The sequence below is a fragment of the Tessaracoccus luoxuelianae genome (genome assembly GCF_054483915.1).
The window spans coordinates 2397637-2507987 of sequence record NZ_CM137013.1; the positions used below are offsets into that span (position 1 = coordinate 2397637).

General features: G+C 68.4%; 117 protein-coding genes and 2 tRNA genes (2 of these 119 only partly in view). 38 read left to right on the forward strand and 81 right to left on the reverse strand.

What is annotated here, in order from left to right; genetic code table 11:
* Window positions 1-457 carry the 3' portion of a magnesium and cobalt transport protein CorA gene (locus ACX1D1_RS10850; protein WP_459054564.1) on the forward strand. It extends 686 nt beyond the left edge of the window, so the window shows 457 of its 1143 coding nt (coding positions 687-1143); the start codon falls outside the window, past its left edge; its stop codon occupies window positions 455-457.
* 18 nt (window positions 458-475) lie between these two features.
* On the opposite strand, the gene ilvD is transcribed toward ACX1D1_RS10850, so the two are convergent.
* The 8 genes from ilvD to ACX1D1_RS10890 form a co-directional block, all read right to left on the reverse strand.
* On the reverse strand, window positions 476-2314 hold the full coding sequence (gene ilvD, locus ACX1D1_RS10855) for a dihydroxy-acid dehydratase (RefSeq protein ID WP_459054565.1): 1839 nt from the start codon (window positions 2312-2314) through the stop codon (window positions 476-478).
* Between the two features lie 95 nt (window positions 2315-2409).
* Entirely contained in the window at window positions 2410-3207 is a 798-nt protein-coding gene (locus ACX1D1_RS10860) for a sulfurtransferase (protein ID WP_459054566.1), read from the reverse strand.
* Between the two features lie 76 nt (window positions 3208-3283).
* Window positions 3284-3694, reverse strand: a complete 411-nt coding sequence (locus ACX1D1_RS10865) for a pilus assembly protein CpaE (protein WP_459054567.1) — start codon at window positions 3692-3694, stop codon at window positions 3284-3286.
* A 28-nt stretch (window positions 3695-3722) separates the two neighbouring features.
* The gene (locus ACX1D1_RS10870; protein WP_459054568.1) at window positions 3723-4466 is read right to left on the reverse strand and encodes an amino acid ABC transporter ATP-binding protein; all 744 of its coding nucleotides are present in this window, start codon (window positions 4464-4466) and stop codon (window positions 3723-3725) included.
* Window positions 4463-6649, reverse strand: coding sequence for an amino acid ABC transporter substrate-binding protein/permease (locus ACX1D1_RS10875; RefSeq protein ID WP_459054569.1), 2187 nt, complete (start codon window positions 6647-6649; stop codon window positions 4463-4465). Before ACX1D1_RS10875 ends, ACX1D1_RS10870 begins: the two co-directional genes overlap by 4 nt.
* A 131-nt stretch (window positions 6650-6780) precedes the next feature.
* Window positions 6781-9639: a vitamin B12-dependent ribonucleotide reductase gene (locus tag ACX1D1_RS10880; RefSeq protein WP_182799797.1), complete on the reverse strand. Its 2859-nt coding sequence runs from the start codon at window positions 9637-9639 to the stop codon at window positions 6781-6783.
* 40 nt (window positions 9640-9679) lie between these two features.
* Window positions 9680-10195 (reverse strand): transcriptional regulator NrdR, encoded by a 516-nt coding sequence (gene nrdR / locus ACX1D1_RS10885; RefSeq protein ID WP_182784377.1) that lies wholly within the window; start codon window positions 10193-10195, stop codon window positions 9680-9682.
* Between the two features lie 163 nt (window positions 10196-10358).
* Window positions 10359-10697 carry a hypothetical protein gene (locus tag ACX1D1_RS10890; protein ID WP_182784248.1) on the reverse strand — a complete coding sequence of 113 codons (339 nt, stop codon included), beginning with the start codon at window positions 10695-10697 and terminating at the stop codon, window positions 10359-10361.
* Window positions 10698-10900: 203 nt separating this feature from the next.
* Between ACX1D1_RS10890 and lexA the strand changes: the two genes are divergently transcribed.
* Window positions 10901-11638 carry a transcriptional repressor LexA gene (gene lexA, locus ACX1D1_RS10895; RefSeq protein WP_182784250.1) on the forward strand — a complete coding sequence of 246 codons (738 nt, stop codon included), beginning with the start codon at window positions 10901-10903 and terminating at the stop codon, window positions 11636-11638.
* A gap of 16 nt (window positions 11639-11654) precedes the next feature.
* Here lexA and ACX1D1_RS10900 read toward each other — a convergent pair whose 3' ends face one another.
* The 4 genes from ACX1D1_RS10900 to miaA all read right to left on the reverse strand — a co-directional run bounded on the left by ACX1D1_RS10900 (window position 11655) and on the right by miaA (window position 16888).
* Window positions 11655-13565 (reverse strand): ATP-dependent DNA helicase, encoded by a 1911-nt coding sequence (locus ACX1D1_RS10900; protein ID WP_182799982.1) that lies wholly within the window; start codon window positions 13563-13565, stop codon window positions 11655-11657.
* A 67-nt stretch (window positions 13566-13632) separates the two neighbouring features.
* On the reverse strand, window positions 13633-15057 hold the full coding sequence (hflX, locus tag ACX1D1_RS10905) for a GTPase HflX (RefSeq protein WP_459054570.1): 1425 nt from the start codon (window positions 15055-15057) through the stop codon (window positions 13633-13635).
* 75 nt (window positions 15058-15132) lie between these two features.
* Window positions 15133-15948, reverse strand: coding sequence for a diaminopimelate epimerase (gene dapF, locus ACX1D1_RS10910; protein WP_182784254.1), 816 nt, complete (start codon window positions 15946-15948; stop codon window positions 15133-15135).
* A complete protein-coding gene (miaA, locus tag ACX1D1_RS10915; RefSeq protein ID WP_459054571.1) occupies window positions 15887-16888 on the reverse strand; it encodes a tRNA (adenosine(37)-N6)-dimethylallyltransferase MiaA in 1002 nt (333 codons plus the stop codon). The genes dapF and miaA overlap by 62 nt, the downstream gene beginning before the upstream one ends.
* 89 nt (window positions 16889-16977) lie before the next feature.
* Between miaA and ACX1D1_RS10920 the strand changes: the two genes are divergently transcribed.
* Window positions 16978-17175 carry an antitoxin gene (locus ACX1D1_RS10920; RefSeq protein WP_182784258.1) on the forward strand — a complete coding sequence of 66 codons (198 nt, stop codon included), beginning with the start codon at window positions 16978-16980 and terminating at the stop codon, window positions 17173-17175.
* Window positions 17176-17179: 4 nt separating this feature from the next.
* Here ACX1D1_RS10920 and miaB read toward each other — a convergent pair whose 3' ends face one another.
* Complete coding sequence (gene miaB, locus ACX1D1_RS10925) at window positions 17180-18670, reverse strand: tRNA (N6-isopentenyl adenosine(37)-C2)-methylthiotransferase MiaB (RefSeq protein ID WP_182784260.1); 1491 nt, start codon at window positions 18668-18670, stop codon at window positions 17180-17182.
* 66 nt (window positions 18671-18736) lie between these two features.
* Here miaB and ACX1D1_RS10930 point away from each other — a divergent pair, with 66 nt between their 5' ends.
* Complete coding sequence (locus ACX1D1_RS10930; RefSeq protein ID WP_182799792.1) at window positions 18737-19615, forward strand: aldose 1-epimerase family protein; 879 nt, start codon at window positions 18737-18739, stop codon at window positions 19613-19615.
* 6 nt (window positions 19616-19621) lie between these two features.
* On the opposite strand, the gene rny is transcribed toward ACX1D1_RS10930, so the two are convergent.
* From rny to ACX1D1_RS10950, 4 genes are all read right to left on the reverse strand, one after another.
* Window positions 19622-21229 carry a ribonuclease Y gene (rny, locus tag ACX1D1_RS10935; RefSeq protein WP_370585806.1) on the reverse strand — a complete coding sequence of 536 codons (1608 nt, stop codon included), beginning with the start codon at window positions 21227-21229 and terminating at the stop codon, window positions 19622-19624.
* A gap of 254 nt (window positions 21230-21483) precedes the next feature.
* Window positions 21484-22005 (reverse strand): regulatory protein RecX, encoded by a 522-nt coding sequence (locus ACX1D1_RS10940; RefSeq protein ID WP_459054572.1) that lies wholly within the window; start codon window positions 22003-22005, stop codon window positions 21484-21486.
* Entirely contained in the window at window positions 21995-23038 is a 1044-nt protein-coding gene (recA, locus tag ACX1D1_RS10945; protein ID WP_182799791.1) for a recombinase RecA, read from the reverse strand. Before recA ends, ACX1D1_RS10940 begins: the two co-directional genes overlap by 11 nt.
* Window positions 23039-23201: 163 nt before the next feature.
* A complete protein-coding gene (locus ACX1D1_RS10950) occupies window positions 23202-23396 on the reverse strand; it encodes a DUF3046 domain-containing protein (protein WP_370585807.1) in 195 nt (64 codons plus the stop codon).
* A gap of 163 nt (window positions 23397-23559) precedes the next feature.
* On the opposite strand from ACX1D1_RS10950, the gene ACX1D1_RS10955 reads away from it, so the two are divergent.
* Complete coding sequence (locus ACX1D1_RS10955) at window positions 23560-24318, forward strand: DeoR/GlpR family DNA-binding transcription regulator (RefSeq protein WP_182799981.1); 759 nt, start codon at window positions 23560-23562, stop codon at window positions 24316-24318.
* Window positions 24319-24331: 13 nt separating this feature from the next.
* On the opposite strand, the gene ACX1D1_RS10960 is transcribed toward ACX1D1_RS10955, so the two are convergent.
* The 10 genes from ACX1D1_RS10960 to ACX1D1_RS11005 form a co-directional block, all read right to left on the reverse strand.
* The gene (locus tag ACX1D1_RS10960) at window positions 24332-24607 is read right to left on the reverse strand and encodes a helix-turn-helix domain-containing protein (RefSeq protein ID WP_370585808.1); all 276 of its coding nucleotides are present in this window, start codon (window positions 24605-24607) and stop codon (window positions 24332-24334) included.
* An 86-nt stretch (window positions 24608-24693) separates the two neighbouring features.
* The gene (locus tag ACX1D1_RS10965; protein ID WP_182784271.1) at window positions 24694-25173 is read right to left on the reverse strand and encodes a CinA family protein; all 480 of its coding nucleotides are present in this window, start codon (window positions 25171-25173) and stop codon (window positions 24694-24696) included.
* Between the two features lie 26 nt (window positions 25174-25199).
* Window positions 25200-25817 carry a CDP-diacylglycerol--glycerol-3-phosphate 3-phosphatidyltransferase gene (gene pgsA, locus ACX1D1_RS10970; RefSeq protein ID WP_182784273.1) on the reverse strand — a complete coding sequence of 206 codons (618 nt, stop codon included), beginning with the start codon at window positions 25815-25817 and terminating at the stop codon, window positions 25200-25202.
* On the reverse strand, window positions 25814-27232 hold the full coding sequence (gene rimO, locus ACX1D1_RS10975; RefSeq protein WP_459054573.1) for a 30S ribosomal protein S12 methylthiotransferase RimO: 1419 nt from the start codon (window positions 27230-27232) through the stop codon (window positions 25814-25816). The genes pgsA and rimO overlap by 4 nt, the downstream gene beginning before the upstream one ends.
* Window positions 27233-27246: 14 nt before the next feature.
* The gene (locus ACX1D1_RS10980) at window positions 27247-29760 is read right to left on the reverse strand and encodes an FtsK/SpoIIIE family DNA translocase (protein WP_459054574.1); all 2514 of its coding nucleotides are present in this window, start codon (window positions 29758-29760) and stop codon (window positions 27247-27249) included.
* A gap of 69 nt (window positions 29761-29829) precedes the next feature.
* On the reverse strand, window positions 29830-30753 hold the full coding sequence (locus ACX1D1_RS10985) for a thiamine-phosphate kinase (RefSeq protein WP_459054575.1): 924 nt from the start codon (window positions 30751-30753) through the stop codon (window positions 29830-29832).
* A gap of 1 nt (window position 30754) precedes the next feature.
* Entirely contained in the window at window positions 30755-31870 is a 1116-nt protein-coding gene (locus tag ACX1D1_RS10990) for a D-alanine--D-alanine ligase family protein (RefSeq protein ID WP_182784281.1), read from the reverse strand.
* 31 nt (window positions 31871-31901) lie between these two features.
* Window positions 31902-32696 (reverse strand): lysophospholipid acyltransferase family protein, encoded by a 795-nt coding sequence (locus ACX1D1_RS10995; protein WP_459054576.1) that lies wholly within the window; start codon window positions 32694-32696, stop codon window positions 31902-31904.
* Between the two features lie 26 nt (window positions 32697-32722).
* Window positions 32723-33913, reverse strand: coding sequence for a cytochrome P450 (locus ACX1D1_RS11000; RefSeq protein ID WP_459054577.1), 1191 nt, complete (start codon window positions 33911-33913; stop codon window positions 32723-32725).
* The gene (locus ACX1D1_RS11005) at window positions 33910-34539 is read right to left on the reverse strand and encodes a winged helix-turn-helix domain-containing protein (protein ID WP_182799787.1); all 630 of its coding nucleotides are present in this window, start codon (window positions 34537-34539) and stop codon (window positions 33910-33912) included. The genes ACX1D1_RS11000 and ACX1D1_RS11005 overlap by 4 nt, the downstream gene beginning before the upstream one ends.
* A gap of 68 nt (window positions 34540-34607) precedes the next feature.
* Here ACX1D1_RS11005 and ACX1D1_RS11010 point away from each other — a divergent pair, with 68 nt between their 5' ends.
* The gene (locus ACX1D1_RS11010; RefSeq protein ID WP_459054578.1) at window positions 34608-35921 is read left to right on the forward strand and encodes an MFS transporter; all 1314 of its coding nucleotides are present in this window, start codon (window positions 34608-34610) and stop codon (window positions 35919-35921) included.
* 96 nt (window positions 35922-36017) lie between these two features.
* Here the strand turns inward: ACX1D1_RS11010 and ACX1D1_RS11015 are convergent, their stop codons facing one another.
* A complete protein-coding gene (locus ACX1D1_RS11015) occupies window positions 36018-36458 on the reverse strand; it encodes a MarR family winged helix-turn-helix transcriptional regulator (RefSeq protein ID WP_459054579.1) in 441 nt (146 codons plus the stop codon).
* A gap of 84 nt (window positions 36459-36542) precedes the next feature.
* Between ACX1D1_RS11015 and ACX1D1_RS11020 the strand changes: the two genes are divergently transcribed.
* A complete protein-coding gene (locus ACX1D1_RS11020; protein WP_459054580.1) occupies window positions 36543-37190 on the forward strand; it encodes a maleylpyruvate isomerase family mycothiol-dependent enzyme in 648 nt (215 codons plus the stop codon).
* Between the two features lie 4 nt (window positions 37191-37194).
* Window positions 37195-37836 (forward strand): mycothiol-dependent nitroreductase Rv2466c family protein, encoded by a 642-nt coding sequence (locus tag ACX1D1_RS11025; RefSeq protein WP_459054581.1) that lies wholly within the window; start codon window positions 37195-37197, stop codon window positions 37834-37836.
* Here the strand turns inward: ACX1D1_RS11025 and ACX1D1_RS11030 are convergent.
* The 3 genes from ACX1D1_RS11030 to ACX1D1_RS11040 all read right to left on the reverse strand — a co-directional run bounded on the left by ACX1D1_RS11030 (window position 37830) and on the right by ACX1D1_RS11040 (window position 40572).
* The gene (locus ACX1D1_RS11030) at window positions 37830-38630 is read right to left on the reverse strand and encodes an MOSC domain-containing protein (protein WP_459054582.1); all 801 of its coding nucleotides are present in this window, start codon (window positions 38628-38630) and stop codon (window positions 37830-37832) included. The two genes, ACX1D1_RS11025 and ACX1D1_RS11030, sit on opposite strands and share 7 nt — an antisense overlap.
* A gap of 176 nt (window positions 38631-38806) precedes the next feature.
* Window positions 38807-39454: a response regulator gene (locus tag ACX1D1_RS11035; RefSeq protein ID WP_182784302.1), complete on the reverse strand. Its 648-nt coding sequence runs from the start codon at window positions 39452-39454 to the stop codon at window positions 38807-38809.
* Window positions 39451-40572 carry a sensor histidine kinase gene (locus ACX1D1_RS11040; protein ID WP_182784304.1) on the reverse strand — a complete coding sequence of 374 codons (1122 nt, stop codon included), beginning with the start codon at window positions 40570-40572 and terminating at the stop codon, window positions 39451-39453. The genes ACX1D1_RS11035 and ACX1D1_RS11040 overlap by 4 nt, the downstream gene beginning before the upstream one ends.
* A gap of 129 nt (window positions 40573-40701) precedes the next feature.
* Between ACX1D1_RS11040 and ACX1D1_RS11045 the strand changes: the two genes are divergently transcribed.
* Both ACX1D1_RS11045 and ACX1D1_RS11050 read left to right on the forward strand, forming a co-directional pair.
* The gene (locus ACX1D1_RS11045) at window positions 40702-41424 is read left to right on the forward strand and encodes an ABC transporter ATP-binding protein (protein WP_459054583.1); all 723 of its coding nucleotides are present in this window, start codon (window positions 40702-40704) and stop codon (window positions 41422-41424) included.
* Window positions 41421-42284 (forward strand): ABC transporter permease, encoded by an 864-nt coding sequence (locus ACX1D1_RS11050; protein ID WP_459054584.1) that lies wholly within the window; start codon window positions 41421-41423, stop codon window positions 42282-42284. The genes ACX1D1_RS11045 and ACX1D1_RS11050 overlap by 4 nt, the downstream gene beginning before the upstream one ends.
* A gap of 32 nt (window positions 42285-42316) precedes the next feature.
* On the opposite strand, the gene ACX1D1_RS11055 is transcribed toward ACX1D1_RS11050, so the two are convergent.
* Window positions 42317-42652, reverse strand: a complete 336-nt coding sequence (locus tag ACX1D1_RS11055) for a YnfA family protein (RefSeq protein WP_182799781.1) — start codon at window positions 42650-42652, stop codon at window positions 42317-42319.
* Between the two features lie 136 nt (window positions 42653-42788).
* Here ACX1D1_RS11055 and ACX1D1_RS11060 point away from each other — a divergent pair, with 136 nt between their 5' ends.
* A complete protein-coding gene (locus ACX1D1_RS11060) occupies window positions 42789-43319 on the forward strand; it encodes a dihydrofolate reductase family protein (RefSeq protein ID WP_459054585.1) in 531 nt (176 codons plus the stop codon).
* 518 nt (window positions 43320-43837) lie between these two features.
* On the opposite strand, the gene ACX1D1_RS11065 is transcribed toward ACX1D1_RS11060, so the two are convergent.
* From ACX1D1_RS11065 to ACX1D1_RS11080, 4 genes are all read right to left on the reverse strand, one after another.
* Window positions 43838-44935: an AI-2E family transporter gene (locus ACX1D1_RS11065; protein ID WP_459054586.1), complete on the reverse strand. Its 1098-nt coding sequence runs from the start codon at window positions 44933-44935 to the stop codon at window positions 43838-43840.
* Window positions 44936-45109: 174 nt separating this feature from the next.
* Window positions 45110-45742 (reverse strand): DUF2461 domain-containing protein, encoded by a 633-nt coding sequence (locus ACX1D1_RS11070; RefSeq protein WP_459054587.1) that lies wholly within the window; start codon window positions 45740-45742, stop codon window positions 45110-45112.
* Window positions 45743-45828: 86 nt separating this feature from the next.
* A complete protein-coding gene (locus ACX1D1_RS11075; RefSeq protein WP_459054588.1) occupies window positions 45829-46146 on the reverse strand; it encodes a hypothetical protein in 318 nt (105 codons plus the stop codon).
* Window positions 46147-46421: 275 nt separating this feature from the next.
* A complete protein-coding gene (locus ACX1D1_RS11080) occupies window positions 46422-47072 on the reverse strand; it encodes a GNAT family N-acetyltransferase (RefSeq protein ID WP_459054589.1) in 651 nt (216 codons plus the stop codon).
* Between the two features lie 117 nt (window positions 47073-47189).
* On the opposite strand from ACX1D1_RS11080, the gene ACX1D1_RS11085 reads away from it, so the two are divergent.
* Together ACX1D1_RS11085 and ACX1D1_RS11090 are read left to right on the forward strand one after the other, a co-directional pair.
* Window positions 47190-47429 (forward strand): ribbon-helix-helix domain-containing protein, encoded by a 240-nt coding sequence (locus ACX1D1_RS11085; RefSeq protein ID WP_220491058.1) that lies wholly within the window; start codon window positions 47190-47192, stop codon window positions 47427-47429.
* A complete protein-coding gene (locus ACX1D1_RS11090; RefSeq protein WP_182799775.1) occupies window positions 47416-47763 on the forward strand; it encodes a type II toxin-antitoxin system PemK/MazF family toxin in 348 nt (115 codons plus the stop codon). Before ACX1D1_RS11085 ends, ACX1D1_RS11090 begins: the two co-directional genes overlap by 14 nt.
* Window positions 47764-47815: 52 nt before the next feature.
* On the opposite strand, the gene ACX1D1_RS11095 is transcribed toward ACX1D1_RS11090, so the two are convergent.
* The 4 genes from ACX1D1_RS11095 to ACX1D1_RS11110 form a co-directional block, all read right to left on the reverse strand.
* A complete protein-coding gene (locus ACX1D1_RS11095; protein ID WP_182799774.1) occupies window positions 47816-48700 on the reverse strand; it encodes an alpha/beta fold hydrolase in 885 nt (294 codons plus the stop codon).
* A gap of 126 nt (window positions 48701-48826) precedes the next feature.
* Entirely contained in the window at window positions 48827-49060 is a 234-nt protein-coding gene (locus tag ACX1D1_RS11100) for an ankyrin repeat domain-containing protein (protein ID WP_459054590.1), read from the reverse strand.
* Between the two features lie 12 nt (window positions 49061-49072).
* Window positions 49073-49960 (reverse strand): ankyrin repeat domain-containing protein, encoded by an 888-nt coding sequence (locus tag ACX1D1_RS11105; RefSeq protein WP_459054591.1) that lies wholly within the window; start codon window positions 49958-49960, stop codon window positions 49073-49075.
* Between the two features lie 179 nt (window positions 49961-50139).
* A complete protein-coding gene (locus tag ACX1D1_RS11110; protein ID WP_459054592.1) occupies window positions 50140-51114 on the reverse strand; it encodes an SMP-30/gluconolactonase/LRE family protein in 975 nt (324 codons plus the stop codon).
* A gap of 139 nt (window positions 51115-51253) precedes the next feature.
* Here ACX1D1_RS11110 and ACX1D1_RS11115 point away from each other — a divergent pair, with 139 nt between their 5' ends.
* The 4 genes from ACX1D1_RS11115 to ACX1D1_RS11130 all read left to right on the forward strand — a co-directional run bounded on the left by ACX1D1_RS11115 (window position 51254) and on the right by ACX1D1_RS11130 (window position 54236).
* Window positions 51254-52474: a sensor histidine kinase gene (locus tag ACX1D1_RS11115; protein WP_182799772.1), complete on the forward strand. Its 1221-nt coding sequence runs from the start codon at window positions 51254-51256 to the stop codon at window positions 52472-52474.
* Window positions 52471-53097 (forward strand): response regulator, encoded by a 627-nt coding sequence (locus tag ACX1D1_RS11120; protein ID WP_459054593.1) that lies wholly within the window; start codon window positions 52471-52473, stop codon window positions 53095-53097. The genes ACX1D1_RS11115 and ACX1D1_RS11120 overlap by 4 nt, the downstream gene beginning before the upstream one ends.
* Window positions 53098-53189: 92 nt before the next feature.
* Window positions 53190-53564, forward strand: a complete 375-nt coding sequence (locus tag ACX1D1_RS11125; protein WP_459054594.1) for a DUF5655 domain-containing protein — start codon at window positions 53190-53192, stop codon at window positions 53562-53564.
* A gap of 87 nt (window positions 53565-53651) precedes the next feature.
* Window positions 53652-54236, forward strand: coding sequence for an SOUL family heme-binding protein (locus ACX1D1_RS11130; protein ID WP_459054595.1), 585 nt, complete (start codon window positions 53652-53654; stop codon window positions 54234-54236).
* Window positions 54237-54276: 40 nt separating this feature from the next.
* On the opposite strand, the gene ACX1D1_RS11135 is transcribed toward ACX1D1_RS11130, so the two are convergent.
* Window positions 54277-54897 (reverse strand): AAA family ATPase, encoded by a 621-nt coding sequence (locus ACX1D1_RS11135; RefSeq protein ID WP_459054596.1) that lies wholly within the window; start codon window positions 54895-54897, stop codon window positions 54277-54279.
* 61 nt (window positions 54898-54958) lie between these two features.
* Here ACX1D1_RS11135 and ACX1D1_RS11140 point away from each other — a divergent pair, with 61 nt between their 5' ends.
* Window positions 54959-55225: a hypothetical protein gene (locus ACX1D1_RS11140; RefSeq protein ID WP_182799769.1), complete on the forward strand. Its 267-nt coding sequence runs from the start codon at window positions 54959-54961 to the stop codon at window positions 55223-55225.
* Window positions 55226-55616: 391 nt separating this feature from the next.
* Here ACX1D1_RS11140 and ACX1D1_RS11145 read toward each other — a convergent pair whose 3' ends face one another.
* Genes ACX1D1_RS11145 through ACX1D1_RS11160 form a run of 4 tightly spaced genes read right to left on the reverse strand, consistent with a single transcriptional unit; the run spans window position 55617 to window position 57782 of the window.
* Complete coding sequence (locus ACX1D1_RS11145) at window positions 55617-55955, reverse strand: type II toxin-antitoxin system PemK/MazF family toxin (RefSeq protein ID WP_459054597.1); 339 nt, start codon at window positions 55953-55955, stop codon at window positions 55617-55619.
* Window positions 55939-56136: a hypothetical protein gene (locus ACX1D1_RS11150; protein ID WP_182799767.1), complete on the reverse strand. Its 198-nt coding sequence runs from the start codon at window positions 56134-56136 to the stop codon at window positions 55939-55941. Before ACX1D1_RS11150 ends, ACX1D1_RS11145 begins: the two co-directional genes overlap by 17 nt.
* A 33-nt stretch (window positions 56137-56169) precedes the next feature.
* Window positions 56170-56775, reverse strand: a complete 606-nt coding sequence (locus ACX1D1_RS11155; RefSeq protein ID WP_459054598.1) for a hypothetical protein — start codon at window positions 56773-56775, stop codon at window positions 56170-56172.
* 53 nt (window positions 56776-56828) lie between these two features.
* Window positions 56829-57782, reverse strand: a complete 954-nt coding sequence (locus tag ACX1D1_RS11160; protein ID WP_459054599.1) for a GlxA family transcriptional regulator — start codon at window positions 57780-57782, stop codon at window positions 56829-56831.
* Window positions 57783-57886: 104 nt separating this feature from the next.
* Here ACX1D1_RS11160 and ACX1D1_RS11165 point away from each other — a divergent pair, with 104 nt between their 5' ends.
* On the forward strand, window positions 57887-58522 hold the full coding sequence (locus ACX1D1_RS11165) for an isochorismatase family protein (RefSeq protein ID WP_459054600.1): 636 nt from the start codon (window positions 57887-57889) through the stop codon (window positions 58520-58522).
* 194 nt (window positions 58523-58716) lie between these two features.
* On the opposite strand, the gene ACX1D1_RS11170 is transcribed toward ACX1D1_RS11165, so the two are convergent.
* From ACX1D1_RS11170 to ACX1D1_RS11180, 3 genes are all read right to left on the reverse strand, one after another.
* Window positions 58717-58974: a Txe/YoeB family addiction module toxin gene (locus tag ACX1D1_RS11170; protein WP_459054601.1), complete on the reverse strand. Its 258-nt coding sequence runs from the start codon at window positions 58972-58974 to the stop codon at window positions 58717-58719.
* Window positions 58971-59216 carry a type II toxin-antitoxin system Phd/YefM family antitoxin gene (locus ACX1D1_RS11175; RefSeq protein WP_459054602.1) on the reverse strand — a complete coding sequence of 82 codons (246 nt, stop codon included), beginning with the start codon at window positions 59214-59216 and terminating at the stop codon, window positions 58971-58973. Before ACX1D1_RS11175 ends, ACX1D1_RS11170 begins: the two co-directional genes overlap by 4 nt.
* A 130-nt stretch (window positions 59217-59346) precedes the next feature.
* Window positions 59347-60642, reverse strand: coding sequence for a 3'-5' exonuclease (locus ACX1D1_RS11180; protein WP_459054603.1), 1296 nt, complete (start codon window positions 60640-60642; stop codon window positions 59347-59349).
* A 98-nt stretch (window positions 60643-60740) separates the two neighbouring features.
* Between ACX1D1_RS11180 and ACX1D1_RS11185 the strand changes: the two genes are divergently transcribed.
* From ACX1D1_RS11185 to ACX1D1_RS11195, 3 genes are read left to right on the forward strand one after another with little or no spacing between them, the layout of a single operon-like run.
* A complete protein-coding gene (locus ACX1D1_RS11185) occupies window positions 60741-62291 on the forward strand; it encodes a type I restriction-modification system subunit M (protein ID WP_459054604.1) in 1551 nt (516 codons plus the stop codon).
* Window positions 62288-63586, forward strand: a complete 1299-nt coding sequence (locus ACX1D1_RS11190) for a restriction endonuclease subunit S (RefSeq protein WP_459054605.1) — start codon at window positions 62288-62290, stop codon at window positions 63584-63586. The genes ACX1D1_RS11185 and ACX1D1_RS11190 overlap by 4 nt, the downstream gene beginning before the upstream one ends.
* Complete coding sequence (locus ACX1D1_RS11195) at window positions 63586-66933, forward strand: type I restriction endonuclease subunit R (protein WP_459054606.1); 3348 nt, start codon at window positions 63586-63588, stop codon at window positions 66931-66933. Before ACX1D1_RS11190 ends, ACX1D1_RS11195 begins: the two co-directional genes overlap by 1 nt.
* A gap of 191 nt (window positions 66934-67124) precedes the next feature.
* Here the strand turns inward: ACX1D1_RS11195 and ACX1D1_RS11200 are convergent, their stop codons facing one another.
* From ACX1D1_RS11200 to ACX1D1_RS11220, 5 genes are all read right to left on the reverse strand, one after another.
* Window positions 67125-68189: a DUF3644 domain-containing protein gene (locus ACX1D1_RS11200; RefSeq protein ID WP_459054607.1), complete on the reverse strand. Its 1065-nt coding sequence runs from the start codon at window positions 68187-68189 to the stop codon at window positions 67125-67127.
* A gap of 6 nt (window positions 68190-68195) precedes the next feature.
* Complete coding sequence (locus tag ACX1D1_RS11205; RefSeq protein ID WP_459054608.1) at window positions 68196-68579, reverse strand: hypothetical protein; 384 nt, start codon at window positions 68577-68579, stop codon at window positions 68196-68198.
* A 99-nt stretch (window positions 68580-68678) separates the two neighbouring features.
* Window positions 68679-69218: an RloB family protein gene (locus ACX1D1_RS11210; protein WP_459054609.1), complete on the reverse strand. Its 540-nt coding sequence runs from the start codon at window positions 69216-69218 to the stop codon at window positions 68679-68681.
* A 68-nt stretch (window positions 69219-69286) separates the two neighbouring features.
* On the reverse strand, window positions 69287-70633 hold the full coding sequence (locus tag ACX1D1_RS11215; RefSeq protein ID WP_459054610.1) for an AAA family ATPase: 1347 nt from the start codon (window positions 70631-70633) through the stop codon (window positions 69287-69289).
* A 214-nt stretch (window positions 70634-70847) separates the two neighbouring features.
* Entirely contained in the window at window positions 70848-71477 is a 630-nt protein-coding gene (locus ACX1D1_RS11220; protein ID WP_459054611.1) for a hypothetical protein, read from the reverse strand.
* 172 nt (window positions 71478-71649) lie between these two features.
* Here ACX1D1_RS11220 and ACX1D1_RS11225 point away from each other — a divergent pair, with 172 nt between their 5' ends.
* The 6 genes from ACX1D1_RS11225 to ACX1D1_RS11250 all read left to right on the forward strand — a co-directional run bounded on the left by ACX1D1_RS11225 (window position 71650) and on the right by ACX1D1_RS11250 (window position 75861).
* Window positions 71650-72534, forward strand: coding sequence for a dienelactone hydrolase family protein (locus ACX1D1_RS11225; RefSeq protein ID WP_459054612.1), 885 nt, complete (start codon window positions 71650-71652; stop codon window positions 72532-72534).
* A gap of 74 nt (window positions 72535-72608) precedes the next feature.
* Window positions 72609-73523: a metallophosphoesterase family protein gene (locus ACX1D1_RS11230; RefSeq protein WP_459054613.1), complete on the forward strand. Its 915-nt coding sequence runs from the start codon at window positions 72609-72611 to the stop codon at window positions 73521-73523.
* A gap of 61 nt (window positions 73524-73584) precedes the next feature.
* A complete protein-coding gene (locus tag ACX1D1_RS11235) occupies window positions 73585-73842 on the forward strand; it encodes a type II toxin-antitoxin system Phd/YefM family antitoxin (RefSeq protein WP_459054614.1) in 258 nt (85 codons plus the stop codon).
* A 1-nt stretch (window position 73843) separates the two neighbouring features.
* Window positions 73844-74101: a Txe/YoeB family addiction module toxin gene (locus ACX1D1_RS11240; protein WP_459054615.1), complete on the forward strand. Its 258-nt coding sequence runs from the start codon at window positions 73844-73846 to the stop codon at window positions 74099-74101.
* Between the two features lie 345 nt (window positions 74102-74446).
* On the forward strand, window positions 74447-75403 hold the full coding sequence (locus tag ACX1D1_RS11245) for a Fic family protein (protein WP_459054616.1): 957 nt from the start codon (window positions 74447-74449) through the stop codon (window positions 75401-75403).
* A gap of 26 nt (window positions 75404-75429) precedes the next feature.
* Window positions 75430-75861: a Rossmann-fold NAD(P)-binding domain-containing protein gene (locus tag ACX1D1_RS11250; RefSeq protein WP_459054617.1), complete on the forward strand. Its 432-nt coding sequence runs from the start codon at window positions 75430-75432 to the stop codon at window positions 75859-75861.
* A gap of 98 nt (window positions 75862-75959) precedes the next feature.
* On the opposite strand, the gene ACX1D1_RS11255 is transcribed toward ACX1D1_RS11250, so the two are convergent.
* Entirely contained in the window at window positions 75960-76490 is a 531-nt protein-coding gene (locus tag ACX1D1_RS11255) for a hypothetical protein (RefSeq protein WP_459054618.1), read from the reverse strand.
* A gap of 90 nt (window positions 76491-76580) precedes the next feature.
* Between ACX1D1_RS11255 and ACX1D1_RS11260 the strand changes: the two genes are divergently transcribed.
* From ACX1D1_RS11260 to ACX1D1_RS11280, 5 genes are read left to right on the forward strand one after another with little or no spacing between them, the layout of a single operon-like run.
* Complete coding sequence (locus tag ACX1D1_RS11260; RefSeq protein ID WP_459054619.1) at window positions 76581-76823, forward strand: hypothetical protein; 243 nt, start codon at window positions 76581-76583, stop codon at window positions 76821-76823.
* A gap of 5 nt (window positions 76824-76828) precedes the next feature.
* Window positions 76829-77143 carry a ribbon-helix-helix domain-containing protein gene (locus ACX1D1_RS11265; protein WP_459054620.1) on the forward strand — a complete coding sequence of 105 codons (315 nt, stop codon included), beginning with the start codon at window positions 76829-76831 and terminating at the stop codon, window positions 77141-77143.
* 57 nt (window positions 77144-77200) lie between these two features.
* Window positions 77201-77569, forward strand: a complete 369-nt coding sequence (locus ACX1D1_RS11270; RefSeq protein ID WP_182799509.1) for a bleomycin resistance protein — start codon at window positions 77201-77203, stop codon at window positions 77567-77569.
* 13 nt (window positions 77570-77582) lie between these two features.
* On the forward strand, window positions 77583-77978 hold the full coding sequence (locus tag ACX1D1_RS11275; RefSeq protein ID WP_459054621.1) for a (R)-mandelonitrile lyase: 396 nt from the start codon (window positions 77583-77585) through the stop codon (window positions 77976-77978).
* Window positions 77979-77993: 15 nt separating this feature from the next.
* Entirely contained in the window at window positions 77994-78581 is a 588-nt protein-coding gene (locus ACX1D1_RS11280) for a sugar O-acetyltransferase (RefSeq protein ID WP_459054622.1), read from the forward strand.
* A 130-nt stretch (window positions 78582-78711) separates the two neighbouring features.
* Here the strand turns inward: ACX1D1_RS11280 and ACX1D1_RS11285 are convergent, their stop codons facing one another.
* On the reverse strand, window positions 78712-79638 hold the full coding sequence (locus tag ACX1D1_RS11285; RefSeq protein ID WP_459054623.1) for a LysR family transcriptional regulator: 927 nt from the start codon (window positions 79636-79638) through the stop codon (window positions 78712-78714).
* A gap of 70 nt (window positions 79639-79708) precedes the next feature.
* Between ACX1D1_RS11285 and ACX1D1_RS11290 the strand changes: the two genes are divergently transcribed.
* Entirely contained in the window at window positions 79709-80704 is a 996-nt protein-coding gene (locus tag ACX1D1_RS11290; protein WP_459054624.1) for a YeiH family protein, read from the forward strand.
* A gap of 24 nt (window positions 80705-80728) precedes the next feature.
* Here the strand turns inward: ACX1D1_RS11290 and ACX1D1_RS11295 are convergent, their stop codons facing one another.
* From ACX1D1_RS11295 to leuC, 4 genes are all read right to left on the reverse strand, one after another.
* A complete protein-coding gene (locus ACX1D1_RS11295; protein ID WP_459054625.1) occupies window positions 80729-81319 on the reverse strand; it encodes a GNAT family N-acetyltransferase in 591 nt (196 codons plus the stop codon).
* A 161-nt stretch (window positions 81320-81480) separates the two neighbouring features.
* Window positions 81481-82749, reverse strand: a complete 1269-nt coding sequence (locus ACX1D1_RS11300; protein WP_459054626.1) for an MFS transporter — start codon at window positions 82747-82749, stop codon at window positions 81481-81483.
* 270 nt (window positions 82750-83019) lie between these two features.
* Window positions 83020-83634 carry a 3-isopropylmalate dehydratase small subunit gene (leuD, locus tag ACX1D1_RS11305; protein WP_459054627.1) on the reverse strand — a complete coding sequence of 205 codons (615 nt, stop codon included), beginning with the start codon at window positions 83632-83634 and terminating at the stop codon, window positions 83020-83022.
* Window positions 83635-83636: 2 nt separating this feature from the next.
* Window positions 83637-85043: a 3-isopropylmalate dehydratase large subunit gene (gene leuC, locus ACX1D1_RS11310; RefSeq protein ID WP_459054628.1), complete on the reverse strand. Its 1407-nt coding sequence runs from the start codon at window positions 85041-85043 to the stop codon at window positions 83637-83639.
* A gap of 107 nt (window positions 85044-85150) precedes the next feature.
* Here leuC and ACX1D1_RS11315 point away from each other — a divergent pair, with 107 nt between their 5' ends.
* Window positions 85151-85876 carry an IclR family transcriptional regulator gene (locus ACX1D1_RS11315; RefSeq protein ID WP_459054629.1) on the forward strand — a complete coding sequence of 242 codons (726 nt, stop codon included), beginning with the start codon at window positions 85151-85153 and terminating at the stop codon, window positions 85874-85876.
* 57 nt (window positions 85877-85933) lie between these two features.
* Here ACX1D1_RS11315 and ACX1D1_RS11320 read toward each other — a convergent pair.
* Window positions 85934-86009: transfer RNA gene (locus ACX1D1_RS11320), tRNA-Glu, on the reverse strand.
* Window positions 86010-86037: 28 nt separating this feature from the next.
* Window positions 86038-86109, reverse strand: a tRNA-Gln gene (locus ACX1D1_RS11325).
* A gap of 345 nt (window positions 86110-86454) precedes the next feature.
* Between ACX1D1_RS11325 and ACX1D1_RS11330 the strand changes: the two genes are divergently transcribed.
* Window positions 86455-87306, forward strand: a complete 852-nt coding sequence (locus ACX1D1_RS11330) for an endonuclease domain-containing protein (protein ID WP_459054630.1) — start codon at window positions 86455-86457, stop codon at window positions 87304-87306.
* A 264-nt stretch (window positions 87307-87570) separates the two neighbouring features.
* On the opposite strand, the gene ACX1D1_RS11335 is transcribed toward ACX1D1_RS11330, so the two are convergent.
* The 3 genes from ACX1D1_RS11335 to cimA are packed head-to-tail and all read right to left on the reverse strand — an operon-like array spanning window position 87571 to window position 90901.
* Complete coding sequence (locus ACX1D1_RS11335) at window positions 87571-88497, reverse strand: CPBP family intramembrane glutamic endopeptidase (RefSeq protein ID WP_459054631.1); 927 nt, start codon at window positions 88495-88497, stop codon at window positions 87571-87573.
* Window positions 88494-89297: a fumarylacetoacetate hydrolase family protein gene (locus ACX1D1_RS11340; RefSeq protein WP_182783958.1), complete on the reverse strand. Its 804-nt coding sequence runs from the start codon at window positions 89295-89297 to the stop codon at window positions 88494-88496. Before ACX1D1_RS11340 ends, ACX1D1_RS11335 begins: the two co-directional genes overlap by 4 nt.
* A 20-nt stretch (window positions 89298-89317) precedes the next feature.
* On the reverse strand, window positions 89318-90901 hold the full coding sequence (gene cimA, locus ACX1D1_RS11345) for a citramalate synthase (protein WP_182783956.1): 1584 nt from the start codon (window positions 90899-90901) through the stop codon (window positions 89318-89320).
* Between the two features lie 130 nt (window positions 90902-91031).
* On the opposite strand from cimA, the gene ACX1D1_RS11350 reads away from it, so the two are divergent.
* Entirely contained in the window at window positions 91032-92087 is a 1056-nt protein-coding gene (locus ACX1D1_RS11350) for a 3-isopropylmalate dehydrogenase (protein ID WP_182783954.1), read from the forward strand.
* A gap of 18 nt (window positions 92088-92105) precedes the next feature.
* On the opposite strand, the gene ACX1D1_RS11355 is transcribed toward ACX1D1_RS11350, so the two are convergent.
* From ACX1D1_RS11355 to ACX1D1_RS11365, 3 genes are all read right to left on the reverse strand, one after another.
* The gene (locus tag ACX1D1_RS11355; RefSeq protein WP_459054632.1) at window positions 92106-92372 is read right to left on the reverse strand and encodes an HPr family phosphocarrier protein; all 267 of its coding nucleotides are present in this window, start codon (window positions 92370-92372) and stop codon (window positions 92106-92108) included.
* A gap of 37 nt (window positions 92373-92409) precedes the next feature.
* Window positions 92410-93396: a 1-phosphofructokinase family hexose kinase gene (locus ACX1D1_RS11360; protein WP_459054633.1), complete on the reverse strand. Its 987-nt coding sequence runs from the start codon at window positions 93394-93396 to the stop codon at window positions 92410-92412.
* Between the two features lie 85 nt (window positions 93397-93481).
* Window positions 93482-94252 carry a DeoR/GlpR family DNA-binding transcription regulator gene (locus tag ACX1D1_RS11365; protein WP_459054634.1) on the reverse strand — a complete coding sequence of 257 codons (771 nt, stop codon included), beginning with the start codon at window positions 94250-94252 and terminating at the stop codon, window positions 93482-93484.
* Between the two features lie 127 nt (window positions 94253-94379).
* Here ACX1D1_RS11365 and ptsP point away from each other — a divergent pair, with 127 nt between their 5' ends.
* Window positions 94380-96044, forward strand: coding sequence for a phosphoenolpyruvate--protein phosphotransferase (gene ptsP, locus ACX1D1_RS11370; RefSeq protein WP_182783947.1), 1665 nt, complete (start codon window positions 94380-94382; stop codon window positions 96042-96044).
* A gap of 62 nt (window positions 96045-96106) precedes the next feature.
* On the opposite strand, the gene ACX1D1_RS11375 is transcribed toward ptsP, so the two are convergent.
* The 14 genes from ACX1D1_RS11375 to ACX1D1_RS11440 form a co-directional block, all read right to left on the reverse strand.
* Window positions 96107-97153, reverse strand: a complete 1047-nt coding sequence (locus ACX1D1_RS11375; protein ID WP_459054635.1) for a zinc-dependent dehydrogenase — start codon at window positions 97151-97153, stop codon at window positions 96107-96109.
* Between the two features lie 8 nt (window positions 97154-97161).
* On the reverse strand, window positions 97162-99138 hold the full coding sequence (locus ACX1D1_RS11380; protein ID WP_459054636.1) for a PTS mannitol transporter subunit IICBA: 1977 nt from the start codon (window positions 99136-99138) through the stop codon (window positions 97162-97164).
* Between the two features lie 194 nt (window positions 99139-99332).
* The gene (gene ilvC / locus ACX1D1_RS11385; RefSeq protein ID WP_182783943.1) at window positions 99333-100361 is read right to left on the reverse strand and encodes a ketol-acid reductoisomerase; all 1029 of its coding nucleotides are present in this window, start codon (window positions 100359-100361) and stop codon (window positions 99333-99335) included.
* 20 nt (window positions 100362-100381) lie between these two features.
* Window positions 100382-100888, reverse strand: a complete 507-nt coding sequence (gene ilvN / locus ACX1D1_RS11390; RefSeq protein ID WP_182783941.1) for an acetolactate synthase small subunit — start codon at window positions 100886-100888, stop codon at window positions 100382-100384.
* On the reverse strand, window positions 100885-102627 hold the full coding sequence (locus tag ACX1D1_RS11395; RefSeq protein ID WP_182783940.1) for an acetolactate synthase large subunit: 1743 nt from the start codon (window positions 102625-102627) through the stop codon (window positions 100885-100887). The genes ilvN and ACX1D1_RS11395 overlap by 4 nt, the downstream gene beginning before the upstream one ends.
* Before the next feature lie 258 nt (window positions 102628-102885).
* Window positions 102886-103377 (reverse strand): aromatic ring-opening dioxygenase LigA, encoded by a 492-nt coding sequence (locus tag ACX1D1_RS11400; protein ID WP_459054637.1) that lies wholly within the window; start codon window positions 103375-103377, stop codon window positions 102886-102888.
* 116 nt (window positions 103378-103493) lie between these two features.
* On the reverse strand, window positions 103494-103892 hold the full coding sequence (locus ACX1D1_RS11405) for an HIT family protein (protein ID WP_182783936.1): 399 nt from the start codon (window positions 103890-103892) through the stop codon (window positions 103494-103496).
* Between the two features lie 15 nt (window positions 103893-103907).
* On the reverse strand, window positions 103908-104669 hold the full coding sequence (gene hisF / locus ACX1D1_RS11410; protein WP_459054638.1) for an imidazole glycerol phosphate synthase subunit HisF: 762 nt from the start codon (window positions 104667-104669) through the stop codon (window positions 103908-103910).
* A gap of 10 nt (window positions 104670-104679) precedes the next feature.
* Window positions 104680-107427: a DEAD/DEAH box helicase gene (locus ACX1D1_RS11415; protein ID WP_182784048.1), complete on the reverse strand. Its 2748-nt coding sequence runs from the start codon at window positions 107425-107427 to the stop codon at window positions 104680-104682.
* A gap of 211 nt (window positions 107428-107638) precedes the next feature.
* Window positions 107639-108553 carry a diacylglycerol/lipid kinase family protein gene (locus ACX1D1_RS11420; RefSeq protein ID WP_182799489.1) on the reverse strand — a complete coding sequence of 305 codons (915 nt, stop codon included), beginning with the start codon at window positions 108551-108553 and terminating at the stop codon, window positions 107639-107641.
* Window positions 108550-109338 carry a twin-arginine translocase subunit TatC gene (gene tatC, locus ACX1D1_RS11425; RefSeq protein WP_182799571.1) on the reverse strand — a complete coding sequence of 263 codons (789 nt, stop codon included), beginning with the start codon at window positions 109336-109338 and terminating at the stop codon, window positions 108550-108552. Before tatC ends, ACX1D1_RS11420 begins: the two co-directional genes overlap by 4 nt.
* 86 nt (window positions 109339-109424) lie before the next feature.
* Window positions 109425-109643 (reverse strand): twin-arginine translocase TatA/TatE family subunit, encoded by a 219-nt coding sequence (gene tatA, locus ACX1D1_RS11430; RefSeq protein ID WP_182783930.1) that lies wholly within the window; start codon window positions 109641-109643, stop codon window positions 109425-109427.
* Between the two features lie 52 nt (window positions 109644-109695).
* Window positions 109696-109881: a hypothetical protein gene (locus tag ACX1D1_RS11435; protein ID WP_182799488.1), complete on the reverse strand. Its 186-nt coding sequence runs from the start codon at window positions 109879-109881 to the stop codon at window positions 109696-109698.
* A 10-nt stretch (window positions 109882-109891) separates the two neighbouring features.
* Window positions 109892-110351, reverse strand: the 3' end of a protein-coding gene (locus ACX1D1_RS11440) for a WYL domain-containing transcriptional regulator (RefSeq protein ID WP_182783927.1). The gene runs 473 nt beyond the window's last position; the window shows 460 of its 933 coding nt (coding positions 474-933); the start codon falls outside the window, past its right edge; it ends in the stop codon at window positions 109892-109894.

The window sequence follows — 110351 nt, forward strand, 5'->3', positions numbered from 1 at the left end:
CCGCGAGGTGATCGACTTCCAGCGCGCGGTTCGGCCCCTCAAACAGATCATCGAGGGAGTCCGGGGAGATCGGGTCTTCGCCTCAGCCGGCGAGCGCAGACGCCAGGAGCTCCGCGACATCGAGGACCACGCCATCGCCATGATCGAGCGGATCGACGCCCTCCGCGAGACCCTGAAGGGCACGCTGGACCTCAACATCTCGCTCCAGGCCCAGCGGCAGAACGAGGAGATCAGCAACATGACCGCCGCCAGCCTCAAGCAGGCGGAGGAGACGCGCCGGATCGCCGCCTGGGCGGGTGTGCTCTTCGTGCCGAGCCTGGTCACCGGCACCTACGGCATGAACTTCCACACCATGCCGGAGCTCGCCTGGGTGTGGGGCTACCCGTTCGCCTTGGCGCTGATGCTGGTCACCGGCGTGGGGATGTACACGGTGTTCAAGCTGAAGGGCTGGCTGTAGCGCTCTCCTCCACAGCCCTCAGGAGAGCTTGCGGGCCGCGCCCTTGTCCGCGGACTGCGCCAGCATGCCGTAGATCTTCAGGGCCGTGGAGACCTCGCGTTCGCGGGCCTGCGGCGCCCAACCGGCGGCGTCCTGCGCGGCGCGGCGCGCAACGAGAGTGGCGTCGTCCACGTTGAGCGTGATGGAGCGGTTGGGGATGGAGATGGTGATGGTGTCGCCGTCCTCGATGAGGCCGATGGCACCGCCCGAGGCCGCCTCAGGCGACACGTGGCCGATGGACAGGCCCGAGGAGCCTCCTGAGAACCGGCCATCGGTGATCAGGGCGCATTGCGGTCCGAGGCCGAGCGCCTTGAGATACGCCGTGGGGTACAGCATCTCCTGCATGCCGGGGCCGCCCTTGGGACCCTCGTACCGGACGATGACGATGTCGCCGGGCTGGATCCGCTTGCCCAGGATGGCCTCCACTGCGTCGTCCTGGGACTCTGTGACGACGGCGCGCCCGGTGAACTCCCACTGGGACTCCGGCACCCCGGCGGTCTTGACGATGGCGCCATCGGGGGCCAGATTGCCCTTGAGTACCGCGAGACCGCCGTCCAGGGTGTAGGGGTGGTCGACGGAGCGGATGCAGCCGCCCTCGGCGTCGGTGTCCAGCGTTTCCCAGCGGTTGGTCGACGAGAATGCCTCGGTGGTGCGGACTCCGCCGGGGGCGGCGTGGAACAGCTCGACCGCCGCGGGGGTGGCCTTGCCGCTGCGGATGTCCCAGCTGCCGAGCCACTCCTCCATGGTGCGGGAGTGGACCGTCGACACTGCGTCGTCCAGTTTGCCTCCCCGGTACAGCTCGCCGAGAATGGCAGGCACTCCACCGGCGCGGTGCACGTCCTCCATGTAGTACTTCGGCGAATTGGGCGCCACCTTGGCCAGGCAGGGCGTGACGCGCGAGATGGCGTCGATGTCGTCCATGGTGAAGTCCACGCCCGCCTCCTGCGCGGCGGCCAGCAGGTGCAGCACCGTGTTGGTGGAGCCACCCATCGCCACATCCAGCTTCATGGCGTTGGAGAAGGCCGCCTTCGTGGCGATGGAGAGCGGAAGGACAGAAGCGTCCTCCTCGTCGTACCAGCGGCGACACAGCTCGACGATCAGGCGGCCGGCCTCCTGGAACAGGCCCTTGCGGGCCGACGCGGTGGCCAGCGTGGACCCGTTGCCGGGAAGCGCGAGGCCGACCGCCTCCAGAAGGCAGTTCATGGAGTTGGCGGTGAACATGCCGGAGCAGGAACCGCAGGTGGGACAGGCGTTGGCCTCGATGCGGCCCAACTCGTCGTCGGTGACGCTCGGGTCCACGGCCGAGACCATGGCGTCGACGAGGTCCAGCGACTTCACGACGCCGCCCTCCTTGACCACGGCCTTGCCTGCCTCCATGGGGCCGCCCGAGACGAACACGGCGGGGATGTTGAGGCGGAGGGCGGCCAGGAACATGCCGGGGGTGATCTTGTCGCAGTTGGAGATGCACACCAGAGCGTCCGCGCAGTGCGCGTTGGCCATGAACTCCACCGAATCGGCGATCAGCTCGCGGCTGGGCAGCGAGTAGAGCATGCCCCCGTGGCCCATCGCGATGCCGTCGTCGACGGCGATGGTGTTGAACTCGCGTCCGATGCCGCCCGCCTCGGCGATAGACTCGGAGACCAGCTTGCCCATGTCGCGGAGGTGGACGTGGCCCGGCACGAACTGGGTGAAGGAGTTGGCCACGGCGACGATCGGTTTGCCCCAGTCCGAGTCCGTGATGCCCGTGGCGCGCCAGAGGGCGCGGGCGCCGGCCATGTTGCGGCCGTGGGTGGTGGTGCGGGACCGGAGTGCCGGCATGAGGATCCTCCAAGGGCAGGCTTCGTACCCACCAAGGGTACCCTCCGGCCGTCACCGCGCCCGGCTGGTCCGCGGCCGACCTGGGTCCGCGGCGGCTACTCCCCCGTCGCGAGGGGACGGGACGTGTGGCTGTACTGGGACCAGGAGCCGGGGTAGAGCCGCCCCCTCCCGAGCCCGGCGTATTCCATCGCGATCAGGTTGTGGCAGGCGGTGATGCCCGAGCCGCAGGTGGAGATGACGGCGGCGGCGTCGTCGACCGCTGCGAAGCGCCCGCGCAGCTCCTCGGGGGTCTTGAATCGGCAGCCGTCTGTGAGGTTGCCGGTCATCGGATAGTTGCGTGCCCCGGGGATGTGGCCCGCCCTGGGGTCCAGATGCTCCGCCTCACCACGGAAGCGTTCGGGTCCGCGGGCGTCGATGACGAACACACCCGCTGCGGTCTCCTCGATGTCCGCCAGGGCTGAGTCCGGCCAGGACCTCACGGAGAACTCTCCATGGGGTCGCTTGGGCACCTCTGCGGTGAGGGGGCCGTCCCAGGCCTGGAGGCCTCCGTCGAGGAGGGCGGCGTCGTGGCCGAGGATGCGCAGCAGCCACACCAGGCGGGCGGCCATGGCCCCGCCTGCGTCGTCGTAGGCCACGATCGTGTCCGTGTCGCTGATGCCCAGGTGGGCCAGTCCTTCGGCGAAGGTGGCCGGGTCCGGGAGCGGGTGGCGGCCCCGGGCCTTCGACGGCGGGTCCGCCAACACGTCGTCCATGGCGACGAACACGGCCCCGGGGAGGTGGCCGGCGGCGTAGGCGTCGCGGCCCGAGCGCCCGTCGAGGTAGTGGCGCACGTCTGCGACGATCGCGTCGGGATGGGCGGCGAGCCAGCCCTGGTCAACCACTGGAGGAATCACGAGCCCAGCCTACGACCCCTGCTCCGGGCTCGCCGCCCGCCCAGGGTCAGGCCGCTCCCCATAGCAGCCGGGACTCTCAGCGGGCGGCCGACACCAGCGCCAGCAGCGCGTCGGCGTATGCCTCGGCGGGGTCGTCGGCGATGAAGGAACGGGCGGGTTGGCTCGGGATCTCGATCACGACGGCATACTCGCCTGTCTGTGATCTGCCGAGCGAACGGAACGTGCCGCCCAGCAGCTCGCGCAACTGGTCCTCGCGCGGCAGCCACAGCGCCTTGTCCGCCGGCACCGAGTCCAACGCCCATTCGGTGGTGCCGTTGAAAGCCAGCAGAGTCCCCGTGGCGTGGTCTCTGGCCTCCACAACCATGTTGGCCAGCGTGAACACTTCGTCCTCGAGGTCGAGCGCCTGAACCAGGAACCGGTCCCCCTCCGCGGGTTTCCAGACCACGCCGGCGCTCGCCAACCGTTCGGCCGTCGAACGTGAAATCATCTCTCTTCTCCTTCGTGCCTGTGGCGGGTCACAGGACCTTGCTCAGGAAGTCCTGCGTCCGTGGTTCCCGTGGGGAGCCGAACAGCTCCGACGGCGGGCCCTCCTCCACAATGGTGCCCTCCGCCATGAACAGGACCCTGTCGCACACCTCGCGGGCGAATCCCATCTCGTGGGTCACGATCACCATCGTCATGCCCTCCGCGGCCAACGTGCGGATGACCGCAAGCACCTCCCCCACCATTTCGGGGTCGAGGGCGCTGGTGGCCTCGTCGAACAGCATCACATCCGGCCGCATCGCCAGCGCCCGCGCGATCGCGACGCGCTGCTTCTGCCCGCCTGAGAGCTGTGCCGGTCTGGCATCCACCTTCTCGGAGAGCTGGACACGGGTAAGGAGCTCGAGTGCCCTGTCGCGGGCCGCCGCCTTGGACATCCGCTTCAGCTGCACCGGGGCAAGCATGATGTTCTCCGCGACCGTCATGTGCGGGAACAGGTTGAAGTGTTGGAAGACCATGCCGATCCGCTGACGGACCACGTCGATGTCGGTCTTGGGGTCCGTCAGATCCTGGCCCTCGAAGACGATCCGGCCACTCGTGGGCTCCTCCAGCTTGTTGAGGCAGCGCAGGAAGGTGGATTTGCCGGAGCCTGATGGCCCGATGACGGTGACGACCTCACCCTCCCGGATCGAGACGTCCAGACCCTTGAGCACCTCAAGGGTGCCGAATGACTTGCGCAGGTCCTTGACCTCGAGAAGTGGACTGTTCTGCGTGGTCACTTGTTGAACCTCCGGTCGACGGCGTTGGACAGCATGGTCAGGGCCTTGATGACGATCAGATAGAGCGCACCCACGATCAGCCAGATCTCCGCGGATCGGAAGTTGTTGGCGATGATCTGCTGGCCTTGATAGGTCAGCTCGGCCAGTCCGAGGACGGCCAACAGCGACGTGTCCTTCAGCGTGATGACGAACTGGTTGATGAACGACGGCGTCATGATCTTCACCGCTTGGGGAACGACAACCTTCTGCATCGACGTCATCCACGGGAGGCCGAGTGAGCGGGCCGCCTCGAGCTGGCCCGGGTCCACCGACTGGATGCCGCCGCGGACGATCTCTGTCATGTAGGCGCCGGCGTTGAGGGCCAGCGTCAGGATGCCGGCCACCAGCACGTCGAGCTTCACCCCTGTGAGCGTCGGCAGCCCGAAGTAGATGAAGAACGCCTGAACCAGCAGCGGCGTCCCGCGGAAGATGTCGACGTAGACGCTAGCGATAGCGTTGAGCACCGCGTTTCCACCGACCTTGAAGAACCCGAGGACCAGACCGAGAATCAGCGCGAACAGCAGAGACAATGCGGTGGCCGCGATGGTCATCAGCATGCCCTTGCTCAAGGCGGGCAGGCTGGTGACCAGCAGGTCGATGAAGCCCAGGCGACCCGTATCAGTGGGTGCCTGAAGATAGGTGTCGAGCACCGCCTGGTAGGAGCCGTCGGCCTTCATCTCGGCGAGGCCGGCGTTGAACGCGGCGAGCAGTTCGGGGTTCATCCCCTTGTTCACTGCGAACCCGTACTGGCCTCCGGGCTCCTTGGGCGTCACGGCCTTGAGCCCGTTGCCCTGCTTGATGCCGTAGGCCAACACCGGGTAGTCGTCGAAGACGGCGGCCGCGGTGCCGGCGTTGACCTCGGAGTACATGGTGTCTGCCTGGGGCAGCGCCTTGACCGTGAAGCCGTACTGGTCCTTGATCGATTCGGCGAAGGCCAACCCCTCCGAGCCCGTCTTGGCGACGACCGTCTCACCCTCGAGGTCCTCATACGTTGCGATCGCAGAGTCCCCCTTCACCGCCATCTGGATGCCCGAATCGAAGTACGGATCGGAGAAGTCGAAGATCTCCCTGCGCTCGTCGGTGATCGACATGCCGGCGATGACACCCGCCACCTGGTTGGACTGCAGGGCCTGGAGGGCCGCGTCGAACCCCACCGACTTCACGTCGACCTCGAACCCCTTGCGCTCGGCGATGGCGTAGAGAAGATCGATGTCGATACCGGTCAGCTCACCGCTGGCGTCTCTGAACTCGAAGGGCGCGAACGTGGTGTCCGTGGCGATCGCGTAGGTCTTGCCGGCGACAAGCGGATCGATCCCGGAGGCGGGCTCGCCACCGGCACCGCCCCCGCCGTCGTCCAGGTACTCGTCGAGGATCTGCTGGTAGGTGCCGTCCTCTTTCATCGCAGCCAGCTGCGCGTTGAACTCGGCGAGCAGGGCCCCGTTCTGACCCTTGCTCACCGCGAATCCGTAGGACCCTCCGGGCTCCTTGGCGGTGACGGTCTTGAGTCCGTTGCCCTGCTTGATTCCGTAGGCCAGAACCGGGTAGTCATCGAAAACCGCCGCTGCCGTGCCGGCATTGACCTCGGAGTACATGGTGTCTGCCTGAGGAAGCGCCTTGACCGTGAACCCGTACTCACCCGCGATGGACTGAGCGAACTTCAGGCCCTCCGAGCCGGTCTTGGCGACGACAGTCTGATCGCGGAGGTCCTCGTAGGACGCGATGGTGGAGTCCTGTTTGACTGCCATCTGGATGCCGGATTCGAAGTACGGATCGGAGAAGTCGAACGTCTGTCTGCGCTCGTCGGTGATCGACATGCCCGCAATGACCCCGGCGACCTGCCCGGACTGCAACGACTGCAGGGCGGCGTCAAAGCCCACCGACTTGATGTCGACGGTGAAGCCACCGCGCTCGGCCACCTCACGGATCAGGTCCATGTCGATGCCGGTCAGCTCGCCGCTGGTGTCGCGGAACTCGAACGGCGCGAATGTGGTGTCGGTGGCGATCGCGAACGTCTTGCCCACCACATCGGGGTTGGGGGAGGGTGCGGCCTGCGCGACGGGCACCGCGAGGAGGCCGCCGGCCATCAGCACCGCGACCGCCGCCGAGAGCCGACGCACGTGACCCGACAGATCCAGACTTCTCACAGCGGCGTTCCTCTCCCTGGGCGCCCTGGATGGACGCTGGCTGAACGATATCCCCATCAGAGAGGGCCAAGGCCTCGGATCCTGAAAGGGGCGGCCCGGCTCATCGCCGGACCGCCCCTAGCAGACTCAGATCAGCTGCAGCCGCTGGTGGAGCCGCAGCCCTCGCAGACGTAGCAGGACCCGCTGGGCCGCATCTTCGTGCCGCACGTCATGCACAAGGGGGCGTCGACCTCCCGGCCGGTCAGCGACTCCATGAGCTCCGCCGTCGTGTGGGCCGTGGTGAAACCGGCCGTCGACGGCGCGTCGATCAGTGAGGGCTGACGAGCCCCGTCGACCTGGAAGTCATCGCCTGCGTCGTTGCGCAGGGAGTCCGCCTCGGACATGGCCGCCTCGTCCTCCTCGGAGAGGTAGGACCCGGTCTCGACGTAGCGTGCGCGCTCCGAGGCGGTGTAGATGCCCAGCTCGGCGCGGTCGTCGAAGCTCAGGTAGTCCAGGGCGAGGCGTCGGAAGATGTAGTCCATGAACGACTGGGCGATCCGGATGTCCGGGTCATCGGTCATGCCTGCGGGCTCGAACTTGAGGTTGGTGAACTTCTGCACGAAGCTCTCCAAGGGCACCCCGTACTGCAGACCGATCGAGACTGCGATGGAGAACGCGTCCATGACGCCGGCCAGGGTGGAGCCCTGCTTGCCGAGCTTGAGGAAGACCTCGCCGATGCGGCCGTTCTCGTAGGCGCTGGAGGTCATGTAGCCCTCGGCCCCGCTGACGGAGAAGCTCGTGGTGCGCGACGCCCGGGACTTCGGGAGGCGCTGGCGCTTCGGCCGGTACTCGATCCGAACCTCGGGCTCGGCCTTCTTCTCCTCCTTGGTCTCCCCGTTGCCCTCGGAGAGGGGTTGGCCGACCTTGCAGTTGTCGCGGTAGACCGCCAGCGCCTTGAGGCCCAGCTTCCAGCCCTGCAGGTAGACGTCCTCGATCTCCTCGACCGTGGCCGTCTCCGGCAGGTTGACGGTCTTGGAGATCGCGCCGGAGAGGAACGGCTGGACGGCCGCCATCATCCGGACGTGGCCCATCGGCTTGATGGAGCGTGCGCCCATGGCGGTGTCGAAGACCTCGTAGTGCTCGGCAGCCAGACCGGGGGCGCCGATGACGTGGCCGTTGGAGCCGATGAACTCGACGATGCCGTCGATCTCCTCGGTGCTGTAGCCGAGGCGCTTGAGGGCGCGCGGGATGGTCTGGTTGACGATCTGCATGGAGCCGCCACCGACGAGCTTCTTGAACTTGACCAGGGAGAAGTCCGGCTCGACGCCGGTGGTGTCGCAGTCCATCATGAAGCCGATGGTCCCGGTGGGGGCCAGCACCGAGGCCTGCGCGTTGCGGAAGCCGTTCTTGGCACCGAGGGTGACCACCCGGTCCCATTCGCGTGCGGCGACGGAGTACAGGTGCCTGTCGTCGATGAGCACCCGCAGGTCGTCGTTGGCGGCCTGGTGCTTGCGCATCACGCGCTGGTGCGCCTCGGCGTTGACGGCGTACCCGTTGTAGGGGCCGACGATGGCGGCGAGCTCAGCCGAGCGTCGGTAGGAGGCCCCCGTCATGACAGACGTGATGGCCGCCGCGGTGGAGCGCCCGCCGTCGGTGTCGTATCCCTTGCCCATGGCCATCAGCAGCGCCCCGAGGTTGGCGTAGCCGATGCCCAGCTGGCGGAAGTTGCGGGTGGTCTCCCCGATGGATTCGGTGGGGAAGTCCGCGAAACAGATGGAGATGTCCATCGCCGTGATGATGAGCTCGACGGCCTTGACGAACAGCTCCGCGTCGAACGTGCCATCCGGCTTGAGGAACTTCAGCAGGTTCAGCGAGGCGAGGTTGCACGACGAGTTGTCCAGGCTCATGTACTCCGAGCACGGGTTGGACGCCGTGATGGGGCCGGTGACCGGGTTGGTGTGCCAGTCGTTGATGTGATCGTGGTACTGGATGCCGGGGTCGGCGCACTCCCACGCAGCGGTGGAGATCTTGCGGAAGAGTTCCTTGGCGTCCACCTCTTCGAGGACGGAGCCGTCGGTACGCGAACGCAGCCCGAAGGGGCCACCCTCAACCACTGCCGTCATGAACTCGTCGGTGACCCGCACCGAGTTGTTGGCGTTCTGGTACTGCACGGAGGTGATGTCCTTGCCACCCAGATCCATGTCGAACCCGGCGTCGCGCAGGGCACGGATCTTGTCCTCCTCGCGCGCCTTCGTCTCGACGAACTCGACGATGTCCGGGTGGTCCACGTCCAGGACCACCATCTTGGCGGCGCGCCGGGTGGCACCCCCGGACTTGATGGTGCCCGCCGAGGCGTCCGCGCCGCGCATGAACGACACCGGGCCGGAGGCTGTGCCTCCGGAGCTCAGCAGCTCCTTCGAGGAGCGGATGCGCGACAGGTTGAGCCCGGCGCCGGAGCCGCCCTTGAAGATGAAGCCCTCCTCCTTGTACCAGTTGAGGATGGAGTCCATCGAGTCATCGACGCTGAGGATGAAGCACGCGCTGACCTGCTGCGGCGAGGGGGTGCCGACGTTGAACCAGACGGGTGAGTTGAAGGAGAAGTACTGGTTGAGCAGCATCCAGGTGAGCTCGTGGCCGAAGATCTCGGCGTCCTCCTCCGTGGCGAAGTAGCCGAAGTCCTGACCCGCCTTGGCGTAGGACGTGACCACCCTGTCGATCAGCGTGCGCAGGCTCTCCTCACGCTGAGGGGTGCCCAGCGCGCCACGGAAGTACTTGGTGGTGACGATGGTGGAGGCGTTGACGCTCCAGGAGGACGGGAACTCCACCGCGCGCTGCTCGAAGACGTTCTCCCCGGTCCGCCAGTTGGTCTGCACCACGTCACGGCGGTCCCACTCGACCTCGTCGTAGGGATGCACCCCCTTCTTGGTGAAGACCCGCTCGATGGTGAGTCCCTTGCGCGGCGCTGCGTCCTTGGTACGCGTGGCGCGTGCGGCTGTCGCGGTCATAGTCATTCCCCTCGGTTTCCTGATGTGTAGCGCTGGAAGATGTGTGTTAGCTGATGAGTGGCTGCTGTGCCGAGACGGGCCCGACGACCGCGGCGGCGCGGCTCAGATCCTTCTCGGCCGCGCTCAGGCGCAGCAGATCGATCTCGCGTTGGAAATCGTCCACGGAGTCATAGTTCTTGTAGACGCTGGCGAACCGGAGGTAGGCGACGGAGTCCAGCTCCTCGAGCGGGCCGAGGATGGCCACGCCGATCTGCTCGGCCGGGATCTCGGCCTGGCCGGACGCACGCAGCGACTCCTCGACGCGTTGGGCCAGAGCCGCCAGCTGCGCGGCCGTCACCGGCCTGCCTTTGCACGCCTTGGAAACCCCCATGATGACCTTGTCCCGGTTGAAGGACTCGACCACACCGGAGCGCTTGACGACGGTGAGCACCAACTGCTCGACTGTGGTGAACTTGCGCTCACAGACGGGGCAGACCCGCCTCCGTCGGATGGCTGACCCGTCCTCGGTTGCGCGCGAATCAGACACCTTGGTGTCTGTATTGCGGCAGAACGGGCAGTGCATGACCGGCGGGCCTTCCCTGGTGGACAGCGGAGGCCCTACCTTGCCATGCTGCAGCCGGAACCACAACTTATAGGGGAAAGACACCGCTGTAACTACTAGATGTAGGGACAGCCTAGATCGGGGTCCGCCGGAGGGCAAGGGCGAAACGCCGACGACTTCGCACCTATCGGGAGGCCGTCACATGCGCCCAGGCCGGATCCCCCGCGACGTAGTCCGTCGCCGGATCCACCTGGGCCATGCCCACGAACTGGGCGGCAGACAGGGTGAGCCCGACGGCGGCCAGGATACCGACGAACGCCACCTTCAACGCCAGCAATGGCGACGCCGTGGCCGGGCGGGCCACCTGGCACGAGGAGACAGTGCCCACGCGGCCAGGCGCGGCGGGCCTCGCCGGGCGGGCCAGGGGTCCCGCGAGCTCTGGCCGGCCGGCCGGGGACACGGTGACCACGCGACGCGCGCCGGCATGAACGACCTTGAAGCTGACTGCTTGTGCTGCGGTCATGACAACCTCTTTCCTGACCTAGAACGCCTGTTCGAAATAAACCTTAGCGCCTCCACCGCCGGAATGAAACACTCGTTCTATCCGGCGTGTCGCGGGAGCGATAGATGCAGTCCACACGAGCCCACTGACACTTTTTTCCGGGTCCCTTCGCGACACGCGTCGACATTTCGAACACACGTTCTCGCGAGCGGTAGGCTGCCGGCATGGCTGAAGAGACGAAGCGCCCACGACGAGGCCGCCCCACCAACGCATCCATCGAGGCCGAGCTCGGCAACATCGCCTCCTTCCCGGACGGGCCGGAGGATGTCCACGGGCTGACGAAGCGCCAGGTGGCCATCCTGCAGGTCGTCAAGCAGTCCATCGAAGAGCTGGGCTATCCGCCGAGCATCCGCGAGGTGGCCGCCCGCGCAGGGCTGGCCTCCACGTCGAGCGTGACCTACCAGCTCCGTGTGCTGGAGGAGAAGGGCTTCCTCCGCCGGGATCCCAACCGTCCCCGCGCCGTCGTGGTCACGATGCCCGGCGAGCAGCATCAGCTGGACCCGGCGCAGTCCTACGACGACGTCCCGAAGTCCGTCGCGGTTCCCCTCATCGGCCGCATCGCCGCCGGCGGGCCCATCCTGGCCCAGCAACAGGTGGAGGACGTGTTCGCTCTCCCCCGGCAGCTGGTCGGCGAAGGCCAGGTGTTCCTCCTGGAGGTGCGCGGGGAGTCCATGATCGACGCCGCCATCTGCGACGGCGACTGGGTGGTGGTGCGGCAGCAGTCGGACGCCAACAACGGAGACATCGTCGCGGCCCTGCTGGACGACGAGGCCACCGTCAAGACCTTCAAGCGCAAGGACGGCCAGGTGTGGCTGCTGCCGCACAACCCGGACTACTCCCCCATCGACGGCACCCACGCCCTCATCATGGGCAAGGTGGTCGCGGTGATGCGCAAGCTCTGAGGGCCTGCTTCAGCGGCTACTCCGAGCCGCGGAGGCGCCGCAGCGCGCGGACAGCGATGTCGCCGTCGGTGGTCATCCAGAACCCAGGCAGCGAGGACTTGAGGTACTCGCCGTAGCGCTTCGTGACGAGGCGCGGATCGAGTACGGCCACCACGCCCCGGTCCTCCAGGCGGCGGATGAGCCGGCCGGACCCCTGCGCGAGCAGCAGCGCCGCGTGAGTGGCTGCCACCCTCATGAATCCGTTGCCCCCGGCATCGTCGACGGCCTTCTTCCGTGCCTGCATCAGCGGATCGTCTGGGCGCGGGAACGGGATCTTGTCGATGATGACCAGCTGGCAGGTCTCCCCCGGCACATCCACGCCCTGCCAGAGCGACATGGTGCCGAACAGGGAGGTCTTCGGGTCCTCGATGAAGGTGCGGGTCAGCTCGGAGAGCTGCGCATCCCCCTGACACAGCAGCGGCAGGTCCGGAAGCTCCCGGCGGCAGTACTCCGCGGCCTGCTCGGCTGCGCGGCGCGAGGAGAACAGCCCCAAGGTGCGCCCCTCGGCCGCCCACATCAGCTGCGCGATCTCGGCGAGCGTCTCGGGGCTCATCCCGTCTCTGCCCGGCGGGGGAAGCCGCTTGGCCACGTAGAGGATCCCCTGGCGGGCGTAGTCGAACGGCGACCCGACGTCCACCCCGCGCCACGCGAAGTTGTCTGCGGGCTCGGCGTCGCCGGTGAGCCTGTCGTTGTAGTTGAGCCCGACGGAGCTGGCCGCCGCCTCGAAGGAGCCCCCGAGCTCGAGGGTGGCTGAGGTGAGCACGGCCGTGGTCTCCCCGAAAACCTGGCTCCGCAGCAGCCCCGCGACATTCAACGGCGCCACGTAGGCGGCGCGGCCCAGGATGTCGGATTCGGTCACCCAGACGACGTCTTCCTCGCTGACCTTGGCGATCCGCTCCGCCACGTCGAAGATCTCCTTCACGGCAGACGATGCCTGGGTGCGTTCGGCGTCGTCGGTGACCTTCCCGAGCGCACTGACCACCTTGCGGGTGACGTCGCGCAGCTGCGCGGCGGCGAACGGCAGCGGCGCGGAGGCCGATAGGATGCGCGTCAGATCGGATTCGGCCAGGGCCTCGCGCAGCACGTCCGCCTGGTCCAGGAAGTCCACCCCGAGGTCGTCGTCGAGCCACGGGAGGGCGCGGCGGGCGGTGCGCTCCACGACGCCAGGGGTCAGTTCGTCTGTGGCGGCGGTGGTGATCCGGCTGACCAGCTCGTGGGCCTCGTCGATGATCACCGCGGAGTGTTCCGGCAGCGCGGTGCCCCCGTGCATCGCGTTGATGGCCAGCAGCGCGTGGTTGGTGACCACCAACTGGGCGCTGCGGGCCTCCTCGCGGGAGGCCTCCACGAAGCACTCCGAGCCGAAGGGGCACAGAGCCACCCCTAGGCACTCGCGAGTGGGGATCGAGATCTGCGCCCAGCCCTTGGCGGTGTGCGACGGCGCGTCGTCACGATCCGCCAGGCCCTTCCGCTCGGCCTCCTCCTCCACCCATTCCCTCAGCGCCAGCACCTCGGCGCCAAGCCTGGAGACGTCGTCGGCCTTGCCCGCAGCCTCGGCCAGTGCGGAGCTGCCCAGCAGCGAGTCCTGTTCGGCCGAGCCGCCTGCCCGCGCCCGGTACAGGCAGGCGTAGTTGGTGCGCCCCTTGAGGATGGCGGCCTTGGGCCGGGTTCCCGTCACCTCCTCGACGGCGTCGAGAGCGGTGGGGATGTCCTTGCTGGCCAGCTGCGCCTGGAGCGCGAGGGTGGCGGTGGCGACGATGATGCGCTCGTCGGTGTCCACGCAGCGGGCGAGCGCCGGAGCGAGGTAGCCGAGCGACTTTCCGGTGCCCGTGCCCGCCTGCACCAGCAGGTGGACCCCGCCCTCCAGCGTGTCTGCCACCGCGTCCGCCATCGCCTGCTGGCCCGGGCGGGCCTCGCCGTGGATCTCCCCGACGGCCGCGGCCAGGATGAGGCCGTGATCAGTCACGGACGAAGGCCACCAGCTCGTCGGCCAGGTCCGGGCGGACGCGTGCCGTGATGAGGGTGCCCTCAGCGGTGTGCTCCAGGGAGTCGATCACGGCGGTCTTGTGGACCTTGTCCACCAGGTCTCCCCGCTCATAGGGCACCATCACCGTGAGCTGCACCTCGGGACGCGGCAGCCGTGCGTCCAGCTCCGCGCGCAGCGGCTCAACGCCCAGGCCCGTGCGGGCGGAGACCACCACCGCGTCCGGATGGTTGGCCCGCAGAGCCATGATTGCGGCCTCGTCTGCCGCGTCGGCCTTGTTCAGTACCAGGAGCTCGGGCACCTGGGAGGCGCCGATCTCGTTGAGCACGGTGCGGACCGCGGCGATCTGCCCCTCCGGGTCAGGGTCTGAGGCATCCACGACATGCAGCAGCAGGTCCGCCTGAGCGGACTCCTCCAGCGTGGAGCGGAAGGCCTCGACGAGGTCGTGGGGCAGATGCCTGACGAACCCCACGGTGTCCGTCAGCGTGAAGACGCGGCCGTCGTCCGTCTCGGTGCGCCGCGTGGTGGGATCCAGCGTGGCGAACAGCGCGTCTTCGACCAGGACCCCCGCCCCGGTCAGCCTGTTGAGCAGCGAGGACTTGCCCGCATTGGTGTAGCCGACGATGGCCACCGACGGCACCTGATGGCGCCGCCTCTCGGCGCGCTTTCCCTCCCGCGTGGCGTCCATCTCCCGGAGCCGCCGCCGCAGCACCGCGATCCTGCTGTAGATCCGGCGCCGGTCCGTCTCGATCTTCGTCTCGCCGGGGCCACGGCCTCCGATGCCGGCTCCCCCCGCGGCGCGGCCGCCCGCCTGGCGGGAGAGGTTTCCGCCCCATCCGCGGAGCCGCTGCTTCAGATACTGCAGCTGCGCCAGCTCCACCTGTGCCTTGCCCTCGGCGCTCTTGGCATGTTGGGCGAAGATGTCCAGGATCAGTGCGGTGCGGTCCACCACCTTCACCTTGATCCGGTCTTCCAGGTTGCGCAGCTGCGCGGGCTCCAGTTCGCCGTCGCAGATGACGGTGTCCGCGCCGGTGGAGCGCACCGTTTCCGCGACCTCTTCCACCTTGCCTCGACCCACGTAGGTGGCCGGGTCAGGGTGGCTGCGCCGCTGGACCAGCTCTGCCAACACTTCGGAGCCGGCCGTTTCCGCGAGCAGCCTCAGCTCAGTCATCGCGTTGTCTGCGTCCTCCTGAGTGCCGGAGGTCCAGACGCTCACCAGCACCACCCGCTCGAGGCGCAGCTGGCGGTACTCGACCTCGGTGACGTCTTCCAGCTCGGTGCGCAACCCCGCGACCCTGCGCAGCGAGCGCCGGGCCTCAAGGTCTTCCTGGTCTCCGTCGAGGTCCGGCTCGGGTTCGGCGTCGAAGTCGAGCTGCTCGTCAAGTGAATGTTCTGTCATCGTGGGCCCCATTGTCCCAGCCCACACGCCGTAACCCAAGCTGCGGGAGCCTGGCTGTGGATAACCCGCGACGGATCAGATCCAGAACTCGCCGCGACCCACGATCACGGCGGGGCCGGTCAGCCGCGCCTCGCCGTCGACGAACTCGGCCGTCAGCTCCCCGCCGGGCACGGTGACGACGACTGGGCCGGGATGCCCGGAGCTGTTCCGGTGGGCGGCGGCTGCGGCCACCACGCCGGTGCCGCAGCTCATCGTCTCACCCACGCCCCGCTCGTAGACCCTCATCGCCAGCCGGCCGGGGCCCTCGACGTGCACGAACTCGATGTTGGCGCCCTCGGGGTAGGCCGACGCAGGCTCCCAGACCGGTGCATGATGCAGCTCCAGCCCCGGCAGGACCCCTTCGTCGACGAAGACCACGGCGTGCGGGTTGCCCACATCCACCTTCACCGCGGGCCACTCGAGGCCCTCGTGGAGCACCGTGACGGGGGTGTCGAGGACTGCGACGCGCCCGATGTCCGTGCTGATCAGGCCGTGCCGGGCGACATCGATGTGCTTGACTCCGGCGCGGGTGGCGACGTCGAAGGACCCGCTGTCCACCAGCTGTTCGTTGATGAGGTGCCGGGCGAAGACGCGAAGCCCGTTGCCACACATCTCCGCCACGGAGCCGTCGGCGTTGTAGTAGTCCATGAACCACAGACCGGGCTCGCCCTCCCAGTCGCGCACGCTACCGGCGCGGACCACCCGGATCACGCCGTCGGCGCCGATGCCCGAACGCCTGTCGCACACCACCTGGATGAACTGGGGATGCATCTCATGCATGCCGTAGGAATCATCGAGGATGATGAAGTCGTTCTTGGTGCCGTGACCCTTGTGGAAGCTGAAGCGCCGCATCGTGACCCTCTCCCGCGTGATCGGCCAATCCTAGCGCGGCAAGCACCGTCGCGACGTTGCTGGTGGCGGTTGCGTCCAGCCAGACGATGCGCGGGTCCCTGTGGTACCACCCGAGCTGCCTGCGGAAGAACCTGCGGGTGGCCGCCTTGACGGCCGCGCGCGCCTCCTCTGCGGTGCTCACTCCGTCCAGGTGGTCCACCACCTGCCGGTAGCCGATGGCGCGCACCGCCGTCACCCCTTCGCGCAGCCCGACGTCCAGTAGCCGCCGCACCTCGTCGACGAGCCCCTGGTCGAACATTGCATCGACCCGTTGCTCGATGCGCGCGTCCAGGGCCGCGCGCTCCAAGCTGAGGCCGAACTGGTGCACGTCGGGTAGCTCGTAGGTCCACTCCGGCAGGCTGGGCCGGTGGCCCCCGGTCAGCTCCGCCACCTCCAGCGCCCGCACGGTCCGGCGTCCGTTGCCCGGCTCGATCTTGGCCGCGGACTCCGGCGCGAGCAGGGCGAGCCGACGGTGCAGCTCCGGCGCCCCGACCCGGTCCAGCTCGGCCTCCCACCGGGCCCGGATCTCCGCGTCCGAGCCGGGAAAATCGAAGTGGTCCACGATGGCCCGGGTGTACAGGGGCGAACCGCCCACCATGATGGGCACCACCCCCCGGGCACGCAGCTCGGCGATGACCGACCGCGCCGCCGCCTGAAACTCGGCCACGGAGGCCCGTTCGGTGACCTCAGCGGTGTCGATCAGATGATGCGGCACCCCGGCCCGCTCCTCGCGGGTCGGCTTGGCCGTTCCGATGTCCATGCCGCGGTAGACCAGCATCGAGTCCGCGTTGACGATCTCGGCGGGACGGCCGGAGGCGATCAGGCTGAGGGCCAGGTCGACGGCGAGTCGGGACTTGCCCGTCGCCGTCGGGCCCACGAGCACGATGAGCGGCAGGGACACGCACGCCAGTGTGCCACGCTGCCCGCGTTCGTTTTGCGCGCCGGGCATGATGGAGGCGTTCTATTCACCTACCCCAGAAGGAGCACAACATGGGACTTTTCGACAACATCGGAGACCTCGCCAAGCAGCACGAGGAGCAGATCGAGGCGGGCATCGAGCAGGCCGGTGACCTGATCGACGAGAAGACCGGCGGCAAGTACGCTGGCCAGGTCGATCAGGCGCAGGCGTTCGCCAACGAGAAGCTCGACTCTGTCACGGGCGACCAGGCGCCCCCCGCCGGGTCCTGACGGGTCAGGCGCAGCCGGCGCTCACCGTTTCGGGCGCCGGCTCGCCCACCGCAGGCATCCCCAGCCCGATGCCCACGGGCTTCGGCTGAGCGGTGGCCGCCTCCCAGGCGTCGCCGCCCCGGGTTCGCCGCAGGTTCCTCAGGGGCTCGTCGGAGTTGAGGTGATGGGGCGCCGCGTGGGTGACCCGCACCGTCGCGATGTCCCCGGGGCGCGGGCGTAGCGCGGGCTCCGAGGGCACAGCCACGTGCACGAGGCGGTTGTCGCGGCCTCGGCCGCTCATCCGGTGTGTCTCCGAATCCTTGCGGCCCTCGCCGGTGGCGAACATCACCTCGATGTCGCTGCCTGCCAGGCGGCGGTTCTCCTCCCAGGCCAGGTCGTTGACGAGCTCCACCAGCCTCTCGTAGCGCTCCTGCGTGACCGCCTTCGGCACCTGGTCCGGCATGGTCGCGGCGGGGGTCCCGGGCCGGATGGAGTACTGGAACGTGTAGGCGGCGGAGAACCGGGCGCGGCGGACCACGTCCATCGTGGCCAGGAAGTCCGTCTCCGTCTCGCCGGGGAAGCCGACGATGATGTCGGTGGTGATGGCGGCCTCCGGCATGGCTGAGCGCACGCGGTCCAGGATCCCGAGGAACCGTTCGGACCGGTAGGAGCGGCGCATGGACTTCAGAATCCGGTCTGATCCGGACTGCAGCGGCATGTGCAGCTGGGGCATCACGTTGTGGGTCTCCGCCATGGCGTCGATCACGTCGTCGGTGAAGTCCTTGGGGTGGGGTGAGGTGAACCTCACCCGCTCAAGGCCCTTCACCTCCCCGCAGGCCCTGAGCAGCTTCGCGAACGCCTGCCGGTCCCCGAACTCCACGCCGTAGGCGTTGACGTTCTGGCCCAGCAGGGTGATCTCCTGCACGCCCTGCTCCACCAGCATCTCGATCTCGGCGAGGATGTCGCCCGGGCGCCGGTCAGCCTCCTTGCCGCGCAGCGCCGGCACGATGCAGAACGTGCAGGTGTTGTTGCAGCCCACGGAGATCGACACCCACGCGGAGTACGGCGACTCCCGACGGGTGGGCAGGTTGCTGGGGAACGTCTCCAGCGCCTCCTTGATCTCGATCTGCGCCTCGCGCTCCACGCGTGCCCGCTCGAGGAGCGTGGGGAGGGAGCCGACGTTGTGGGTGCCGAACACCACGTCCACCCAGGGCGCCTTCGCGAGGATGAGGTCCCGGTCCTTCTGGGCCATGCAGCCGCCCACGGCGATCTGCAGGCCCGGATGACGGGCCTTCACGCTGGCCATGTGGCCCAGGTTGCCGTAGAGCCGGTTGTCCGCGTTCTCCCGCACCGCGCACGTGTTGAACACCACGACGTCGGCTCCGGCGCCGAGCCCGTCGCCTGCCTGCGCGCGGGACAGGCCGGCCGATTCCAGCAACCCGCTGATCCGCTCCGAGTCGTGGACGTTCATCTGACACCCGTAGGTGATGACGTGGTAGGTGCGTGGGTCAGCCATGGTTCCACCATGCTAATCGCCCGCCTGAGGGCCACCCAATCATGGGCCTGCCGTAGGCTCGGCCCCATGACGCTCAACCCCACCGGCACCCAGTTCACCATCACTCACGGCCGCTTCGCCGCCGTCGTCACGGAGGTCGGAGCCACGCTGCGCAGCCTGACCTTTGACGGCCAGGAGGTGCTCTGGACCTTCGCCGAGAACGAGGCCCCCTCCGGCTCGATGGGGCGCCAGCTCCTCCCTTGGCCCAACCGGATCCGCGACGGCCGTTACACCTTCGACGGGGAGAGCTACCAGCTGCCGATCACCGAGGTGCCGCGCACCACAGCCCTGCACGGGCTCAACGACGGCGTCGCCTGGCAGCTCGTCAGCCACACGGCCGACGAGGTGATCCTCACGTCGCGCTACTACCCGCAACGCGGGTGGAACGCGGTGCTGGAGGCCACCATCGGGCACCGCGTCGGCGACGACGGGCTGACGGTGAGCGTCGAGGTGACCAACGTGGGCGCCACGCGCGCCCCCTACGGCTACGGCGCGCACCCCTACCTGGCGGCGGACCTCGCCACGGCGGAGCTCACCCTCCCCTTCGCGCAGGAGCTGCTGGTGGACCCGGAGCGGCTGCTGCCGATCTCCATCGCCGAGGTCACAGCGGAGCACGACTTCCGCGAGACGCGCGTCATCGGCGACACCGAGTTCGACACGGCGTTGACCGGCGTCGACGGCGCGTGGGAGCTGACGCTCACCACGCTCGGGCGCACCGTCACCCTGTGGGCCGACGAGACGCTCCCCTGGGGGCAGGTGTTCACGCAGCCTCAGCGCAAGGCTCTGGCCGTCGAACCCATGACCTGCGGCCCGGACGCGTTCAACGAGGGCCCCACCCACGAGGGTCTGATCGTGCTGGAGCCGGGGGCGTCGTCGCGCTCGGTGTGGGGCTTCCGGGTCAGCTGACCGGCGTCAGTGGGCGGTCTCCGTGGCGCGCGATTCGCGCACCACGGTGATCCTGATCTGCCCCGGATAGCTCAGGTTCCGCTCCACCTCCGCGGCGATGTCACGCGCCAGCGAGTGCGCCTGTGCGTCGTCGACGCTCTCCGGGGCCACCATGATCCGCACCTCGCGGCCTGCCTGCATGGCGTACGCGCGCACGACCCCCTCGTGCGCCATCGCGATGCCCTCGAGGTTCTCCATCCGCTCGACGTAGGCCTCGAGTGATTCGCGCCGGGCGCCGGGACGCGAGCCTGAGATGGCGTCCGCGGCCTGGGTGAGCACCGCCTCGACGGTACGGGGCTCCACCTCGTTGTGGTGGGCCTCGACGGCGTGGACGATGTCCTCGTGCTCGCCGTGCTTGCGCAGCAGCTCCGCGCCGATGAGGGCGTGGGGGCCCTCCACCTCGTGCGTGAGCGCCTTGCCGATGTCGTGGAGGAAGGCGGCCCGCTTGCACACCGCCACGTCCAGCCCGAGCTCCGCCGCCATCACCCCGGCGAGGTGCGCGCACTCGACCAGGTGGCGCAGCACGTTCTGTCCGTAGGAGGTGCGGTAGGCCAGCGAGCCGAGGATCGGGATGAGGTCCGGATGCAGATCCACGATGCCCACCTCGGCGAGAGCATCCTCGGCCTCCCGTTCGATCCGCTCGTGGATGCGGCGCTGGCTGCGCTCGAAGACCTCCTCGATGCGGGCGGGGTGGATGCGGCCGTCGGCCACCAGGTCCGTCAGCGTGAGCCTGGCCGTCTCCCGCCGGACCGGATCGAAGCTGCTCAGCAGTACCGACTCGGGAGTGTCGTCGATGAGGACGTTGACGCCGGTGATCTGCTCGAAGGCACGGATGTTGCGGCCCTCACGCCCGATGATGCGGCCCTTCATGTCGTCGCTCGGGAGATCCACCGTCGAGACCACGGACTCGCTGGTCTGCTCGGAGGCCACCCGTTGGATGGCGGTGATGACGATCGAGCGTGCCAGCCGATCCGCCTCCCGCTTTGCGGTGGCCTCGATGTCGCGGGCCAGCGATGTGGCGGTGAGCTTGGCCTGCCGCTCCGCCTCGACGATGATCTCCGCCTTCGCCTCGGCCACCGTCAGGCCGGCCACGCGTTCCAACTCAGCATTGGCCTGCTCCCGCTCCTCGCGCAGGGCCTCACGCTGCTCGCGCAGCTGGGCACGCTGCGCCTCCATCCGTTGGGCGCGGGACTCGAGGCCCTCTGCGTCTGCAGCCACCCGGTCCTCGCGCTCGTGAAGGCGTGACTCGCGTCTCTCCTGCGTGGCTCGGATCTCCCGCAGCTCGGCGCGCTGCGCGGCGAGCGAGATCTCCATCTCCGCACGCCGTCGCTCCACGTCCTCCATGGCTTCCCGGGCCCGGTCCTGGGCCTTCGCCAGCATCCGCTCCGCGTCTTCGCGCAGCGAGTTGGCGGCCACCTGGGCCGACTCCCGCATCGAGGCCATGTCGTCCCGGGAACGCCGCTCCCAGGAGTCACGCTCCGCCCGTGACCGCGCGGCTGATCGCCACAGGAACCACATCAGGACGAGGACGCCAACCAGGAGAAGGCCTGCAACGATCCAACCGAGCTCGCGCACGGCGCCTCCTTCGCTAGAACCACATGGTTCGCGGGCACCGCACATCTCCGGGCAGACACGCCCGACCTCATGGGTCGGGAAAAGGTTCGGAGCGCGCCAGCGCACTCCGAGGGTGGGCGTCATGCGGTGGCCGAGGCCACCGAGTGGTGTCGTTTCAGATTCACCGGCCGAAGCAGGCGAGAGTTTATGCGGGGTCCTGGAACCTTGCCCCCGAGCCTATTCCTGACCTGTGGAAAACTCAACAGTTGGCACGATCAAAAATCATCATCCGCGACGCCGGTCTCCTCGGACTCCCCCATCACCTCATCGACGACCGAGGCCACCACGCCCCCGTCGAACCCGCGACGGGCGAGTGCACCGTAGAGCCGTCGGCGCGCGACCGCCCGCTCCAGCGCAGCCATCGACCGCAGCCTGCGACGGGCCAGCGTGAGTGCGGCACGGCGCTCGTCGTCCCTGCTGAGCCCTGCCAACGCCTCATCGGCGACGTGACGCTCGATGCCCTTGGTCTGCAGCTCCTGCCTGATCCGCATCCGTCCTCGAAGACCGAACCCCGACCTGGACGCGGTGAGCGCTGCAGCGAACGACGCGTCGTCGATCAGGCCGACATCCGTGAAGCGCTCGAGTATCTCGTCTGCCACATCCTCAGGAACGTTGCGCCGCGCCATGGCGCTGCGCAACTCCTTCTCGGAGCGCTGGCGCACAGCCAGCTGGTCCAGCGCGATCTTGCGGGCCACCTCGAGCTGGGTGGCCCGCTCCGTGGGAACCTCAGAAGTCAACTTCGCCTGTCTCCGGGTTGATCCCCTCAGGGACCCCTTCCTTGTCCACCCCGAGGTGGAGGCGGATGCGGCGCTCGATCTCGGCCGCCACGTCGGGGTGGTTCCTGAGGAAGTTGCGGGCGTTCTCCTTGCCCTGCCCCAGCTGATCCGCGTCGTAGGTGAACCAGGCTCCGGCCTTGCGGATGATGCCGGCTTCCACGCCCATGTCGATCAGGCTGCCCTCACGGGAGATTCCCTCGCCGTAGATGATGTCGAACTCGGCCTGCTTGAAGGGCGGTGCCACCTTGTTCTTGACCACCTTGACGCGGGTGCGGTTGCCCACGCTCTCTGTGCCGTCCTTGAGGGTCTCGATGCGGCGGACGTCCAGGCGCACGGAGGAGTAGAACTTCAGGGCGCGACCACCGGTGGTGGTCTCCGGGCTGCCGAACATGACGCCGATCTTCTCGCGCAGCTGGTTGATGAAGATGGCGGTGGTGTTGGTGGTCTTCAGGGCGCCCGTCATCTTGCGCAGCGCCTGCGACATGAGGCGAGCCTGGAGGCCGACGTGCGAGTCTCCCATCTCGCCTTCGATCTCCGCGCGCGGGGTGAGGGCGGCCACCGAGTCGATCACGATGAGCGCGATCGCCCCGGACCGCACGAGCGTGTCCGCGATCTCCAGGGCCTGCTCGCCGTTGTCCGGCTGGGAGACCAGCAGCTCATCGGTGTTGACGCCGAGCTTCTGCGCGTAGTCGGGATCCAGCGCGTGCTCCGCGTCGATGAACGCGCAGATGCCGCCGCCGCGCTGGGCGTTGGCGATGGCATGCAAAGCCACGGTGGTCTTTCCGCTGGACTCCGGGCCGAAGACCTCGACCACCCGGCCGCGCGGAAGACCCCCGATGCCGAGCGCCACGTCCAGCGCCACGGAACCGGTGGGGATGATGTCGATGGGCTGACGGTTGTCCTCCCCCAGGCGCATCACGGATCCCTTTCCGTGGGCCTTCTCGATCTGGGCGAGGGCTGCTTCTAGCGCCTTGTTGCGGTCCGCTACGGCCATGGGATGAATCCTCTCGAGGACTGGACCGCGAACGGCCAGCTGCTGTGTGGTGTTGTCACTCTAGGAAACGGCTCGGACACTTTTTCAGCCGAGCCACCGCCTGTGGAGAACTGTTGTGGAACCCAGCCTAGGCGAACACTCGTTCGAATGCCGCGCGACACGCTCAACGCTGCGTGTCATCCAGTTCGAGGTGCAGCCATACGGCCCGCCAGATGCGCTTGCAGGGCAGCCCCGCCTCGAGCGCCTCCCGGACCGTGCGGCCCCCGAGTTCCGCGAGCACCACCTGATCCGCCCACACGGCGGCGTACCCGGAGGGCAGCACGGTGCCCATTCGCAGCCACAACTCCACCTCACGCACACCGCCACCGTAGCCGCCCACGCAACCCGCGTTCGACTCACGCGAGAGCGATGAGCGAGGGATGTAGACTCGCTCAGAAAGTTGAGCACAACGCTCAACCGGTGCGAAGGAGCCCGCTCGGATGAATGCGCCTGGACTGACCTCCCACAAGCGCTCAGACCGCATGGTGGCGCTGCTGGCGATGCTCAACGAGAACGGGCCGCTGGCTCTGTCGGACCTGGCCTCGACACTCGGCGCGTCGGCCGCCACCATCCGCCGCGACGTGGCCCTCCTCGCCGCACAGGGACTGCTGGAGCGCACGCACGGCGGCGCGCGGGCGGTCAAGGGCAGGGAACTGCCGGTGCGGCTGCGGGATGGGCGCAATCAGGACGCCAAGCGCCGCATCGCCCGCACCGTCGTCGGGCTCCTCCCTCCGGGGCGGCACGCCATCGGCCTCACCGGGGGCACGACGACGGCGGAGGTGCTGCGCGCACTGCACCACCGCAGCGATCTGACGATCATCACCAACTCGATCAGCATCGGCCTCGAGGCCGCCGAGCAGGGCCAGGCCCGGATCCTGATCGCCGGCGGCGTCCTCCGTCCGAGCTCACTGGAGCTGGTCGGCTCCCTGGCTGAATCCACCATGAAGCTGGTCAACGTGGGCACAGCCGTGGTGGGGGTCGACGGGGTCAGCGCCTCAGGTGGGCTGACCACACACGACGAGATCGAGGCGCGCACCAACTACGCGATGATCGAGCGCGCCGAGCGGGTGGTGGTGGTGGTGGACTCGACGAAGGTGGGTCACGTGACCCTGGCCAAGATGGCCGACATCACAGAGATCCACGCCCTCGTCACGGATGCGGGAGCGCCCGAAGACGAGCTGCAACGCATCCGCGACGCGGGCGTCGAGGTCTACGTGGTGGAGGGACCACCCAGCCACTGAGCGGGCCCTCTGCTCAGGCGGCCACCGGCACGCGACGCATCCGCTGCGCCTCGAGGGCGGCCAACTTGCCGCTGATGGCGATCATCAGATCCGACAGCGACAGGTCCAGAGCGGTCGCGATGGCGAAGAGCACCTCGCTGGAGGCCTCCTTGTGGCCCCGCTCGATCTCCGAAAGGTAGCCGAGCGAGACCATGCTCGCCAGCGACACTTCACGCAGGGTCATGCCGGTGGACATCCGCTTTTCCCGGAGCGTCTCACCCATCACCTTACGAATCAGAATCGTCTTCACGGCTACCTACCCAACTGGAGGGCTCACTGCCCGTCCTCGGAGGGTGAAACCACGGCAGCTGCCGGTTTGTTCCCGATTGTTTGGATCTACAGAACGCGCAGCAGCATCTCGAAGGCGTGCTCGACCGCGGCGGCACGCACGGCCTCACGGTCTCCGTCGAACACCCTGAGCTCCGTGTACTGGGGAGCCGGCGACATCCCCACCCTGGGGCCGACGACGGCGAACCACACGGTGCCCACCTTGGCGCCGTCTGTCTCCGTGGGACCGGCCACGCCCGTGGTGGCGATGGCCCAGTCCGCATCGCAGCGTGCTTTGGCGCCCACCGCCATCTGGAGGGCGGTGAGCTCGTTGACGACCCCCTCCGAGTCGATCAGCTCCGGATCCACCCCGGCCAGGCGGGCCTTGAGGTCTCTGGCGTAGGTGATGAGGCCGCCGCGGTAGACGACCGAGGCGCCGGGCACCGAGGTGAGGGCCGCACCGATGCCGCCGCCGGTGAGCGACTCGCAGGTGGCGAGCGTCACGGACCGGTGGGTCATCTTCTTGATCACATCTTCTGCCGTGGTCACCAGGCCCCCTCGTCGCGTCCGTCCGGTCAGCCTACCTGGCCCGCCCTGCCCTGCTTGCGGATGTTCCAGGCGTGGCGGAGGTAGTCCGCGCCTGTGACGACCGTGAGGATCAGCGCGGCCCACATGAGCGCCCAGGCGATGAACTGGACGGCGCTCGGAAGGAACTGCAGCCCGACGCTGAAGACGATCAGCGCAAGGGTCTGGGTGAGCGTCTTGGCCTTGCCACCCTTGTTCGCGGCCATGATCCCGTACTTGGCGATGGCGGCGCGCACCCAGGTGATGCCCCACTCGCGCACCAGGATGATGATGGTGAAGAACCACGGCAGGCCCACCTGGCCGGGAAAGGAGTCCAGGATGGACAACGAGACGAAGGCGGCGCCGGTCAGCGCCTTGTCCGCGACCGGGTCCCAGAGCTTGCCGAAGTCCGTGACGAGGTTGTATCGGCGCGCAATGTAGCCGTCGGCCAGATCCGTCAACATGGCGACCACGAACACGGCGGTGGCGGCGAGGCGCCAGCCGAGATCATCCGGGGCGATGAACATGAGCACCACGTAGACGGGCACCAGCAGGATGCGGATCACCGTCAGCACGTTGGGGACGTTCAGGTTGCTCGGTTTCCCGACGGCCCGCTTGGGTTGGCTCATGTCGCCTCCGCGATCAGATCGATTCCGGCCGAATCCACCACGTGCGCGGCCACCAGATCGCCGACCGAAGCCTCGCGATCGAGCGTGACCACACCGTCGGTCTCAGGGCCCTGGTGCATCGCGCGCCCGACGATCTCATCGTCGATGCTCTCCACAAGGACGACGATATCCTCACCAACCCGGTCCGCGGCGCGCGCCTCGCAGACTTCGAGGGCCAGATCGGCCAGGTGGGCGCGCCGCGCCTCGATCTCGTCCTCGGGGAGGTGCCCTGGCAGCCCGACGCCCTCGGTGCCCTCCTCGTCGGAGTAGCCGAAGACGCCCATGACGTCGAGGTTCGCCTCGACGATGAACCCTCTCAGGATCTCGAGGTCCGCCTCGGTCTCCCCCGGGAACCCCGCGATGACGTTGCTGCGGATGCCGGCCGCGGGGGCATGCGCCCGGATCCTGCCGATGAGGTCCAGGAAGCTGTCCGCATCGCCGAAACGGCGCATGGCGCGGAGGACGGAGCGTGAGGCGTGCTGGAAGCTGAGATCGAAGTAGGGCACCACCTTCTCCGTGGTGAGCATGGCGTCCAGCATCCCGGGGCGGATCTCCGCCGGCTGCAGGTACGACACCCGGATCCAGTCCAGCCCGTCCACCCGGCTCAGCCGCGACAGTAGCGTCTCCAGCCGGTGCTCCGTCCCGAGGTCCTTGCCGTAGGAGGAGGTGTTCTCCGAGACGAGGAAGACCTCCTTGACGCCCTGCTCGACGAGCCAGCGTGCCTCCGCCTCGATCTCGTCGACGGGGCGCGACAGGTAGCTGCCGCGGAAGGCGGGGATGGCGCAGAACGCGCATCGACGGTCGCACCCGGAGGCGATCTTCAGGGACGCGGACGGCCCCCCGGCGAGGCGGCGGCGCAGCGTGCGGGGCCCCGAGGCCGGGGCCACACCGTCGGGCAGCGGGGAGTGCCCCGGCACCGCGACACCTCCAGCCGCGGCAGGACGGGCCGACGGCGTCAGCGGGAGCAGCAGGCGGCGGTCGCGGGGGACGTGCGAGGTGTGGTGCTCGCCGTCGAGGATGCCTCGGAGCCGGTCGGCGATGTCGGCGTAGTCGTCGAACCCGAGGACGGCGTCGGCCTCCGGCAGCTCGTCGGCGAGCTGGACGCCGTACCGCTCGGCCATGCACCCCACAGCGACGACGGCGCGCACGGTTCCCGAGTCCTTCAGCTCGGCGGCCTCCAGGAGGGTGTTGATGGAGTCCTGCTTGGCCTGCTCGACGAAGCCGCAGGTGTTCACCACCACCGTCTCCGCGGCGCCCGGGTCGTCGACGAGAAGGAACCCACCCACCTCGAGGCGCGCGGCCAGCTCCTCGGAGTCGACGTCGTTGCGGGCGCAGCCGAGGGAGGCGATGTGGACGGAGTGGGTGGCTGTCTTCACCGGGCCATTATCCGCTACCCGGCCGCGAGGTTGGCCAGCACGTCGTCGAGGTCATCGGGCTTGACCAGCACGTCGCGGGCCTTGGAGCCCTCGGACGGGCCCACCACTCCCCTGCTCTCGAGGATGTCCATCAGCCGTCCGGCCTTGGCGAACCCCACCCGCAGCTTGCGCTGCAGCATCGAGGTGGACCCCAGCTGGAGCTCCACGACGAGGCGGCAGGCGTCCAGGACCAGGTCCATGTCGTCGCCGATGTCGTCGACCACCTTCTTCTCGCCCCCGCCCGCGACCGTCACGTCGTCGCGGTAGTTGGGCTGAAGCTGCGTGGAGACGAAGGACACCACATCCCGGATCTCGGACTCGTTGACCCACGCGCCCTGGACGCGGACGGGCTTGCCCGCCCCCATCGGCAGGAAGAGCCCGTCGCCCTTGCCGACGAGCTTCTCGGCCCCGGGCTGGTCCAGGATGACGCGCGAATCGGTCATCGACGACGTGGCGAAGGCCAGCCGGGAGGGCACGTTGGCCTTGATCAGGCCGGTGACGACGTCCGTGGAGGGGCGCTGCGTGGCGAGCACGAGGTGGATGCCTGCGGCGCGGGCGAGCTGCGTGATGCGCACCACGGACTCCTCCACATCGCGCGGCGCCACCATCATGAGGTCGGCGAGCTCGTCGACCACGATCAGCAGGTAGGGGTACGGCGCCAGGACGCGCTCCGAGCCCTCGGGCAGCTTGACCTGCCCGGCGCGCACGGCCTTGTTGAAGTCGTCGACGTGCCGGAACCCGAAGGCTGCGAGGTCGTCGTAGCGCAGGTCCATCTCGCGCACGGCCCAGGCGAGGGCCTCGGCGGCCTTCTTCGGGTTGGTGATGATGGGGGTGACCAGGTGCGGGATGCCCTCGTAGTGGTTGAGCTCCACCCGCTTCGGGTCCACCAGGAGGAGGCGAACCTCGTCCGGGGTGGCGCGCATCATGATGGAGGTGATCAGCGAGTTGATGAAGCTGGACTTGCCGGAGCCGGTGGCTCCGGCCACCAGGAGGTGCGGCATCTTGGCCATGTTGGCCACCACGAAGCCACCCTCGACGTCCTTGCCGAGCGCCACGGTGAGCGGGTGGTGGTCGTTCTTCGCCTTCGGGGAGCGCAGCACGTCGCCGAGCGAGACCACCTCCTTGTCCAGGTTGGGGATCTCGATGCCGATGGCGGACTTGCCGGGGATGGGGGTGAGGATCCGGATCTCGTTGGATCCCACCGCGTAGGCGATGTTGTCCGCCAGGCCCGTGACCTTGCTCACCTTGATGGCCGAGCCGAGCTCCACCTCGTAGCGGGTGACGGTGGGGCCGCGGGTGTAGCCGGTGACGCGCGCGTCGATCTCGAACTCGCGCAGCACGTCCCCGAGCTGGCGCACCACCTTGTCCGAGGCCTCCGTGCGCGACTTCGGCTTGGAGCCGGTGGCCAGCGTCCGGTCGTCGGGGAGCGTGTAGACCATGTCTCCGCCGAGCTGCAGCTGCTCGGCCTTGGCCGGCGGGGGCGTGTGCGGCGGCGGATCGAGCTCGCGGTGCGCCTCGGTCTTGGGCCGGCCGGGCGCGGGCCTGACCTCGGGTTCGGCGGGGAGGAGATAGCCCTCGTCATCGATGTCGTAGACGGCCTCCTCGGAGGGTTCCTCGGCCGGATCGGCCACCAGCGGCGTGTCGTAGGGCACGTCGACGCCCAGCTTCAGCTTCGGGCGCGACTCGTCCGCGTCGCCGTCGGTCTCGACGAGGGCGCTGACAAGGCCCTTCGCCCCGGCAGCGAGCTCATGCAGCGGGCGCCCGATCACCACGAGCACGCCGAAGAGGGTGACCAGCACCAGGATCGGCACCGTGACCCAGACGGTCAGCAGTTCCACCAGCAGGCTGGAGGCCACGTGGCCGACGATGCCCCCGGCCTCACGCAGCGCGGTCATGTCGCTGGGCTGGGGCATGCCGCGGTTGAGGTGCACCAACCCGAGGACGCCGATGGTGATGAGGACCCAGCCGAGTCCCGTGCGCGGCGCGGCATCCACATCACGCGGATGGCGCAGCACCCGCCACGAGCCGTAGAGCAGCACCGCGGGGACCACCACCGAGAGCGAACCGAATACCGTCGAGATGCCGTCCCCCAGGCCCTGGCCCACCGGGCCGGGCAGGAGGAACCAGAACCGGGCCGCCACCACGATGCCGAGCGCCAGCAGGAACAGGCCCCAGCCGTCGCGGCGGAGCTTGGGGTCCACGTCCTGGGCGGCACCGCCGAAGCTGCGCGCGATCCAGCCGACGCCCCCGGCGAGCCCGCGGAACGTGGCGCCGATGCCGCGGGCCAGGGCCCGCATGGCGCGGCTGAAGCCGCCGGGGCCCTGGGGTGGCGCCGCCTTCGCGGGCGCGGGACGGCGCGACGAAGAGCCGGACCTCGACGGGGAGGCCGGCTTCTTGGTTGCCGTTGTCTTGCTGGAACGCGCAGCACTGGTCGAAGAGCTCGACTTCGTGCTGGCGCTCCGCGTGGGGGAAGAGCCGCGGGACGCCATGCGTCCCAACCTAGCCCAGGCCCGCCGCGTGGCCCGTATTTGCCCCGGCCGTTCGGCGGATCCGGCGGGTCAGGCGAAGTGGTCCCAGCCGAGGCTGCCGTCGAAGTGGGCGCCGTCGACGAGCACGCCCCGGCCCTCACGGACCACCCCGACCCTGCGCCATCCGACGGGGAGGGGGGCTCCGGGCGGGAATGTCGCGGCGAGTGCGTGGTCCTCTCCCCCGGCCAGCACGAAGCCCAGCCCGGGCTTGCCGGTGGCCGCGGCCACCCGCTGGACGGCCTCGGGAACGGTGAGTGCGGAGGTGTCCACATCGATGAGCACGTGGCTGGCCTCGGCGATGTGGCCGAGGTCCGCCAGGAGTCCGTCCGAGACATCGAGCATCGCGGTGGCCCCCGCCAGGGCGGCCGCGATCCCCTGCCCGTACGGCACGGTGGGGGTCAGCTGCTCCGCGACCAGCTCCTTGGGCGAGCCGAAGCCGCGCTGCAGCACCGCAAGCCCTGCACCCGCCCAACCGAGGCGCCCGCAGACCGCCACCACGTCTCCGACCCGGGCACCGGCCCTGGTCACGGCAGGCCTGCCACCGAGGTCTCCGAGGGCCGTGACGCAGATGGCGATGTGCGCCGACGACGACAGGTCTCCACCCACCAGGCTCACGCCCGCCTTGGCGCACTCCTCCTTGGCGCCCTCCTCGAACTCGGCCACCCAGTCCTGGTCCAGGTCCTTGGGAAAGGCCAGCGCCACCACCACGGAGCTGGGCCGTGCCCCCATCGCCTCCACGTCGGAGACGTTGACCGCCACCGCCTTGCGGCCCACCGCGCGGGCGGGCGACCACTGGCGCTTGAAGTGGACGTTCTCGATCAGCATGTCGGTGGTGACGACCACATGGCCGGCCAGGTCCAGGACCGCGGCGTCGTCGCCCACCGAGAGCACCACGTCGTCGCCGACGACGAGCCCCGAGGTGATCCGTTCGATCAGCTCGAACTCACCCGCCACGTCAGCGCAGCCCCACCGGGCGCGCCAGCGCCAGGTCGATCAGGCGGCCCACCAGCTCGGGATAGGTCATGCCCGTCTCCTGCCACAGGGTGGGATACATGGAGATCTGCGTGAAGCCGGGCATCGTGTTGACCTCGTTGATCCACGCGCCCTGATCCGTGACGAAGAAGTCCGCGCGGACGAGGCCCTCGGCGTCGACGGCGGCGTAGGCCCGCTTGGCCAGGGCCTGGAGGCGGGCGGTGAGCTCCGGGGGGATGTCCGCGGAGGCGTCCAGCGCGGCGCCGTTCTCGTCGATGTACTTGGCCTCGAAGTCGTAGAAGCCGTCGGCGGCCTGGACCCTGATCTCCCCGACGCCGGAGGCGCGGCAGCCCTCTGGGTCCTCCGGGTCTCCCAGCACCGCGACCTCGAGCTCCCGCGCCCCGGTGAAGCCCTGCTCCACCACGATCTTCGGGTCGAAGCGCTGGGCCTCGTCGATGGCCGCGTCGAGCTGGTCCGGGCCGGTGACCCGCGAGATGCCCAGCGACGACCCCCCGCGGGCGGGCTTGACGAACAGCGGGTAGGTGAGGTTCTCGTTGATTTCCCGGACGACGGCGGCCCGGTCGTGCCGGAGGCGGTGGCCCGACGCGGCCACGTAGGGCCACACCGGGAGCCCTGCGGCCTCGAAGGCCACCTTCATGAAGTGCTTGTCCATGCCGACGGCCGACGCAGTGACGCCGCTGCCGACGTACTTGATGCCCATCAGCTCGAACATGCCCTGGATGGTGCCGTCCTCGCCGAAGGGGCCGTGCAGGAGCGCGAACGCCACGTCCACCCCGTTGATGTCGACCAGCTTCTCGCCGGAGCGGGTGGCCACCTCGCAGCCGTGCTCGCCCACCATCCACACCGCGTCGTGCTCGGGGTCCGCCACCTCGGGGACCTTGCCGTCGACGATCCGGTAGCCGGCGATCACCTCGAGCGGGACCTGCGTCCACCGGCCGTTGCGGCTGATGCCCACGCCCACCACGTCGAAGCGACTACGGTCGATGGCCTTGAGGACGCCGGAGGCCGTCAGGCACGAGATGCCGTGCTCCGATGACTGGCCGCCGAAGATCAACGCCACGCGGATGCGGTCGCTCACTGGTCCTCCTAGGGGTGATGCGAGCGGCAGTCTACTCGGAGGGTCGCGGCTTCTTCGGCACGCGCCTGCCCACCCTGATGTCGAAGCGGTCCGTGGGCGGCTCCTCCCCGCGGAGCTTGCCCACCATGTCCGTCAGTACGTCGAGGATCTCGTCGGTCACCGCGTCGAGCACGTCCGGGGTGGGCTTCATGCCCATGTAGCGGCTCAGATCGATGGGCGGGCCGGCCATGATGGCCACGTCCTTGCGGCGGCCGAATATCCGGCGGAACTCAAGCTTCTTCTGGCCGAGGATCAGGTTGGCCCCGATCTGAGCGATGGGGACGACGGGCGCCCCGGAGGAGAGCGCCAGGCGGGCGGCTCCCCGTCGGCCGGTCATGGGCCACACGTCCGGGTCTGCCGTGATGGTGCCCTCGGGGTAGATGGCCACGGCCTGCCCCTTCTCCAGGGCTTTCGCCGCGTGGGAGAGCGAGTCCCCCGCACGGTAGGTGCCGCGATGCACGGGGATCTGCTCGCACTGGGTGGCCACCCAGCCGAGCACCGGCACCTTCCAGATGTCCGACTTGCCCAGGAATCGCGGCCACCGGCCGCTCCAGATCACGAACCCGCCCAGCACGATGGGGTCGAAGTTGGAGATGTGGTTGGCCACGAGGATGACGCCGCCGGTGGGCGGGATGTGTTCCTGCCCGGCCCAGGTCTGGCGGGCGAAGATCGGCACCCCGGACCGGGCGAGGTGCCCGATCAGGTGGTAGACCCAGGGAGCGGGCTCATGGTTGACCTTGCGCAGCGGGCGACGCCAAGGCTTCGCGACGGTGACCGGTTTCGTCATTGGGTCATCATGGCAGGTGGCCGCCCTCAGCCGTCGATCCTGAGCCGGAAACCGCGCAGCCAATATCCGGCGATGAGGTCGTCCCAGCCCACGTCGGGCTCCCGTAGGATCCGCGGCCGGCGTCGGAGGAGGCGGGTGAGGAGCACGTCGGATTCGAGGATCGCCAGCGGCTGTCCGGGGCACTTGTGGGCGCCGTCGCCGAAGCTGAGCCCGGCCTCGTTGACGCCGGCGGCGGTGTCGCGGTGGGGGCAGAGGTGGAGCGGGTCCTCGCCGACTGCGTCCGGGTCCGCGTTCGCGGTGCGCACGAAGATGTCCACCAGGTCTCCAGCGGCCATGGTGCAGGTCTCGCCGCGGTCGGTCACCTCGATGGGCTCCTGGACGCGGCGGTAGAGGTGCCCGACGACAGGCTCCAACCGGATGATCTCGTTGAGAATGGCGTGCCGCTCCGGCTGACCCGCCACCAGGTACCGCTCCCGAAGGGCGTCGTCGCCCAGCAGGTGCAGAGCGGCCATGCAGATGAACTCCCGGGTGGTCACCATCCCGGCGGTGCCGTACGTGACGCACTCGACGAGGATCTCGATGTCCGAGTAGTCCTCCGCGATGAGGTGGCTGATGATGTCGTCCTGGGGCTCCTTGCGCCGGGCGCGGATGGCGGGGCGGGCGTCCTGGAGGTGGAAGCGGGCGATGGGCAGGAGCCCGTTGAAGGCCGCCTTCGCCCATTGCAGATTGGTGCGGCCGAGGCCGGGCTTGGTGATGTCGAACGGGGGCTGGTTGAAGAAGCTAACCAGCCGCTTGGCCATCTTCTTCGGCGGCGCTGCCGTGAGCCCGACCACCTCGGCGGTCACTTCGACGGTGTAGTGGAGCGCGAGCTCGTCGAGCGTGATCTCCGGGCCCGCCTCGTCGAGCAGCCTGTCCGCGCAGTCCTCCATCTGCGTCTCGTAGCGTCTGGTGACCACCACGGGGGCGAAGAACCGGGCAACCTTCTTGCGCTGCTCGTCGTGCATCGGCCCGTCAGACATGAGGATGGGGTGGTGTGTGAGGTAGCCCTTGGGGATGGCCTCGGCGGTGAATCCGGCCTGGGTGGTGGCGTGCCGGGCGCGGAGCACCTGTTGGGCGGCGGCGAGCGACCTGATGCGCCACACTCTCGCGGCCCGCTCGACGCGCGGCCCGTCGGGCTCTCCGGGTCGCTCGACCCGGCGGTGTGCCCCCCGGCTCATCGCCCGGCCCCGATCGCCGCGGCGTCTCCGGGTACAGACGGCAGCGGGACGGCGCTGACGTAGACCCGCACCCGGCGCTCATCCGGACGGGCGGCCAGGTGGGCTGGGGTGGGGCCCGCGGCCTCGCGCAGGCCCTTCGCCTCCTCGGTGTGCCGCTCGACGACGGCCAGCAGTTCGTCGCTGAGCGCCTCGAGTTCGTCTCGGGTGAGCCACGCGCTGGTGGATCCCAGCACGCTGGCGTCCCGCCAGCCCTCAGGGTCGTCCTCCAGCGCCTCGACGGCGGCGTGCAGCGTGTCTGCCTGGTTGTCGATCATCCACCGGTTGAGGGTCCGCACGGTGTGGGTATCCGGGTCTGCCACCTTGTCGTAGGAGAAGCCGACGGCGCGCCACCAGCGTTCGCGCCCTGTCCCCTCGCCCGCGACCTCCTCGACGAAGCCGAACTTCGCTAGCTGCCGGAGGTGGTAGCTGGTCTGGCCGCTGCTCTCCCCCGTCTCGCGTGCGAGGACGCTCGCGGTGGCCTGCCCCTGGTCGCTGAGGAGCCGATAAAGCTGCATGCGCAGGGGGTGCGCGAACGCCTTGATCTGTTGGGCCGTGGCCGGCCGGGAATGGGTCTTGCGCTCGGACATGATGCAGAGGTACCTTTGCAGAGAAATCTTTGCATAGCTTCTTCTGCATCAGTCTACTGGAGGATCTCATGGCCGTGCGTCCCCTGGATCGACGATTCCGCGTCCACCTGTCCACCGTCGCGCTGGCGAATCTGGCCGACGGCGTGGTCGCCACCGGCGTGCCGCTGCTGGCCGTCACCCTGACCCGCTCCCCGGCGCTCATCGGGCTGCTCACCGCGGCCGTCTGGCTGCCATGGCTGCTGGCCGGCATCCCGGCGGGGGTGCTGGTGGACCGATGGGACCGCCGTCGCACGATGCTGGTGGCGCTGACTGTGCGCGCCCTCCTCCTCGCCTCGGTCGCGGTGGTGGGCGCCGCGGGCGGGCTGAGCATCTGGTGGCTGGTCGGCTTCGCGCTGGCGTACGGGTTCACAGAGGTGTTCACGGACCTGGCCGCCCAGGCGCAGGTGCCGGCACTGGTCGGCCGGGACGGAGCGTCGCTGCGGAGCGCGAACTCGCGGCTGCTCGCCGTCGAGCAGGCCGCCGGCGGGTTCGTGGCCCCGCCGGTGGCAGGACTGTTGGTCGCCGTCGGCGCGGCGTGGGTGACCGGGGTGCCGGCGCTCATCGTCGTCGGGGCGGTGGTTGTGCTGGCGCTGGGGCTCCGGGGCCGGTTCACCGCCCCTCGCCAGGCCGTCGACGACGACGGTGAGGCCGGCGCCGCAGCAAGGGCCGGGTCGCTCCGCCGCGAGCTCGGGGAGGGCCTCAGCGTCCTGTGGCGACATCGGGTGCTGCGCCCACTGCTCATCGCCGCGGGCCTGTGGAACTTCGCCTCGACCGCGCTGTCCGCCGTCATCGTGCTGTGGATGGTGGGTCCGGGCTCGGCCGGCGGGCTGACGCCGCAGGAGTGGTCGCTGATCCTGGTGGCCATGCCCGTCGGCGGGCTGCTCGGCAGCGTGGTCGCGGGGCCACTCACGTCGCGATGGCCGGAGATGCGGGTGCTGGTGGCCTGCTGGGGATCCGCCGGCCTGATCAACCTCCTCCCTCTGCTGTGGCCGGCCGCCTGGTCCTTCGCCCTGTTCCTCATCTGTGCGGGAGTGTTCGGCGTCGTGGGCAACGTCGTCAGCGGGTCGCTCCGGCCGCGGATGGTCGAGGAGCGCCTCCTGGGCCGCGTGCACGGCGCCGCCCGCGTGATCGGCTTCGGCACCATGCCGCTGGGGGCCGTCGTCGGCGGGCAGGTGGCGCAGTGGTTCGGGATCCCTGCGGTCTTCGTCGCGGTGGTGGCGCTGATGCTGGTCTCGACGGCGATTGTCGCGGGGCGTGTCCCACAGCCCGTCGTCGACCGGTGGGAGCTGCACCCTGCCGAGGCCGCCTCGACCGGCCCGGCACCGGACCCCGTTGCCGCCTGAACGGATCGCTGCAGCGGGGCCGGGCGACGCGGTCGCTCTCGGGGTGGGTAGACCAATGATCGCGACGGGTCCGACGAAGGCCCGGTCCAGCTGTCTCTATGAGCCCCGGTATGGATCGGTGATCTCGCGGAGCCGGGTGAGCGCCTCGCGGAGTTGGGCCATCCGGCGTCGGCCGAGGTGGGCGGTCCATTCGGCCTCGATGGCGGCCTCCTCGGCCCGGACGATGGGGGCCGCCTCGCGTCCACGGGGACCGATCCTGACGAGACGGACGCGGGCATCGGCGGGGTCGGCGACGCGCTCGACATAACCGGCCCCCTCAAGCCTGTCGATCAGCGCGGTCGCGGTCTGCTTGGCGACCTGCGCCTGGTCCGCCAGGTCGGAGATCCGGGTGCCGTCAGGTCCGATCCGCGCGGCGATCCGCGCCTGTGCAGCGGTGATGTCTGTGTATCCGGCCCGATGCATCGCGGCGAGAATCCTGGTCTCGGCCGCGCGGTGGGCGATGAACATCAACACCCCGACATGGAGTTCCTCGGTCATTCCTGCCCCTTGATCTAATCCCATAACCGAACTATCGTTGGTTCCAATATCGTACTATCTTAGCCCCCACAGAGAGACACGACGATGGACGACGACACGCTCTGGGAGCGGATCGACACCCAGCGGCTGCGGACCGCGGACCTGCTTGAGCGACTCACCGACGCCGAGTGGCGACATCCCTCACTGTGCGGGGGGTGGACGGTCCGCGACGTCGCAGCCCACCTGACCCTGCAACAGATGGGGCTCGGTGATCTGTTGCGGATGCTGCCGAAGTACCGCGGTGGCGGCACGAACCGGCTCATCGACGAGTCCGCCCGCACCAAGGCGGCCGCACCGGTCGAGATGCTGATCGCCGACATCCGGGCCATGGTCGGCTCCCGCCGCCACAACCTCGGCGTGACGAGCCGCGACACCCTGATCGACATCATCGTCCACGGCCAGGACATCGCTCTCCCCATCGGCCTGGACCTTTCGGTTCCGGTGGACGCGGCCGCCGAGGCTGCCACGCGGGTATCCACCCTCGGCACACGGATGGCGTCGGTGTTCCGTCCGGTGCCGTGGCGAGGCTTCCGGTTCAGAGCCACCGACACCCACTGGTCAGTCGGCGAGGGCCCCGAGATCACCGGTCCCATCCTGGCCATTCTGTTGCTCCTCACCGGACGCCCCGTCGCGCTGCCCCGGCTGGAGGGCGAGGGTCTGGCTTCACTGCGCCAGAGCCTGGGGAGCGGCTGACCCCATGACCGGCCACACCGACCGGGTCACGGTCATCGACGTCTACGCCGATCCGGTCTGCCCCTACGCATGGATCGCGTCTCGCTGGCTCGAAGAGGTTGCCCCCTCTCGGCCTGTTGAACTGCGACACCATGTGATGAGCCTGCGCATCCTCAACGAGGGGCATCATCAGGGCATCGCCTACCAGGCCAACGTCACCCGGACCGCCGGACCGTCGCGGGTGTTCACGGCTGCTGCCGTCCACGTCGGCGAGGGGATCCTCCGTGACCTGTACACCGCCTTCGGCACGAGGTGGTTCGCCCGATGGCGGCGTCCAGACCCCGACGCGCTCCGCGGCACCCTGGAAGCCGCCCTCACTGATGTGGGGCTACCCGCCTGGCTTGTCGAGGCAGCCGACACCGACACCTACGACGGGGCGCTGGCGGACAGCCACGCCGATGCCGTGCGCGGACTCGGTCGCGGCGCCGGGACCCCGATCCTCCACCTCGACGGCGTGCCCTGGTTCGGACCGGTGCTCGACGCGATCCCCGACGGGCAGGAGGCCCTTGACCTCTACGACGCCCTCCTGACGCTCACGAGGCACGAGACCTTCTCCGAGCTCCGGCGAGCCCGCTCCGGACCACCACGGCTCGCGAGCAGTCATTGAGGACCTCTGACCGGCCTGACGGTATCGCCCACGTGGACGCGACCTGCCTTCGTCACGACGCCGTCCACCCCGAACACGAGCTCGTTGCCCTGGCGGCGATAGTCCGCCAGGGCCTTCAACCCCTCGGTGCGACCCCCGCCCGTGTCGGGATCCAGGTCGATCACCCGGCAGCGAGCGATCGCGCGGCGCACCTCGACCTCGGCCTCTCCCAGGGCAATCCGACGCCCGATCCAGCCGTCCTCGAGGTGCGGCGCGTCAGTGTGCACGGTGAACGTGGCTCGCAGCTGCGCGTCGAGGACCGGCATCCCGGCCCTCCGGGAGAGTTCGACCACCGAACCGCTGGTGATCAGGCTGACGCTGGCTCCGTAGACCACGTCGCCCCCTCCTGCACGCGCCAGCACCACGTCGCGGCCCAGGAACGAGGAGTAGGCCTCGGCCCAAGGCCCGTCGACGATCTCGAGCGTCACCCGACGCCCCCAGTAGTCGACAGCGCGGGTCTCGCCTGTGAACCCCGGCGCTCCCTCCACCACCGCCCCGGGCAGCGTGGCGGTCAACAGACCGTCGGCCCAGGTGGCGGTGGTCTGCATGAGGGTGGGGTTCTCGACGGTGCGGATCACCCTGCCGCGCACAGGGTCCACGAGGCAGAACACCCGGTCTCCCACCGGCCCGGCCAACGTCAGGTCCACGAATGGCCGCGGCACGTGGCGGGCCCCCTTCAGCGAGGTGAAGCCGATCCGGGCGACGTGCACGTGCGCCTCAGGCCGCCTGGCCTGCAGCGTCCGCTCATCTGTCACGCAACGATTGTGCCGCAGTTCACCGGTTGCGCCCGACCTCAGGCCGGGAGAACGAGTTGCCGGGCCGGGTGGATGTCGTAGTCGGCCATGTAGTCGAACACGCCTCGCAGTTCGATGCGGGCGGGGTCCTGGTAGTAGGGGCGCTGCGCCCCGCAGGCAATCCGCGACTCCGATCCTCAGCCCTCGAGGAGGCCCAACTCCAGCGCCCGCAGCACCGCCCTGGTCCGGTCCCGTACCCCGAGCTTGAGGAACACGCTGGACAGATGGTTCTTCACGGTCCCCGAGGCCAGGTGCAGGGCGGCCGCGATCTCCGCGTTCGAGTAGCCCGCCGCCGCTAGACGCAGCACGTCGGTCTCGCGCGCCGTCAGCGGCTCGGGGCGTTCGTAGGCCTCGACACCGGCGGGGTGGGCCGCGGCCGCGCGGAACAACCGGTCGGTGAGGCCGGGCTGCAGCAGCGTCCCGCCGGCCGCCAGAGTGCGGATCGCTCCTACGAGCTGGTCGAGGGTGACGTCCTTCAGCAGGTAGCCGCGGGCACCGGCGCGAAGTGCCCGCAGGACGAGCTCGTCGTCATCGAACGTGGTGAGCACCAGCACCGGCACGGTCGAGCCGCGCTCCGCCAGCGCCTCCAGGGTGGCGATCCCGTCGCGGCGAGGCATGCGAAGGTCGAGGAGGAGCACATCGACATCGGTGTCGGCCAGGAGCGCGAGGGCCGCGTCGCCGTCCTCCCCCTCGCCCACCACCTCGATCTCGTCACTCAGCCCCAGCAGGCTGCGGATCCCCTGCCGAACCAGCGTCTGGTCGTCGACGAGGCCCACCCGAATCATGGAGCCGGCACCCGGGCGGTCACCGTGAAGCCATGCCCCGGCGTGGACTCCAGTTCGAGCTCCCCGCCGAGTGCCTCGAACCTCTCCGCCATCCCGGTCAACCCGTGGCCGCGCTCGATGCGGCGCACCCCGGCTCCATCGTCATGGGCACGCAGCCTCAGCCCGTCGTCGTCGGACACCACCTCCACCTCGAGTTTCGTGCCGCCCGAGTGCCTCACCGTATTGGTGGCGATCTCCTGGACCGCCCGGACGACAGCGAGCCTGCGCGCGTCGTCGAGGGGCGACCGCTCCTCCACGCGCAGGTCGACGGAGAGGCCGAGCCGCTCCATCACGTCGCGCAGGGTGGGCTCGAGCCCGGTCCGGGTGTCGCGCAGCTCGCCGACGGTTGTCCGCACGTCCCCGAGGAGGTCCTTCGCGATGGTCCGGGCGCGGAGGACGTGTTCCCGCCCGGCCCCGCTCACCTGGTGGGTGGCCACCTCGAGCTCCAGGGCGAGGGCGGTGAGCTGGTGGCCGAGCACGTCGTGGAGGTCACGCGCGATGCGGAGCCGTTCCGCCTCCCGGCTCGAGGTGGCGAGCAAGGCGGTAGCGGCGTGGAGGTCTGCGTGCGCGGCGGCGAGCTGGGCTCGCGCAGTGGCCTCCCGCCGGGCGGTGGTGACCACGAGCGCGGCGAACACCTGGAACGCCAGATACGCGAGCGTCTGGAACACCACATCGCTCGGTTCCCACCCAGCAAGCACCCCACCGACGGGGATGACGAGGGTCTGCGCGGCGACCAGTGCCACGACGGCCCTTGACTGCAGGTCGAACGCCGCGACCGCCGTCGTCACCACTGACAACAGCGCGGTCCAGCCGAGGTGCGGCGCGAGGAGCCACATGGAGGAAGCCGTGAGGAACAGCACCGCGACCGTCACGCCGGCCGGCCACGGCGGCCGGCGGCGGATCAGTTCGGCACCCACCAGGAACACGCCGAGGTAGATGAGGTAGGCCGCCCACCAGGCGGCGATGATCACCGGGTCGACGCTGATCTCCGCGCGCGCGGCGAGCACGGCCACGCCCACCACCAGCACCGCCACGAGGCCGGCGCCTGCGCTGAGGACCTCCTCCGCCTTGTTCGCCACATCCCGATGCTACGAGAGCCGGGCGCGCCGGGGGACGTGCCGTTGGTCATGGGTGCAGCTGGTGCCGTCCGGCACATCCGCCCTCCCCCACCCGATCCATAGCGTGGTGAGTGACGAAAGGAGAGCGCCATGACAGTCCTGGAGATGCAGGGGGTGCGGAAGGAGTACGGAGAGGTGACCGCCCTCGACGGGATGGATCTCGCCGTTGAACGTGGGGAGATCGTGGCGGTGCTCGGCCCCAACGGGGCGGGCAAGACCACCACCTTCGAGTTGCTGCTCGGCCTGATCCACCCGTCCGCCGGCTCGGTGCGGGTCCTGGGCGACGAGCCCGGGCCGAGGGTCCGAGGCCGGATCGGGGCGATGCTGCAATCGGCCGGGCTCCCCGAGCAGGTGACGGTGCGCGAGCTCGTCAGGCTGATCGGGCGGAGTTACCCGCAGATGCTCGACGTCGACGACGTGCTCGGCCGCACCGGCCTGACCAAGCGCGCCCGCCGCACCGTCACCACCCTCTCGGGAGGCGAGCGCCAACGGCTGCTCCTGGCTCTGGCTCTGGTGGGGGCGCCCGAGCTCCTCCTACTCGACGAGCCCACAGCGGCCATGGACGTGGCGGCGAAGCGCACGTTCTGGGAGCAGGCCCGGGCGCTGGACGGCGCCACGATCATGTTCGCCACCCACGACCTCGCGGAGGCGGCCGCGGTGGCGGATCGCGTGCTGGTGGTTTCCCAGGGTCGGCTCGTCGCGGACACCACCGCCGACGCACTCACCAACCACGGCAACGAGGACCTCGAAGAGGTCTTCCTCGCCCTCACCGCGGAGCGATCCTCCGCCCTCGACGACGGAGACGACCGATGACCACCAACCATTCACCCTTACGCCAGGGCGCCCCGACTGCGCCCACCCGTCGCGCCGCGCGACCCAACGGCAGCCTGGCCGGTCTCGCCCTCCTGGCGGCGGCCACCGAGCTGCGCGCCAGCCTGCGAACGCCTGAGTTCGCCGCCGGGGCCATCGCGATCCCCGTCATCCTGTACGCGATGTTCGGGCTACCCAACGCCGACGGCGTCCTGCCGGGCGGCACCGTCGTCGGCCTGGTGATGGCAGTGTCGATGTGCGCCTACGGCGTGGTGTCGCTGGCCATCTTCACCTTCGGCGAGGACGTCGCCAAGGAACGCGGCCGGGGCTGGACGCGGACCCTGTCCGCCACGCCGTTGCCCACCTGGGTGTATCTCGTGGGCAAGCTCGCCAATGCGCTGGTGCTCGGCACCGTCATCGTTGCGGCCATCGCCTCGCTCGCGTTCCTCCTGGGCGGGGCTGATCTCGCGCTCGGCACCTGGGTGCAGGTGTGGCTGCTCATGTTGGCCGGCGTGCTGGCGTTCAGCACTCTCGGCTTCGCGATCGCCTTCGTCGCGCGGCCACGCGCCGCGGCCATGATCGCCAACCTCGTGTTCCTGCCGTTGGCCTTCGCGTCCGGGTTCTTCGTGCCCATGAACCAGCTGCCTCAGGTCCTCCGCGACATCGCGGCCTTCCTACCCACCTTCCACTTCGGCCAGCTGGCCCACCACCTGGTGATGCCCGCCTCGGACGTCGCGTTCTGGACCGGCGCCGAGACCCGCCCGCTGTGGGTGCACGTGGTGTGGGTGGCGGGATCCGCCGTCGCCCTCGGAACGGTCGCCCTCATGGCGTCGCGCCGCGAGGCCGTCACCCGTCGTGGGTGACTGCAACCCGCCGGTTGGCGTCGCGACGCGATTCAGGCGGCTCTGGGCGCATACATGATGACCGCCACCCCGACGAGGCACACGAGCGCGCCCACCACGTCGTATCGGTCCGGCCGGAATCCGTCGATCACCATCCCCCAGGCCAGAGAACCGGCGACGAACACCCCGCCGTATGCGGCGAGGATGCGGCCGAAGTTCGCGTCAGGCTGGAGGGTCGCGACGAACCCGTACAGGCCGAGCGCGACCACCCCTGCCCCCATCCAGACCCAGCCCTTGTGCTCCCGGACCCCCTGCCAGATCAGCCACGCGCCGCCGATCTCGGCGACGGCGGCGAGGACGAACAGCACGACGGACCTCAGGGTGACCATGCGTTGATGCTGCCATAGGCGAGCCTCGGCAGCATCGCGCTCGGCAGGTGGATCAAGGTGGCTCTGGTCGGAGCTCGGATAGCCAGCCATAGTTGTGGATGTGGGCGCCAGAGGGGCACTAGGGAAGGATCAGAGCATGGGCAAGCTTGTCTTCGGGATGAACCAGTCGCTTGACGGCTATGTGGACCACGACAGGTTCGCCCCCGGCCCCGCGCTCTTCCGGCACTTCATCGAGGAGGCCAAGGCCGAGGCGGCTTCGCTCTACGGCCGACGCATCTACGAGATCATGAGCTATTGGGACGACGATGATCCTTCCTGGGGCGACGACGAGCGTGCCTTCGCGACGGCGTGGCGAAGCCAGCCGAAGTGGGTCGTCTCCCGCACCCTCACCTCGGCCGGCCCCAACGCACGTTTGGTCGAGGGGGATCTGGAGGTCGCGGTCCGGCGCTTGAAGGCGGACTACGACGGCGAGATCGCAGTGGCCGGCCCACGGCTGGCCGGGAGCCTGACCGACCTGGGGCTGATCGACGAATACCGCATCTATCTCCACCCCGTCGTGCTCGGCCATGGGGATCCGTACTTCGCCGGGCCTCGGCCGCCGTTGCACCTGGTGAGCGCCGACCGCATCGACGGTGACGTCCTCCGGCTGAGCTACGTCCCCGCTTGAGCTTGCAGCTCACGAGCTGGTCAGGCCGACGGCGTGCTGCACCTCGGGCCCGGCCTGCAACTTGCTATCCAGAGCGCGGCTTCTGTGCATATATGCAGAAGCCGCGCTCCACGTAGAATCCTGCAGCTGAGGAGGGCCGCACCCAGCGTTCGCCCACCATCCCCGGCGACTCCAGCGCCTCCCCCGAAACAAGACGAAGGCCGAGCACTTTTCAATGCTCGGCCTTCGCACATTGTTCGGGGGAGGACGGCTCCCGGACTCGAGTGGCTCTGAGACCTGCCCGTCCGTCTCGGCGGGCGTCGGCGATGTAGATCGTCGGCAATCCATCTGGAAACCACTCGACCGCTCATTCCATCTTCAGCTTCTCCCGAGGGTTGTGCTTGTCGATGGCCTTTCGCGTACAGACCATTGAACGCCTGTCTGGCAGCCAGCACAAGACCCTGAAACGAAGAATCTCCTGAGAATTCCCCAGACTCCGGCCGCGTCGCTTGACAGTCACAGCGTCGCCATCCGGCTCATCAGATTGCCGGCGCCGCCTCATGATCTGGAGAGGGGAGCCCGGTGCCTGCCATCGCCTTACGCTCCCGGACGACGGCGACGGACTTGGTGGCCGCCGCGACGAGCGGCGGCGCGAGGACCATGCCGAGGAGGCCCGCGACAGTGCCGCCGATCAGGGTGGACAGCAGGACCACCAGCGGATGTATGCGCAGGGCCGAGCCGAGCGCCCACGAACTGACCGCGCTCTGAATGGTGCCGTTGGAGATCACGAACGTGATGGCGATGATGGCAGCGGTGGAGGCTCCCCCGGATCCGAAGGCGATCAGCACCGCGAAGGCGCCCGTGATCCAGGCGCCGAGGAATGGGATGAAAGAGAGGACGAAGTACAGGATGAAGATCGAGCCGGCCAACGGCACGTTCAGCAGCAGCAGCGGCACGATGAAGATGGGTGCCGTCAGCAGCGTGGTGATGGAGATGCCCTTGAAGTAGCCGCGAAGCGACTGCTGCACCACGGTGGCCACGTCGGCGGTGAGTCCGGCGTCCCACGACGCGACCCGCGAGAGCCAGCCCGGAAAGTCGCGGCCGTCCCGCAGCATGAAGAAGAGGAAGAAGAGGGCGAAGAAGGTGCCCATGCCGAACGCCAGCGCCCCGGAGAAGGTGCCGGACGCCAGGCCGACGACGCCCTGGGCCAAGCGCGGTGCGTACTCCTCGAGGTTGGCCCTGATCCGTTCGAGCATCAGCGGGTCCAGGTCGAGGGTCCGCCCCCAGGCCACGAACGAGTTCCAGCCGGCCCACAGCTGCTGGTAGATCTGGGGCAACTCAGTGAGGAAGCCGCGCACGACGACCGTGACCGTCGCCGCGGCCAGCGCGATGGCCACGAACAGGCCGACGACAGCGGCGAGAAGCCGGCTGAGGCCTCGGCGCTCCAGCCGCGACACGAGCGGCTCCAGGACCACCCCGATGATGAAGGCGACGATGAGCGGCACGACGATTCCGTTGATGGCTCCGAGCGCCGCCGACAGGATCACCAGCAGCACGATGGCGCCGACAGCCGCCCAGCTCGCCCTCCCGACCCGGAGGAGGCTGGCCATCTGGGCCCGCTGCGGGGTGTCACTCACGATGCCTCGATTCGTCGTCGTGCGCTTGCCCCGGCGGGCGATGCCGACGTCACCAACTCGGGTACGAAGGGCAGTCGGGGACGCCCCACGTGTGCGGCGAACATTAGCAGTCGCTGGTTCAGCATCGTTCCCCAGCTGATCGAGCTTGCCGGAAGGCCGTCGGGCGATTCAGCCCTAGCCGACGTGCTCGCCGAGCCAGGCCATCAGCGGGCGGTAGGCCCGCCAGTCCACGGCGACGCGATCCAATATCTCCGGCGTGGGCAACCACCCCGGGGCTCCGTGTTGGCGTTCAGCCGTCAGCGTCCGGTGGCGCAGCAGTTCGACCAACGGGTGGTCTTCTGCGACACCGCGCGGACGTGTCTTCAGACGGTCGCCGTCGATGACGTAACCATCCTCCCGAAGCCCGTCGACAATCCGCTGCAGCTCCTCCCCCGAGTCCTCGTCGTCGACGGCGCCGCGGTAGCGAGCGACCTGGCCGGCCGTGCCCGCATACCACCCGGCCGCGGTCATCAGGCCCGCCGAGCTGATCTGCACGTACCAGCCCATCCCGGAGGCCGTCGCGACGACGATGCCCTGGTGGGTCTTGTACGGGGACTTGTCCTGCGAGAAGCGGACGTCGCGATTGGGGCGGAACAGCTTCGCAGGGCCGAACTCGTCCTCCAGGGCGGCGGCGAGCCCTTCCATCGGAGCCCTCACGACGGTGTCGTACAGCTGACGGTGAGCGGCCCACCACTCGCGGGAGTTGTTGATCTCCAGCTCCTCGTAGAAGTCCACCGCCTCGAATGGGACCCCCTCGAATGAACTCATGCGGCCCACGGTAGACGGTGTGTGGTTCCATCGCAGCTGCACGGAGGCCGGCGAGAGGAGGGGCGCTGGCGGCTGTCGTCGGTGATTCACCTGTGGTGAGAATGCAGGCGTCGGCGCCGTCGCCGGCCGGACACCTGGCGGAGGGCGCCAGATCCCGTGGAGAACGAGTCGAACACGAGCCAGATCCCGAGTGCTGCAATGCTCATGTACACCACGTACGGGATCAGGGCGCCGGGAACGAAGTTCACCCTCGAGTTCTCGAAGATCTCCTCGAGCGGATTCGCGGCAGTGAGGGTCCACGCAAGCCACAAGGCGGCCGCTCCGGCCGGCACTTCGAGAAGGGCGAGGAGTATGCGTTTGGGCCCGAAGTTCTTCGTCAGGGCTTTGGGTCGGCTGGTGGCCATGGCCACATCACTTCCTTACGCGGCGCTCCTACCGCCTGAACAGATCTCTGACGATCCGCTCTCCAAGCCCTTCCGGGACGAATCGTGCCCAAGGACGGCGACAGCCGGAGCTCCGCCGGCACCTGGAGCCAAGGCGTCATCGATGTGGCGATCACCCTGTGGGCTCTGAGCCTCATGGGCGGGTCTGTCGCCCAAGGGGTCAAGCGCCGGTCCGGACTGCGTACCGGCTCACGGTTGCCGCCGACTGCTGCGTAGTCGCCTGGATGGCGATCACGTCAGGCAAGGCCCAGGAAGACCCTGAGTTCGGCGGCGCCATCGACGTGGACCGGGTCTCCACGCACGAACGTGCCGGGAGTGAGGAGCAGCCGCTCCTGCTCGGCGGCCTCCCCCCGCCGCGACACCCACTGGCGCCCGTTCGGCCTGTAACCCACCTTGTGGCTCACGGCCAGAGACGCAGGGTTGTCGAGAAACGCGGAGGACGTAATGCGCTCGGCACCGAGATGGTCGAACGCGAAGGCGCACACCGCCTGACGCATCCGGGTGCCGATGCCTTGGCCATGGAAGCGGCCGGCGAGCCACGACCCGGTCTCGAGAGTCCGGGTCACGGGGAAGCCCTCCCCTTCAAGCGCCTGGATCCCGAGCACCTGACCCGCCCGTCGGACCACCAGCTGAAGGGTGATCGTCTCGGGGGTCTGACCGGCCAGGGTGCGCCCGAAGTAGCGCACGTAGTTGGCGGGCAGCTGGTCTGCTGGCGCATCGGTCCACGGGAAGAGGAAGGGCATCTGAGTCGGGTCGTGGATGCCGTCCAGGACGAGTTCGATGAGCTCCGGCAGATCACCCTCGCGGATCACGGTGAGCAGAAGGTCTCCGGCCGTTATCCGAAGCGCGAACGGTGGCCAGATCTGCTCCAGGGACAAACGAGACATGTACCCAGTGTGGCGCCAACCCTCCCGATCTCACCGACAACGGAGCTCGCAGCGATCCGGAAGGCGACAGGACTCGACGACTCACCCGGGCGCTACTCCTGATGCTACCGTGGTGGCATGAGTCAGGTGAAACTGAGCGTGAGTCTCTCTGAGGATGACGTCGCGGCTCTGGACAAGTACGCCAAGGCGGCAGGGCTGCGGTCCCGGTCTGCGGCGATCCAGCAGGCCATCCGGTTGCTGGGAGACCAGGAACTCGAAGAGGCGTACGCCGCCGCATGGCAGGAGTGGGAAGCGTCCGGGAACGCGCGCGACTGGGACTCCACCTCGGCGGACGGGCTGACCGATGCTCCGCGGTGAGATCCGGCTCGCGGACCTCGACCCTGCCCGTGCCGGCGAGGCTGACAAGCGTCGCCCAGCCGTCGTGGTGAGCAACGACCACGCCAACACAGTCGCCGCGAGGCTCGGACGAGGCGTGGTCACGGTAGTCCCCCTCGCGAGCAACACCGCCCATGTCTACCCCTTCCAAGCGCTTCTGCCAGCTGAGGACACAGGCACCCGAGTGGACTCCAAGGCACAGGCTGAGCAGGTTCGGTCAGTCTCGATCGACCGACTCGGCCCTGTCATCGGCCGGGTCCCCGTTCACCTGATGGCCGAGCTCGACGACGCCCTCAGGCTGCACCTCCACCTGTAGGTCGCTGCCCCCTCCATCAGGCGAAGGCCAAGTAGCCCAAGGGTCGGCGTCCTCAGCTGGTCTGTGAGTCCAGGACCTCCCGGAGCTTGGCGGCGAACGCCTCTGGCTGCCCGGGCCAGCCGAACTCCGGGCCGACGAACCCGCCGTGGTGGCTGGGGAACATGGTCAGGGGCAGCCCCAGCCTCTCCGCCAAAGCCTCGGCGGACCGCCCGGTCACCTGCCGCGCCGACTCCTCCCCCGCGGCGATCACCAACCTCACGCCGGACGACTCGAGTGCATCGAGGCCCGGCGTCCACGCGACGACGCCGTCGGAGTCGCCGGACAGCAACGGGTCGTCGCGGGAGCCGTCATCCTCAGAGGGGAGGCCGAAGGCTGCGGGATCCGGGGCGGGGCCGTCGAAGAACTCGTCGGTGAGCTCACCCTCCCAGGAGGTGTAGGCGATGAACCGGGCCATTCCGTGGCCGAAGCCGCCCTCCCGGTAGGCCCGATTGACGTCCTGCTCGGCGCGAAGCACCGCGTCCGCATCCGGCAGCAGATGGGTCAGCGGCGGCTCGTGCGCGACGAGCAGGCGGACGTCCTCAGGGTGGACGGCGACCAGCGCCAACCCGTCGACCGCTCCCCCGCTGCTGCCGAAGACCTCCACCGCACCGGCGCCCAGAGCTTGAATCAGGTGATGCAGGTCGTCGGCGTGCTGCAGCGGGTCGTTGTCGGTGCGGCCGTCGCTACGGGTGCTGCGGGCCAGCCCCCGCGGGTCGTAGGTGACAACGGTCCGGTCCGGGAAGTGCGACGCCAGTGTGGCGAAGCCGGTGGCGTCCATGGGCTGCCCGATCAGCAGGAGCGGTGGCCGCCCGTCGACGGTGGGCAGCGGCCCGCGCACGTCGTAGACGATGGTGGCCCCGGGAACTTCGACGGTGTGGGTAACGGCCTCGACGGTCATGGCGATCCTCCGGTTTCCGTGGTGTCCTCGACGCGATCCTAGGCGCGCCCGGAGTCCGCGGGGGCCCGACGCGGGCGTCTGCGATCCACGGAGGGTGAGCTCGGGTTGTGCGGACCGTTCGCTGGCTCAGCTGGTGCTGCCGCGCAGGATGGAAGCGATGCGGTCGTAGCCGCGTCGCTCGGCGTGCTGCAGCGGCGTCACGCCGTCACGGTCGGCGATCGTGGGGTCGGCGCCGGCGTCGAGCAGGATCTGCACGATCTCCTGATGCCGGGGTCCGCCGTCGCCGAGGACGACCGCCTCGAGCATCGCGGTCCAGCCGAGGTTGTTGACGTGGTCGATGTCGACGCCGGTCTGCACCACGCGACGCACGTACTAGACGTGGCCGCGCTCGCTGGCAGGAATCGGCGACAATCCGCCGAAGCGGTTGCGGATGGTCAGATCGGGGTTCGCCGGCAGCAGCGCCTCGAGCATCGCGACGCTGCCCGTCACCCCCGTGACCAGCCAGGGCGTGTCGTGGCGGTCGTCCAGCGCGTCGGGATCGGCACCCATCGCGACGAGGACCTCCGCCACCGCGACATGGTCGAAGGTCGCGGCCAGGAGCAGTGCGGTGCGGTCACGCTCGTCGCGCGCCTCGATGTCTGCGCCTGCTCGCAGCGCAACGGCGACAGCGTCGGCGTCCCCAGCTTCGGCCCCCTGCAGCAGCACGGCGTCCGGGTCTGCGGGGCTATCGGCGGCCGTCACCGCCCGTAGGATCCGCTCCAGGCCCGCGAAACCCCGCTCCACGGCCATCTCCAGCGGCGTCAGCCCCGCCGACGGCGAGGTGAGGTCCAGCTGGACGCCGCCCGCCGCGAGCACCCGCACTGTGGTGGCGTAGGTCGGGGTGTCCTCGCCCAGCCAGATGGCCTCGTGGATGGCCTGGTAGCCGATCCGGTTGATGTGATCGCGGTCGATGCCGGCCTGCAGCAGCTCCCCGACCACCAGTCCGTGCCCGCGCTCGGCGGCACGGATCAGACCGGTGCCGTTCCAGCTGTCCTTGTCGTCCACAAGCGCTCCGTTGGCGAGCGTCAGGCGCAGCAGGTCGAGGTATCCCTCGCTGGTAGCGACGAGGTAGGCAGACTGCTCGGTCTCGTCCTTGGCGTTCACATCCGCGCCCGCCTCGACGAGTCGTCGGGTGAGCTCGACGTCGTTGGCCCACGCTGCATCCCGCAGCTGCTCGTCGAGGGTTGCCTGCTCCTGGGCGTTGAGTGAGGGCTCGGGCACGGGGTCGTCCTTCCTGGGTGAAGCACTAGGGGCGACGCTGGGTGTCGGTTCGGGCGTCGCGCTACTGCTCGACCGGTCTGAGGGCACGGTACTGGGGGACGCCGTTGGTTCGCCAGACCCGCACGCGCTCAGGAGGAGCGCGATCGGGACGGCGGCGATGGCGGTGCGGGTGATGCGCCTCATCGGGTGGGGTCTGTCAGGATCTCGTAGGGGCCAGTGGCGACTGGCTCGTCGAACTTACTGTCGACGTAGAGGATGCGTCCGCGCAGCGCCTTCGCAGTCGTCAGCACCCGGTCGGCCGCAGTGGCCTCCTGGTCCAGGAGGACCGCCCGGGAGCCGTCGGCCGACAGGCGCAGAGTGGCGATCATCCGGCTGAAGTTGCGCACGACGGTGAGCTGGTTGCCGCGCAGGACGAGGCCGTCGGCGTTGACGAGGTCCGCGCCGTCGGTCGCGACCTCCGAGACGTCGCCGGTGCTCGCGTCGAAGCGCCACAGCAGGCCGGCGTTGCCCTGGGCCACCACGAAGGCGCTGCGGTCGGCCGACAGCACGATGCCGCCGGGGTTGAACCCGGCGAGCCGCTCGACCCGGTCGGTGGCATCGGCCCAGAGGCTCGCCTGCCAGCCTGCACCGTCGTCGGCGACGCGGAAGACCTGGGCGTCGTTGGAGTTGGTGAAGTAGGCCGCGCCGTCCGGCCCGAGCGCGACATCGTTGAGGAAGACGCCGACGCCGGGCGCGCGGAGGGCGGCCAGCAGCGTGCCGTCGGCCTCGTACACCCACAGGTCAGGGCGGCCGGTGCCGATGCCGTTGGGGCCACCGGCGATGTCGACGCGACCCTGCTCGTCGACGGTGATGCCCCTCGCGGTGAAGCGGCCGTCGGTCCCGTCGCCGTCCAGCCACTCCACGGTCTCGTCTGAGTGAGCGGAGCCGCGGTGGATCTCCCCGCCGGTGACCTCGCTGACGTAGAACAGACCCCGCCGCTCGTCCGCGCCGATTCCCTCGAACTTGGAGCCGGTGGTGGAGTCAACGTCGCCCGTCAGCTGGTAGGTCGTGGGGCGGGGGCCGTCGGCCACAGCCGGAGCCGCGCCGACGGCCAGGCCGAGGGTGGCGATCGCCGCGACGGCGAACGTGATGGTCGGGCGTGTGTGGCGAGTCACTGTGATCTCCTCGAACTGGGGTCTGCGAACTAGTCCAGTCTGCGTGCGCGGCCGGCGCGGCGCGTCGGTGGAACGGTCACCGCTGGGTAGCCGATCGGTTGATGCGGCTCGCCGGGGTTCTCCATACGATGAGGACACCGTGAGCACCCCCACGGACGTCCGAGACCGCGCCTCGGGTGTGCACGGCATCCTGGCCCCCGCCGTCCGGCTCGACCGCTGGCTCCTCGTGGTGCTCATCGTGCTGCTGGTCACCTCCGCGGTCCGCTACGTGGATCGGCACGGGCTCGACCCGGCCGGCGTCGCGGTGCTGGCCGGAGCGGCGCTGCTCGGACTCGCCTACGCCACCCGTGGCCTCATGTCGTCGCGCCCGTGGTGGCCCGCGGCGTGGGTGGTGGGGATGGTCGTCCTGTGGGGGGCACTCACCGCCGCCGCGCCGTCCTTCGCGTGGTGCGCCGTCCCGGTGGCCTTCGCCGTCCTGCGGGTGCTGCCGTTCGGGTGGGCGGTGGGGACGGTGGTGGCGATGATGCTGCTGCTGACCGCGGCCTGGCAGCGGATTGTGGAGGACTTCGACCCGGTGCAGGTCGTCGGCCCCGTCGGGGTGGCGCTGGTCACTGTGATGGCCTTCCGTGCCCTCGATCTGGAGTCGCGGGCCCGCCAGGACCTGCTTGATCAGCTGATCGATGCGCAGGAGGACCTGGCCGACGAGCAGCAGCGCGCCGGCGCCCTCGCCGAGCGAACCCGCCTGTCCCGCGACATCCACGACTCAGTTGGCCAGGGGCTCTCCAGCATCAACCTGCTGCTCCAGGCCGCGGACCAGGACTGGGACAGCCACCCCGGGCGCGCGCGTCACCACGCCCGGACCGCGGCCGCGACCGCCCGCGACAGCCTGGAGGACGTGCGCCGAGTGGTGCGCGACCTCGCGCCCACGGACCTCGAAGGCGACGACCCTCGCGGCAGACTCCCGGCCGCCCTGCACCGGGTCGCGGAACAGTTCGGACCTGGGATGGAGGTCGAGGTGCGCGTCGACGGAGAGCCTGAGGCGCTTCCCACGGACGTCGCGGCGGCCCTGGTGCGAACCGCGCGGGGCGCCCTGGCCAATGTGCGGGAGCACGCCCAAGCGGATCGCGTCGCCCTGACCCTGACCTATCACTCCGACGAGGTGGTCCTGGACGTGCGCGACGACGGACGCGGCTTCGACCCCGCCCAGGCGCGAGTCCGGGGTGCACGTGGACGGGGGCTGGCGGGGATCCGGGAGCGGGCCGTCTCGCTCGGCGGCGCCGCGTACGTTGAGAGCGCGCCCGGCGAGGGTACCACCATCTCGGTTCACCTTCCGATCCGCCCACCACTGGAGACCCCGTGATCCGCATCGTTCTGGTGGACGACCATCCCGTGGTCCGCGCCGGCTTGCGCGCGCTCCTCGACGGCCAGGACGATCTCGAGGTGATCGCCGACGTCGACGGGCTCGAAGCCGCGGTCGCCGTCGTGACCGACGAGCGGCCCGACGTGGTGCTGGTCGACCTCAACCTCGGGGACCGCAGACCCGGAGGAGCGGAGGTCACGACGGCGCTTCGCGGCCTCGTCGCCCCGCCGGAGGTGCTCGTGCTCACCACCTACGACACCGAGGCAGACGTACTGCGCGCACTCGACGCGGGCGCGCGCGGCTACCTACTGAAAGACGCCCCACCCGACGAGCTGTTCGCCGGCATCCGGGCCACTGCCCGCGGCCAGACCGTGCTGGCGCCGTCGGTGGCCGCCACTCTGGTGCGGCGCGCCACCCCCGGGGCCGTCACCATCACCGAGCGCGAGGTGGAGGTCCTGGAGTTGCTCTCCCGCGGATTGGGAAACAAGGAGATGGCGCGCGAGCTCTTCGTGTCGGAGGCCACCGTCAAATCCCACCTCTCCCCCATCTACACCAAGCTCGGCGTGGACACGCGTGCCGGCGCGGTGGCGGCTGCCATTGAGCGCCGGATCATTCGCACCTGAGCAGGCGCGACGGACTGTGGCATGCGGAACCAGGGTCGCGCCTGGGCGCGTCGGGCAGGTACGCGCACCCTGGGGTGGCTACGATGGGAGCCATGGGGACGGGCGAGCCCGAGCGCACCCCGGAGGGGTTCTTCGACGGCTCTCCGGTTGGGTTGAGACTGTACGCGGCAGTGGAGCAGGCGGTTCGTGACATCGGCGAGGCGTCCGTACACGTGACGAAGAGCCAGATCGCCTTCAGGCGGAGCAAGGGTTTCCTGTACCTCTGGCGTCCCGGGCAGTACGTCAAGAGCGACGTGCCGGCCGTACTGTCCGTGGTCCTGCCTCACGAGTTGATCTCCCCCCGGTTCAAGCAGGTCGCCCACCCGTCCAGCACCGTGTGGATGCACCACATCGAACTCCACCGGATCGAAGAGGTCGACGATGAGGTCCGCGGCTGGATGGTCGAGGCCTTCCGCAACGCGGGCTGAGCAGCTTGGTCCCACCGCCCCACATCTCACGGGCCGGATGTGTGAGTTCCGGGTGGGCCGCCCGCCCAGGGGTGTCACGCTGGTGGCATGACGGAACAGCAGCCGTACGACGTCGTCACGCGATTCCCCCACTTCGAGGTGCGCCGCTACCCAGCACACCTCGTGGCGGAGGTGGAGGTGGACGCCTCGTTCACCCGCGCAGGCAACGAGGCATTCGGGGTGCTGGTGGGCTTCATCTCGGGCCGCAACAGCACCCGAGGCAAGGTCGCCATGACCGCGCCGGTGCTGCAGGAGCAGGCGCCCACCACGATCGAGATGACCTCACCCGTGGTCCAGCAGCCAGGAGCCGAGTTAGGCCGACACGTGGTGGCCTTCGTGATGCCGGCCGAGTACACGCTGGAGACGTTACCGACGCCGTCCGACCCGCGCATCCAGGTGCGGCAGGTCCCTGCCCAGGTGGCCGCGGCCAAGGGCTTCGCCGGACGATGGACGGAACAGATCTACCAGAGGAAGTTGGCCGGGCTCCGTACCGCTGTTGAGCAGGCCGGCCTCGAGGTCGACGGGGCGCCCCGGTTTGCCCGCTTCGACCCTCCGTGGACGCCGTGGTTCCGCCGTCGGAACGAGGTGGTGCTGCCCGTCTTGTGGCTGCCGCAGGTGTCTCGCAAGGACTAATGGGTAGGTCTGGTACCGACTACGACACCAGACCTGCCAATTAGCCGCCCTCTGCGTTCGGCACGCCGCTGCTTCGGCTCGACGACGCCGCGAGCGGCCCGGCGAGCCATGCTCGCGCCTCCCGGTGCGACTGCAGTCGGACAACGGGCAGTTCGGGGCGTTCGCCCACCAGAGCGACGATTCGTTCGGCTGTCCGGCGACGGGTCTTCCAGGCCCAGCGGATGATGTGGTCGGGATCGGTGCACACGGTCCAAAGCGCCGGTTCACGATTGCTGTTCCAGAGGACTTCGCGTCGCAGCCGACGGCGCAGCGTCCGCACCGTGACCTGACGCATCACAGTGGCGACGGGCAAGTCGAGCCAGACCACCAGATCGGCTCGGGCAGCCAGGACAGCGCGGGCACTGCTGTACTGCCATTCCGTCACCCACTTGTCCTCCTCCACGAGAGCAGACACGTCGTCCATGAACAACTCCCGAGGAGTCCAGCCCGGGCCGTGATAGAGCGCGTCGATCTCGACGTGAGGGATGCCCAGCTGCCGTGCGATCCGAGACGCCAAGGTCGTCTTCCCAGACCCGGAGGTCCCAGCCACCAAGACGCGGCGCGGGCACGCCTGAAGTGACTGAGTGGAGGTGAGCAGAGGCACGCCGCCAGCTTGGCACACGACCCAGTTCCCACAGCGCGCGATGGCTCCGGCACGACGACAAAGTCAGGGGCCACAGCCGATGTTCGACGAGGGACAGCATGGGATGATCGGGCTCGTCCTGCCTCACGTCGAACGCACTCCAACCGGCGAGCTTGTCGTGCACACACTCACCCGCAGCCACGCGGTCACGAGTGCCACCGGCGCAGGTATCTCCGCCGGACCGGTCCTGACCCGGCTGATCGGCGTCCCGGTCACCTGCCGCGGAATCCCCACGATGCAGCGACTCGTCGCGCGCCTGAGCATCCTCACCGAGCGCGCGAGACAGACTCCCGGACACATCAAGTGAGACCGAGGGTTGCCGGCGTGAGTGAGATCGGCCAGGGCTGCTCTGTCGTAGCCTGGGGCGCACACCGGGATCAGACCGCCGACGGGCGCGGAATCGTCGGTCCGGCGGGTCCCAGGTCTGCAAGCTGCTACCCATACAGCGGCATCTGCGCACATATGCAGATGCCGCTGTATGGGTAGCGAGTTGCAGTCTCTTCGCCGTCACCGACAGCATTCCGGCGGCATCCGCCCTCAAGTCACGCCTGAGTGGGGGCAGGCGGAGCTGAGCGAACTTGAGGATGCCGGCGACCAGCCTCTCCGGCTGCTCCCAGATGACCACATGCCCGGTGTCCTCGTACTCGATCCACCTCGCCCGACGACACAAGGCCGGCTAGGCTCGCCTGTCAGAGCGGCTACAGGTCCAGCAGCAACCCCAGGATCTCGCGCACCTCGCTCAGGGCTGGCGGCCCAACATTGCCAGTGCGCCGATGAATCCGAGTCACGGCCACGGAGCGCACATGCTGGCACTGCGCCGACGATGGGGCCGCGAGTCGGTTGTCGTCATCGGGCTCAATGACCACCTCGGTACTGCTCTCACGAAGGATCCGGGTCAACGGCACAACCTGGATGACGTGCGGCCCGCCCCTCAGGACCCGCCTCGCGGTCACGACGATGGCCGGCCGAAGAAGTCCGGCCTCGTGTCCGGCGGGCACTCCGAAGTCGAGTTCGACGACGTCACCCGGCGTCAGCATCGAGCCATTCAGTCTCGTCGTCGGTCAGCTTCACGCGGAGATCCTGCGCCATGGCGTCCTGGCGGAGCGTGCGGATGGCCTTGCTCACCGTCTCATCGATCGTTTCGTGGCGTTCGGCTGCCAATCGGGTCACCTGCGCATGCGTGACCCTGCTGATGCGGATCGTCGTTGTCTCGGACATGAACCAACTCTACCCGATTGTAGACCGATCAGTCTACAGCTGCCGTCTCGCGGCAAGCTGGTCTGGGCTCAGCCTCCAGCCGCGGCACCACGCTGCGATGGCGATGACAACGCCGATCGCCAACAGCACGAAGCTCGCCGATAGGGCGAGCCACTTGCCGGCGGTGAAGAACGGCGCCAACTCCGCGAGCACCGGTGTCCCGGCCGGATAGCGTGCCATCACCGTCGCGGCGCAGATGTTCTCGGCGTAGTCCAGCGCCACCGCGACCACCGGCAGCAGGGCCACCCCTCGCCACCGACTCCCGGGAGCTGTCCCTCGCGCCCAAACCCACGCGAGCGTCGTCAGCAGGAACGCCCCGTACACCAGCGGCCAGATGACGTCGAACGTGACCCGCGCGTACACGTAGGCAGCTCGACCGTCAGATCCCCACGCCTCGGCCGCCGCGTACAGGTCGTCCGGGGAGTACCACAGGGATGTGTCCGGGGCGGCGTAGCGGTCCGTGTAGAAAGCCCCGGCCTCAGCCTGGGCTGGCAACACCGTGGCGGTGAACACCGCGAACAGCACCACCGCGGCAACGGCCATCCACCCGCGCACTCCGCGCGCCAGGCCCGCGGCCACTCGGTCCACCACCTTCATCACACCCCATTCCTCTGATGCTGCGATGCTATGCGGCTTTCACGGTCCTGAGCGCGTCACGTCGAGGAAGCCGAGAATCGCTGGCGGTAGGAGGTGGGCGTGGTGGCGTAGGTGGCGGTGAAGTTCTGCCTGAACGTCACGACGCTGGTAAAGCCGCAGGCCGTGGCGATGCGCGTGACCGGCCACGCCGTCGTCTCCAGGAGGCGCCGGGCCTCGTCGAGGCGGCGGGCCAAGACCCAGCGCGCGGGGGTGGTGCCCGTGGCCTCTGCGAACCGTCGCGTGAAGTTGCGGCGGCTCATGCGCGCGTGGGCCGCGAGGTCGTCGACCGTGAGCTCTTGGTCGAGGTGGGCCAGGGCCCAGTCGATGGTCGGCCCGAGGTGCCCCACTCCCCCGGGCTGTGGGATCGGGCGATCGATGTACTGGGCCTGGTCGCCGTCGCGGTGGGGTGCGACGACGAGGCTGCGGGCGACGGTGGCCGCGGCGGCGGAGCCCAGGTGGGATCGGACAATGTGCAGGCAGGCGTCGATGGCCGACGCTGTGCCGGCCGAGGTGAGGACGTCCCCGTGGTCGACGTAGAGCGCGGCGGGCTGGACCTTCACCTCGGGTCGACGGCGTGCGAGCACGTCGGCTGAGCCCCAGTGGGTCACGGCCTCGCGGCCGTCGAGCAGGCCGCTGTCGACCACCGGGAAGGCCCCCAGGCACAGGCCGGCGATCCGGCTTCCGCGTGCGTGCGCGGCGCGGATCCTGGCTGTGAGGGGCTCGTCGGTCATGGGCAGATCGATCGGCCAGGATGGCAGGACCACCAGGTCGGCGTCCTCCACCGCGTCGGGGCCCCTGACGTCCTCGATGCGGGGGCCTTCGGCTGTCCGGATGCCGCGACCGTCGCGGGTCCACACGACCGGATCCCACCCCGCGGCCAGGCCCTGACGGCCGACCTCACCGAAGACCAGCAAGGGGGCAGCCAGGTGGAACATCGTGATGTCGTCGAAGGCATGAACGGCAATGCGCATGATTGGCCTGATTCCATCGAAGAAGGTCTTTTGTGCCACTCACGATAACCCATCGCCCCTGGCGATGATGGATCAAGACAGTCCCGCCAGCAGTAGGAGAAACCATGACCGCCCCCCGCCGAGCACTCATCGTCGTCGACGTCCAGCAGGAGTACTTCACCGGGATCCTGCAGATCCAGGCCCCGCCGCGCGACCAGACGCTCGCCAACATCGTGGCCGCACTCGAGGTCGCGGAGCAGCAGGAGCTGCCCGTTGTCGTCGTGCAGCACGAGCTGCCGCAGGGCGCACCCGTGTTCGCCGTCGGCAGCGACAGCTGGTCGCTGCACCCCGAGATCGAGGAGCGCCTGAACCCCTCCTGGAAGCGAGTCAGCAAAGACAAGGGCAGTGTCTTCGCCGGCACCGACGTGGCCCAGTGGTTGGCCGAACGTGAGGTCGACACCATCACGATCGTCGGCTACATGACCAACAACTGCGACATCGCCACGGCCGCGGGCGCCGAGGAGCTCGGCCTGGCGGCAGAGATCCTCTCCGACGCCACCGGCGCCATCCATCTGGCCAACGAGGCCGGCCAGGTCTCCGCGGACCAGCTCCACGAGACCCTGCTCGTGCTCCTGCACTCCAACTTCGCCGCCGTCGCGACCACCCAGGCCTGGACTACGGCCGTCACCGCCGGCCAAGCCCTCCCCAAGAGCGATCTGGGCACCTCCGCCACACAGGGTCGCGCTGCCTTCGGCGCCTGACCTGACGACGAGGCGTACGACCTGGTAGTCGCGGTCGCCAGCGGGACCGCGACATACCAGGAAGTGTCGGCGCGCCTAGCTTCTTGGCACTGACCACTGGCGGCGGAATCAGATGTGACGACAGGGCACTCAGGAGGATCCAGAGGCGCCGCACCGGCAGGGGCGGGACGCGCCCAACTTCGCGGCATCTGTGGTCAGTTGTAGTGGAAGCGGACCTGCAGGATGATCAGGTCGTCGCCGTCGTCCAGGTAGACGAGGCGGTGTTCCTCGGTGATCCGTCGGGACCACGCACCGGCCAGCATGTGTCGCAGTGGTTCGGGCTTACCTATTCCGCTGACAGGGTCGCGCAGCGCGTCGTCGATAAGGCGGTTGATCCGTTTGAGTGTTTGCCGGTCGGCTGCCAACCAGTGCGTGTAGTCCGACCATCCGTTCGGCGTGAAGACCAGCCTCATCGAATGAGGTCGTGCTCGTCGCGCTGCCCCGCATGTGCCTGGGCAAGGCTTTCGAGCAGGTGTCTTGCGTTGGCGGGCACCCGCAGGAGGTGAGCAGTCTCCTCGAGCGCGTCATAGTCAGCTCGGGACATGAGCACTGCGTCACCCCGCCGGGAAGTGATCTCGACCGGCGTGCGGTCCTCGTTGACCTGCTCGATCAGCGGGAACAGGTTCTTGCGAGCCTCACTTGCGGTGATGGCCATGACACCCCTCCCCATTAGTACTACTTCTTGTACCAGTATGACATCGAGGTCAACAATGACCAACGACCCGGCCATAGGATCTGAACTCAACCCGCGGTCCAGCATCAAGCTCCGCGTCTGTGACAACCGCTCAACCAGAGGCGGGCAGGAGCGACGACGGGGTGCCGCTGTACGTCACAACCAGTTCATCGCGCGCCCTCGACGCCGCCACGTACAGCAGCGACCTCTCCCGCAACTGCGCCTCGCTCAGCTCCTCGTCGTCGTAGTCGTAGGCCTTCAACCCCATCGGCATCGAGTCCTTGCTGAGCCCGAACAGCAGCACCCGCGCGAACTCCGTGCCCTTGGCCCGGTGCATCGTCAGCGCCACCGGGTAGCCCGGCCTCACCGTCCCCGCCTCCAGGGCCCGCACCTCGACGCCCCGCTCCCCCAGCCCGGCGACGACACGGTCGCGGGTCACCCGGTCTCGCACCAGCACCGCGACCGTCTCCGGCGCCACGTCTCCCCTGCCCACCCAGGATCCGACCAGGTCCGCCGCGAAGTCCAGCTCCGCCGTCAGCGTCGGGAACGACCGCACCTCCGGCTTCGGGCCCCTGCGCGCCGACAGGTAGCCGGCCATGGTCTCGGCCTCGCCGTCGGAATCGACGACCTCCTGCCCCGTCAGCACACCGACGGCCCACGCCAGGTTCTGCGCCGTCGTGCGGTAGTTCAGCTTCAACCCCCGCGACCGCCCCTGCGTCCGGATCCCATACGCCGAGAGCACCAGCTTCTGCCCGTAGATCCGCTGGTGGGCGTCCTCGGCGATGAAGACGTCGTTCGGCACCTCGGCCGCCAGCGCCCGGACCAGCTGCCAGTGGCACGGCTTGAAGTCCTGCCCCTCGTCGACCAGCACGTGCCTGGCGGGCCGCTGCCCCGTCGCCTCGAGGTGAGCCGCGGCGACGGAGGCGGCCTCGGCGAAGTCCAACGTGCCCGCCTCGCGCGCGGCGCCGCGGTAGGCCTCGACGACGACCCACACGGCCTTGCGCCCCGCCCGCGACAGCCGCACCCCGCGACCCGTCCGCGCCACCTTCAGGTAGTCGGCCAGCTGCGTGATGCGGTGCGGCAGGATCACCATCTCGTACTCGGCGGCCAGGAACGCCGGCTTGCGCAGCTTCTCGTCCAGGTCCTCACCGGCCCGAAGCACGGCTTGGCGCCAGGCTGCGTCGCTGTCGGTCCGGCCCCCGATGTCGGTGCGCCCCACCCCCAGCACGGCCGCGACGGCCTCGCTCACGTCGGCCCCCGCCGACTGCAGCACCGCCCGGGCCAGCGCGTCGATGCCCTTGACGTGGAGGCCGGGCGCGCCGAGGGCGTCGGCGAAGCGCAGGTCGGGGTCGAGGCGCTCGAGGCTCCGCGACAGCTCGCCGGCCAGGTTGGTGGTGAACGTGGCCACACATGGGCACCGGCTGGTCCTCATGACGAATGATTGGCTTCAGTGCCAAGCCGGATGTCCACTCAAGTATGTCGGCCGTGGCCGATAGCCTAGGTGCCGTGAAATCAACTGACCTTGCCAAGGTGCGTTCAACGCTGTGGGCTGCCGCTGACGAACTCCGGGCCAACTCGAAACTGACGCCGGGGCAATACCGCGACCCGGTGCTGGGCCTGGTGTTCTTGGCCTACGCCGAAAACCGCTTCGAGGCAGTGCGTGGTGAGGTCGAGACCAAGGCCACCGCCCGCAACCCGGCGACGATTGCTGACTACAAGGCCAAGTCGGTGCTGTACGTCCCTGACGAGTCCCGGCTCTCCAGTTTGGTCGACCTGCCGGAGGGTGAGGACGTCGGCAAGGCGACCGATGAGGCGATCAGGGCCATCGAGGCGGCTAACCCCGAGTTGAAGGACGTTCTTCCGAGGGGGTACCAGAAGCTGGAGCGGTCCACTCTCATTGAGCTGCTGCGCCTGTTCGCGCCGTTGCCAACCCAACTGGAGGGCGACGCGTTCGGCTTCATCTACGAGGATTTCCTCTCCAACTTCGCCTCTCAAGAAGGCAAGGGCGGTGGCGAGTACTTCACGCCATACTCCATCGTCCGTCTCATCGTCGAGATCCTGCAGCCCTTCCAGGGGCGCGTTTTCGACCCGGCGTGTGGGTCAGGAGGCATGTTCGTGCAGTGCGCGAAGTTCGTTGAACGCCACCATGAGTCGGCGAGTCGCAAGCTGTCGGTCTTCGGCGTGGAGAAGACCGAGGACACCGTGCCGCTGGCCAAGATGAACTTGGCGCTGCACGGGCTCTCTGGCGACATCCGGCAGGCGAACAGTTACTACGAGGACCCTCACAGCACGGTGGGCGCCTTCGACTACGTGATGGCCAACCCGCCATTCAACGTCGACAAGATCAAGAAGGATCAGCTGGCAGGCGACAAGCGGTTCCCCTTCGGGCTGCCGAAGGCCGACAACGGCAACTTCCTGTGGATCCAACAGTTCTACGCGGCGCTGTCCGAGAAGGGCCGCGCCGGCTTTGTCATGGCCAACTCCGCTGGTGACGCGGGCCATTCGGAGAAGGAGATCCGCAAGCAGTTAGTCGAGTCCGGCTCCGTCGATGTGATGGTCGCGATCAGCTCGAACTTCTTCTACACCGTCACGCTGCCGGTGACCCTGTGGTTCCTCGACAAGACCAAAGCTGGAACGCCGCGGGAGGACACGGTGCTCTTTCTCGACGCCCGCCATCTCTTCCGTCAGATCGATCGCGCCCATCGCGACTTTAGGCCCGAGCAGATCGAGTTCCTGGCCAACATCGTGCGGCTCTACCGCGACGAGCAAGTCGAGCTCAGCGAAGGCAGCGAAAGCCTGTTGGCAGAGAATTTCCCCGACGGCAAGTACGTCGACGTCGGCGGCCTCTGCAAGGTGGCAACTCGTGCCGAGATCGAGACGCAGGGCTGGAGCCTGAACCCCGGCAGGTACACCGGAACCGCCGCGGTCGACGAGACCGACATCGACTTCATGGGCGACCTCGAGGCGTTGTACGAGGAGTTCACGAAGCTGAGCGATGAGGCCGATGTGCTGCGGTCGAAGGTGGACGTCGCTGTTCGAGGGATTCTCGGAGCATGAGCACCGCCTTCGGGGGACTTCTGAAGTTCGACATCGGGGGTGGCTGGGGCACTGATGCAGCCGATCCCGAGTCGTCGTCAATCGGGTATGTGATCCGGGGGACCGATATACCGCGCGTCGCTGTCGGTGATGTCTCGACAGTGCCATTGAGATTTCACAAGGCCTCCAACCTCGCTTCCCGTGTTCTACGCTCCGGCGACATCGTCTTCGAGGTCTCAGGTGGGAGTAAGGGCCAGCCGGTAGGGCGCGCTCTCCAGATCACTGAAGGCGTTCTGGCGAAATTCGACGAAACGGTCATGTGTGCGAGTTTCTGCAAGCTCGTCCGCGTGGATCCGGCGATCGCTGAGCCCGGCTTCATCTTCCGCGCGCTTCAGGCCGCATACGCGGATGGCAGCTTGGACACCTACCAGGTCCAGTCCACGGGCATTACCAACTTCAGGTGGAAGCCGTTTCTGGAGCACTTTCAAGTCCACCTTCCACCGCGTAGCGATCAGCAGCGGATCGCTAGCACTCTCGATGTGTTCGACGACCTCATCGAGAACAACCGGCGGCGGGTCGAGTTGCTGGAGGAGATGGCGCGGGCCATCTACCGCGAGTGGTTCGTGAAGTTCCGCTACCCCGGCCACGCCGACGTGCCCATGGTCGACTCCGCCCTCGGCCCGATTCCCGAAGGGTGGGAGACGCCGCAACTCGCGGACTACGTGTCCACCCAGTACGGCTACACCGAGTCTGCTACCAAGGACCCGATCGGTCCGAAGTATCTGCGGGGCATGGACATCAACAAGACCAGTTACATCGACTGGGCGTCCGTACCGTTCTGCCCAGTGGATGAAAGGGCTGCGCGCAAGTTCCAAGTAGACGTTGGCGACATATTCATCATCCGCATGGCTGACCCTGGAAAGGTGGGAATGTGCGAATCCAACGTCGACGCAGTCTTTGCGTCCTACCTCGTCCGAGTTCGACCCACCAGTGAAGCGCTGTCGTCGTACTTTTTGTTCTTCACTCTCTCGGGCGACAGCTACCAAGCGTGGGTAACTGGAGCCAGCACTGGTGCCACACGAAAGAGTGTGAGCGCCAAGGTCATGACCGAGCCACGCATCGTCCTCCCCCCACTCGCGGTGCAGCGTAGATTCGAGGACGCGATAGTCCCCATGCGCGCTTCGATGATGGAACTCGTCTCGGCGAACGCGAAACTCGCGGAGCTACGCGACCTACTGTTGCCAAAGCTGGTGACTGGCCAGATCGATGTCTCCACGCTCGACTTGGATGCGTGGATGGTGGAGCAGATGGCGTGATGACTCCTACGGGTCCGGAGTACTGGTATGTGGAGAAGCCGAGCATCGAGCTTCTGGCGCAGCTGGGTTGGATCCCGATCGATGCGTTCGCTGAGACCCTCGGAGCCCAGGGCACGCTCGGTCGGGATTCGCAGCGTGACGTCGTACTGACCCACCGCCTGCGTGCCGCAATGCGCAAACTCAATCCCGAGCACGTGCCCGCCTCCTCGATCGACGAGGCGATCGAGGTGCTGACCAAGGACCGCTCGGCGATGGACCGTGTGCGTGCCAACCGCGAGATCCACGGCCTGCTGCGCGACGGGTATCGGGCCGAGTGGACCGACGACCGCGGCGAGAGGCAGATCGAGACGCTTCGTTACCTCGACTTCGGAGCGCCTGGGAACAACGACCTGTTGGCCGTTCAGCAGATGTGGGTCAAGGGCAATCTGCACAGCCGGCGGCTGGATCTGGTGCTGTTCGTCAACGGGATCCCGTTGGTGCTGATGGAGTTCAAAGAGCCGAACGAGCCGGTCAAGGCGGCCTACGACAACAACCTCACCGATTACCGGGACACGATTCCGCAGCTGTTCGTCCCGAACTGTTTCGTGCTGTTGTCCAACGGATCCGAGGCCAAGGTCGGATCAACGTACTCGCCGTACGAGTTCTTCAACGATTGGAAGGTCATCGACGCGCACGGCACCCGCTCGACGGTCGCCTTGGCGACAGCCCTGCGCGGTACCTGCGACCCGACCGTGCTGCTGGACCTCCTGGAGAACTTCGTCGCGTACCTGGAGCGGCCCGGTGGCCTGATCAAGGTCTTGGCACGGTCGCACCAGTATCTCGGGGTCAATGCGGCGATCGAAAACCTGCATCGTGCGCGGGCCGTGCAGGACAAGAGGCTCGGTGTCTTCTGGCACACGCAGGGGTCGGGCAAGTCGCTGTCGATGCTCTGGTTCACGCAGAAGGTGTTGCGTCAGGTGCCGGGCAAGTGGACATTCGTCATGGTCACGGACCGCACGGAATTGGATACCCAGTTGCACGGTGAGTTCGCCGATGCCAGCGCGATCTCACCGGAGGCCAGGGTGCACGCCGAGTCCGTCGCGCATCTGCGCGATCTCCTGGCAGCTGACCACCGGTACGTGTTCACGTTGATTCACAAATTCCAGCCGTCCAAGGCGTTGGGGGAGCGGCAGATGCCGGTTCTGTCCACGCGGTCTGACGTGATCGTGATCACGGACGAGGCGCACCGCAGCCAGTACGACACACTCGCCTTGAACATGCGCACGGCGTTGCCGAACGCGTCGATGATGGGCTTCACCGGCACCCCGCTGATCGCCGGCGAGGAACAGGCCACGCGGGAGCAGTTCGGTGACTACGTCAGCATGTACAACTTCCGCGACGCCATCGCGGACGGCGCTACGGTCCCGCTCTACTACGAGAATCGCATCCCCGAGCTCCAGCTGATCAACGAGAACTTCTCCGACGACCTCAACGCCCTGCTCGAAGAGGCCGAGCTCGACGAGGAGGCAGAGGGCCAGCTGGCTCGCGAGTTCGGCACGCAGTACACGCTCCTGACGCGCCCTGAGCGGCTGAGGACGATCGCCAAGGACCTCGTCGCCCACTTCGTGGGCCGTGGCTTCACCGGCAAGGCGATGTACGTGGGGCTCGACAAGGCCGCAGCCGTGAGGATGTACAACCTGGTGCAGCAGGCCTGGGCGGAGCACCTGGCCGCGTTGCGGGCGGAGCATGACACGCTGCCCGAACTGGAACGTCCGTGGCTGGCGTCGCGGATCCAGCTGATGGAGACCACCGATATGGCGGTGGTCGTCTCGCAGAGCCAGAACGAGCTGAAGATGCTCGACGACCTTGGTCTCGACATTCGACCCCATCGGGAGCGGATGATCCGCGAGAACTTGGCCGAGAAGTTCAAGGACCCCAAGGATCCGCTGCGCCTGGTGTTCGTGTGCGCGATGTGGATGACCGGGTTCGACGCTCCGAGTGTCTCGACGGTCTACCTCGACAGGCCGATGCGCAACCACACGCTGATGCAGACCATCGCGCGGGCCAACCGGGTCTTCCCCGAGAAGGACAACGGGCTGATTGTCGACTACGTGGGGGTCTTCCGGAACCTGGAGAAGGCGCTGGCAATCTACGGCGCCGCGGAAGCTGGCGAGTCGCCCATCGAGATCATCGACGCGTTGGCGGTGGAACTCGACTCGGCAGTCGGTGAGCTGTTCACATTCTGTTCGGAGGTCGGCGTTGACCTGCCCGCGATGCGCGACGCGGAAGGCTTCGACCACGTCGCCAGGCGCGACTCCGCCGTCGAAGCGTTGCTCGTCGACGAGAAGACTCGGACCGACTTCCAGCAGCGAGCCCGTCAGGTGCGCAAGCTGTTTAAAGCCTTACTGCCTAATCCCAAGGCCACTGCCCAGCAGCGCAACGTCGCGGCTATCCGGGTGGTTGCCGAACGTATCGCAGCAGTCACGCGCCCCCCCGAGGCGGACCTGGGAACGGTGACCGATGCAGTCGACGCCTTGCTCGACAGATCGGTTGGTGCTGAAGAGTACGTCATCCGCGCGGCTGCGGAGGGGACCAAATCCTACCCGCTGATCGACCTGTCTCAGATCGACTTTGAGGGGTTGGCCGCCAAGTTCGCCGACAGGAAACGAGCCGAAACGGACCGACTAGCGCAACTGTTGCGCCAGCAGGCCATCGCCTCGGCGACGCGAAACCCGACCCGGTATGAGCTGGTCGAGCGGATCGAGCAGCTGATCGACGACTACAACGCCGGCAGCGTGAACATCGACGAGTATCTGCAACGCTTGATCGAGTTGTCGAACACTCTGACCGGGGAAGAGGAAAGATCCGCCCGCGAGGGCCTGACCGAGGAGGAACTCGCGATATTCGACCTTCTCACCCAACCCGATCCCGTGCTGACCGATGAGGAGCGTGAGACCGTTAAGTCGAGCGCCAAGAAGCTTCTGCAGCACCTGCACGAAAGGATCGTCCAGGACTGGCGACGCAAAGTTGACGTGATGAGCGATGTCAACAGCACCATCCGTCGGGTCCTCGACCAGGACCTACCCGAGACGCCCTACAACGTCGACATCTTCCATGCGAAGGTGCAACTCGTCTTCGACCACGTGTTGACGGCCTACGGCGACAATGGCGAGACTGCCTACGATTCGCGGGCGGACTTCCGGCCTCGCCTCGACGAAAGGCTGGAATACGGAGGTCCACTCGATATTGAAAGGATCACCGAAGACGTCGTTGCCCGAATCCATACCGACTGGGTTTTTGCCGCCCAGATCGCAGGGCAGCTCAGTGCCACGGGTGAGCAGCGACGGTCGGGGGGCGGCACTCGCTGATACCAACGCTCGTGCCGGCTTGGGCGTGGTGCTCCTGGCCTCGCCCACATCCGCAGCGAGCCCACTCGGGTTCGTTACTGCCTGGTCAAGCGCACGTCGCACGTCACCGGTGTGTTGGCCCTGGCAACACAAGGCAGCGCGTGTCGAGATCGGGTGCTGCCACTGCTGTGGGCTACCCGTCCGTGCAGGCCCTAGACCTGCGGCAGCGGTTTCGCAGTAGGCGGACGACCAAGTAGGCTTTGGTACTTCTCAGCCGTATTCACCGCTGCGGCCATCCGCTCCACGAGTTTCGGCTGGTAAACAAACTGTTTGAAGGCGGGCGAATAGAGGCAATAGCCATCCGACTTTGGCAACTGCTTTTTGTCACCACTCCTCGCTGGACCGATCTGCCACGCTTTTCGAACGACCGTGAAATCATTGACGCTGAACTTGAAGTCAATGCGTTCCTCTACGGCTGCTGCCGCCGATTTGGGGAGCATCTCAACGCTGTGGATCGCCTCTCGGTATTTTTCAGCAACGATCACGCTGCCCTCCTGCCCGAGGAGGTCCCGAAGATCCTCCTCGCTAAGGTCGTCCTGGCGCACAAAGTTAAGCGCAAGGTCCGCCTCAGTCTTTGGCCCTTTCATGGGGAGCAACAGGAGTCGGTAGGCGAATCGCTCGTCTCTTCGCACGTCGTCAGGAAGGCCAGCCTGGAACTCAGAGATGAAGTTCGAAACCGTCGCCGGCAGTCCGCGTCGGAGATTCCGTTGTTCTTCGTATCTCGACGGACTGAGCGACTGCACGAAGACGGGGAACTTCAGTTCGGAGCCCAGCGTCTCCTTTGAGCCGAATCTGCCTACCAACTCTGCCTCGAAATTGATGATGCAAGCGTGGGCCTCTGCTGCCGTGGCCACCAAGACGGAGTCTTGGAAGCGGTGCTCAACGCGGTTCCTTAGTCCAACAAGGAACTCGACGTTGGCTCTAGTCGGGTCGTTTTCGTTGAATTCAAATCTCAGGCACTGACTCAAGTCCCAGGTCTTCTTCGAGCCGTCTGGGTTTCGCTTGAAGTGGCGCCGCCCACCCGACTCACGGTAGAAGATCTCGGCCTTACGGCGCATACGGTCAGCGTGGAGAAGGTTCTGCCAGGCCAAGTGGATGTGGACGATGAAGTCGCTGAAACTGCGCCGGTCACCGGGCCGGTTGTAGAAATCAATCGCGACGAGAGCTTGTCGCCGAGCCTCATCGAGTGTGTACCTCCATGCAGGTGGTCGCGCCATGTCCGTTCAGTCCTCCTCTAGGAGGGCGCCACGGGTCTTGGCGACGGCCTTGTGCTGGTAGCCGAGCTGGCGGGCGAGCATGCGGGGCGAGACGGTGAGCGAGTCGTCGCTGAGGGGGACGGCGGTCTTGCGGAGGGTGGACTCCACCCAGAGGCGGGAGCGGCGGTACTTGGGTGAGTCGTCGGCGCGGACTTGAGTGTCGCGGGGGTCGTTGAGCTTGATCCGGTCCAGCGAGGGGTAGAAGACGGCGTCCTGGCCGCGGACCAGGTCGGAGAGGCCCTGGGCGTTGAGGACGGGTCCGTCGGACGACTCGTCCAGCGAGGTGATCAGCCAGTCCTCGTCGCGCACCACGACGACGTTGCCGGGTGCGAAGGTGTTAGTGCTACTCATCGTGGGATGGAGCCTATCGGCTGGGTCGGTCAGGTTGGGCGAGGGCGGAGTCAGAGTGTTTGACCGAGAGTCGAAGGCCCCCGGCGGAGAACGACCACCCTAGAGCTGTCCCCGAAGTAGATCCACCAGCAGCGGCATGGCCGTGGACGGATCGGGACCCTTCCTGCACGCAGCCAAGTCTGGATCCGCCTTGAGCGCCACGGTGCAGGCAGCGTGGACGGACTCGATCGGGAACTTGGGCGTAAGCGCCTTTCCCTGAAGGAGTCCCAACTTGGAGACCAGTTGATCGAGCCGATCAGAGGTCAGGACCGAGCGGCTCTCCTCCACATGCCAGCGCAGCCAGACCTCGAACTTGAGGTTTGAGATCAGCACCAGGATGCTCTCGTTTCGGGCAAGACGACATGCCTCTTCGAGAGTGGAGTGCTGATCAACGTCCACCAGGCAGACGCAGATGTCGTATGGCTTGTCATCACTGTCTGCCTTGTCCCGGAGCTCCACGCACTTTTCCACCACCCTGAGGGGATCCTTCCCTACGCCGACGCGCTTGACATGGGTCGTGAACTCACTGCTTCGTAGAAACGCATCCAGGCGCTCCACGTATTGCGGCTCGGTTTCCGTGCCCTCTGTGACGACGAGCACGCGCCGGGCCTCTTGACGCGGCGGACGACGCCTACGCTGAGTTGAGTTCTTGCTCGATGCCACGCCCGTCACTCAGCCCCAGAGTTGACGAGTGCGGCAAAGGAGCTACTCGAGAGGCGTGGCGTCCCTCCATAGCGGCCCGTCAGATAGCGTTTGGCCACGTTGGCATCAGGGTGCTGCGGGAAGTCCGCCAGACACGTCAACGTGGTCACCCCGTCGTAGGTCTTGTCCGTGAACCACACCTGCTCCGGCGCGAGCTGCACGTCACTCAACGGCGAGAGCACGTAGGACTCGTGGCTGGTGAACACCAACTGCGCATGATGGCTGTTGACCGCGGGATCGGCGAACATCTCCAGCAGCAACTCCAGCAGATGGGGATGGAGGCTCGCGTCAATCTCGTCCACCGCTAGGAGTCCCCCGGCGCGCAGCACTTCCAGCGCGGGAACGGCGGTCGCAAGCCACGCGATGGTGCCGTCGCTTTCGTTCTGAATCGAGAACGGTGGGCAGTCGTCTACCGTCCCTCGGTGCGTGAAGGTGAGGTGCCGAACCACCTGTTCCAGCTGATCGTCGTCGAGCTCACCAGGGTTGTCGGCCGCTTCGGTCTCAGTCGACTTTCTAGCCTGGCCATCGCTATCGCTGCCGCTCTGAACCTCACGGAGAAAGTGCGAAACGGCCCGCCAGATCTCTTCCGGGATGTTCCGTTCCTCGATGCTCACGCTCGTTACCCCGATGTCAGCGACCTGAAGCAGCAACTCGAGATCAGCAAACGTGATCGTCCCATCAGCTAGCGAGTCTGCGATCTTCTTGAGGCGTGCCTCCCTGTGAGAGTCCTTCACGGTGACGTAGTCAAAACTTCCGACCAGCCTCTCGGCGATCGCGTGAAACGGCGAGTCGGGCATGAGGAGCGCGCGGCTGAGCACCAACTCGCGGTTAGTCACCGCACCCACAGTGCGCATGCTCGGGTGGACCTTGAGCGTACCGTCGGTACGGTCTCGCTCCAGCAGCGAGCGCCAACGAGAGCTGGGGACATCGCGGAGCCACTCGCGCCTGACTCCTTCGGCGTCAACCTCGAAACCGTAGAGATGACGACGCCCGTCGCGCACAAAGTCCAGCTCGTAGGTGCTCGTGGAGGTGCGAGAAGTGCCGTCGAGCAGGAAGGGAGCCCGCATCATCGACGGCGCATCCTGCCAGGCCGTTGCTGAGCGGCGAATCGCGGCAAAGGCATAGCTCATCGCGTCCAGCACTGCCGACTTCCCGGTCGCGTTCGCACCGAAGATGCCAGCCAGGGGGTAGGACGCTGAACTCCAGTCCCCATCCTTGGGATGAAGGGTCCGCAATGAAGGATGGACGAGGTCCAGCGTGACTTCGTCGCGGATGCTCTTGTGGTTGCGCACCGTGAAGCTGAGCATGATCATGGAGCAACAGTATCAGTCTGAGCCATCGGAATTTTACGTTTTTCGTATGGATGACCGCGCTTTCACCAGCTCGACCACCAGATCGGCGTCATTTGTAGGCCGCGCATGACTGACCCCGGACAGTAGCGCGTGAGCGTGAACCATGAGTCCACCCACGAGCATCCACCGCTCCGGGGGCAGAGCGCTTGCGATCTCGTCCAGGCGCTCAAAGACGTCAGAGATCATGAGCCCGCTGCTCCAACTCGTTCGCCGCAGCGGCCGACACCCTGGCGTCGCCCAACAGATAACTGTCCAGAAGCAACCTGGCGGGGCGCGGGGTGGTGACTGGGCGTTCCACGACGCCCAGGTTCCCGTCAGCATCGAGGATCACGTCGTGCCCCTGCTCCAGCCGGTCCAAGTCGTCGGTTTCCACGAACGTGATCCAACCCTCTCCCGGGACGACGCCCAGCGTCGTCATGTCCGCAGCCGAAGGACCGACCCTGGGGAAGTCGGGAGCGTGCGCCACCCGGTAGCGCGCCCACCCTCCGCCGAGTCCGTCGGCTGCGTGCGCAATCTCCACAACCGACATTTCCCTGAGTCGCGAGCGGAGCCTGGACCTCTCGGAACTCGACAGCCTCTCCGTGCGACCGTTCGAGAGAAGGTCCATGGCGGCCTCGCGCACGTCGGAGCTCCAACGCCGGCCTCGCGCCAAGGTGCGCACCCATGCCATCACTGCCACGTCGTCGACCAGCGCGAGGCGCCCCACCGTCCTCAGCGCGGCCAGATCCCCAGAGCGCACTGCTTGCTGCACGAACCTGTCCGAGCGTCCGTGCTGTTCCGCGATCTGTGCGACCGTCAACTCCATGGCACATATATTCGCTAGAACGACGTATTGTGTCAAGCGTCCGCATGCCCGTCCGTCCAGGGTGTGACAGGACTCCCCAGGGTCGGACACCCGACCCGACACAGATCGTTGATAGATCCACCCACAGTGGTCTACTGGACACGCGCCCCGCTGGGCCTGAGGAGGAGTGGTCATGGATCGTTCAGGCGTGAGACGCCTGCTGGGTATTGAGCCTGCGCGGAATCGCCTCGTCGGTGCCGAAGCCTCGGCACCGGAGCCATGGCAGGGGATCTCACGATCACGGGTGTTGCTGCGCGCCTCCGACGAGCACACGATTCCGTGCCTCCTCCTGGAACCGGAGCACCTCTCGACGCCCCTGCCCGTCGTGGCCGTGCACCAACACAACGGCGAGTTCCACCTCGGCAAGAGCGAACCTGCGGGGATGGCGGGCAACCCGGGCATGGCCTACGGCCTCGCACTGGCGAAGGCCGGGGTCACCACGCTGATCCCTGACCTCCACGGGTTCGAGGAGCGGCGCGACCCCTCTGGCGACGGCGCCCACGACGAACGGTTCCACGCATGGAACCTCATCGCCCACGGCACTACCCTGCAAGGCACACACGTCACCGACGTCTCCATGGCCATCGACTGGATCCTCCACCACACCGGCGCCGGTTCGTGCGGCGTGATCGGACACTCGCTCGGCGGCCAAGTCAGTTTCTTCTCCATGGCCTGCGATGAGCGCATCGTCGCCGGCGTGCTCAACTGCGGCGTCGGGACGGTGGCGTCCTTCGAGCCCGCCGGCATTCTCCATAACCCGGCCTGGTATCCGCCCGGCATCGTGACACTCGGCGACTCCCCCGCCGTCGCACGCGCCTTCCACCAGCAACGAGTCCTCCTCGTGGCCGGCCGCGACGACCCTCTGTTCCCCATCTCGGGCGTCGACGAGGTCGTCGCCGCCTTCGCACCATGCATCGCCGACCACGAGATCTTCGACGGCGGACATGAGCTACCCCCCGCGATGCTGGCCCACGAAGTCGGCTGGCTCTTACGCGAACTCAATGCGCCGAGCAGGTAGCACCTGGGCGATTGGCGGACACCTCCGGCGCCACCGACCTATGATCGGAAACGACACGACCGAGCATGGCGGTGATGACTGTGAAGACGATGACTCGTCTGACGGAGGCCTACAGGGACGCCCGCGTCGAGCTCATCGACGATACCTCCCGCTACGTGATCATGAGCGACTGCCATCGCGGGGACGGCTCCAAGTCCGACGAGTTCCTTAAGAACAAAAACTCGTTCACTGCCGCCATGGACTACTACTGGAAGAACGGCTTCACCTACGTGGAGGCCGGCGACGGCGACGAGCTCTGGGAGCACGACTTCAAGCACATCATCAGGGCCAACCGCGCCGTGTGGGAGCAGCTGCTCCAGTTCCACCAGGCTGGCAGGCTCATCCGGATGTGGGGCAACCATGACCTCGACCTGAGAGACCCAAGGTTCGTACGACAACACCTGTGGACCGCAAAGGACGCGGTGACCGGCGAGATCGGGCCGTTCTTCCACGGACTGGAGGCGGTGGAGTCGGTGGTGTTCCGGCACAAGGAGACCGGGCAGGACGTCCTGCTGGTGCACGGGCACCAGGGCGACTTTCCCAACGACCAGGCCTGGAGGTTCAGCCGGTTCATGATGCGCGCGTTCTGGAGGTATGCGCATGCGTTCGGGTTCCACAGCCCCACAAGCCCCGTTGCCAACTCCTACAAGCGGCACAAGGTGGAGCGCAACTACGTGAAGTGGATCCGCCAGAACCGAATGGCACTCATCTGCGGCCACACACACCGCGAGAAGTTCCCGCGGGGCGACCAGATGCCCTACTTCAACTCCGGCAGCTGCATCTATCCGTCGCACATCACCGCCCTGGAGATCGAGAACAGCGCCATCTCTCTGGTCAGGTGGCGTGTAGACCCCAACGAGGACGCGATCCTGCAGGTGACCCGCCGGGTGGTGGCGGGACCCGAGCCGCTGTCCACGTACGACCTTCGCCACTCGTCGACGAGCCACTGACCTGGCACTGGTTGCCTGACCCTCTGGGAGAGACGTACACTTTTCTGTACAGGAGGCTGCCATGAAGACAATGAGCTACACGGAATCCCGAGCACGATACGCAGAGGTACTCGACTCGGTCGTCAACGACCGCGAAGAGGTGGTCATCACCCGCGCCGGGCACGACCCCGTGGTGATCATGTCGCTCGATGACTACGAGTCGTTGCGCGAGACCGCCTACCTCATGCGTTCCCCCGCGAACGCCCGCCGGCTGCTGGACGCCATGGAGCGACTTGAGGCTGGGCGCGGTCAGGCCCACGATCTGATCGACACCGACTGACGTGCTGCTCGTCTGGGATGAGAACGCCTGGGACGACTACCTCTGGTGGCAGGCGCAGGGCCGGAAGGTCCTCAAGCGGATCAATGCGCTCCTTGCTGACATCCAACGCAACGGCAACGAAGGCATCGGTAAACCGGAGGCGCTCAAGCACGACTTCGCCGGCTACTGGTCCAGACGAATCACCGACGAGCACCGCCTCGTCTACAAGATCGCCGGCGACGAGGTCCGGATCGCCGCCTGCCGCTACCACTACGGGTAGCGCAGCACGCCACGGACTCTCTCGGACGACCGGTGTCATGCGACCACAGAATGCGCCTGCAGAGACGCGTTGAACCCGTCCATGACCCCCAGACAGGCACGTGGATCGCCTCGCCTCACTCGAAGTTTGTTCAATTCATTTCGGGGCGCCAACCGATGAACAAGGTGCCTGGAGGGCTAGACTTTGTTTAGTTCATTTCCCTGTCCGTCTGAGTGAACAAAGTCAGGGGAGACGATGGCCCGAGGTCGCCCTTCCCGTGCCACGGTCTATGCCCGGCTCGACAGCCAACTTGCCGAACTACGCACCAGACTCGGAGGGCTCCCCTCTCCCGAGGAGTCTGCGTACGTGTGGACCGACATCTGGCACTTGGAAGCCCACCACTCCACAGCCTTGGAAGGCAACACCCTGGTCCTGCGCGAGGTAACGACACTCCTCGACCAAGGTCGAGCCGTCGGCGCAAAGCCACTCAAGGAGTACATGGAGGTCAAGGGCTACGGCGACGCGGCCTCCTGGGTCTACCGCGAAGCGATCGGCGCAGGCGACCGCACCACCGACACACTGATCACCGTCCAGGAAGTTCGCCACATCCACCACCTGGCCATGTCCCCGGTGTGGCAGGTCTCCCCCCATCCGGACGCCACCGAGGCCGAATCACCCGGCAACTTCCGGCGCCACGACATCCATCCGTTCACCGCAGGAATGACCCCGCCGTCGTGGCCGCTGGTACCCGCCGGCCTGGACGAATGGGTCGCCACCACCAACACGATCCCGGCCCGGCTGCACGGCGGCGGCAACCTGCCCGAACTGCTAGCCGAGGCACATAACCACTTCGAACGCGTCCACCCGTTCATCGACGGCAACGGCCGCACCGGCCGGCTCGCGCTGAACCTCGTGCTCGTCAGACTCGGCCACCCGCCGGTGGTGATCCTCAAGGAACAGCGAACCGCCTACCTGCGGGCCATGCAACAAGCAGACAAGGGCGACGTCGGACCCCTCGGCGAAATCCTCGCCCGCGGGATGATCGACAACCTGAACCGCTTCATCATCCCCAACGTGGCCGGGCCCGCGAAACTCGTCCCCATCGCGGCCCTCGTCGACGCCGACCTCAGCCTCGTCGCCATTCGCGCGGCCGCGCAACGCGGACGGCTCGAAGCCCACCAACGCAGCGACGGGCAATGGCTCAGCTCCCGCAGGGCCGTCGACACCTACAAAGAGTCACGCCGCCAGGGAGCCCGTCTCACCACAACCAGGCCAGCCCGTCAGCCCCGGAGTACCCAGGCCAGGCCCAGCGGAAACAATTGAACACAGGTGCGGGTAGGTTGATTGACGTGCGCATCTTTGTCACCGGATCGGCCGGCCGGCCGGACCTCGCGCACATCGACTGGGCGGGCACCCGCGCCGGTAACTACTCCGACAGCAAGCTGCTGGTCACCACACTCGCGATGGCCGTGGCCCGCCTGTGGCCCCACACCACCACCAACGCCGTCGACCCCGGATGGGTGCCCACCAGGATGGGCGGGCCCTCGGCCCCCGATGACCTGCGCCTGGGACACCTCACCCAGGAGTGGCTCGCCACCAGCGACGACCCCCGAGCCCGGAGCACCGGCGGCTACTGGCACCACCAACGCCGCGCCGAGGCGCACCCGGCGGTCCACGACGAAGACTTCCAGCGCCGGCTCCTCGACGAACTCGCCCGCTTCACCGGCATCACCCTAAATGTCAGGCTGAGTGTCGAGTACGACTCTGAGCCTGACATTTAGCGAGGCCAGGATTCCACTGGCAGAAGGCGGCAGGCCGTGAAGGACGCGCCAGCCTGGCCCCAGACGATCCCGCCCCCGGTATCCAGGAACGGGCTATGTCAGCGCCGCTGCGCGCCGCCACGCAGAGCCCGCGCCATCGACACTGCCCCGGGCACCTGCATGAGGAATACAACGAACGCGACGCCGCTGACCGCCTGCAGGGGTGCGGCCCACGGCGAGTGGTCTCCGCCACCGATTCCGTAGGTGTCAGCCAGCGCCATCCCGGGGCCGAAGCTGGCCCAGAAGTAGCCGAACGCCCCCAGCGCCACAAGCGCCAGGTACTGCACCACGACAGTCCGAGTCTCACCGTCGGGCCGCCTCCGTGTGCGCAACAGCAGGCCGACCGCGACGACGGGACCAACCGCCAGGCCGGCCAGGACCAGCGGCGCGCCCATGGACTCCCCCGCCGCGGAGACGTCGGCGTAGATCTGGGAGAGCTCGGCACCGGGCACCGCCGCCAGCGGGTTCAACACAAGGATCTGGACGGCCGCGAGCAGCGCGTACGCGACCACCACGACGGTGCCGATCACCGCAACCACGATGGGTCGCCGGCGGCGAGGCCCCTCGCCGGATCGGTTCATGTCGGTCATGGGACGAGAGTATTCACCAAGAGCCCGGGCGCAGGATGAATCCAAGGAGATTTTGTTGAACATATCCTGGTTTCGTTGCACAATTGGGCTGTGAGGTTGAAGCTGACTCAAGCGGCTCGCAAGCATCGCATCGGTGCAGCCCGGATCACCCACGTGGTCAGCACTAGTCAGCCCACAGTAGGGGTCAGACCCAGCGGGGAACCTGAGTATTACTGGATCGGCGGGGACGACCGTGGACTGGAACTGGAGATCGTCGGGGTCCTCGTCCAGACGGACGGCGAGCCGACGATGCTGATCATCCACGCCATGCCGACAGCACTGAGGAGGAAATGAGCGCCATGGGTATCCAGGTAGGTGACGGCGCCAGCGCCGAGATCACCAGCATCGAGAACATCAACCTGGACGACGAGGTCGTCTACTTCGAAGGCGAGCGGCTCACGGAGGCCCGCGCCGCCGCTATTGCCCGCGACATCGCTGCCCGCCACGGCCGCAAGGGCGGGCGCCCCCGACTGTCCACCGAGACGAGCCGGATCGGAGTCCGCCTCCCCCGCGAGCTGCACGACCGGCTCAAGTCGGCCGCGGACGCCGCAGGAGTGAGCGAGTCCGAACTCGCCCGCGAAGCTATCGACCACTATCTGGCCAAGGGCGCGTGACCCTTCCGGCACTACGCAACGGCTCGAACCTCGGACGCCGGATGTTAGGGTCCGAGGATGGTCGACCACGCCACGCCGAACCTCCCGTCGCGCAGCTTCACCGCGACGGTCACGTTCTACGAGCGGCTCGGGTTCTCGGTTGTCTTCCATGACTCCGGCTGGCTCATCCTCGAGCGGGGCGGCGTCGTTCTCGAGTTCTTCCCCCACGCGGATCTCGATCCGGCCACGTCGTCCTTCGGCGCGTGCCTTCGCCTGGACGACGTGGACGCCTTCTACACACACTGCCAAGGCGCCGGCATTCCCGAGACGATGGTGGGGTGGCCACGCCTCCACCGGCCCCGACTTGAAGCATCCGGAATGCGGATCGGCGCCTTGCTGGACCCCGACGGTTCACTGCTCCGGCTGGTCCAGAACCCCCACACTTGAAAGGACGTCCCCCATGAGGATCACCCACAGCGGCGGCCAGACAACCCCAGGATCCACGGACTGGTTCACCGGCACCGTGTTCCTCGATGCCATCCGCACCCCGGACGAGCAGTCGGCCGTCGGCTCCGCCCACGTCCGGTTCGCCCCGGGCGCGAGGACCGCCTGGCACCGCCACCCCAAGGGGCAGACGCTGTACGTCACCGACGGGATCGGGTACGTCGCGCGGCGCGGCGGCGAGGTGCAGGAGATCCGCCCCGGCGACGTGGTCTACATCGAGCCGAACGAGGAGCATTGGCACGGCGCCACGTCGGACCGGTTCATGGCGCACGTCGCCATCCACGAGGCCGACGATCAGGGCGTGACCGTGACTTGGCTTGAGCACGTCACCGACGACGAGTACAGCGCCTGACAGGACGGTGAGCCCATGGAAATGCAGGACTTCCTCGCCCACGTCCAACGCCGGCAGCTCATTGAGAGCGGCTCGGAGCTCCACCGATTCATGATCGGGGCCTCGGAGGAGGCGCTGAGGATCACCGCGGAGCTCAACAACGCGTACGGGTCCGCCGACGAGGTGCGCGCGCTCCTGTCGCGGCTGACCGGCCGCCCCGTGGACGAGTCGGTCATGGTTTTCCCGCCGTTCTACAGCGAGTTCGGCAGGAACCTCACTCTGGGCAAGCGTGTCTTCATCAACATGGGGTGCCGATTCCAGGACACCGGCGGCATCACCATCGGCGACGACACCCTCATCGGGCACGGCTGCACCTTCACCACCATCAACCACGCGATGGACCCAGACCGCCGCGGAGACATGGTCCCCGCGCCGATCGTCGTCGGCCGCAAGGTCTGGTTCGGCGCGAGCGTGACGGTCGTCCCGGGGGTGACCATCGGCGACGGCGCGGTGATCGGTGCCGGCTCGGTCGTCACGAAGGACGTGGAGCCGGACATGATCGTCGCGGGCGTCCCGGCGAGACCCATCCGCCCCACCGGATTCCGCACCACCACCGCTCCCTGAGGGCCCCACCGCCGAAGGCGCGTGGGCGTCTCGAAGGGTCGTAACCCAACCAACTGACAATCAGTCTCGCTCGATGGAGCGAGCCACGACCCTTCGCATCGGGCCACGCCGCTACGCGGGCAGCCCTCCTTCAGGGACCGGTGGAGGTCTGCGTTGACGCGGCCACGTCGACCAGGCGCCCGGCGACGCCGCGCGGCGGTGCGCCCATCCACACGGCGCGCAGCTCGCGCTCGATCTGTCCACCCTCGACGGGGACCGCGAGCACTCTGCCGTCCATGAGCGCGCCGCGGACGGCGTGGTTGCTCAACACGGCGGGGCCGAGCCCGGCGGCAACCGCGGCCACGATGGCGGCGTTGCTCGACAACTGCGCCACCGGCGTGGCCCGCGCCGACACCCCCGCGGACGCGGCCGCCCGGTCCAGGAAGCGACGGGTCCCCGAGCCGGGCTCCCGCTCGACCAGCGGAGTGGCGGCCAACTCCGAGACCGTCAGCGCCCCGCGACGCTCGGCCCACGGGTGCTCCGGCGGGATGATCACCATCAGCCGGTCGCGGCCCACCAGCCGGCTCGACACGTCGTCGGGCACGTCCGGCGACTCGACGAACCCGACCGCCACCCGCGCGTGACGCACCGCCTCGATCACCGCGTCGGAGTTGAGGATCTCCAGCGAGACGGCGGCGTCGGGGTGCGCGCGCCGCAGCGCGGCGAGCCACACGGGCGCCAGGTACTCGGCGATCGTCATGCTCGCCGCCACCGTCACCGCTCCCCCGGCGCTGGCCGTCACCGCGCCGGCGCCCGCCATGAGCCGGTCCATGGCTTCGACCACCTCCCGCGCCCAGCCCACCACCAGCGCGCCCTCGGGGGTGACGTCGGAGCCTGCTGCGCTGCGGTGCACGACGGCGAACCCGAGCCGTCGCTCCAGCCCGGCCAGGGCGCGGCTCGCGTTGGACTGTGCCATGCCGATCTCCCTGGCCGCGGCACCCAGCGACCCCTGCTCGGCGACGGCGACCAGCAGCCGCAGGGCCGGGAGCCCTGGCTCATCGGGCGGGAGGACGGTCATATCGCGATCATATGGGTTGCTGTCCCGATCGGGTTACCGTCGCGCGGCCGATCCGGCGCACGGTAGAGCGGTGAACTTCCTCCGCGCCGTCGCCCCTGGGCTGGCCGCCTGCCTGGCGGCCGCGGTCGCGTCGGTTGCGGTGAACAGGGTGGTGCCGATCGCCAGCCCATTGCTGGTGGCGATCCTCGCCGGGGTCGCCTGGCGGACGGCGCGCGTCACGACGGCGGGGTGGGCGCCGGGTGTCGCGCTGGCGGGCCGACACCTGCTGCGGGCGGGGATCGTCCTGCTGGGGCTGCAGGTGTCGCTGCTGACGGTGGCCGGGCTCGGGCCCGCGACCCTGGCCCTCGTCGCGACGGCGGTAGGCGTCACCTTCGCGGCCACCGCCTGGCTGGGACGACGCCTCGGGCTGGGCGCCGAGCAGTCGCTGCTGGTGGCCGCAGGGTTCTCGATCTGCGGGGCGGCCGCGGTCGCGGCAGCAGAGGGTGTGACCGACTCCGACGACGAGGAGGTGGCCACCGCCGTGGCGCTGGTGGTGGTGTTCGGCACCGGGATGATCGTGGCGCTGCCGCTGCTGGCCGCGCTCCTCGGCCTGACGCCCACCGGGGCCGGGGTGTGGATCGGCGCCTCAACCCACGAGGTGGCGCAGGTGGTCGCCGCCGCCGGCCTGGTGGGAGCCGAGGCGCTGGCGGTGGCGGTCACGGTCAAGCTCGCCCGGGTGGCGCTGCTGGCGCCGGTGATGGGGGTGCTCGCCCTCCGGGAGCGACGGCGCCTCCGGCGGCTGCCCGGGGGGAGCGGCGACGTGCGGCTGCCTCCCGCGCTCCCGCTGTTCGTCGTCGGCTTCCTCGCGGCCATGGCCGCGCGGACGACGGGGCTCATCCCCGAGCCCGCGCTCGCCGTTCTGGGCCACGCGCAGCAACTGTTGCTCGCGGCGGCGATGTTCGCCCTGGGGCTCGGGGTGGACCTGCGCGCCTTGGCCACCGTCGGGCGCAAACCACTGCTGCTGGGCGCCGCCGCGACCCTCCTCATCGGCGCCATCGGCCTGGCGGGAGCGGTCGCGATCGGCTAGCCACGCCGTCGACGATCAGGGACGTCAGCGGCAGTCGAGGAGGTGATGGAGATGGCGTCGCACGGCGGGCCAGTCGCCGTCGGTGATCGAGTACTGCGCGGTGTCGGTCACTTCCCCGGTGCGCAGGATGCGGTCCTTGCGGATGCGCCCCTCGAACACGGCCCCGAGTCGTTCGATCGCCCGTCGCGACTGATGATTGAACCACGTCGCCCGGAGGCACACACGCCGGCAGCCCCACTGCTCGAAGGCGTGGGTCAGCATCAGCAACTTCGCTTCCCTGTTCGTGCCCGTACCGTGCGCCGACGCCGCCTGCCAGGTATAGCCGATCTCCACTGCGGGCACCGAGGGGAGGGGGTTGCAGAAGGTCGTCACCCCGATCAGCCGACCGTCGTCCAGCCTGCGGATGGCGAACGGCAGCATCAGCCCACGGTCCCCCTGCTCGAGTTTGGCAGCGACATCCGCCGCCATCTCGCCGGGCGCGGGGGCGGAGGTGTACCACAGGTCGTGGATGCGGCCGTCCTGGACCGCCTCGCGCAACCCATCGACGTGCGCGTCGCTGAGGGGCTCCAGCCTGACCAGGCGACCACTGAGAGTCGTTGCGTCGAGGATCGTCATGGTCAACACCTACCACGCCACGGCCGAGACCCGCGCGCCCGTCCGCACGAGCCGACGGCGGCGAGCAGCACCTGTCCAACCCTCTTGCCCGCGGCGGTCGGGCGCGATCGGGACCCTTCACATGGACTGCATGGGCTCGCCGGCGCGGGTTCAGCTGGCGGTCACCGTTGCACGACCGGCGCTGTCGCCGGCGAGAGCTTCATCGCACCGAGCCAGGCCGCAGCCGCCCCCATCGCCGCCAGAGCGGGAATGAGCAGGAACGCGGTGTGCACGCCCGCGGCGTCGGCGAGCACGCCGAGCAGGAACGGCACCACGCCGACGGCGGTGCCCAGCGCCACCATGACCAACCCCTGGGCGGCATCCTTGGACCCGCGCGCGGTGGAGAGCATGATGCTGGACGCGAACGGGTACAGCAGTCCGCAGCCCATCCCGGACACCGCAAGCCCCAGGATCGCAACCGGCGGCACCGTCGCCAACCACAGCGCCAGCCAGCCGACGGCGGTGACGCCGAAGGCGACAATCACCAGCAGGCTTGGTGGGTACCGGGCAGTGAACCACCACGAGATCAACCGCGAAGTCGCCATGCCCCCGATGAACGCGGCCACCGCCGCCGCGGCCACGGCCGTCCCCGCGCCGGTGCGCTCGGTCATCAGAGGGAGCGCCCAGAACGTTGTCGCGTTCTCGATCGCCACCCCCATCAGCATGGCCAGCAGGAACCACCAGCCGGCGGCGGGCAGCTGGTCCAGTGAACGCCGCAGGACACCAGTCCTCTCCGCGCCGCGAGGAGGATCGGCACGGGTCGGCCCGGACTGACCACGTGGCGTCATCGCACGCGACGCCGGCATTCGCAGCCAGACGACGGCCATGACCACACTCATCGGCACCGTCACCAGGACCACGGGGCGCCAGCCGAAGCCCGCCGCCACACCCGCACCGACCGCCACCGGGCCCAGCAGACCCACCAGCGTCCCGAGGCCGTTCGCCGTGGTGACGGCGTCGGCCGGCTTGAGCCAATGGTGGACGACGAGCCCGGCCTGGGCCGCCGCGATCGCCATGTTGCCCCCGACGGCGAGCACCACCGTTGCGCTCAAGGTCGCGGGCAGGGTCGACAACACCGTCAGCCCAACCCCGCCCGACGCGACCAGGCCCGCTCCCAGCAGGATCGCCCCGCGTCGACCGAGCGCTCTGACGACGGGGGCCAGGACCATGCCCGCCAGCGCCGTCCCGATCGCCAGCGCGGTCCCGTGCAGACCGATTTCCGCGGCGCTGAAGCTTAACTCGCCGCCCAGAATCTGGATCACCGGACCGAATGAGTAGAGCAACCATCCCCACAGCAGGAACGCGCCGTACATCCCGCGGCTGAAGCGGTCGAACCGAGCCGGCGCCGACGGGTCGTCACGAGGGGCCGACGCATCGTCAGGGGAGGTCACTGTCACAGTGTAGGGACCTCAGCGTTGGACCCGCCTCGCGCGCCGGGTGGTCGGGTGTCGATGAGCCGCGCCGCCGTCGTATGCGTCAGTGGGCTCGCGGAATATGCGACACACGCAACCCAGCCGGCCATGGCGTGGCGGAGCCTGGCCACCTGCGTTCCCGACACCCCGAAGGCCGCCGGTGAGCGAGTGAGAGTCCCAGGGAGAAGCACGACGGCAGCAGAGGTTCCCGAGGGAACCCGTGCTGCCGTCGAGTGGAATCAGCGAGCGTCAGGCGACGGTGTCGGCCGTCCGCACCGGGAGGGTCTTCGGCTTGAACGACGGCCGGGTCGCCTCGTAGGCGGAGATGGAGTCCGACTGCATCAGGGTCAGCGAGATGTCGTCGAGGCCGTTGAGCAGGCGATGCTTGGTGTACTCGTCGATCTCGAAGCTCACCACCACGTCGCCGCGGGTGATCGTCTGGCTGGGCAGGTCCACCGTGGTGGGCACGTTCGGGTCCGCGTCGATGGCGTCCCACAGCCGGTCACGGTCCTCCTCGGAGACGAGAGCCACGAGCAGGCCGGCCTTGCCCGAGTTCGAGCGGAAGATGTCGCCGAAGCGGGTGCCCACGATCACCGTGAAGCCGTAGTTCTGCAGCGCCCACACCGCGTGCTCGCGCGACGAGCCGGTGCCGAAGTCCGGGCCGGGGATCAGGATGGTGCCGGCCTTGAACGGTTCCTGGTTGAGCACGAACTCGGGGTCGTTGCGCCACGCGGCGAACAGTCCGTCCTCGAAGCCGGTGCGGGTGATCCGCTTGAGGTACACCGCCGGGATGATCTGGTCGGTGTCGACGTTGGAGCGGCGCAGCGGGACGGCGACGCCGGTGTGGTTGACGAAGGGTTCCATGATCAGCGTCCAATCAGGTCAGCGGGGGCGGCCAGGTGGCCGACGATGGCGGTGGCGGCGGCGACGGGCGGCGAGACGAGGTGCGTGCGGCCCCCCTTGCCCTGCCGGCCCTCGAAGTTGCGGTTCGACGTCGACGCGGCGCGCTCGCCCGGGGCCAACTGGTCCGGATTCATGCCGAGGCACATCGAGCAGCCGGCGGCGCGCCACTCGGCGCCGAAGTCCAGGAAGATCTTGTCCAAGCCCTCGGCCTCGGCCTGCAGGCGCACCCGGGCCGAGCCCGGCACCACGAGCATGCGCACGCCGTCGGCGATGTGCTGGCCCTCCAGGATGGAGGCGGCCAGGCGCAGGTCCTCGATGCGGCCGTTGGTGCAGGAGCCCAGGAATACGGTGTCGACGGTGATGTCGCGCATCGGGGTGCCGGGGGTCAGCGCCATGTACTCGAGCGCACGCCTGGCGGTGGCCTGCTCCACCTCGGACTCGAAGTCCTCCGGCGCCGGCACCACGCTGCCCAAGGGCACGCCGTGGCCGGGGTTGGTGCCCCAGGTGACGAACGGGGTGAGCTGCGTGGCGTCGATGTCCACCTCCACGTCGAACGTGGCGTCGTCGTCGGTGCGCAGCGTCTTCCAGTACTCGACGGCGGCGTCCCAGTCCTCGCCCTCCGGGGCGTGGGGGCGGCCCTTCAGGTAGGCGAAGGTGGTCTCGTCGGGGGCCATCATGCCGGCCTTGGCGCCCCACTCGATGGACATGTTGCAGATGGTCATGCGACCCTCCATCGAGAGCGCCTCGACGGTGGAGCCGCGGTACTCGACGATGTAGCCCTGGCCGCCGCCGGTCCCCACCTTGGCGATCAGCGCCAGGACGACGTCCTTGGCGGTGACGCCGTCGGGCAGTTCGCCGTTGATGTTGACCGCCATGGTTTGCGGCTTCTTCTGCGGCAGCGTCTGGGTGGCCAGCACGTGCTCGACCTCGGAGGTGCCGATGCCGAAGGCCAGCGCGCCGAACGCGCCATGGGTGGAGGTGTGCGAGTCGCCGCAGACGATGGTCATGCCGGGCTGGGTGACGCCCAGCTGCGGGCCGATGATGTGCACCACGCCCTGGTCGCGGTCACCCAACGAGTGGATGCGGATGCCGAACTCCGCCGCGTTCTTGCGGAGCGTGTCCACCTGGGTGCGCGAGACCGGGTCCGCGATCGGCAGGTCGATGTTGAGCGTGGGAGTGTTGTGGTCCTCGGTGGCCAGCGTCAGGTCCGGGCGGCGGACGGGGCGGCCGGCCAGGCGCAGGCCGTCGAAGGCCTGCGGGCTGGTCACCTCGTGGACCAGGTGAAGGTCGATGTAGAGCAGGTCAGGCTCCCCCTCCACCGCGCGGACGACGTGCGCGTCCCATACCTTCTCGCTCAGGGTCTTGCCCATGGCTCCTCTTCTCAAACATTCGGCGTGGAAATCTGTCGCCAAGTATGACCCGCAACACGCCCACCACCGGTTTGCATGTCCACATAGTGGATTGATAATCTCACCATATGGACGACACAAGTGGCGTTGGCGTACTCGACAAGGCGGCCTCGGTTCTCGCAGCCCTGGAGCGCAATCCCCTCACCCTGGCGGGCCTCGTGACCGCCACAGGGTTGGCGCGCCCGACGGCGCACCGGCTCGCGGTGGCACTCGAACATCACCGCCTCGTCGGTCGAGACCTGCAGGGGCGCTTCGTCCTCGGGCCGCGGCTGATCGAGCTGGCCGAGTCCGCCGGCGAGGATCCCCTGCTGGCCACCGCCGGCCCCATCCTGACCAGGCTGCGCGACATCACAGGCGAGTCGGTGCAGATGTTCCGCCGCCAGGGTGACATGCGCATCTGCGTGGCCTCCGTCGAGCGCCCCACCGGCCTCCGCGACACCGTCGCCGTCGGCGCCCAGCTGTCCATGACGGCCGGATCTGCGGCGCAGGTCCTGCTGGCCTGGGAGGAGCCGGAGAAGCTCGAGAAGCTCCTCGACGGCGCCTCGTTCACCCTGACCACCCTGCAGTCCGTCCGACGGCGGGGCTGGGCCCAGTCGGTGGCCGAGCGGGAGGCGGGGGTGGCGTCCGTGTCCGCCCCGGTGCTGGCGCCGTCGGGCAAGCTGATCGCGGCCGTGTCGGTGTCCGGGCCCATCGAGAGGCTGACCCGCTCGCCCGGGCGGCTGCATGCACCGGCGGTGTTGGCCGCGGCCGAGCGGCTGAGTGAGGTGCTGCGTCGCAGCGGAACCCCCGAGTAGTCGGAACCGCCTGAGACGCAGGAATCCCCCAGCCGCATGCGACTGGGGGATTCCTGGTGGTAGCCCCGACGGGATTCGAACCCGCGCTACCGCCTTGAGAGGGCGGCGTGCTAGGCCGCTACACAACGGGGCCCTAGCGAGAAGGATTTTAACACCTTCCGCAGGGGTACTAGGACTCGAACCTAGACTGACGGAACCAGAATCCGGCGGGCTGCCAATTACCCCATACCCCTGTGCGCCCGGTCACCCGAGCACGAAGATGAACCCTACACGATGGCTTCGGCGCCCCGCAAACCGACTCACTCGTCGCTCCGGCCGCCCGCCCCTGGGAGACAGCCCCGCATGGCCCGCCCCGTTGAATGTCGCGGCCGTCGCCGTCGCCGGGGGCTGCCTCGCCCCGGCCTGTGGATGGTGTTGAGCAAATGGCAGGGGTCACGGAACCCCGCACGCTCAGGCTGAGCGCGGGCGGCGCCGTGACCCGTGCCATTTGCTCAACCCCTACCCAGCCGCGGACCCAGTTATCCACAGGGGCGCGATAGGCCCTTGGCGGCGAGGCTTGGCTTGCGCAGACTGAACGAATGGATCCTGACGTCTCCCGCGCTGTCACCGACGGCGTGGTCACTGCCCGCCTCGCCCCACGCAAGGCTCGCGCGCTCAATTCCTACGCCCACCGCGGTCAGCTTGAGCGGCTTCTGCCCGGCGTCTACGGCCGGCCCGGCGCCGGGGAGACGACGGAGGGGAGGCTTCGGGCGATCAAAGCCTACGGCGACGATATGGCCGTGATCGGGCGCAGCGCTGCGGCGCTGACATTCTGGCCCGAAATCGAACAGTCCGAGTCGCTTGAGGTTGCCTGCGCCAGAGCGATCACCCCGGGCTACGGTCTTCGCATGGAACAACGGCTCATCCCCGTTGAACTCCTGACGCGACGTGACGGCGTTCTGTGCACCGTGCCGGCGCTGACGGTTCTGGATCTCATACCCGATCTGGAAGCGGAGCCAATCCAGGAGGCACTCCGACGTCGGGCGTGCACCCTGAAACAGATGAAGCACGCGCTGTCACTGACCCCCCACCGTCGCGGCAACAAGCTCAGACGCGATCTCCTCGCACAATCTGCAGACTCGCCCTGGTCCCCACTTGAGTTGTCAGCGCACGCCGCGCTACGCGGCGCCGGCATCACGGGCTGGCGGTCAAATCTGCCCGTCTTCGTTGGCGGGCGGAAGTACTACGTCGATGCCGGGTTCCGCGAGAAGAAGATCGCGTTGGAGTTCGACGGCTACGCCTTCCACAGCTCTCAGGACGCCTTCCACGCCGACCGTCTTCGCGACATCGCCCTGATCAAGGCGGGCTGGCTCGTGGTCCACTTCACGGAGAAGAGCCTCCCGACGCTCGTTGAGACCACCCTGAGTCTGATCGCTCTGCGGTCCACCTGATAGCGCGCGTCCGTCTCGGGGCGACGCGCTCCCCGGCTCTTGCGTTGAGCAAATGGCAGGGGTCACGGAACCCCGCACGCTCAGGCTGAGCGCGGGCGGCGCCGTGACCCGTGCCATTTGCTCAACTCGCCACCAGCCCAGCCACAAGCCACATCTGCAAGGAGGCGCCGGCCACCGCGACGGCGGCGCCAGGGGGCGACCGTGGCGTCAAGGGGCGACCGTTGCGTCAGGGGGCGACCGTGGCGCCAAGGGGTGACAGTGGCGTCAAGGGGTGACGGTGGCGACTCGCAGCCGACGCCCCAACCACCACGCCGCGACACCGAACGCCGCGAACGCCGCGACATTCCAGCCCGCCTCAGCCCACGTGATGGTGGTCACGCCGCGCAACTCCGCCACCGACATGGTGAACATCGCATACCCGTACGCCGCGACATTGTTGACCACGTGGGCCGCGATCCCCGCCTCCAGACCCCCGGTGACCACCACCAACGCCCCCGCCACCAGCCCGAACGCCAGCCGGTGCGCGAACAGGGCCGGGCTCTGCACCCCGTGCAGCAGCGCGAAGATCAACGCGGATCCGACGACGCCCGCCCACGCCCGGCCGGTGGCCGATCCGATCACCTGCAGCAGGTAGCCCCGGAAGAACACCTCCTCCGCCGCCGCCTGCAGCGGCGAGGTGACCGCCACCACCAGCAGGAACCACACCCAGCCGTCCTGGCCGTCGTGAAAGACCGGCATGTCGCCCACGAGGAACGAGGCCCACGTGAACGCGTTGAGGATCACCGCCGCCACCACCAGCGACATCGCCAGATAGCGCCATCTGAGTCCTGGCTGGACCGAGGCCAGCCAGCGGGGCCGCACGCCGTGGACGTAGCGCACCAGCAGGATCGACAAGGGGATGAGCGCAGCCAACGCCAGGTGACCGGCAGCCGGTCCCTCCGGCAGCTCATACGCCGTGGCCGCCCGCTCGTAGGCCGCGTAGTCCCCACCGCCCCGCAGCAGGAAGCCCAGGCGAAGCACGACGGCGGACACAGCAGGCACCACCAGCGCGAACGCGCTGAACGCGAGCAGCGCACCAAACACTGTGATCGGCACCGTGAATCCCCGGCGCCGCAGCGCCAGCGGGTAGCTCAATCCCGACGGCGGGTCCTGCGGCTCGCCGGCCAGCAACAGCAGCGGGGGCTGGGTCACGCGTCCGCGACGGGGTTGCTCAGCACGCCCAGGCCGTCGATCTCCACGCTGACCCGGTCTCCCGGCTCCATCGAACCCACGCCCGCCGGCGTGCCGGTGAGGATCAGGTCGCCCGGAAGGAGCGTGGTGAACGACGTGATGTAGCTGACGAGCTCGACGATGCCACGCACCATCTGCGCTGTGGAGCCCTGCTGGCGCACCTCGTCGCCGAGGCGGGTCTCGATGGTGAGGTGTTCGGCCTCCTCGACGGTGAGGTGCGTGTTGACCCAGGGGCCGAGCGGGAGGAACGTATCTGACCCCTTCGCCCGGGCCCACTGACCATCGGTGGCCTGCCAGTCCCGCGCGGTGACGTCGTTGGCGATGGTGTAGCCGAAGATGACCTCCGGCACGCGCTCGGCGGGCACCTCCTTGCAGATCCGCCCGATCACGATCGCCAGCTCGCCCTCGAAGTGGAGGTTCTCGCAGCCCGCGGGGCGGATGATGGTGTCGTCGGGCCCGATCACGGAGGTGTTGGGCTTGAAGAACAGCAGCGGCGATTCGGGCACCTCGCCGCCCATCTCCTTGGCGTGGTCCGCGTAGTTCTTGCCCACCCCGACGATCTTGCTGCGCGGGATGACCGGCGCGAGCAGGCGCACGTCGACGAGGTCGTGGCGCTCCCCTGTGTAGTTGACCGCGAGCCCGGCGAGCGGATCGTTGGTCAACGCGGCGATGGTGTCGGGGTGATCTCCCCCGTCAACAGCGAGTTCGATGATCCCGTAGGTGGGGTCCTGGCCATCCTTGACGAAACGTGCGATGCGCATGGCCCCCAGCGTAGTGGAGGCTAGGCGGGCGGCAGATGCGTGAGGATGCCGTAGGCCAGGGAGTCCATCAGCGCCTCCCAGGAGGCCTCGATGACGTTGGTGCCCACCCCCACCGTCGTCCAGGTGAAGCCGTTGTAGGAGGTGTCGATCAGGGTGCGCACCGAAGCGTCGGTGCCGTGCCCCTCGTCGAGGATCCGCACCCGGTAGTCGGTCAGCTCGAACTCGGCCACTGCCGGGAAGGGCATCGCGAGCGCCTGACGCAGCGCGCCGTCGAGCGCGTTGACGGGGCCGTTGCCCTCGCCCACCACCATGTGCCGCTCGCCCTTGGCGGTGAGCTTGACGGTGGCCTCGGAGATGTTGACCCCGTCGCGCTCCTCGGTGAACACGCGCCACGACTGGACCTGGAACGGCAGCGCGAGGATGCCGAGCTCGTCGCGCAGCAGCATCTCGAAGGACGCGTCGGCGGACTCGTAGGAGTAGCCCTCGTTCTCCCTGGCCTTGACCCGCTCCGTGATGGAGGCCGCCAGCGCGCGATCCTCAAGGTCGAAGCCCAGCTGCTCGCCCTTGATCTGGATGTTGGCGCGGCCGGCCATGTCGGAGATCAGCATCCTCATGTCGTTGCCCACCAGCGACGGGTCGATGTGCTGGTAGAGGTTCTCGTCCACCCTGATGGCGGAGGCGTGCAGCCCCGCCTTATGGGCGAAGCTCGAATGCCCCACGTAGGGCTGGCGACCCACCAGCGGCTGATGCGCCACCAGCGCGATGGCGTGGGCAACGCGGGTCAGCTCCGCGAGCTGCTCGGGGGGCAGCACGTCCCAGCCGTACTTCAGCTGCAGGTTGGGGATGAGCGCTGACAGGTCCGCGTTGCCGGTGCGCTCCCCGTATCCGTTGAACGTGCCCTGCACGTGCATGACACCGGCCTCGACGGCGGCCAGGGTGTTGGCGACGGCGCAGGCGGTGTCGTTGTGGCAGTGGACACCCAGGTTGGCCCCGGTGGCGGCTGCGGCCTCGATGATCTCCCCCATCCAGCTGGGCAACATGCCTCCGTTGGTGTCGCAGAGCACCACCACCTCGGCGCCGGCGTCGTGGGCCGTCTGGACCACCTGGATGGCGTACTCGGGATTGGCACGGTAGCCGTCGAAGAAGTGTTCGCAGTCCACGAACACCCGCTTGCCCTGCGAGCGGAGGTACTGCACGGTGTCGGTGACCATCTCGAGGTTCTCCTCGAGCGTGGTGCGCAAGGCCCGGTACACGTGTTCGTCGTGCGACTTGGCGACGATGCAGATGAAGTCCGTGTCCGCGTCGACCAGCGCCCGGGTCAGCGCGTCCTCGGCCGCCTTCGCCCCGGCCTTGCGGGTGGCGCCGAACGCCACCAGCTGGGAGCGCTTCAGGTTGAGCTCCTTGGCGCGGACGAAGAACTCGGTGTCGTTGGGGTTGGCGCCCGGCCAACCCCCCTCGATGAAGGTGACGCCCAGCTCGTCGAGGTAGCCCGCGATCTTCAGCTTGTCCTGCACCGACAGGTGCAGGCCCTCCTGCTGCGCGCCGTCGCGCAGTGAGGTGTCGAAGACGTGGAACTCGGCCGGTCGGGTCGGCAGCATCGGCATTGATCTCTCCCAGGGGTGGTCAGTCAGAGCGAAGGATACCCCGCGCGGGCGGACCCGCCCCGTCTCAGCCAGTGGACGGGCACGCCCCATCCCTTCCCGGCCCAAAGCGCCAAGCCGTAGGGTCCTGCCCATGACTCAGACCAGCACCATCGCCGTCATCGGCGGCGACGGCATCGGCCCCGAGGTGACCGCCGAGGCGCTCAAGGCCCTCACCGCCGTCGCCGGCGCAGATGCCTTCGACTTCGTCCACTACGACCTGGGCGCCGAGCGCTGGCAGCGCACCGGCGAGGTGCTCCCGGACTCCGTGCTGGAAGAGCTCAAGGGCGTGGACGCCATCGTGCTGGGCGCGGTCGGCGCGGCCCCGGGGTCGAAGGCGATCCCGAGCGGGCTTCTCGAGCGCGGCCTGCTGCTCAAGCTGCGGTTCGCCTTCGATCACGCGATCAACCTCCGCCCCTCCAAGCTCTACCCGGGAGTGCCCACTCCCCTGGCCCCCCGCATCGTCGAGGGCAAAACCGTTGACTTCGTCGTCGTCCGCGAGGGAACCGAGGGTCTGTACTGCGGCAACGGCGGGGCGGTGCGCGTCGGCACCCCGCACGAGCTGGCCACGGAGGTCTCCGTCAACACGGCCTACGGCGTGGAGCGGGTCGTCCGCGACGCCTACCGCCGCGCCCAGGCGCGTCGGGGCCAGCTCACGCTGCTGCACAAGCACAACGTGCTGGTCAACGCCGGCACCCTGTGGAACCGCATCTTCACCGAGGTCGGCGAGGAGTTCCCGGACGTGGAGCGCAGGTACCTGCACATCGATGCGGCGATGATCGCCATGGTGGTGGACCCCAGTCAGTTCGACGTCATCGTCACCGACAACCTGTTCGGCGACATCGTCACGGACCTGGCTGCCGCGGTCACCGGGGGCATCGGGCTGGCCGCGTCGGCCAACATCAACCCCAGCGGCGAGTTCCCGTCGATGTTCGAGCCCGTGCACGGATCGGCCCCCGACATCGCGGGTCAGGGCATCGCGGATCCCACCGCGGCCATCTCGTCGATGGCGCTCCTGTTGGACCACCTGGGCCGGCCGGAGCTGTCGGCACGGATCGACGAGGCGGTCAGCGCCGACATCACCGAGCGGGGCTCCGCGAGGCTGCGCACCACCGAGATCGGCGACCGGATCGCGGCACGCCTCTCCTGAGGCTCACCCGACGGGGTCTCAGGCGTCGAGGTCCTGCTCGATCAGCGCTGCGATCTTCTCGACCGCCTCAGCGTTGTCAGACTCGACGGTGACCTCCGCGCCTGCGCCGGCACCCAGGGTCATGATCATGAGGCTGGAGGCGGCGTCCACCCCATCCTCGGCGGGTGTTCCGGCGAGCCTGATGAGGATGTCGTCGTCGTAGGCCCCGGCCGCCTGGGCGACGAGGGCCGCGGGACGGGCATGGAGGCCGACGGAGGAGCCGACGGTGACGGTCTTGCTTGCCATGATGGTGTCCTTCTGGTGTGGGTGAGCCCGCGGCTGGTCAGCCGAGGGCGATGACGTCGACCTGACCGGTCGTCAGATCTGCAGGGGTGGGCAGGGTGGTTCCCGGGAGCGCAGCGGCTGCCGAGCCGTAGGCGACGGAGGTGGCGAGGCACTGGGCGGGGTCGGCCCCGCGGATGTCGGCCAGAATGAAGCCGGCCACTGACGAGTCGCCGGCCCCCACCGTGCTCCGCACGCTGATCCGCGGCGCACGCGCGAACCAGGCGCCGCCGCCGGTGACCAGTACGGCACCCGACCCGCCGAGGGTGACCAGGACGGCGCGGATCCCGCGCTCCTGCAGACTGCGGGCCGCCGCGACAATCCCGTCCAGCTCTCCACGCTCCGCGGCCGCCTCGAACTCCTCCGGGCTGCCACCGGTCAGCTGGGCCAGCTCTTCGGCGTTGGGCTTGATGAGATCGATCGGTGCGTCGAGCGACGCCACCAGCGCGTCGAGCGCTGGGCCTGAGGTGTCGACGGCGATTCGGCAGCCGAGCCCGGAGAGCCTCCCCACCAGGCTCGCGTACCAGTGGTCCGGGGCTCCGGGCGGGAGCGACCCGGCCAGCGCCACCCAGGCCGCGCCCCGTGCGACGTCGACCAGCGAGTCCGCCGCCACCTCCAGGTGTGCCGCGGTCAGCAGTGGCCCGGGCTCGTTGAGTTTCGTGGTGGTGCCGTCAGGCTCGGTGACTGTGGTGTTCATCCGCACCCGACGTCCGTCGTCGAGCGACTGCCCGAGCACGGTCAGCGGCGGCTCGGCGTGTTCTGCCAGCGTGCGGAATCCGCGATCCAGTGCCGCGGCCACGACGGTCACGGGCAGCCCTGCTGCACTCAACACCCGCGCAACGTTGACGCCCTTGCCCGCCGCCTGCTCCGTCACGCCGCTGGCCCGGAGCAGCTGGCCCCGCAGCAGGGGGCCGTCGAGGGTCAGCGTGCGGTCGATACTGGGGTTGGCCGTGAATGTGACCACTCTGCGTGCGACGTCGTCGACCATGCTGTCCGCTCCCTCGAGGCTCTGCTTACCTCCGTTTATATCCCAATTTGACTCACAAAGCAAGGTAAACCGACATAAACAAACATTAACCCGCCACGTCGACCCGGAGTTCGAGCGCCTCCAGTGCGGCCCGCGATGCCGGGGCCAGACGGGTATCCGTCACCAGCGCGTCGACGTCCCCGAGCTCCGCGAACCGGACCAGATAGTCAGCCCCGAACTTGGTGGCGTCGGCCAGCACGTACACCTCGCGGGCAGCCCGCACCATGGCCTGCTTGACGGCGGCCTCGGCCGGATCGGGCGTCGAGAACCCGTGCTCGGCGGAGAACCCGTTGGCCCCGAGGAAGGCGACGTCCACCCGCAGCCGGGCCAGCGCGGCGTGGGCCTCAGCCCCGACGGTGGCCTGGGTGAGTCCGCGCACCTGCCCCCCGAGCAGCAGCACCTCCACGTCCCCGCGGTCCGCGAGCGCCCCGGCAGTGGGTACGGAGTTGGTGACCACGGTGGAGACCCACGCCGGTAGGAGCGCGCTCAGCTTGGCCGTGGTGGTGCCGGCGTCCAGCAGGACGGTCAGCTCGTCGCGCTGCGGGAGCAGCGAGACGGCATGGGCGGCGATGGCGAGCTTCTCGTCCTGCGACGTCGCCTCCCGTTGGCCCACCGGGGCCTCGGCCAGCCACAGCTTGTCCGAGGGCACGGCCCCACCGTGGACGCGGCTCAGCAGCCCACGCGCGGCCAGGGCGTCGAGGTCGCGCCTGATCGTCTCGGGCGTCACACCGAAGCGCACGGCCAGGTCGGCCACGGCCACCCGGCCCAGGCCCCTCGCAAGCGTCACGATGTCGTGCTGGCGCTCTTCGGCGTACATCCGACCCCTTCCTCGGGGCTCGCCCCGTTTCCAACATGATCAAACGGGGCCGAACCTGTGTTTATGTTGACTTCATGGTCCCTGCAGGCGACGATAGTCATAACTACCCCCTCATTGTGGAGGAACCATGGAATCGAAGTCCCTTCGCGGCACCGGTGTCGTCGGCGGCATCGCCTACGCGCCCGCCCTCTGGCCCCGCCCCGCCATCCCAGCGCCCCCACCCCGCGGCACCCTCCCCGAGGATGCTCGGGAGCAGGAGGCCGAGCGCTTCGCCGCGGCGGTGGCCGCCGTCGCCCAACGGTTCGACGAGCGCGCCAGCGCGGTCACCGGCGTCTCGTCCGAGGTCCTCACCGCCACGGCCGCACTGGTCCGGGACCGCGGATGGGTGCGCGCCGCGCGCAAGCTCATCACCGCCGGGACCCCGGCCGAGGAGGCCGCCGGCACCGCGATCGAGGGGTTCGTGACCCAACTCGTCCAGCTGGGCGGCCTGATGGCCGAACGGGCGACGGATCTGCGCGACATCCGCAACCGCGTGCTCGCCGAGCTGTTGGGGCTCCCCGAGCCGGGCATCCCCACCCCCTCGTCGCCCGTCATCCTGTGCGCGGAGGATCTCGCCCCCGCGGACACCGCCGGCCTCGACCCAGCGCTCATCACCGCGCTCGTCACCCGGCTCGGTGGCCCCACCAGCCACACCGCGATCATCGCCAGGCAGCTCGGCATCCCCTGCATCGTCGCCGCGGCGGAGCTTGACTCGGTCCCCGAGGGGGCCCCCCTGCTGGTAGACGGCACCTCGGGGTTCATCACCGTGCACCCCGACCCGGACGAGGCCACCGAGCTGATGAACCGGGACCGGGAGCTCCGGGCACTCACGGCCACCTGGCAGGGCCCCGCCCGGACCTCCGACGGCGTCAGCGTGCAACTGCTCGCCAACGTGCAGGACGGCGCCGCCGCGCGCACGGCCGCCGGCTCGGAGGCGGAGGGCGTGGGCCTGTTCAGGACCGAGCTGTGCTTCCTCACCGCCCAGACCGAGCCCAGCGTCGAGGAGCAGGCCCGCATCTACGGAGAGGTCTTCGCCGCGTTCGCAGGCCGCAAGGTAGTGGTGCGCACGCTCGACGCCGGTTCCGACAAGCCGGTGCCGTTCGCCAACCACGAGGATGAAGCCAATCCCTCGCTCGGCGTGCGGGGCATCCGCCTCGGCTGGACCAACCCGGGGCTGGTGGAACGCCAACTGGACGCGATCGCGCTCGCCGCCGCCGGGGCCGGCGTGGCGGAGGCGTGGGTGATGGCCCCCATGGTGGCCACCGTCGACGAGGCCTTCGAGTTCTCAGCCCTCTGCCGGGCCCGCGGCCTGAAGCCGGGCATCATGGTGGAGGTCCCCTCGGTAGCGCTCCTGGCGGACCGCTTCCTCGCCGAGGTGGACTTCTTCTCCATCGGCACCAACGACCTGACCCAGTACGCGATGGCCGCGGACCGGATGGCCAGCGCCCTGGCCCAGCTCACCGACCCCTGGCAGCCCGCCGTGCTGCGGCTCGTCCAGTTCGCCGCCGAGGCCGGGCTGGCCGTCGGCAAGCCGGTGGGGGTGTGCGGGGAGGCAGCTGCGGATCCGCTGCTCGCCTGCGTTCTGGTGGGGCTGGGAGTCACGTCTCTGTCGATGGCCGCCACGGCGATCCCGTCGGTGGGGGTGCGCCTCGGCAGCGTCACGCTGGACCAGTGCCGCGAGGCCGCCGAGCGCATCGTCGGCACCCGCAACGCACGCGACGCGAAGGAGCTGGCGCTCGCGCTGCTGGGCTGAGGGCGCACAGAAAGGGCCGGGAACCTGAGGTTCCCGGCCCTTTCGGCGTTCAGATCATGGTGCTACGGCTCGACGGTGACCTTGATGGCCTCGCCGCGGGCGACGATGTCGAACGCTGTGAGCGCGTCGACGAGCGGCACCCGCCGGGTGATCAGATCCTTCACCGGGATCTGGCCGGAGGCGATGTAGGACAGCGCATCCTTGTGGTGCTTCGGCGCAGAGCCGTTGGCGCCGTGGATGTGCAGCTGGCGGTAGTGCACCAGGTTGCTGTCGCAGGTGATGGTCGGGTTGGTCTTCGGCAGGCCGCCGAAGAACGAGATCCGGCCGTTGCGCGCGGCCATCGAGATGGCCTGCTCCTGGTTGATGTTGGCCGGCGTGGCGGTGATCACCACGTCCGCGCCGCGCCCGTCTGTCATGCGCATGATCTCGGCCACGACGTCGGTGCTGGAGGCGTCGATCGTCGCGTCCGGATGGACCGCATCGGCTGACATCGCCAACCTCTCGGCGTTGATGTCGACCAGGACGATGGTGCCCGCCTTGTGCACGCCCCGCGCGATCCGGATGTGCATGCAGCCGATCGGGCCGGCCCCGAAGACCACCACGAAGTCGCCCTCCTCGATGCCGAGCTGCTCCTGTGCGTTGATCGCGCAGGCGAAGGGCTCGACAGCGGAGGCCTCGTCGAAGCCCACCTCGTCCGGGATGCGGTTCAGGCCGTCGACCTTCAGCACCTCCTTGGGCACGATCATGTACTCGGCGAACCCGCCGTCGTACTGGTAGCCGACGGAGGTCTGGTTCTGACAGACAGCCATCCAGCCCTTGCGGCACTCGTGGCAGTCGCCGCACGGCACGGCCGCGATCACCTGCACCCGGTCGCCGACGGCGAAGCCGCCGAGCGCCTCGGGGCCAACCTCCACCACCTCGCCGGCGATCTCGTGGCCCATCGTCGTGACGCGGGTGATGTTGACGTGACCGTTGTTGCGGATCTTCACGTCGGTGCCGCAGGTCGAGCAGTTGCGGACTCGGATCTTGACCTCCTCCGGGCCGCACTGCGGCTCAGGGACGTCCTCGAGCCGCACATCTCCGGGGGCATGGAATCTCAGTGCCTTCATAACTTCGTTCACTCCTCGGTGGGGGTCAGGAGGTCGATGACCTCGTCAACGGAGGTGGCCGAGCGCAGTCGCGCGGCCCGCTCCTTGTCGGACAGCGTGGTGGCAAGCGCCGCCAGGAGCTTGACGTGCTCGTCGCTGTTCGAGGCGATCGGGATTACGACATTGACGGTGTTCCCGTCCCAGTCGATGCCCTCGGGGTACTGGAGGAAGCCCAGGGCGGCCGAGTTGATGTGGGCTCGGGCCTCGTTGGTGCCGTGGGGAATCGCGACGCCCTGGCCCAGGAAGGTCGTGGTCTGCAGCTCACGGGCGAGCATCCCGTCGATGTAGGCGGGTTCCGCGGCGCCGGAGGTCACGAGGACCTGACCCGCCTGGCGGATGGCGTCGTCCTTGCCGGTCGCGGTCAGCCCTAGCCGGATGTTCTGTCGCGGCAGGATGCCGGGGGCGAGCCGCTTCTTGGGGCGGGCGAGAGTCGCGGTGGTCGCGGTGGGTGCCGCTGCCGACGAGATCGGCTCCCCCTCGGCGTCGCCGACACCGGTCGCGGTGAGGGTGCGTCCCTCACGGATCGCGAGCTCGACGCGGTCGAAGGCCGGGTCCCCGAGGTACGAGGCGAAGGGGACGACGACGGTGCCGGGGACACGCTTGCCGGCCCGGTCCGCGAGGCCCTCGTGGGTCAGCACGACCTGCGCGTCGGTGGGGATCTGATCGACCGGCGTGTGGACAACCTCGACGCCGTAGGGGGCAAGGCGCTTGCGCATCTGGCTGGCCACCATGACTGAGGAGCCCATGCCTGCGTCGCACGCGATGACCACCTTGCGGACGTCAGAACCGAGGATGCTCACGCCGTCGCCGAGCGAGCCGGAGGATGCCAGGGCCGCCGCTTCGGCCTCGACCGAGTCGTCGGAGCCCCGTCCGAACTTCAGGAGGGCGGAGGTCACCAGGAATGAGACGACGGCGGCGGTCAGCACGGTGAGGATCATCGGGAGATGACCACCGGGAGGCGTCACCGCGAAGTAGGCCAGGATCGATCCGGGCGACGGCGGGCCGGCCAGCCCGGCACCGGTGGCGGTGGCGACGAACAGGCCGGACATGGAGCCGGCGATCATGCCCAGGAGCATCACCGGGCGCATGAGGATGTAGGGGAAGTAGATCTCGTGGATCCCGCCCAGGAAGTGGATGACGATGGCGCCGGAGGTGGAGGCGCGCAGAGACCGGGGTCCGAACAGCATGAAGGCGGTCAGCAGGCCGAGGCCCGCGCCCGGGTTGGACTCCACCATGTAGAGGATCGACTTGCCCGTCTCAGCCACGTCGAGCGCGGCCAGCGGCGTGAAGATGCCGTGGTTGATGGCGTTGTTGAGGAACAGCACCTTGCCGGGCTCGACGAACAGTGACGCCAGCGGCAGCAGGTTCGCGGCCACCAGCCAGTTCACGCCGGCCGACAGCACGCCGACGATGGCCGCCACCACGGGGCCGACGCCCAGGGTGCCGACGATCGCCAGCAGCATGCCGATGATGCCGAGCGAGAAGTTGTCCACCACCATCTCGAAGCCGGCGCGGACCTTGCCCTCGACAGCCCGGTCGAACTGCTTCAGCGCCCAGCCGGCGAGGGGACCCATGATCATCGCGCCGAGGAACATCGGCGTCCCGCTCAGGGTGGCGAACTCCGTGATGCCGCCGATGATCACGCCGGCGGTGGCGATGGCACCGACGACCGCGCCGCGGTTCCCGTGCACCATCTTGCCGCCGGTGTGGCCGATCAGGATGGGCAGGAGAAAGTACAGCATGGGGCCGACCAGGCCGGCCAGCGTGGCGTTCGGCAGCCAGCCTGTCTCGATGAACATCGCCGTGATCAGGCCCCAGGCGATGAAGGCGCCGATGTTCGGCATGATCATGCCGGCCAGGTAGCCGCCGAATTTCTGAATCCGGGCGCGGAGGCCGGGTCCTTCAAGGTTCTTGTTGACGCGTGCGTCAGGAAGAGCGGTCATCATCTACTCCCGTACTCGGCCGGGCAGCGCCTCGATGCGCAGCCGGGTGGGGGTTGCCCACACCGCAATCTTGAAGGCAAAACCAACAGAAGTCAAGTAAATCGGAGAACTTTAATGTTGGATCGTGTTGTTTTTGGAGCTTGGGCAACCAAAAGGGCCCGCGACGCGCGTCGCGGGCCCTCAAGTCGTGGAACAGGTCAGCGGGAAGCCGAACCCTCGACGTAGTCGGCGTCGTCGGTCTTGACCCAGCTCATCAGCCCACGGAGCTGACGGCCGGTCTCCTCGATCGGGTGCGCCTCACCCTTGGCACGCAGCTCCTTGAACTCGGGCGCACCCGCATCCTGATCGTCGATGAAACGCTGGGCGAACGCGCCGGTCTGGATGTCGGTGAGCACCGCCTTCATGTTCTCCTTCACCCTGGCATCGATGACTCGCGGGCCGGAGACGTAGTCGCCGTACTCCGCGGTGTCCGAAACGCTCCAGCGCTGCTTGGCGATGCCGCCCTCGTACATGAGGTCCACGATGAGCTTCAACTCGTGCAGGCACTCGAAGTAGGCCACCTCTGGCTGGTAGCCGGCCTCGACCAACGTCTCGAAACCGGCCTGGACCAGCGCCGACGCGCCGCCGCACAGGACGGCCTGCTCTCCGAACAGGTCCGTCTCGGTCTCCTCGGTGAAGGTGGTCTTGATCCCGCCTGCGCGCAGCGCACCGATCGCCTTGGCGTAGCTGAGCGCCAGCGGCCAGGCATTGCCGGTCTCGTCCTTCTCCACTGCGATGATCGCGGGCACGCCGCGTCCGTTGGTGTACTCGCGGCGCACCAGGTGCCCCGGGCCCTTGGGCGCCACCATGCACACGTCGACGCCCTCAGGCGGGGTGATGTAGCCGAAGCGGATGTTGAAGCCGTGGGCGAAGAACAGCGCGTCACCCTTGGTGAGGTGGGGCTCGATCTCCTCCTTGTACACGGTGCGCTGGACCTGATCGGGGGCCAGGATCATGATGAGATCGGCCTCCTCGACGGCCTCAGCGACGGGGAGCACCCGAAGGCCCTCGGCCTCGGCCTTGGCGGCCGACGGTGAGCCAGGGCGAAGGCCCACGCGCACATCGACGCCCGAGTCGCGCAGCGACAGCGCGTGCGCATGCCCCTGCGAGCCGTAGCCGATGACGGCGACGTGGCGACCTTGGATGATCGACAGGTCGGCATCCTGGTCGTAGAACATTTCTGCCATGGGTTCTCCTTCTTCGGTTTCTACTTAGCCTTGTGTTCGGACATGCTCCTGGCGCCTCGGGTGAGCGCCACCTGCCCGGACTGGACGAGTTCGATGATGCCGTGCGGCGCGAGCATCTCCAGCAGGGCGGCGAGCTTCTCGTCGCTGCCGGTGGCCTCGACGGTGATGGACTCCGCCGAGACATCCACGGCCTTGCCCCGGAACAGGCCCACGACGTCGATGACCTGGCTGCGGCTCTGCACGTCCGCACGGACCTTCACCAGCATCATCTCGCGCCTCACGGCCGAATCCCCGAGCTCGAGGACCTTGCGCACCTCGATGAGCTTGTTGAGCTGCTTGACGATCTGCTCGAGGGCGGCGCTGTCCTCGACCTGGGCCACCACCGTCATCCGCGAGACCTCCTCGCGTTCCGTGGGACCCACGGCGAGAGACTGGATGTTGAACCCGCGGCGCGAGAAGAGCGCCGCGATCCGGGTCAGCACGCCTGGGCGGTTTGCGACCAGGATGCTCAGGGTGTGGTTGTTCACAGCACTTCCTCTTCCCATTCGGGGGCCATGTCGCGGGCCACGCGGATCTCGTCGTTGCTGACACCGGCGGGCACCATCGGCCACACCATGGCGTCCTTGTGCACGACGAACTCCACAACCACCGGCTTGTCGTTGATCTCGAGCGCCTGCTGGATAACCGCATCCATCTCCACCTCATTGGTGGCGCGTAGCCCCACGCACCCCATCGCCTCGGCGAGCATGGGGAAGTTGGGCAGCGACTCGGTCATCAGGTCCGTGTTCGAGTACCGGCCCTCGTAGAACAGCGACTGCCATTGGCGGACCATGCCCAGCGCGTGGTTGTTGATGATGGCGATCTTGATGGGGATGTTGTTCAGCGCGCAGGTGACCAGCTCCTGGTTGGTCATCTGGAAGCAGCCGTCCCCGTCGATGCCCCACACCGTGGTGTCCGGGTTGGCCACCTTCGCGCCCATCGCGGCCGGCACGCAGAAGCCCATAGTGCCCGCTCCCCCGGAGTTGATCCAGGTGCCTGGTTTCTCGTGGGGCAGGAAGTGGGCGCACCACATCTGGTGCTGCCCCACGCCGGAGGCGTAGATGGTGTCCGCCGGGCTCAGCTCGCCGATGCGTTTGATGACCTCCTGGGGCGACAGCCGCCCGTCGGGCGCCTCCTCCCAGCGGGGCTGGTAGCGGGCCTTCATGAGGCCCAGCTGACGGCGCCAGGCGTCGGCCTCCGGAGCCGGGTAGGCCTCGATCGCCTCGTTGAGTTCCTTGAGCGTCTCCCTGACATCGCCCACGATGGGGATGTCCACCGCCTTGTTCTTGCCGATCTCGGCCGGGTCCACATCGGCGTGGATGACCTTGGCGTGGGGGGCGAAGCTGTCCAGCTTGCCCGTGACGCGGTCGTCGAAGCGGGTGCCCAGCGCGATGAGCAGATCGGACTTCTGCAGCGCACCGACGGCGGCGACGGTGCCGTGCATGCCCGGCATGCCCATGTTCAGCTCGTGGCTGTCCGGGAACTGGCCCCGTGCCATGAGCGTGGTGACGACGGGGATCCTGGTCTTGGCCACGAACTCGGCCAACTCCGGCGCGGCCTTGGCCAGGCCGACGCCACCGCCGACGTACAGCACGGGGCGCTTCGACTCCGAGATCAGCTTGGCGGCCGCCCGCACCTGCCGCGCGTGCGGCTTCACCGTGGGTCGGTAGCCGGGGAGGTCCAGCTCCAGCGGCCACACGAAGGGCGCGGTGTGCACCATCGCGTCCTTGGCGATGTCCACCAACACCGGGCCCGGCCGGCCCGTCGCGGCGATGTGGAACGCCTCCTTGATGGCCAGCGGGATGTCCTCGACGCGCTTGATCAGGAAGCTGTGCTTCGTGATAGGCATCGTGATGCCTCGGATGTCGGCCTCCTGGAAGGCGTCCGTGCCGATGGAGTGGCTGTTGACCTGGCCGGTGATGGCAACGAGCGGGGTCGAGTCCATGTAGGCGTTGGCGATCGGCGTGACGAGGTTGGTGGCGCCCGGGCCCGAGGTGGCGATGCAGACACCGACCCGGCCTGAGCTCATCGCGTAGCCCTCAGCGGCGTGGCCCGCGCCCTGCTCGTGACGCACCAGGATGTGGCGGATCTTCGAGTCGAACAGCGGATCGTAGGCGGGGAGAATGGCGCCGCCGGGAATCCCGAAGGCTACATCGACACCCATTCGTTCCAGTGACTCGACGAGGGCCTGCGCCCCCGTCATGACCTGACCGTCCGTCTGTGTCATGCGCCTCTCCCTTCGTTGATCGCTCGCACTGTTGTCATCCCAAGAAAAAACCCCCGCTGCCCGTATCGGGCACACGAGGGAGCGCTTCGGTTCGTTGATGAGCCGAAACGCTTAGGGAATTACGAGCCAGCTAGTGGGCATGGGTACATGCTTGCCGGTGACGTGGCCGGCTGTCAAGCATTGGTGCCGCGTGGTCCGAAATGTAAGACGGCGGGCAGGACCTGAGTCCTGCCCGCCGTCTGAGCCCAGTGGGCGGTGTCACTCGGTGACGGTGGCCGACTTCGCGGTGGGGTACTTGATGGTGGTCAGGGCCCAGCCGATGATGGCGAACAGGAGGCCGAGGCCGATGACGAGCGCCGCGATGCCGTAGGACACCACAGAGGTGAACAGCGACGCGCGCAGGAACGAGGCGTTCATGGCGGTGGTGCGCTGCGCGGTGTATTCCTCAGCGGCGGCGGTGTCGCCGGCTTCGTTGGCCTCGCGGGCCAGCGCGCCGAGCTCGGCGTAGGTCTTGCCGCCGGCGCCGTCGAGGGCGTGGTGGTTGATGATGTCGGCCTGCGCGAAGGCGCTGAGGGGCCCGGCGACGGGCTTGCCTGCGTAGGCGCCGCCCATGAATGTGGAGTCACCCGGAACGGTGATGTTCTCCGCGGCCAGCTGCGAGCTGACGGTGCCCCAGGTGAGGGCGCCCGCGACGATCATGACGATTCCGGCGACAATGGAGAGGATCCCGGCGATCTTGGTGGCCTTCATGAAGGTCCCTTTCTCTTTCTTTACGGGACGCGTCCACGTCCCTTGATACACATCAATGTAGACCAGCCTGTCGAGACCCTAACCGGGGGGTGGTATTGCCAGGGGACGTTGATCCGTTAGGGTGCCCCACCCACCCTGGCCCATACCCCGTCCAGGTCTGAGGTCACCGGCCCCCGGAGGCCCGCGATGCCAGGATTATGCGCATAGCGAGGCAGCACGTGGACGTGCGTGTGGAGGACCTCCTGACCGGAGACCGGCCCAGCGTTGGACAGGATGTTGCACGCGTCGGCGCCGAGCCGCTCCTTGAGGAGTCTGCCGACGCGGGCCACCGCGGGGCCGATCTCGGCGAGCACCATGTCATCGGCTAGGGCATCGGCGGTGTGGCGGCGGGGCACCACCAGGGTATGGCCCTCCTGCCAGGGCTGGATGTCCAGGAACGCGACAGCGACGTCGTCCTCGTAGATCATCCGGGCCGGGATGTCACCGGCGACGATGGCGCAGAACAGACACTCCATGGCTCTCCTCCTTCTCTATCGGACCTCGAAGCCTGCCTCGCGCAGGCCGGCCTTGACCTGATCGACGGTGAGTCGTTGGTAGTGGAACACGCTGGCGGCCAGCACGGCGTCGGCGCCGGCCTCGGCCGCCCGCACGAAGTGCTCGATCGTCCCGGCGCCGCCTGAGGCGATCAGCGGCACGTCCACCACGGCCCGCACGGCCCGGATCATCTCGAGGTCGAAGCCGTCGGTGGTGCCGTCGGCGTCCATCGAGTTGAGGAGCACCTCCCCCACGCCGCGTGCGCAGGCCTCCTGCGCCCACGCCAGGGCGTCGACGCCGGCCGAACGGCGCCCGCCGTGGGTGGTGACGCCGAATCCAGAGGGCATCCCTTCCTCTCGCCGGGCGTCCACGGACAGGACCAGGACCTGGTTGCCGAACGTGCGCGAGATCTCGTCGATGACGCCGGGCCGCGCCAGCGCGCCGGTGTTGATGCCCACCTTGTCCGCCCCGCTGCGCAGCAGGAGGTCCACGTCCTGCACCTCCCGCACCCCGCCGCCAACCGTCAGGGGGATGAACACGGTCTCCGCGCAGCGCGCCACCATGTCGCGGGTGGTGGCCCGGCCGTCGGAGGAGGCCGAGATGTCGAGGAAGGTCAACTCATCGGCCCCCTCGGCCGAGTAGCGTGCGGCCAGCTCGACGGGGTCCCCCGCGTCGCGCAACTGACGGAAGTTCACGCCCTTGACCACGCGACCGTCGTGGACGTCGAGGCAGGGGATCACGCGCAGAGCTACGGCCATGGGGGCAAACCTAATCCTCCGTCAGGTCCGCCGCCACCACGCCGCGGCGCATTGCATCGGCCGCCTCACGGCAGGTGCGCCGCAGGTCCCCGGGGCCCGTGGCGGTGGCCAGCTGGCCCGCCAGGTCGATCACCTGGCGCACCCAGCGCACGAAGTCTCCAGCCGAGAGGCCGGTGTGCCGGAGCACCTTGGACAGGTCCTGCCCGCTGGCCCACCTCCAGGCCGCCTCCGCGAACCCGATGTCCGGCTCCCGCCCGCGGTCCCGGTGGTGGACCCGCTCCAGCCGTCCCACCTCGAGCCACACGGCGCGCAGCTCGGACTGGGCCCTTTCGGACGCCGCGTCGGGCATCCGGGGCGGCGCCGCGTCGCGCGTGGGGCGCGATTCGTACAGCAGCGTCGAGAGCACGGCCGCGAGCTGCGGTGGGGTGAGGCCGGCGAAGGTGTCGCGGCGGACACACTCGGCGGCCACCAGGTCCAGCTCGTTGTAGATCCGTCGCAGCATCCTGCCGGCGTCGGTCAGCTCATCGCCGTCGAGGTAACCCAGCGCCTCGAGCACCGCCGTGACCCTGTCGAACTGGGTGCCCAGCGAGTTCGCGCGGCCGGTCACCTCGGCATCCGTGCGCTCGGCCTCGCGCTCAAGGCGCAGCACCCGGGCCGCCTCCACCGCGTGCTCCTCCCGCTCCGGGCATTGATGGCACGGATGCGCCTTCAGCTCGCCCCTCAGCTGCCTGATCTCCCGGGCCACCGCCTCGTCGCTCGGGAGGGCGGTGTCCGGGATGCTCGGGTCGAGCTGCTCCAGCTTGGTTTCCATCGCGGTCAGCAACGAACGCCTGTCCTTGCGCTCCCGCAGGGAGAAGTCGCGCGGCACCCGGACGCGGCCCACGGGGAGCAGCGGGCCGGGGAGATCGTGTGGCTCCAGCTTGAGGACGGTGTGATCGGCGCTGATCACCTGCACCCACGGGTCCGCGCCCCGATGCGCCCTCTGTCCCACCTTCAGCACCACGGACCATCCTTGCCGCGGCACGTGGACCAGATCGCCTGCGAACAGGGTGGTGATGCTGTCGGCCACCGCCTCGTCGTGCTCGGCTCTCCGAGCCTTCGACGAGGCCGCCTCCAGCCTGGAGATCTGGTCGCGCAGCCGCGCGTAGGTCATGAAGTCGCCCAGGTGACACTGGGCTGCGTCCTGCGCGTCTCGCAGCTCGGCCTGGCGCCGCCTCCCGACGCGTGCCGCGGTCACCACGGACTTGTCGGTCTGGAACTGCGCAAACGACTGGTTGAGCAGGTCCCGGGCGCGCTCGCGCCCGAGCGTGGCCATCAGGTTGACGGCCATGTTGTAGGTGGGGGCGAAGCTGGAGCGCAGCGGATAGGTGCGCCGCGAGGCGAGGCCGGCCACGGCGCGGGGGTCCATGCCCGCCTGCCACAGGACCACCGCATGCCCCTCGACGTCGATGCCACGACGCCCCGCGCGGCCGGTCAGCTGCGTGTACTCCCCCGGGGTGATATCCGCGTGGCTCTCGCCGTTGTACTTGACCAGCTTCTCCAGCACGACGGTGCGGGCGGGCATGTTGATGCCCAGCGCAAGCGTCTCCGTCGCGAAGACGATCTTGAGTGCCCCCGTCGCAAAGGCCTCCTCGACGATCGCCTTGAAGGCGGGCAGCTGCCCCGCGTGGTGCGCCGCGACACCCGCCTGCAGCGCGTCCCTGAAGGCCTCGAACTCCAAGGCCTCCAGGTCCTGGGCGCTGAGCCCCGCCACGTGACGGTCCGCGATGCTCCCGAGAAGGGCGGCCTCCCCGCGGCTGGTGAGCCTGATCCCGGCGTCGTGGACCTGCCGCACCGCGGCGTCGCAGCCCACCCGGGAGAAGATGAAGTAGATGGCGGGCAGCAGGGAGCCGCCCTCCAGGGCGATCGCCACCTCGCCGCGGCTCGTGGGACGCCCCGCGAAACGCGGATGGGTGGCGCCGCCGTACTGTCCGGAGCCCTGGCCCTGTCCGGTCTTGCCGCGCCCGCTCCGGCCGCGGGGGCGCCGCGAGTCGTCGCGCACCCGGGATGCCTCGTTCCTGCTCACCTGCAGCAGCTCGCGGTTGACCCTGGCCATCCGCTCGGCGGGCAGTTCCGTGGCGGTGGGGGCCACCCCGTCGAACAGGTCCAGGAGGCGACGTCCCACCAGGACGTGCTGGAAGAGCGGCACGGGGCGGCGTTCGGAGACCACCACGGAGAACTCACCCCGCACGGTGCGCAGCCACTCGCCGAAGTCTTCGACGTTGCTGACGGTGGCCGAGAGGGCCACGATCTGCACCGAGTCCGCCAGACCGAGGATCACCTCCTCCCACACCGGCCCACGGAACCGGTCCGCCAGGTAGTGGACCTCGTCCATCACCACGAAGCCGAGGTTCCCGAGCGTGGGCGAGCCCGCGTAGATCATGTTCCGCAGCACCTCGGTGGTCATCACCACGATCTGCGCCTCGGAGTTGACCGAGATGTCTCCAGTGAGCAGCCCGACCCGTTCCGGGCCGTAGCGGTCAACCAGGTCGTGGTACTTCTGGTTGGAAAGCGCCTTGATGGGGGTGGTGTAGAAGCACTTGCGGGACCTGGTGAGCGCGAGGTGGACGGCGAACTCCCCCACCACGGTCTTACCTGCGCCAGTGGGAGCGGCGACCAGCACCCCGCGGCCTAGCCCAAGCTCGCGGCAGCCGTCGATCTGGTACTCGTCCAGGCCGAACGGATAGAGGGCGGCGAACTCGCGCACCTCGTCTGGCAGGGCGTCAGTGCTCACCCATCAAACCTAGTGTCCTGCGTCAAGAGTTCGTGCGATTTCCGGCGCCCCAGCGGCGCCTCGCGGCGTTCTCCTCGCTCGACGAACGACCAAGTGCTACTTCGCTCGTCGGCCTTGCGACCCATCCGCTGGGACACCGGCACTCATCAACGAACCCCTGACGCAGGACACTAGCAGCGCTTCCTCCCGGCCCGGTTCAGGCGACGATGAGGCGCAGCACCCCTGGATGCGATTCCACCTTGGCGGGCACGTCGCCCATCTCCTCGCCGTCGCCCATGAGGAACAGGTCGTTCCCGTCAACCTCGACGGTGCGCGCCCTCAGGCGCTCCACCACAGGTGAGTTCACGAAGCTGCCGTTGTAGGTGAGCGGGAGCAGGCGCAGCAGCTTCCCGCGTGAGGCCTTGTGGATGATGGTCACGTCGAGCAGCCCATCGGCCGCGTCCGCGTCCGGGGAGATCTGCATCCCGCCGCCGAAAACGCCGGTGTTGCACACGGCCACCAGCATGGCCTCGACCTCGCGGGGCTCGCCGTCGATGACGAGCCGGTAGGTGAGCGGGGAGAAGTGCACCAGCTCACGCAGCGCGATGTAGCCGTAGCTGAGGGGGCCCAGGCGGAGACGGATGTCGTTGGTGGCCCGGTTGACGCGCGCGTCGTAGCCGCTGGAGACCACGGCGCCCACGTAGCGGGAGCCGCTGGAGTTGGTGAGCAGGGACAGGTCCATCACGCGCACCTTTCCCCGCACCAGTGCCTCCACTGATTCCTTGATCGAGCCGGGCACACCGGCGCCCCGCGCGAAGTCGTTGCCCGTCCCGGCCGGGATGACGGCCAGGGTGGCGTCGGTGTCTGCGCAGGCGTTGAGGCCGAGATGGGCCATGCCGTCTCCGCCCATGACGGCCACCACGTCACCCTCGCGCGCGATCAGCGCGGCAGACCTGGTGAGGTCCCGGGCCTGCTCGTAGGACGTCGACGTGACGACGTGCAGCTCTGCGTCGGTGACGCCCTCCTGGAGGCGACGGACCACCTTGGGGAGGGCCCGTCCGGCGCGTCCGCCGCCGGATTGTTGGTTGCAGACGACGGTGACCAGCCGTCGCTTGGCGAGCTCGCGGCTCACTTCCCGTCGTCCAGGTCCACTGCGAACTCGCCGGCCGTCTCCTCGGAGATGCCCCGCCTGCGGTCCCAGACACGGCAGATCATCTCGGCGATCAGGAACATCACCGACAGCGGCACCGCCAGCGCAAGCATGGAGAACGGGTCTGTTGACGGGGTCGCGATGGCGGCGAAGACCACGCTGCCGAACATCACGAACTTCCTGGCCTGCCGCAGCTGGTAGCCGCGCACGACGCCGGCCATGTTGAGCCCCACCAGGATGACGGGGAGCAGGAAGGACAGGCCGAAGACCAGGATGACCTTGAGCTCCATGGCAAGGAAGCTGCTCATCTCGAGCAGGTTGACGATGTCCATGTCCTGGGGCGTGAAGCTGAGGAGCACCGTGATGCCCTTGGGCCACACGAAGTAGCCCAGAGCCGCGCCGCTGAGGAACAGCGGCAGGGCCGCGCCGACGAAGCCGAGAGCGTACTTCTTCTCCTTGGACACCAGTCCAGGTGCGACGAAGCTCCACACCTGGTAGAGCCACACGGGGCTGGACAGCACGATGCCACCGGCGACACAGGCGATGACCGCGAGCGTGAACGGTGACACCACGCCGTCGTTGACGATCATGGTCTGCGCGTCCGGCCGCAGGTTCTTGAGCTCGTCGACCGCCGAGTAGTACGGGGCCATGATGATGGCGATCAGTTCGGTGTAGAACAGGATGCAGGAGAGGGCGGCGATGGTGATGGCCAACGCGGAGACGGTCACGCGGTAGCGCAGCTCCCGCAGATGGTCCGTCAGCGACATCGTGCCGCCGGGGCCGCCGTCCGGGGGCCGCAGCCAGGCGAGCCGACGCGGCTTCGTCGCCGGCTCAGTGGGTGCGGCGGACACGATCAGCTCTCGGCGGGGGGCTTGCGATCGATCTCGGGCTGAACGATCTCGGCGTCGACGACCTCATCCGTGGTGGTCTTGGGCTCCTCGACGCTCTTCACCTCTTCCTTGAACTCGCGGATCGAACGGCCGACTCCCTTGCCCAGGCCCGCCAGACGCGAGCCTCCGAACAGCAGCAGGGCAACGGCCAGAATGATGAGCCATTCCATCCCTCCGGGCATGAATGATTCTCCTGTCTGCAGCGGCGCGCCACTGCGAGTGATGGTGCTCAGTCTACTTCAGTGATCTCGAGGGCAGATCGAGCTGTCCGATGAGGACGCCGATCTCCTCGGCGCGCTTCCTGACGACTGCGACCTCGGCCATCACGTCGTCCATCTTGTGCCTCAGCATCACGGCGTACACCGCGACGGCGACGAACCCCAGCACGGCGATTCCGCCCACTACCGCTACCCAGATCACCGGGCCGATGCTACCCGACCGCGTCGGGGTAGAGGGCAAGGGCCTCAACGGCCGTGGCCCTCGCCGCCGCGCTCATCGCGTCGTCCGAGACGGATCGGACCTTGTCGCCGAGGCGCAGGAGCAGCGAGACCGCCCATTGGGTCGATGCCACGGGGAAGGTGACCTCGATCCCGTCCTCCGATTCCTGGACCGACGTGGTCGGAAAGTACTCGGTGATCCAGCGGGCGCTCGGGGCCACCGTGATCGTCAGCCGCCTCGCCACGTCGTCGAACCAGGCCGACGGGGGCTCGCCTCGATCGTCCGCCTTGTCGTCGAGCACGTCCACACCCTCGATGCGGTCCAGCCGGAAGGACCTCCAGGCTTCGCGGGGCCTGCTCCACGCGTCGAGGTAGGTGAAGCCTGCGACGAAGTGGAGCCGGGCCGGTTCGACGACGGCCTCCGATGGCCCGGTGCGCCCCGGGGTGCGGTAG

Bases quoted from the DNA above. Each gene is read 5' to 3' on its own strand.
- ACX1D1_RS11190 (WP_459054605.1), top strand. From the start codon at position 62,288: ATGAGCACCGCCTTCGGGGGACTTCTGAAGTTCGACATCGGGGGTGGC.
- ACX1D1_RS11360 (WP_459054633.1), bottom strand. From the start codon at position 93,396: ATGGTCGACGACGTCGCACGCAGAGTGGTCACATTCACGGCCAACCCC.
- ACX1D1_RS11130 (WP_459054595.1), top strand. From the start codon at position 53,652: ATGACGGAACAGCAGCCGTACGACGTCGTCACGCGATTCCCCCACTTC.
- nrdR (WP_182784377.1), bottom strand. From the start codon at position 10,195: ATGCACTGCCCGTTCTGCCGCAATACAGACACCAAGGTGTCTGATTCG.
- pgsA (WP_182784273.1), bottom strand. From the start codon at position 25,817: ATGAGCCAACCCAAGCGGGCCGTCGGGAAACCGAGCAACCTGAACGTC.
- ACX1D1_RS11195 (WP_459054606.1), top strand. From the start codon at position 63,586: ATGACTCCTACGGGTCCGGAGTACTGGTATGTGGAGAAGCCGAGCATC.
- ACX1D1_RS11085 (WP_220491058.1), top strand. From the start codon at position 47,190: ATGAGTCAGGTGAAACTGAGCGTGAGTCTCTCTGAGGATGACGTCGCG.
- ACX1D1_RS11165 (WP_459054600.1), top strand. From the start codon at position 57,887: ATGACCGCCCCCCGCCGAGCACTCATCGTCGTCGACGTCCAGCAGGAG.
- tatC (WP_182799571.1), bottom strand. From the start codon at position 109,338: ATGTCGCTGACGGACCATCTGCGGGAGCTGCGCTACCGCGTGACCGTC.
- ACX1D1_RS10880 (WP_182799797.1), bottom strand. From the start codon at position 9,639: ATGACTATGACCGCGACAGCCGCACGCGCCACGCGTACCAAGGACGCA.
- ACX1D1_RS11220 (WP_459054611.1), bottom strand. From the start codon at position 71,477: ATGGAGTTGACGGTCGCACAGATCGCGGAACAGCACGGACGCTCGGAC.
- ACX1D1_RS11340 (WP_182783958.1), bottom strand. From the start codon at position 89,297: ATGCGCATCGCACGTTTCGTCAAGGATGGCCAGGACCCCACCTACGGG.
- ACX1D1_RS11090 (WP_182799775.1), top strand. From the start codon at position 47,416: ATGCTCCGCGGTGAGATCCGGCTCGCGGACCTCGACCCTGCCCGTGCC.
- ACX1D1_RS11315 (WP_459054629.1), top strand. From the start codon at position 85,151: ATGGACGACACAAGTGGCGTTGGCGTACTCGACAAGGCGGCCTCGGTT.
- ACX1D1_RS11060 (WP_459054585.1), top strand. From the start codon at position 42,789: ATGGGCAAGCTTGTCTTCGGGATGAACCAGTCGCTTGACGGCTATGTG.
- hisF (WP_459054638.1), bottom strand. From the start codon at position 104,669: ATGGCCGTAGCTCTGCGCGTGATCCCCTGCCTCGACGTCCACGACGGT.
- ACX1D1_RS11125 (WP_459054594.1), top strand. From the start codon at position 53,190: ATGGGGACGGGCGAGCCCGAGCGCACCCCGGAGGGGTTCTTCGACGGC.
- ACX1D1_RS11035 (WP_182784302.1), bottom strand. From the start codon at position 39,454: ATGATTCGGGTGGGCCTCGTCGACGACCAGACGCTGGTTCGGCAGGGG.
- ACX1D1_RS11005 (WP_182799787.1), bottom strand. From the start codon at position 34,539: ATGTCCGAGCGCAAGACCCATTCCCGGCCGGCCACGGCCCAACAGATC.
- ACX1D1_RS11170 (WP_459054601.1), bottom strand. From the start codon at position 58,974: ATGAGGCTGGTCTTCACGCCGAACGGATGGTCGGACTACACGCACTGG.
- leuD (WP_459054627.1), bottom strand. From the start codon at position 83,634: ATGGAACCCTTCGTCAACCACACCGGCGTCGCCGTCCCGCTGCGCCGC.
- ACX1D1_RS11160 (WP_459054599.1), bottom strand. From the start codon at position 57,782: ATGCGCATTGCCGTTCATGCCTTCGACGACATCACGATGTTCCACCTG.
- cimA (WP_182783956.1), bottom strand. From the start codon at position 90,901: ATGCCGATGCTGCCGACCCGACCGGCCGAGTTCCACGTCTTCGACACC.
- ACX1D1_RS11235 (WP_459054614.1), top strand. From the start codon at position 73,585: ATGAAGACAATGAGCTACACGGAATCCCGAGCACGATACGCAGAGGTA.
- ACX1D1_RS10865 (WP_459054567.1), bottom strand. From the start codon at position 3,694: ATGATTTCACGTTCGACGGCCGAACGGTTGGCGAGCGCCGGCGTGGTC.
- ACX1D1_RS11330 (WP_459054630.1), top strand. From the start codon at position 86,455: ATGGATCCTGACGTCTCCCGCGCTGTCACCGACGGCGTGGTCACTGCC.
- miaB (WP_182784260.1), bottom strand. From the start codon at position 18,670: ATGGCTGACCCACGCACCTACCACGTCATCACCTACGGGTGTCAGATG.
- ACX1D1_RS11075 (WP_459054588.1), bottom strand. From the start codon at position 46,146: ATGGCCACCAGCCGACCCAAAGCCCTGACGAAGAACTTCGGGCCCAAA.
- ACX1D1_RS11150 (WP_182799767.1), bottom strand. From the start codon at position 56,136: ATGTCCGAGACAACGACGATCCGCATCAGCAGGGTCACGCATGCGCAG.
- ACX1D1_RS11355 (WP_459054632.1), bottom strand. From the start codon at position 92,372: ATGGCAAGCAAGACCGTCACCGTCGGCTCCTCCGTCGGCCTCCATGCC.
- ACX1D1_RS11200 (WP_459054607.1), bottom strand. From the start codon at position 68,189: ATGGCGCGACCACCTGCATGGAGGTACACACTCGATGAGGCTCGGCGA.
- ACX1D1_RS11285 (WP_459054623.1), bottom strand. From the start codon at position 79,638: ATGACCGTCCTCCCGCCCGATGAGCCAGGGCTCCCGGCCCTGCGGCTG.
- ACX1D1_RS10980 (WP_459054574.1), bottom strand. From the start codon at position 29,760: ATGGCGTCCCGCGGCTCTTCCCCCACGCGGAGCGCCAGCACGAAGTCG.
- ACX1D1_RS11350 (WP_182783954.1), top strand. From the start codon at position 91,032: ATGACTCAGACCAGCACCATCGCCGTCATCGGCGGCGACGGCATCGGC.
- ACX1D1_RS11225 (WP_459054612.1), top strand. From the start codon at position 71,650: ATGGATCGTTCAGGCGTGAGACGCCTGCTGGGTATTGAGCCTGCGCGG.
- ACX1D1_RS11295 (WP_459054625.1), bottom strand. From the start codon at position 81,319: ATGACGATCCTCGACGCAACGACTCTCAGTGGTCGCCTGGTCAGGCTG.
- ptsP (WP_182783947.1), top strand. From the start codon at position 94,380: ATGGAATCGAAGTCCCTTCGCGGCACCGGTGTCGTCGGCGGCATCGCC.
- ACX1D1_RS11265 (WP_459054620.1), top strand. From the start codon at position 76,829: ATGGGTATCCAGGTAGGTGACGGCGCCAGCGCCGAGATCACCAGCATC.
- ACX1D1_RS11255 (WP_459054618.1), bottom strand. From the start codon at position 76,490: ATGACCGACATGAACCGATCCGGCGAGGGGCCTCGCCGCCGGCGACCC.
- ACX1D1_RS11140 (WP_182799769.1), top strand. From the start codon at position 54,959: ATGTTCGACGAGGGACAGCATGGGATGATCGGGCTCGTCCTGCCTCAC.
- ACX1D1_RS11270 (WP_182799509.1), top strand. From the start codon at position 77,201: ATGGTCGACCACGCCACGCCGAACCTCCCGTCGCGCAGCTTCACCGCG.
- ACX1D1_RS10955 (WP_182799981.1), top strand. From the start codon at position 23,560: ATGGTGGCGCTGCTGGCGATGCTCAACGAGAACGGGCCGCTGGCTCTG.
- ilvC (WP_182783943.1), bottom strand. From the start codon at position 100,361: ATGGCAGAAATGTTCTACGACCAGGATGCCGACCTGTCGATCATCCAA.
- ACX1D1_RS11025 (WP_459054581.1), top strand. From the start codon at position 37,195: ATGACCGGCCACACCGACCGGGTCACGGTCATCGACGTCTACGCCGAT.
- ACX1D1_RS11230 (WP_459054613.1), top strand. From the start codon at position 72,609: ATGACTGTGAAGACGATGACTCGTCTGACGGAGGCCTACAGGGACGCC.
- ACX1D1_RS10930 (WP_182799792.1), top strand. From the start codon at position 18,737: ATGACGCTCAACCCCACCGGCACCCAGTTCACCATCACTCACGGCCGC.
- ACX1D1_RS11375 (WP_459054635.1), bottom strand. From the start codon at position 97,153: ATGAAGGCACTGAGATTCCATGCCCCCGGAGATGTGCGGCTCGAGGAC.
- ACX1D1_RS11280 (WP_459054622.1), top strand. From the start codon at position 77,994: ATGGAAATGCAGGACTTCCTCGCCCACGTCCAACGCCGGCAGCTCATT.
- ACX1D1_RS11000 (WP_459054577.1), bottom strand. From the start codon at position 33,913: ATGAGCCGGGGGGCACACCGCCGGGTCGAGCGACCCGGAGAGCCCGAC.
- ACX1D1_RS11215 (WP_459054610.1), bottom strand. From the start codon at position 70,633: ATGATCATGCTCAGCTTCACGGTGCGCAACCACAAGAGCATCCGCGAC.
- ilvD (WP_459054565.1), bottom strand. From the start codon at position 2,314: ATGCCGGCACTCCGGTCCCGCACCACCACCCACGGCCGCAACATGGCC.
- ACX1D1_RS11205 (WP_459054608.1), bottom strand. From the start codon at position 68,579: ATGAGTAGCACTAACACCTTCGCACCCGGCAACGTCGTCGTGGTGCGC.
- ACX1D1_RS11380 (WP_459054636.1), bottom strand. From the start codon at position 99,138: ATGATGACCGCTCTTCCTGACGCACGCGTCAACAAGAACCTTGAAGGA.
- ACX1D1_RS11055 (WP_182799781.1), bottom strand. From the start codon at position 42,652: ATGGTCACCCTGAGGTCCGTCGTGCTGTTCGTCCTCGCCGCCGTCGCC.
- ACX1D1_RS11400 (WP_459054637.1), bottom strand. From the start codon at position 103,377: ATGAAGGCCACCAAGATCGCCGGGATCCTCTCCATTGTCGCCGGAATC.
- ACX1D1_RS11045 (WP_459054583.1), top strand. From the start codon at position 40,702: ATGACAGTCCTGGAGATGCAGGGGGTGCGGAAGGAGTACGGAGAGGTG.
- lexA (WP_182784250.1), top strand. From the start codon at position 10,901: ATGGCTGAAGAGACGAAGCGCCCACGACGAGGCCGCCCCACCAACGCA.
- ACX1D1_RS11070 (WP_459054587.1), bottom strand. From the start codon at position 45,742: ATGAGTTCATTCGAGGGGGTCCCATTCGAGGCGGTGGACTTCTACGAG.
- ACX1D1_RS10920 (WP_182784258.1), top strand. From the start codon at position 16,978: ATGGGACTTTTCGACAACATCGGAGACCTCGCCAAGCAGCACGAGGAG.
- ACX1D1_RS11365 (WP_459054634.1), bottom strand. From the start codon at position 94,252: ATGTACGCCGAAGAGCGCCAGCACGACATCGTGACGCTTGCGAGGGGC.
- ACX1D1_RS11145 (WP_459054597.1), bottom strand. From the start codon at position 55,955: ATGCTGACGCCGGGTGACGTCGTCGAACTCGACTTCGGAGTGCCCGCC.
- ACX1D1_RS11175 (WP_459054602.1), bottom strand. From the start codon at position 59,216: ATGGCCATCACCGCAAGTGAGGCTCGCAAGAACCTGTTCCCGCTGATC.
- dapF (WP_182784254.1), bottom strand. From the start codon at position 15,948: ATGCGGCGCTTCAGCTTCCACAAGGGTCACGGCACCAAGAACGACTTC.
- ACX1D1_RS10995 (WP_459054576.1), bottom strand. From the start codon at position 32,696: ATGACGAAACCGGTCACCGTCGCGAAGCCTTGGCGTCGCCCGCTGCGC.
- ACX1D1_RS11095 (WP_182799774.1), bottom strand. From the start codon at position 48,700: ATGACCGTCGAGGCCGTTACCCACACCGTCGAAGTTCCCGGGGCCACC.
- ACX1D1_RS10890 (WP_182784248.1), bottom strand. From the start codon at position 10,697: ATGACCGCAGCACAAGCAGTCAGCTTCAAGGTCGTTCATGCCGGCGCG.
- leuC (WP_459054628.1), bottom strand. From the start codon at position 85,043: ATGGGCAAGACCCTGAGCGAGAAGGTATGGGACGCGCACGTCGTCCGC.
- ACX1D1_RS11080 (WP_459054589.1), bottom strand. From the start codon at position 47,072: ATGTCTCGTTTGTCCCTGGAGCAGATCTGGCCACCGTTCGCGCTTCGG.
- ACX1D1_RS11405 (WP_182783936.1), bottom strand. From the start codon at position 103,892: ATGGAGTGTCTGTTCTGCGCCATCGTCGCCGGTGACATCCCGGCCCGG.
- hflX (WP_459054570.1), bottom strand. From the start codon at position 15,057: ATGACAGAACATTCACTTGACGAGCAGCTCGACTTCGACGCCGAACCC.
- ACX1D1_RS11015 (WP_459054579.1), bottom strand. From the start codon at position 36,458: ATGACCGAGGAACTCCATGTCGGGGTGTTGATGTTCATCGCCCACCGC.
- recA (WP_182799791.1), bottom strand. From the start codon at position 23,038: ATGGCCGTAGCGGACCGCAACAAGGCGCTAGAAGCAGCCCTCGCCCAG.
- tatA (WP_182783930.1), bottom strand. From the start codon at position 109,643: ATGCCCGGAGGGATGGAATGGCTCATCATTCTGGCCGTTGCCCTGCTG.
- ACX1D1_RS10900 (WP_182799982.1), bottom strand. From the start codon at position 13,565: ATGGCGGACGCGGTGGCAGACACGCTGGAGGGCGGGGTCCACCTGCTG.
- ACX1D1_RS11395 (WP_182783940.1), bottom strand. From the start codon at position 102,627: ATGACACAGACGGACGGTCAGGTCATGACGGGGGCGCAGGCCCTCGTC.
- ACX1D1_RS11050 (WP_459054584.1), top strand. From the start codon at position 41,421: ATGACCACCAACCATTCACCCTTACGCCAGGGCGCCCCGACTGCGCCC.
- ACX1D1_RS11010 (WP_459054578.1), top strand. From the start codon at position 34,608: ATGGCCGTGCGTCCCCTGGATCGACGATTCCGCGTCCACCTGTCCACC.
- ACX1D1_RS11020 (WP_459054580.1), top strand. From the start codon at position 36,543: ATGGACGACGACACGCTCTGGGAGCGGATCGACACCCAGCGGCTGCGG.
- ACX1D1_RS11275 (WP_459054621.1), top strand. From the start codon at position 77,583: ATGAGGATCACCCACAGCGGCGGCCAGACAACCCCAGGATCCACGGAC.